This window comes from Massilia sp. HP4, from assembly GCF_005222695.1.
Lineage (GTDB): Bacteria > Pseudomonadota > Gammaproteobacteria > Burkholderiales > Burkholderiaceae_D > Telluria.
The window spans coordinates 57,672-173,014 of record NZ_STGG01000041.1 but is presented as its reverse complement, the minus strand read 5'-3'; the positions used below and the strand labels follow the sequence as shown (position 1 = coordinate 173,014).

The 115,343-nt window shown below is 67.0% G+C and carries 100 protein-coding genes and 3 pseudogenes (1 of these 103 only partly in view); 70 read left to right on the top strand and 33 right to left on the bottom strand.

The window, feature by feature from the left end:
• The first annotated feature begins 62 nt into the window (after nt 1-62).
• From E8M83_RS14760 to E8M83_RS14745, 4 genes are all read left to right on the top strand, one after another.
• Nucleotides 63-1,655 carry an NAD(P)/FAD-dependent oxidoreductase gene (locus tag E8M83_RS14760; RefSeq protein WP_137174101.1) on the top strand — a complete coding sequence of 531 codons (1,593 nt, stop codon included), beginning with the start codon at nt 63-65 and terminating at the stop codon, nt 1,653-1,655.
• A 14-nt stretch (nt 1,656-1,669) separates the two neighbouring features.
• Complete coding sequence (locus E8M83_RS14755) at nt 1,670-2,377, top strand: N-acetylmuramoyl-L-alanine amidase (protein WP_137174100.1); 708 nt, start codon at nt 1,670-1,672, stop codon at nt 2,375-2,377.
• 9 nt (nt 2,378-2,386) lie between these two features.
• Nucleotides 2,387-3,520, top strand: a complete 1,134-nt coding sequence (gene lldD, locus E8M83_RS14750) for an FMN-dependent L-lactate dehydrogenase LldD (RefSeq protein ID WP_137174099.1) — start codon at nt 2,387-2,389, stop codon at nt 3,518-3,520.
• Nucleotides 3,521-3,694: 174 nt separating this feature from the next.
• A complete protein-coding gene (locus E8M83_RS14745) occupies nt 3,695-4,393 on the top strand; it encodes a hypothetical protein (protein ID WP_137174098.1) in 699 nt (232 codons plus the stop codon).
• A gap of 41 nt (nt 4,394-4,434) precedes the next feature.
• Here the strand turns inward: E8M83_RS14745 and E8M83_RS14740 are convergent, their stop codons facing one another.
• The gene (locus tag E8M83_RS14740; protein ID WP_137174097.1) at nt 4,435-4,881 is read right to left on the bottom strand and encodes an FKBP-type peptidyl-prolyl cis-trans isomerase; all 447 of its coding nucleotides are present in this window, start codon (nt 4,879-4,881) and stop codon (nt 4,435-4,437) included.
• 82 nt (nt 4,882-4,963) lie between these two features.
• Nucleotides 4,964-5,851, bottom strand: coding sequence for a LysR family transcriptional regulator (locus E8M83_RS14735; protein WP_137174096.1), 888 nt, complete (start codon nt 5,849-5,851; stop codon nt 4,964-4,966).
• 107 nt (nt 5,852-5,958) lie between these two features.
• Between E8M83_RS14735 and E8M83_RS14730 the strand changes: the two genes are divergently transcribed.
• The 4 genes from E8M83_RS14730 (at nt 5,959) to E8M83_RS14715 (ending at nt 10,981) form a co-directional block, all read left to right on the top strand.
• Nucleotides 5,959-6,669 carry an SDR family NAD(P)-dependent oxidoreductase gene (locus E8M83_RS14730; RefSeq protein ID WP_137174095.1) on the top strand — a complete coding sequence of 237 codons (711 nt, stop codon included), beginning with the start codon at nt 5,959-5,961 and terminating at the stop codon, nt 6,667-6,669.
• 25 nt (nt 6,670-6,694) lie between these two features.
• Nucleotides 6,695-6,934 (top strand): 4-oxalocrotonate tautomerase family protein, encoded by a 240-nt coding sequence (locus tag E8M83_RS14725; RefSeq protein ID WP_137174094.1) that lies wholly within the window; start codon nt 6,695-6,697, stop codon nt 6,932-6,934.
• A gap of 159 nt (nt 6,935-7,093) precedes the next feature.
• A complete protein-coding gene (locus tag E8M83_RS14720; RefSeq protein ID WP_137174093.1) occupies nt 7,094-8,011 on the top strand; it encodes an MBL fold metallo-hydrolase in 918 nt (305 codons plus the stop codon).
• Nucleotides 8,012-8,203: 192 nt separating this feature from the next.
• Complete coding sequence (locus E8M83_RS14715) at nt 8,204-10,981, top strand: TonB-dependent receptor (RefSeq protein ID WP_137174092.1); 2,778 nt, start codon at nt 8,204-8,206, stop codon at nt 10,979-10,981.
• Here the strand turns inward: E8M83_RS14715 and E8M83_RS14710 are convergent.
• The 3 genes from E8M83_RS14710 to E8M83_RS14700 all read right to left on the bottom strand — a co-directional run bounded on the left by E8M83_RS14710 (nt 10,971) and on the right by E8M83_RS14700 (nt 13,167).
• Complete coding sequence (locus tag E8M83_RS14710; protein ID WP_137174091.1) at nt 10,971-12,110, bottom strand: hypothetical protein; 1,140 nt, start codon at nt 12,108-12,110, stop codon at nt 10,971-10,973. The genes E8M83_RS14715 and E8M83_RS14710 overlap by 11 nt on opposite strands.
• A gap of 59 nt (nt 12,111-12,169) precedes the next feature.
• Entirely contained in the window at nt 12,170-12,370 is a 201-nt protein-coding gene (locus tag E8M83_RS14705) for a hypothetical protein (protein WP_137174090.1), read from the bottom strand.
• 68 nt (nt 12,371-12,438) lie between these two features.
• On the bottom strand, nt 12,439-13,167 hold the full coding sequence (locus E8M83_RS14700; protein WP_137174089.1) for a GntR family transcriptional regulator: 729 nt from the start codon (nt 13,165-13,167) through the stop codon (nt 12,439-12,441).
• Nucleotides 13,168-13,759: 592 nt separating this feature from the next.
• Between E8M83_RS14700 and E8M83_RS14695 the strand changes: the two genes are divergently transcribed.
• The 3 genes from E8M83_RS14695 to E8M83_RS14685 are packed head-to-tail and all read left to right on the top strand — an operon-like array spanning nt 13,760 to nt 17,677.
• A complete protein-coding gene (locus E8M83_RS14695) occupies nt 13,760-14,488 on the top strand; it encodes a gluconate 2-dehydrogenase subunit 3 family protein (protein ID WP_137174088.1) in 729 nt (242 codons plus the stop codon).
• 6 nt (nt 14,489-14,494) lie between these two features.
• Nucleotides 14,495-16,270, top strand: a complete 1,776-nt coding sequence (locus E8M83_RS14690) for a GMC family oxidoreductase (RefSeq protein WP_137174087.1) — start codon at nt 14,495-14,497, stop codon at nt 16,268-16,270.
• A 12-nt stretch (nt 16,271-16,282) separates the two neighbouring features.
• On the top strand, nt 16,283-17,677 hold the full coding sequence (locus E8M83_RS14685; protein WP_137174086.1) for a cytochrome c: 1,395 nt from the start codon (nt 16,283-16,285) through the stop codon (nt 17,675-17,677).
• A gap of 66 nt (nt 17,678-17,743) precedes the next feature.
• Here the strand turns inward: E8M83_RS14685 and E8M83_RS14680 are convergent, their stop codons facing one another.
• Complete coding sequence (locus E8M83_RS14680) at nt 17,744-18,814, bottom strand: ABC transporter substrate-binding protein (protein WP_206077463.1); 1,071 nt, start codon at nt 18,812-18,814, stop codon at nt 17,744-17,746.
• A 223-nt stretch (nt 18,815-19,037) separates the two neighbouring features.
• Between E8M83_RS14680 and E8M83_RS14675 the strand changes: the two genes are divergently transcribed.
• Nucleotides 19,038-20,219, top strand: coding sequence for a sigma-54-dependent Fis family transcriptional regulator (locus E8M83_RS14675; RefSeq protein ID WP_137174085.1), 1,182 nt, complete (start codon nt 19,038-19,040; stop codon nt 20,217-20,219).
• Between the two features lie 15 nt (nt 20,220-20,234).
• Here the strand turns inward: E8M83_RS14675 and E8M83_RS14670 are convergent, their stop codons facing one another.
• Complete coding sequence (locus E8M83_RS14670) at nt 20,235-21,275, bottom strand: ABC transporter substrate-binding protein (RefSeq protein WP_137174084.1); 1,041 nt, start codon at nt 21,273-21,275, stop codon at nt 20,235-20,237.
• A 225-nt stretch (nt 21,276-21,500) separates the two neighbouring features.
• Here E8M83_RS14670 and E8M83_RS14665 point away from each other — a divergent pair, with 225 nt between their 5' ends.
• Nucleotides 21,501-22,568: an ABC transporter substrate-binding protein gene (locus E8M83_RS14665; RefSeq protein ID WP_137174083.1), complete on the top strand. Its 1,068-nt coding sequence runs from the start codon at nt 21,501-21,503 to the stop codon at nt 22,566-22,568.
• Here the strand turns inward: E8M83_RS14665 and E8M83_RS14660 are convergent.
• Complete coding sequence (locus E8M83_RS14660) at nt 22,565-23,155, bottom strand: malonic semialdehyde reductase (protein WP_137174361.1); 591 nt, start codon at nt 23,153-23,155, stop codon at nt 22,565-22,567. The two genes, E8M83_RS14665 and E8M83_RS14660, sit on opposite strands and share 4 nt — an antisense overlap.
• Nucleotides 23,156-23,384: 229 nt before the next feature.
• On the opposite strand from E8M83_RS14660, the gene E8M83_RS14655 reads away from it, so the two are divergent.
• The 19 genes and pseudogenes from E8M83_RS14655 (at nt 23,385) to E8M83_RS14575 (ending at nt 47,610) form a co-directional block, all read left to right on the top strand.
• Nucleotides 23,385-24,404, top strand: coding sequence for an LLM class flavin-dependent oxidoreductase (locus E8M83_RS14655; RefSeq protein ID WP_137174082.1), 1,020 nt, complete (start codon nt 23,385-23,387; stop codon nt 24,402-24,404).
• Nucleotides 24,405-24,430: 26 nt separating this feature from the next.
• On the top strand, nt 24,431-25,588 hold the full coding sequence (locus tag E8M83_RS14650) for an LLM class flavin-dependent oxidoreductase (RefSeq protein ID WP_137174081.1): 1,158 nt from the start codon (nt 24,431-24,433) through the stop codon (nt 25,586-25,588).
• A gap of 226 nt (nt 25,589-25,814) precedes the next feature.
• Nucleotides 25,815-28,214 carry a TonB-dependent receptor gene (locus tag E8M83_RS14645; protein WP_137174080.1) on the top strand — a complete coding sequence of 800 codons (2,400 nt, stop codon included), beginning with the start codon at nt 25,815-25,817 and terminating at the stop codon, nt 28,212-28,214.
• A 136-nt stretch (nt 28,215-28,350) separates the two neighbouring features.
• On the top strand, nt 28,351-29,100 hold the full coding sequence (locus tag E8M83_RS14640) for a class II aldolase/adducin family protein (protein WP_170976812.1): 750 nt from the start codon (nt 28,351-28,353) through the stop codon (nt 29,098-29,100).
• Nucleotides 29,101-29,110: 10 nt separating this feature from the next.
• Nucleotides 29,111-30,190, top strand: a complete 1,080-nt coding sequence (locus E8M83_RS14635; protein WP_229491536.1) for an ABC transporter substrate-binding protein — start codon at nt 29,111-29,113, stop codon at nt 30,188-30,190.
• Nucleotides 30,187-31,080: an ABC transporter permease gene (locus tag E8M83_RS14630; protein ID WP_137174079.1), complete on the top strand. Its 894-nt coding sequence runs from the start codon at nt 30,187-30,189 to the stop codon at nt 31,078-31,080. Before E8M83_RS14635 ends, E8M83_RS14630 begins: the two co-directional genes overlap by 4 nt.
• A 13-nt stretch (nt 31,081-31,093) precedes the next feature.
• Nucleotides 31,094-31,864 carry an ABC transporter permease gene (locus tag E8M83_RS14625; protein WP_137174078.1) on the top strand — a complete coding sequence of 257 codons (771 nt, stop codon included), beginning with the start codon at nt 31,094-31,096 and terminating at the stop codon, nt 31,862-31,864.
• Entirely contained in the window at nt 31,864-33,072 is a 1,209-nt protein-coding gene (locus E8M83_RS14620; RefSeq protein WP_137174077.1) for an MFS transporter, read from the top strand. The genes E8M83_RS14625 and E8M83_RS14620 overlap by 1 nt, the downstream gene beginning before the upstream one ends.
• Nucleotides 33,069-33,896 carry an ABC transporter ATP-binding protein gene (locus E8M83_RS14615; RefSeq protein WP_137174076.1) on the top strand — a complete coding sequence of 276 codons (828 nt, stop codon included), beginning with the start codon at nt 33,069-33,071 and terminating at the stop codon, nt 33,894-33,896. Before E8M83_RS14620 ends, E8M83_RS14615 begins: the two co-directional genes overlap by 4 nt.
• Before the next feature lie 174 nt (nt 33,897-34,070).
• Nucleotides 34,071-35,177 (top strand): acyltransferase family protein, encoded by a 1,107-nt coding sequence (locus E8M83_RS14610; protein WP_137174075.1) that lies wholly within the window; start codon nt 34,071-34,073, stop codon nt 35,175-35,177.
• A gap of 348 nt (nt 35,178-35,525) precedes the next feature.
• Complete coding sequence (locus tag E8M83_RS14605; RefSeq protein ID WP_137174074.1) at nt 35,526-38,192, top strand: TonB-dependent receptor; 2,667 nt, start codon at nt 35,526-35,528, stop codon at nt 38,190-38,192.
• Nucleotides 38,193-38,300: 108 nt separating this feature from the next.
• A complete protein-coding gene (locus E8M83_RS26285; RefSeq protein WP_137174073.1) occupies nt 38,301-40,217 on the top strand; it encodes an MFS transporter in 1,917 nt (638 codons plus the stop codon).
• Nucleotides 40,214-41,461 (top strand): ABC transporter substrate-binding protein, encoded by a 1,248-nt coding sequence (locus E8M83_RS14595; protein WP_137174072.1) that lies wholly within the window; start codon nt 40,214-40,216, stop codon nt 41,459-41,461. The genes E8M83_RS26285 and E8M83_RS14595 overlap by 4 nt, the downstream gene beginning before the upstream one ends.
• A gap of 116 nt (nt 41,462-41,577) precedes the next feature.
• Nucleotides 41,578-42,501 (top strand): annotated as a pseudogene (locus E8M83_RS26575) (glycoside hydrolase family 20 zincin-like fold domain-containing protein); the annotation flags it as partial.
• Nucleotides 42,487-43,728, top strand: a pseudogene (locus E8M83_RS26570) (family 20 glycosylhydrolase); the annotation flags it as partial. The pseudogenes E8M83_RS26575 and E8M83_RS26570, both read left to right, overlap by 15 nt.
• A complete protein-coding gene (locus tag E8M83_RS26565; protein ID WP_373995055.1) occupies nt 43,711-44,091 on the top strand; it encodes a chitobiase/beta-hexosaminidase C-terminal domain-containing protein in 381 nt (126 codons plus the stop codon). The pseudogene E8M83_RS26570 and the gene E8M83_RS26565, both read left to right, overlap by 18 nt.
• 70 nt (nt 44,092-44,161) lie before the next feature.
• The gene (locus E8M83_RS14585) at nt 44,162-45,469 is read left to right on the top strand and encodes an ABC transporter substrate-binding protein (protein ID WP_137174071.1); all 1,308 of its coding nucleotides are present in this window, start codon (nt 44,162-44,164) and stop codon (nt 45,467-45,469) included.
• Nucleotides 45,441-46,148, top strand: coding sequence for a response regulator (locus E8M83_RS14580; protein ID WP_137174070.1), 708 nt, complete (start codon nt 45,441-45,443; stop codon nt 46,146-46,148). The genes E8M83_RS14585 and E8M83_RS14580 overlap by 29 nt, the downstream gene beginning before the upstream one ends.
• Nucleotides 46,149-46,152: 4 nt before the next feature.
• Entirely contained in the window at nt 46,153-47,610 is a 1,458-nt protein-coding gene (locus tag E8M83_RS14575; RefSeq protein ID WP_137174069.1) for an ATP-binding protein, read from the top strand.
• Between the two features lie 27 nt (nt 47,611-47,637).
• Here E8M83_RS14575 and ppk2 read toward each other — a convergent pair whose 3' ends face one another.
• From ppk2 to E8M83_RS14550, 6 genes and pseudogenes are all read right to left on the bottom strand, one after another.
• Nucleotides 47,638-48,558, bottom strand: coding sequence for a polyphosphate kinase 2 (gene ppk2, locus E8M83_RS14570; RefSeq protein ID WP_137174068.1), 921 nt, complete (start codon nt 48,556-48,558; stop codon nt 47,638-47,640).
• 91 nt (nt 48,559-48,649) lie between these two features.
• Nucleotides 48,650-49,246, bottom strand: a complete 597-nt coding sequence (locus E8M83_RS26280) for an NAD-binding protein (RefSeq protein ID WP_229491559.1) — start codon at nt 49,244-49,246, stop codon at nt 48,650-48,652.
• Between the two features lie 33 nt (nt 49,247-49,279).
• A pseudogene (locus E8M83_RS26275) lies at nt 49,280-50,428 on the bottom strand (monovalent cation:proton antiporter-2 (CPA2) family protein); the annotation flags it as partial.
• Entirely contained in the window at nt 50,425-50,859 is a 435-nt protein-coding gene (locus tag E8M83_RS14560) for a nuclear transport factor 2 family protein (protein WP_206077461.1), read from the bottom strand. The gene E8M83_RS14560 and the pseudogene E8M83_RS26275, both read right to left, overlap by 4 nt.
• Before the next feature lie 99 nt (nt 50,860-50,958).
• Nucleotides 50,959-51,771 (bottom strand): SDR family oxidoreductase, encoded by an 813-nt coding sequence (locus E8M83_RS14555; RefSeq protein WP_137174066.1) that lies wholly within the window; start codon nt 51,769-51,771, stop codon nt 50,959-50,961.
• Between the two features lie 45 nt (nt 51,772-51,816).
• Complete coding sequence (locus tag E8M83_RS14550; protein ID WP_137174065.1) at nt 51,817-52,224, bottom strand: heme-binding protein; 408 nt, start codon at nt 52,222-52,224, stop codon at nt 51,817-51,819.
• 219 nt (nt 52,225-52,443) lie between these two features.
• Here E8M83_RS14550 and E8M83_RS14545 point away from each other — a divergent pair, with 219 nt between their 5' ends.
• From E8M83_RS14545 to E8M83_RS14510, 8 genes are all read left to right on the top strand, one after another.
• Nucleotides 52,444-53,346 carry a helix-turn-helix domain-containing protein gene (locus E8M83_RS14545; RefSeq protein WP_137174064.1) on the top strand — a complete coding sequence of 301 codons (903 nt, stop codon included), beginning with the start codon at nt 52,444-52,446 and terminating at the stop codon, nt 53,344-53,346.
• Between the two features lie 76 nt (nt 53,347-53,422).
• The gene (locus E8M83_RS14540) at nt 53,423-53,806 is read left to right on the top strand and encodes a hypothetical protein (RefSeq protein ID WP_137174063.1); all 384 of its coding nucleotides are present in this window, start codon (nt 53,423-53,425) and stop codon (nt 53,804-53,806) included.
• 135 nt (nt 53,807-53,941) lie between these two features.
• Complete coding sequence (locus E8M83_RS14535; protein WP_137174062.1) at nt 53,942-55,525, top strand: TerC family protein; 1,584 nt, start codon at nt 53,942-53,944, stop codon at nt 55,523-55,525.
• Between the two features lie 39 nt (nt 55,526-55,564).
• Entirely contained in the window at nt 55,565-56,440 is an 876-nt protein-coding gene (htpX, locus tag E8M83_RS14530; RefSeq protein ID WP_137174061.1) for a protease HtpX, read from the top strand.
• Nucleotides 56,441-56,589: 149 nt separating this feature from the next.
• The gene (locus E8M83_RS14525) at nt 56,590-57,699 is read left to right on the top strand and encodes a hypothetical protein (RefSeq protein WP_137174060.1); all 1,110 of its coding nucleotides are present in this window, start codon (nt 56,590-56,592) and stop codon (nt 57,697-57,699) included.
• On the top strand, nt 57,696-58,232 hold the full coding sequence (locus E8M83_RS14520; protein WP_137174059.1) for a hypothetical protein: 537 nt from the start codon (nt 57,696-57,698) through the stop codon (nt 58,230-58,232). Before E8M83_RS14525 ends, E8M83_RS14520 begins: the two co-directional genes overlap by 4 nt.
• Before the next feature lie 9 nt (nt 58,233-58,241).
• A complete protein-coding gene (locus E8M83_RS14515) occupies nt 58,242-58,679 on the top strand; it encodes a hypothetical protein (protein WP_137174058.1) in 438 nt (145 codons plus the stop codon).
• 6 nt (nt 58,680-58,685) lie between these two features.
• The gene (locus E8M83_RS14510) at nt 58,686-62,132 is read left to right on the top strand and encodes a DEAD/DEAH box helicase (RefSeq protein ID WP_137174057.1); all 3,447 of its coding nucleotides are present in this window, start codon (nt 58,686-58,688) and stop codon (nt 62,130-62,132) included.
• A 29-nt stretch (nt 62,133-62,161) separates the two neighbouring features.
• Here E8M83_RS14510 and E8M83_RS14505 read toward each other — a convergent pair whose 3' ends face one another.
• Together E8M83_RS14505 and E8M83_RS14500 are read right to left on the bottom strand one after the other, a co-directional pair.
• Nucleotides 62,162-63,166 carry a DUF4105 domain-containing protein gene (locus E8M83_RS14505; RefSeq protein WP_229491534.1) on the bottom strand — a complete coding sequence of 335 codons (1,005 nt, stop codon included), beginning with the start codon at nt 63,164-63,166 and terminating at the stop codon, nt 62,162-62,164.
• Nucleotides 63,163-64,560: a nucleobase:cation symporter-2 family protein gene (locus tag E8M83_RS14500; protein ID WP_137174055.1), complete on the bottom strand. Its 1,398-nt coding sequence runs from the start codon at nt 64,558-64,560 to the stop codon at nt 63,163-63,165. The genes E8M83_RS14505 and E8M83_RS14500 overlap by 4 nt, the downstream gene beginning before the upstream one ends.
• A gap of 104 nt (nt 64,561-64,664) precedes the next feature.
• On the opposite strand from E8M83_RS14500, the gene E8M83_RS14495 reads away from it, so the two are divergent.
• Nucleotides 64,665-66,008, top strand: coding sequence for an MBL fold metallo-hydrolase (locus E8M83_RS14495; RefSeq protein ID WP_137174054.1), 1,344 nt, complete (start codon nt 64,665-64,667; stop codon nt 66,006-66,008).
• Between the two features lie 7 nt (nt 66,009-66,015).
• On the opposite strand, the gene E8M83_RS14490 is transcribed toward E8M83_RS14495, so the two are convergent.
• Complete coding sequence (locus tag E8M83_RS14490; protein ID WP_137174053.1) at nt 66,016-66,738, bottom strand: hypothetical protein; 723 nt, start codon at nt 66,736-66,738, stop codon at nt 66,016-66,018.
• Between the two features lie 252 nt (nt 66,739-66,990).
• Between E8M83_RS14490 and E8M83_RS14485 the strand changes: the two genes are divergently transcribed.
• On the top strand, nt 66,991-67,896 hold the full coding sequence (locus E8M83_RS14485; RefSeq protein ID WP_229491533.1) for a PLP-dependent cysteine synthase family protein: 906 nt from the start codon (nt 66,991-66,993) through the stop codon (nt 67,894-67,896).
• A gap of 7 nt (nt 67,897-67,903) precedes the next feature.
• On the opposite strand, the gene E8M83_RS14480 is transcribed toward E8M83_RS14485, so the two are convergent.
• The 3 genes from E8M83_RS14480 to E8M83_RS14470 form a co-directional block, all read right to left on the bottom strand.
• The gene (locus E8M83_RS14480; RefSeq protein ID WP_137174052.1) at nt 67,904-68,593 is read right to left on the bottom strand and encodes a trimeric intracellular cation channel family protein; all 690 of its coding nucleotides are present in this window, start codon (nt 68,591-68,593) and stop codon (nt 67,904-67,906) included.
• A 118-nt stretch (nt 68,594-68,711) separates the two neighbouring features.
• Entirely contained in the window at nt 68,712-70,154 is a 1,443-nt protein-coding gene (locus E8M83_RS14475) for a catalase (protein ID WP_137174051.1), read from the bottom strand.
• 36 nt (nt 70,155-70,190) lie between these two features.
• A complete protein-coding gene (locus E8M83_RS14470; RefSeq protein WP_137174050.1) occupies nt 70,191-71,015 on the bottom strand; it encodes an alpha/beta fold hydrolase in 825 nt (274 codons plus the stop codon).
• A gap of 342 nt (nt 71,016-71,357) precedes the next feature.
• On the opposite strand from E8M83_RS14470, the gene E8M83_RS14465 reads away from it, so the two are divergent.
• From E8M83_RS14465 to E8M83_RS14455, 3 genes are all read left to right on the top strand, one after another.
• On the top strand, nt 71,358-72,758 hold the full coding sequence (locus E8M83_RS14465) for a winged helix-turn-helix domain-containing protein (RefSeq protein WP_137174049.1): 1,401 nt from the start codon (nt 71,358-71,360) through the stop codon (nt 72,756-72,758).
• A 70-nt stretch (nt 72,759-72,828) separates the two neighbouring features.
• On the top strand, nt 72,829-75,597 hold the full coding sequence (locus E8M83_RS26495; RefSeq protein WP_170976811.1) for a winged helix-turn-helix domain-containing protein: 2,769 nt from the start codon (nt 72,829-72,831) through the stop codon (nt 75,595-75,597).
• 84 nt (nt 75,598-75,681) lie between these two features.
• Nucleotides 75,682-77,085, top strand: a complete 1,404-nt coding sequence (locus E8M83_RS14455; protein WP_170976810.1) for a winged helix-turn-helix domain-containing protein — start codon at nt 75,682-75,684, stop codon at nt 77,083-77,085.
• On the opposite strand, the gene E8M83_RS14450 is transcribed toward E8M83_RS14455, so the two are convergent.
• Nucleotides 77,043-77,594 (bottom strand): cysteine hydrolase family protein, encoded by a 552-nt coding sequence (locus E8M83_RS14450; RefSeq protein ID WP_137174046.1) that lies wholly within the window; start codon nt 77,592-77,594, stop codon nt 77,043-77,045. The genes E8M83_RS14455 and E8M83_RS14450 overlap by 43 nt on opposite strands.
• 47 nt (nt 77,595-77,641) lie before the next feature.
• Nucleotides 77,642-78,391 carry a hypothetical protein gene (locus tag E8M83_RS14445; RefSeq protein ID WP_137174045.1) on the bottom strand — a complete coding sequence of 250 codons (750 nt, stop codon included), beginning with the start codon at nt 78,389-78,391 and terminating at the stop codon, nt 77,642-77,644.
• Between the two features lie 270 nt (nt 78,392-78,661).
• Between E8M83_RS14445 and E8M83_RS14440 the strand changes: the two genes are divergently transcribed.
• From E8M83_RS14440 to E8M83_RS14420, 5 genes are all read left to right on the top strand, one after another.
• Nucleotides 78,662-79,366, top strand: a complete 705-nt coding sequence (locus E8M83_RS14440) for an SDR family oxidoreductase (RefSeq protein WP_137174044.1) — start codon at nt 78,662-78,664, stop codon at nt 79,364-79,366.
• 106 nt (nt 79,367-79,472) lie between these two features.
• The gene (locus tag E8M83_RS14435; protein WP_137174043.1) at nt 79,473-79,691 is read left to right on the top strand and encodes a hypothetical protein; all 219 of its coding nucleotides are present in this window, start codon (nt 79,473-79,475) and stop codon (nt 79,689-79,691) included.
• Nucleotides 79,692-79,954: 263 nt separating this feature from the next.
• On the top strand, nt 79,955-80,494 hold the full coding sequence (locus E8M83_RS14430) for a 2Fe-2S iron-sulfur cluster-binding protein (RefSeq protein WP_229491532.1): 540 nt from the start codon (nt 79,955-79,957) through the stop codon (nt 80,492-80,494).
• Nucleotides 80,491-81,477 (top strand): xanthine dehydrogenase family protein subunit M, encoded by a 987-nt coding sequence (locus E8M83_RS14425; RefSeq protein WP_137174041.1) that lies wholly within the window; start codon nt 80,491-80,493, stop codon nt 81,475-81,477. Before E8M83_RS14430 ends, E8M83_RS14425 begins: the two co-directional genes overlap by 4 nt.
• A 10-nt stretch (nt 81,478-81,487) precedes the next feature.
• A complete protein-coding gene (locus tag E8M83_RS14420) occupies nt 81,488-83,809 on the top strand; it encodes a xanthine dehydrogenase family protein molybdopterin-binding subunit (protein WP_137174040.1) in 2,322 nt (773 codons plus the stop codon).
• 37 nt (nt 83,810-83,846) lie between these two features.
• On the opposite strand, the gene E8M83_RS14415 is transcribed toward E8M83_RS14420, so the two are convergent.
• The 3 genes from E8M83_RS14415 to E8M83_RS14405 are packed head-to-tail and all read right to left on the bottom strand — an operon-like array spanning nt 83,847 to nt 86,336.
• A complete protein-coding gene (locus E8M83_RS14415) occupies nt 83,847-85,235 on the bottom strand; it encodes a pilus assembly protein (RefSeq protein ID WP_137174039.1) in 1,389 nt (462 codons plus the stop codon).
• Between the two features lies 1 nt (nt 85,236).
• Nucleotides 85,237-85,875 carry a TadE/TadG family type IV pilus assembly protein gene (locus E8M83_RS14410; protein WP_137174038.1) on the bottom strand — a complete coding sequence of 213 codons (639 nt, stop codon included), beginning with the start codon at nt 85,873-85,875 and terminating at the stop codon, nt 85,237-85,239.
• Nucleotides 85,872-86,336, bottom strand: a complete 465-nt coding sequence (locus tag E8M83_RS14405; protein WP_137174037.1) for a TadE/TadG family type IV pilus assembly protein — start codon at nt 86,334-86,336, stop codon at nt 85,872-85,874. Before E8M83_RS14405 ends, E8M83_RS14410 begins: the two co-directional genes overlap by 4 nt.
• Nucleotides 86,337-86,465: 129 nt before the next feature.
• Between E8M83_RS14405 and E8M83_RS14400 the strand changes: the two genes are divergently transcribed.
• The 14 genes from E8M83_RS14400 to E8M83_RS14340 all read left to right on the top strand — a co-directional run bounded on the left by E8M83_RS14400 (nt 86,466) and on the right by E8M83_RS14340 (nt 98,867).
• Entirely contained in the window at nt 86,466-88,193 is a 1,728-nt protein-coding gene (locus E8M83_RS14400; protein WP_137174036.1) for a sensor histidine kinase, read from the top strand.
• Nucleotides 88,194-88,217: 24 nt separating this feature from the next.
• Nucleotides 88,218-88,871: a response regulator transcription factor gene (locus tag E8M83_RS14395; protein ID WP_137174035.1), complete on the top strand. Its 654-nt coding sequence runs from the start codon at nt 88,218-88,220 to the stop codon at nt 88,869-88,871.
• Between the two features lie 213 nt (nt 88,872-89,084).
• Nucleotides 89,085-89,219 (top strand): hypothetical protein, encoded by a 135-nt coding sequence (locus E8M83_RS26490; RefSeq protein WP_267874225.1) that lies wholly within the window; start codon nt 89,085-89,087, stop codon nt 89,217-89,219.
• Between the two features lie 35 nt (nt 89,220-89,254).
• The gene (locus tag E8M83_RS14390; protein ID WP_137174034.1) at nt 89,255-89,437 is read left to right on the top strand and encodes a Flp family type IVb pilin; all 183 of its coding nucleotides are present in this window, start codon (nt 89,255-89,257) and stop codon (nt 89,435-89,437) included.
• Nucleotides 89,438-89,517: 80 nt separating this feature from the next.
• Nucleotides 89,518-90,093: a prepilin peptidase gene (locus E8M83_RS14385; protein ID WP_137174033.1), complete on the top strand. Its 576-nt coding sequence runs from the start codon at nt 89,518-89,520 to the stop codon at nt 90,091-90,093.
• A gap of 8 nt (nt 90,094-90,101) precedes the next feature.
• Complete coding sequence (locus E8M83_RS14380; protein ID WP_137174032.1) at nt 90,102-91,457, top strand: ATP-binding protein; 1,356 nt, start codon at nt 90,102-90,104, stop codon at nt 91,455-91,457.
• On the top strand, nt 91,450-92,295 hold the full coding sequence (cpaB, locus tag E8M83_RS14375; RefSeq protein ID WP_137174031.1) for a Flp pilus assembly protein CpaB: 846 nt from the start codon (nt 91,450-91,452) through the stop codon (nt 92,293-92,295). Before E8M83_RS14380 ends, cpaB begins: the two co-directional genes overlap by 8 nt.
• Nucleotides 92,296-92,306: 11 nt before the next feature.
• Nucleotides 92,307-93,755, top strand: a complete 1,449-nt coding sequence (locus tag E8M83_RS14370; protein ID WP_137174030.1) for a type II and III secretion system protein family protein — start codon at nt 92,307-92,309, stop codon at nt 93,753-93,755.
• Nucleotides 93,756-93,757: 2 nt separating this feature from the next.
• Nucleotides 93,758-94,003, top strand: a complete 246-nt coding sequence (locus E8M83_RS14365) for a hypothetical protein (RefSeq protein ID WP_137174029.1) — start codon at nt 93,758-93,760, stop codon at nt 94,001-94,003.
• A 21-nt stretch (nt 94,004-94,024) separates the two neighbouring features.
• Nucleotides 94,025-95,203 carry an AAA family ATPase gene (locus tag E8M83_RS14360; protein WP_137174028.1) on the top strand — a complete coding sequence of 393 codons (1,179 nt, stop codon included), beginning with the start codon at nt 94,025-94,027 and terminating at the stop codon, nt 95,201-95,203.
• A 17-nt stretch (nt 95,204-95,220) separates the two neighbouring features.
• The gene (locus tag E8M83_RS14355) at nt 95,221-96,576 is read left to right on the top strand and encodes a CpaF family protein (RefSeq protein ID WP_373995051.1); all 1,356 of its coding nucleotides are present in this window, start codon (nt 95,221-95,223) and stop codon (nt 96,574-96,576) included.
• Nucleotides 96,577-96,584: 8 nt separating this feature from the next.
• Nucleotides 96,585-97,559, top strand: coding sequence for a type II secretion system F family protein (locus E8M83_RS14350; protein WP_137174027.1), 975 nt, complete (start codon nt 96,585-96,587; stop codon nt 97,557-97,559).
• 18 nt (nt 97,560-97,577) lie between these two features.
• Complete coding sequence (locus tag E8M83_RS14345; protein WP_137174026.1) at nt 97,578-98,507, top strand: type II secretion system F family protein; 930 nt, start codon at nt 97,578-97,580, stop codon at nt 98,505-98,507.
• A gap of 144 nt (nt 98,508-98,651) precedes the next feature.
• On the top strand, nt 98,652-98,867 hold the full coding sequence (locus E8M83_RS14340; protein ID WP_137174025.1) for a hypothetical protein: 216 nt from the start codon (nt 98,652-98,654) through the stop codon (nt 98,865-98,867).
• Nucleotides 98,868-98,950: 83 nt separating this feature from the next.
• Here E8M83_RS14340 and E8M83_RS14335 read toward each other — a convergent pair whose 3' ends face one another.
• Complete coding sequence (locus E8M83_RS14335) at nt 98,951-100,021, bottom strand: AI-2E family transporter (RefSeq protein WP_137174024.1); 1,071 nt, start codon at nt 100,019-100,021, stop codon at nt 98,951-98,953.
• A gap of 260 nt (nt 100,022-100,281) precedes the next feature.
• Between E8M83_RS14335 and E8M83_RS14330 the strand changes: the two genes are divergently transcribed.
• From E8M83_RS14330 to E8M83_RS14315, 4 genes are all read left to right on the top strand, one after another.
• The gene (locus tag E8M83_RS14330; protein WP_137174023.1) at nt 100,282-101,139 is read left to right on the top strand and encodes a hypothetical protein; all 858 of its coding nucleotides are present in this window, start codon (nt 100,282-100,284) and stop codon (nt 101,137-101,139) included.
• A gap of 93 nt (nt 101,140-101,232) precedes the next feature.
• On the top strand, nt 101,233-102,519 hold the full coding sequence (locus E8M83_RS14325; protein ID WP_137174022.1) for a paraquat-inducible protein A: 1,287 nt from the start codon (nt 101,233-101,235) through the stop codon (nt 102,517-102,519).
• Nucleotides 102,512-104,137 (top strand): intermembrane transport protein PqiB, encoded by a 1,626-nt coding sequence (locus tag E8M83_RS14320; RefSeq protein ID WP_137174021.1) that lies wholly within the window; start codon nt 102,512-102,514, stop codon nt 104,135-104,137. The genes E8M83_RS14325 and E8M83_RS14320 overlap by 8 nt, the downstream gene beginning before the upstream one ends.
• Nucleotides 104,137-104,757 carry a membrane integrity-associated transporter subunit PqiC gene (locus E8M83_RS14315; RefSeq protein WP_137174020.1) on the top strand — a complete coding sequence of 207 codons (621 nt, stop codon included), beginning with the start codon at nt 104,137-104,139 and terminating at the stop codon, nt 104,755-104,757. Before E8M83_RS14320 ends, E8M83_RS14315 begins: the two co-directional genes overlap by 1 nt.
• 4 nt (nt 104,758-104,761) lie before the next feature.
• Here E8M83_RS14315 and E8M83_RS14310 read toward each other — a convergent pair whose 3' ends face one another.
• Nucleotides 104,762-105,829: an SDR family oxidoreductase gene (locus E8M83_RS14310; protein WP_137174019.1), complete on the bottom strand. Its 1,068-nt coding sequence runs from the start codon at nt 105,827-105,829 to the stop codon at nt 104,762-104,764.
• Between the two features lie 123 nt (nt 105,830-105,952).
• A complete protein-coding gene (locus E8M83_RS14305; protein WP_137174018.1) occupies nt 105,953-108,175 on the bottom strand; it encodes a TonB-dependent siderophore receptor in 2,223 nt (740 codons plus the stop codon).
• A gap of 256 nt (nt 108,176-108,431) precedes the next feature.
• On the opposite strand from E8M83_RS14305, the gene E8M83_RS14300 reads away from it, so the two are divergent.
• On the top strand, nt 108,432-108,833 hold the full coding sequence (locus E8M83_RS14300; protein WP_137174017.1) for a RidA family protein: 402 nt from the start codon (nt 108,432-108,434) through the stop codon (nt 108,831-108,833).
• 15 nt (nt 108,834-108,848) lie between these two features.
• Here the strand turns inward: E8M83_RS14300 and E8M83_RS14295 are convergent, their stop codons facing one another.
• The 5 genes from E8M83_RS14295 to E8M83_RS14275 all read right to left on the bottom strand — a co-directional run bounded on the left by E8M83_RS14295 (nt 108,849) and on the right by E8M83_RS14275 (nt 114,592).
• Nucleotides 108,849-109,736 (bottom strand): LysR family transcriptional regulator, encoded by an 888-nt coding sequence (locus E8M83_RS14295; protein ID WP_137174016.1) that lies wholly within the window; start codon nt 109,734-109,736, stop codon nt 108,849-108,851.
• Between the two features lie 147 nt (nt 109,737-109,883).
• Nucleotides 109,884-110,474, bottom strand: coding sequence for a class I SAM-dependent methyltransferase (locus E8M83_RS14290; RefSeq protein WP_137174015.1), 591 nt, complete (start codon nt 110,472-110,474; stop codon nt 109,884-109,886).
• A gap of 53 nt (nt 110,475-110,527) precedes the next feature.
• Nucleotides 110,528-111,931 carry an APC family permease gene (locus tag E8M83_RS14285; protein WP_170976809.1) on the bottom strand — a complete coding sequence of 468 codons (1,404 nt, stop codon included), beginning with the start codon at nt 111,929-111,931 and terminating at the stop codon, nt 110,528-110,530.
• A 236-nt stretch (nt 111,932-112,167) separates the two neighbouring features.
• Complete coding sequence (locus tag E8M83_RS14280) at nt 112,168-113,289, bottom strand: alpha/beta fold hydrolase (RefSeq protein WP_137174013.1); 1,122 nt, start codon at nt 113,287-113,289, stop codon at nt 112,168-112,170.
• A 145-nt stretch (nt 113,290-113,434) separates the two neighbouring features.
• On the bottom strand, nt 113,435-114,592 hold the full coding sequence (locus E8M83_RS14275; RefSeq protein ID WP_170976808.1) for a DUF1624 domain-containing protein: 1,158 nt from the start codon (nt 114,590-114,592) through the stop codon (nt 113,435-113,437).
• A gap of 177 nt (nt 114,593-114,769) precedes the next feature.
• Between E8M83_RS14275 and E8M83_RS14270 the strand changes: the two genes are divergently transcribed.
• A protein-coding gene (locus E8M83_RS14270) for a 2-hydroxyacid dehydrogenase (RefSeq protein WP_137174012.1) crosses the window boundary here: on the top strand, nt 114,770-115,343 show its 5' portion. It continues 371 nt past the right edge of the window; 574 of the gene's 945 nt are visible here — the first part of the coding sequence; the start codon lies at nt 114,770-114,772; its stop codon lies beyond the right edge, outside the window.

Sequence of the window (115,343 nt, the reverse complement as noted above, 5' to 3'; positions counted from 1 at the left end):
CCATCGGTAGAATCGTCGTGTTCGCCCGCACATGATCACCGCAGTCTCCGAGGGGAAGCCCGATGCGCGACGCAATCATCATCGGCGCCGGCCACAATGGCCTGGTCTGCGCCTGGTACCTGGCCCGCGCCGGCCTGAAGGTCACGGTGCTCGAGCAGCGCGACGTCGTCGGCGGCGCCGCGGTCACCGAAGAATTCCACCCCGGCTTTCGCAACTCCGTGGCCGCCTACACGGTCTCGCTGCTCAACCCCAGGGTCATCCACGACATGGCGCTGGGCCGGCACGGCTTGCGCATCGTCGAACGTCCGCTTTCCAATTTTCTCCCGTTGGACGATGGCCGCTACCTGAAGATCGGCGCCGGCCAGACCGCCGCCGAGGTAGCCAAGTTCTCCCAGCGCGACGCCGATCGCCTCGACGACTACCAGCGCCACCTGGACATCGCCGCCGACCTGCTGCGCGAACTGGTGCTGCAGACGCCGCCCAATCGCACCGAGGGCGGCTGGCTGGCCGCGCTGCCCGAGCTGGCCAAGGCCGGCAGGCTGGGTAACCGCATGCGCAAGCTGCCGCTGGCGGCCCAGCGCGAACTGCTGGACCTGTTCACCAAGTCGGCTGGCGACTATCTGGACGGCTGGTTCGAGAGCGATCCGATCAAGGCCGTGTATGGCTTCGACAGCGTGGTGGGCAACTACGCCAGTCCCTACACGCCCGGATCGGCCTATGTGTTGCTGCACCACGTGTTCGGGGAGGTCAATGGCAGGAAGGGCGCCTGGGGCCATGCGATCGGCGGCATGGGCGCCATCACCCAGGCGATGGCGAAGGCGGCACAGGCGCGCGGCGTCGAGATCCGCACCGGGTGCGCGGTGGCCGAAGTGCTGCTGGAACAGGGTCGCGCGACCGGGGTGGTGACCGGCAAGGGCGAGCGGCTCGACGCCCGGGTGGTCGTCTCGAACCTGAACCCGCGCCTGCTGTATACGCGCCTGGTCGATCCGGCCACGCTGCCGGGCGACTTCTTGCGCCGCATGGAGGCCTGGCGCTGCGGTTCCGGCACCTTCCGCATGAACGTGGCGCTGTCCGAGCTGCCCGATTTTACCTGCCTGCCGGGCAGGGCGCCGGCGGCGCACCACGGCAGCGGCATCGTCATCGCCCCGAGCCTGGCGTATATGGAACGCGCCTACCACGACGCGCGTGCGCACGGCTGGGCGCGCGCGCCGATTGTCGAACTCCTGATCCCGTCCACGCTCGACCCGACGCTGGCGCCGGCCGGCCAGCATGTGGCGAGCCTGTTCTGCCAGCACGTGGCGCCGCAGCTGCCAGACGGATCGAGCTGGGATGCGCACCGCGAGCGCGTGGCCGACCTCATGATCGAGACCGTCGACCGCCATGCGCCGAACTTCAAACGCTCGGTGCTGGGACGCCAGATCATGAGCCCACTGGACCTGGAGCGCACCTTCGGCCTGGTCGGCGGCGATATCTTCCACGGCGCGCTGGGCCTGGACCAGCTGTTCTCGGCGCGTCCGATGCTGGGCCACGCCGACTACCGCGGCCCGGTGAAGGGGCTGTACACCTGCGGCTCGGGCAACCATCCGGGCGGCGGCGTCACCGGGGCGCCGGGCCATAACGCGGCGCGCGAGGTGCTGCGCGACGTCGCGCGCTAACGTGCGAGGCGCCGATGGCCCGCTGCCCGTTCGCCAGCCAGGTGCCGATCAGTGGCGGCGCCGGTCCCTACACGGGCGGGCCGTTCCGGATCGTCCACCACACCACCGAGGGCAGCACCGCGCGCAGCGCCTTCGAGACCTATCGGCAGGCGCGGGTCGATCCGCATTTCACGGTGGATCACGAAGGCATCTACCAGCACATCGATACCGCCGTCGCGGCGCGCACGCTGCGCAACAACCGTGGCGTGCCGCCCGAAACCAATCTGCTGTCGGCGATCCAGATCGAGGTGGTCGGCTTCGCCCACCTGCCCAAGCGTGCCGCCACCTTGGAAAACATCGCGCGGCTGTGCCGCTGGATCGAGGCGACCCATGCCGTCGCGCTGCACTGGCCGAACGGCTTGCCGAAGCCCGCGCGCGATGGCCGGGACCCCGGTGGGCACAGTCGCGACCCGCTTGTCTGGAGCGCCGAATCGGGCCATTACGGTCACTGTCATGTGCCCGAGAACATCCACTGGGACCCGGGGTACGCCGAGGACGAGGTGCATTTCATCATGAACGGCCCTGGCGGCGCCGCGCTGCAGGCGTTGCGTGCCCAGCGGCGCCGCGCATCGATCGCGGAGCCGACCCAGCGCCAGTTGCGCCGCGCGCGCAGCACGATGCCGGGCACTGAGAGGCGATTGTCCATTCGCCTGGCATGGACAGCCCGGCCCGGGCCGGCGTAGACTGCGACCATGATCATCTCGTCCGCCCTCGACTTTCGCGAAGCGGCACGCCGCCGGCTGCCGCCCTTCCTGTTCCATTATCTCGACGGCGGCGCCGGCGCCGAGCAGACCCTGCGCAGCAACGTCGACGACCTGCAGGCTGTCAAGCTGCGCCAGCGCGTGCTGCGCGGTTCCGAAGAGCTCGACCTGGGTGTGGACCTGTTCGGCGAACGCTACGCGCTGCCGATCGCGCTGGCCCCGGTGGGGCTGGCCGGCATGTATGCGCGGCGCGGCGAGGTTCAGGCGGTGCGCGCTGCCTGTCACCGGGATATCGCCTTCATCCAGTCGACGGTGTCGGTCTGCCCGCTGGCCGAGGTCGCGGCCAAGGCGTCGAAACCGATCTGGTTCCAGCTGTATGTGCTCAAGGACCGCGGCTTCATGCGCGACGTGATGCGCCGTGCATGGGAGCTGGGTTCGAGGACGCTGGTGTTCACGGTCGACATGCCGGTGCCGGGCGCGCGCTACCGCGATGCGCACAGCGGCATGAGCGGCGCGAACGGGCCGCTGCGGCGCGTGCTGCAATCGATGCTGCATCCGCGCTGGGCCTGGGACGTCGGCCTGCACGGCCGGCCCCACGACCTGGGCAACATCTCGGCCTACCGCGGCAGCGCCGCCGGCCTGGCCGACTACATCGGCTGGCTGGGCGCGAACTTCGATCCGGGCATCGCCTGGCAAGACCTGCAGTGGATCCGCGACGAGTGGCAGGGCAAGCTGGTCATCAAGGGCATCCTCGACCCGGACGACGCGCGCGACGCGGTGGCCTTTGGCGCCGACGGCATCGTGGTGTCGAACCACGGTGGGCGCCAGCTCGATGGTGCGCCATCGAGCGCCGAAGCGCTGCCCGCGATCGCGGCGGCGGTGAAGGACCGGTTGACGATCTTCGCCGACGGCGGCGTGCGCACCGGCACCGACGTGTTTCGCATGCTGGCGCTGGGCGCCGACAGCGTCCTGATTGGCCGCGCTTTCGTGTATGCGCTGGCGACCGACGGCCAGCGCGGTGTCGATCGGCTGCTGCAGATCATGGAGAAGGACTTGCGCACCACGATGGTCTTGACCGGGGTGCGCTCCGTGGGCGAGATCGGGCCGCATCTGCTGGCGCGTTGACCAAGCGCGCCCGGACTGGCTGGAATTGAGAGGCGGCAACTTTAATTGCCGTTGGGGTAGGCGACGCGGCTTGTCGCACCGCCGCGTTTCCTGGGAATGTTTTGTCGACGGGGCATACCAGGTTTCATCTCGGCGTTTCGCTCCAACAGTTCGCTCAATCTTACAAGGAAGACCATGCCAAGAAGACATGCCGGCCGCGCGATCATCGTGCTCGAATCGCCGTGGGAACTCGATAACGAAGACGCGAATCGAAGCAGCGTGCTGCCCTTCGTCGAGGGCGTGGCCAAGCTGGCGGGCGACATGGATGTGCTGCACGCGAATTACTATGACGAAGCGAGCAAGGAAATCGCGATGAAGTGCCTGGCGAAGTCTCCCTATCGCAACACGATCGTGTACATCGCCGCGCATGGCGATGGCGACCAAGCGGGGCACGTCGAGCTTCTGGATATTTTCGAGATCGTGGAGAAGTATGCGGAAACCTGCAACATTACTGGCGTACTGATTGGTTCGTGCTACGGCGCAAAGGATTTGCTCAACCTCGAGGTGGGCATCGAGGGAGGCGGGCTGCGCTGGAGCGCGGGATATGCATCCAGCGCATACTGGCTGCCTCGCACGCAGGTCGACTGCGCGATTCTGGCGCGGATGTCCGAGCTTCCCCCGGCCGCGTACCGCAGCGCCGACCGGATGATCAATGTGCTGGGTGACGCAATCAGCACGTTTTCGCCCCGGGGGCCGATAGGGAAGGACAGTGATGGCGACGAAGTGTCGCTCGCCGACTCCTTGCGGTTCATGGTCCAGCCCGAGGGCCAGGGCCACAAGGCGCGCGACGTCAGCGAGCCAGTGTTCGCGCGTCACGAGGACAATCAGGTCTGATGCCTCTCGTGGCGGGTCTCGGCGCCCGTCGGGACAAGCTCTTAGCGCACGTCGAGCAATTCGACGTCGAAGATCAGGCTCGCATTCGGTGGAATCGGACCTGCGCCGCCGGCGCCATAGCCCATCTCGGGCGGCAGGATCAGGGTGCGCTTGCCGCCGACCTTCATGCCTTGCACGCCTTCGTCCCAACCGCGGATGACCTGGCCGGCGCCGAGCTGGAAGCTGAACGGCGAGCGGCCGGCCGAGGAATCGAACTGGTTGCCGCGCAGCGATTCGGTGCCCGGCGCGTACAGCCAGCCGGTGTAGTTGACCACGGCGGTGGCGCCGGCCACGGCTTCCTTGCCGGCGCCGGGGACGGTGTCGATCTTCTGGAAGGCGACGGCCGGCGCTGCAGGCGTGGCCGCCGTGGGCGCCTTGGCGCGGTCGCAGCCGGCCAGGGCGAGCGTCAATCCAAGGCCGAAGACGCAGGAAGACAGCAGGTGTTTCATAGGGTTCTTTCTTGAAGGTTGGCGAAATGGAATCCCGGCAGCATACCCTGCGCCGCGCCAGAAGCCAACACCGCTTGCACGCTCACTCGTCGAACAGGGCCCGCTCGGCATCGAACGCCTCGACCAGGTAGTCGACGACGGTGCGGATCGGCAGGTCCTTGCGGTCCTGCCCGCGGGTCAGCAGCCAGATCTCGCGCGCTGGCGGCGCCGGCGCCAGCGCGCACTGGCGCAGCCCAGGTGCGCTGCGTCCGATGTAGTGGGGCAGCAGCGCGATCCCGACGCCGGCGCCGGCCGCCGTGGCCTGCGCCACCTGGTTGTTGGCCCGGAACGCGACCCGCGCGCGCGGGTGGTGGCGCGCCAGCCAGACCGCTTCGGGCAAGTAGGCATTGGCCTCGTCGAAGCCGATGAACACGGGTTGTTCGCCGTTCCCGATGCGTTCGCACAGGGCCGGCAGGCCATAGAAACCGAAACCCATGCGGCCCAGCGGCCTGGCGAGGACGTCGCCATCCTGCGGCCGTCCGAGCCGGATCGCGATATCGGTCACGTGGCGCTCCAGGCTCACCGCACGCAGGTCGGTGGCCAGGTCGATGTCGATGCCGGGATGCTGCAGCGGCAGCCGGGCCAGCCTGGCCACCAGGAAGCCCTGGGACAGGCCCGGCGGCGCATTCACCCGCACCAGGCCGCGCGGCGCGCCATCGCTGGGGCCGCGCCCGAGGGTGTGCACGGCCGACTCCATCGCATCGGCCGCAGCGAGCGCGTGCGTGCCCGCGGCAGTCAGCACGTATCCCTCGGGGCGCCGCTCCACCAGCTTTTCGCCAAGCGTCGCTTCGAGCGAATGCAGGCGGCGCGAAATCGTCGAGTGGTTCGTCGACAGCGCGCGGGCGGCCGCCGACAGGCTTCCATAGCGCGCCAGCGCCAGGAATACGCGGATGTCCTGCCAGTCGGGCTCTGTGCGTTTTTTCTCAGTCATTGATCAAGAATAGCGGATTTTCGAACAGGCGGCCGGGGGCTATCTTGGTCTTGCCGTCGCGGCCTTGCGTGCCCGGGGCACTTCATCCAGCCAAGAAAGGGAATACCATGAACCATCATCAGAAAGTCGCGATCGTCACCGGCGCCTCGCAGGGCCTGGGCGCCGGCATCGCCCGGGCCTTCCTGGAGCGCGGCTACCGCGTGGTCGGCACCTCGCGTTCCATCCAGCCGTCGAGCGACCCGAACTACCTGACGATCGCCGGCGACATCGGCGACCCGGCCACGGCCCGGAATGTGGTGGAGCAGGCGCTGGCCCGCTTCGGCCGGGTCGACACGCTGGTCAACAATGCCGGCATCTTCATCGCCAGCGAATTCACGGCGTACACGCAGCAGCAGTACGACGACATGCTGGCCACTAACCTGAACGGCTTCTTCCACACCACCCGGCACGCGCTGCGGGCGATGCTGGAGCAGGGCGGCGGCCATATCGTGCAGATCACCACCACCCTGGTCGACCACGCCAATTCGCAAGTGCCGTCGGTGCTGGCCTCGCTGACCAAGGGCGGCCTGGCCGCCGCCACGCGCAGCCTCGCGGTCGAATACGCCGCCCGCAATATCCGCGTCAATGCGGTCTCGCCGGGCATCATCAAGACGCCGATGCACGCGCCCGAAACCCACGCAGCGCTGGCCGCCTTCCATCCGGTGAAGCGCCTGGGCGAAGTGGCCGACGTGGCGCAGGCCGTGCTCTACCTCGAGGACGCGGGCTTCGTGACCGGCGAGATCCTGCACGTCGACGGCGGCCAGGTCGCGGGTTCCTGAACCGGTTCCACCGAAGGAGATAAGCATGCCCTACGTGAACATCAAGGTGACCCGCGAAGGCACGGCGCCCGGCGCCAGCGCCACCACGCCGGAACAGAAACGCGCGCTCATCAAGGGCGTCAGCGAGCTGCTGTACGAGGTGATGGGCAAGCCGCCCGCCACCACCTTCGTCGTGATCGACGAAGTCGAGCTGGACAACTGGGGCGTCGGGGGCGTGACCACGCCCGAATACCGCGCCAGGCTGGCCGGGGAGGGCGGCCGCTAGCCGCCGGCGGGGCCGACGCGTTGGTGCATTTCGGTCAACACCGTGAGCACGGCCGCGGGCCTACCGGACGGCCTTCGCGCTGACTACGATGACATCGCTGCCAGTCGCCCGACTGGCCTGGCCCGCGCAGGCGGGCCGTCCTATAAAGGAGATGTCATCATGAATGCACGAGACAATGCGATCCGGCCGGCCAGGCCGGATGCCGAAGAACTGGTCCCATCGCGCTACGCCCTGGCCATCGGCGAGATCGACGTGCTGGTGGTCAGCGACGGCGTGCTGCCGCTGCCGGCCGCCACCATGGCCACGAATGCCGAACCGGCCGACCTGGCGGTCTGGCTCGACCATATGTTCCTGCCGCCGGACGCCTTCGACTGGCCGCTGAACGTGCTGGTGGCCAGGAGCGGCGACCAGGTGGTGCTGGTCGATACCGGCCTGGGCTCGCAATTTCCCGGCTTCCCGCGCGCCGGCCAGACGCCGCACCGCCTGGAGGCCGCCGGCATCGACCTGTCTGCCGTGACCGATGTCGTGATCACCCATATGCATATGGACCACATCGGCGGCCTGCTGGTCGACGGCCTCAAGGAACGCCTGCGCCCCGACCTGCGCATCCACGTGGCCGCGTCCGAGGTGGCGTTCTGGGCCACTCCCGACTTCACCCAGACCGATATGCCGGAACCGGTGCCGGACGTGCTGCGCTCGACCGCCAAACAGTTCATGGACATGTATGGCGACCATCTGCACACCTTCGACGAGCAGTGCCAGGTCGCGCCGGGCGTGCTGGCGCGCCGCACCGGCGGCCATACGCCCGGCCACTGCGTGGTCGACGTCGAATCGAACGGCCAGCGCCTGACCTTCGCCGGCGACGCCATGTTCCCGGTCGGTTTCGACCATCCCGAATGGCATAACGGCTTCGAACACGATCTGGACGAATCGACGCGCGTGCGCCTCGCGCTGTTCCGCGAGCTGGCGGACAACGGCGGCCTGCTGGTCGCCACCCACCTGCCGTTCCCCTCCGTCGGCCGGGTGGCGGTCGAGGGCAACACCTTCCGATGGGTGCCGGTGTTCTGGGACCACTGAGGCTAATTGGAAAGACACACAGCAGTCGTCTTCTTCAACGAAAAAGCTCGCTTCGGCGAGCTTTTCTATTGTAAGTACGCGATCGTGAATTTTCTTACAAAAATATGGTTGAAATATTTTGTGTATTTATGTCAACGGAATGACATACGGCCGCGTTAATCATCGGGAAAATCATACGAAATTGGAGTGAGAATGACCCGATTGAAAGTCAAGCCGATCTGCGCTGCCATCATGCTGATGTCGGCTTATGCTGCACCAGTGCTGGCGCAAACCGCCACCGCGACCGAGACCGAGGTCGCCGGCGCGGAAACAGTACCGGCAGCACCGGCCGCCGCTCCCGCCACCGTGGTCCAGGTCACCGGCCTGCGCCAGAGCCTGCGCTCGGCCGAGGACATCAAGCGCGACGCCGCGCAGGTGGTCGACGCCATCAACGCCGACGATATCGGCAAGTTCCCCGACCGCCAGGCGGGCGATGCGCTCCAGCGCGTGGCCGGGGTCCAGGTCGGCCGCGACCGCGGCGAGACCAGCACCGTCATCATCCGCGGCCTGCCCGACGTCGCCACCACGCTCGACGGCAACGAAATCTTCACCGCCGCCGGCCGCCGCCTGTCCTACCAGGACTTGCCGGTCCAGTCGATAGCCGGCATGGAAGTGTATAAATCGGCCACCGCCAACCAGTTCGAGGGCGGCATCGCCGGCGCCGTCAACATCCGCCTGCGCGCGCCGTTCGACAACGAGGGCTTCGTCGCCACCGGCTACATCGAAGACCGCGTCAACCAGACGAGCGGCAGCAGCAACACCTCCGACAAGCACAGCCCGGGCGGCGGCTTCCTGGTCAGCAATCGCTGGAATACCGACTTCGGCGAGATGGGCGCCTTGTTCGACGTCGCCGTCAACCGCGACAACTGGGCCTTCCCGGTGCAATACGTCGACCGTCCCGACAATGTGTTCTCGGTGCGCCCCGACGGCACGGCGACCCGCCTGGGCAACACCGGGCCGTATGCGCCGGCCGCGCCGGGCGACACGCTCGGGCAGTTGCCTAATGTCGGCGGCATCTACAACACCGGCCAGCGCGAGCGCCAGAGCGTGCACGGCGCCTTCCAGTGGAAGGTCAACCCGCGCCTGACCGCCAGCGCCCAATACCTCGGCATGGGCTACCAGGGCCGCACCGGCGTCAATTACGTGATGAGCAACGCCACCTGGGCGCCGCGCCTGACCGATGTGGTGCTCGCGCCGCAAGGCAGCGCCTGCGCCACGCCGCAGGGCGCGATCTGCCCGATCCTGGCGGCGAGAGCGCCGGGCGCCCAGTTCGGCAACGCCTATGACTGGGATCCGTACACTGCGTCGAGCACCTGGGGACAGAACGAGCGCACCGCCACGCATTACCTGAACCTGGGCCTGAAGTACAACGATGGCCCCTTGAGCGTCGATTCGCAGTTCGGCTATACCCGCTCCAGGTTCGTCAACGACACCGTGATCGTCGACCAGCAGGTGCCCGGCGCGTCGGCCAGCCTGTATTCGTATGGCGCCGACGGCCATGGCGGTTTCAACGCCATCACCACGCCGGGCAGCGCCAACGCGCTGCAGGATCCGAATAACTTCGTGCTTCGCGGCCTGGTGCAGAACTGGAACGAGCAGGCCGGCAGCCAGCTGCAGTGGCGCACCGACGCCACCTATCGCCTGACCGGCGGCGGCTTCTTCAATGCCCTGACGGCCGGCGTGCGCCTGTCCTCGCGCAAGGCAAGCTACCATGGCGCCGAAGGCCATGCCGACTTCACGGGCGAGCGTCCGAGCCCGATCGGCGCCCTTGGCGCCTCGTTCCAGAGCCTGGTGCCGGGCCTGGACCGCCTGGGCGGCGCCTGGTACGGGCCGTCTTCCGACTTCCTGATCGACCATGCCGACGCCGTGCGCAACGCCTACGGCCAGGGCAGCGGCCGGGTGCCGAACGACCCGGGCCGCGCTTTCGACCAACGCGAGCGCAACGCGACCCTGTACCTGGGCACGCGCTGGGGCACCGACGTCGGTGGGGTCACCGTCGATGGCGAGATCGGCGTGCGCGTCATTCGCGTCAAGCGCGACCTGCGCGGCCAGGCCCGCATCGGCGACGCGGTGTCGGACATCGACCTGTCGACCTCCGAGACCAACTACCTGCCGAGCGCCTCGGCCGTGGTCGGCTGGACCGAAGACCTGCAGTCGCACCTCTCGGTCGGCAAGACCATCACGCGGCCCAACTTCGGCACCCTGAACCCGGCGCTGTCGCTGGTGCCGTCGACCGTCAACGTGCCGGGCAGCGGCGGCGCCGGCAATCCCTATCTGGAGCCGACCCGCTCGACCAATATCGACGCCACGCTCGAGTACTACTTCCAGAAGAACGGTTTCGCCCAGGTCGCGCTGTTCCACCGTGATATCGACGGCTACGAGCAAAGCTTCACCCAAGACGAAATCATCGATGGCCATGTCTACCGGGTGACCCGTCCGCAGAACTCGGGCAAGGGCCGCCTGCGCGGGGCCGAGTTCGGGGTCCAGAAGTTCTTCGATTTCCTGCCTGGCCCGTGGAGCAATTTCGGCGCCCAGGCCAACTACACCTGGATCGACGGCGAGAACCAGAGCCGCACCGCCTTCGACAGCGACACCTTCACCACCACGCCGCTGACCGGTGTGGCCAAGAAGAGCTACAACCTGGCGCTGCTGTACGAAGGCCGCGGCATCACCGGCCGCCTGGCCGCGACCCGCCGCGGCGACTACGTCGAGCAGATCGCCGAGGCGCCGTTCAACCAGGACCGCGTGGTCAAGGCAGCGACTTTCGTCGACCTCTCGATCGGCTACGAGATCAACGACAAGGTCTCGCTGCAGTTCGACGCGATCAATCTGACCAAGGCCAAGTTCGAGAGCAGCCTGGGCCCGTATATGCCGCGCGATATCCGCTACAACCCGACGACGTATGGCGTGAGCCTGCGCTTCAGGATGTAAGCGTAGCGGGCGCGGACAACGCGTCCATCAGCTTGCCGCGGCGCGCATTGCCATGTACGGCGGCGGCCAGTTCGGCGGCGTCGGGCCGCAGGCCGCGACGCTGCAGCAGCGCCAGGATGGCAAGCCGCATGTCGAAGAACTCGGCCTCGACCGAATACAGGTCCCGGGGCGAGCTGTCGAGCGCCGCGAGGAAGGCCGGCAGTGCGCTGCCGTCCACGCCTGCGCCCGCGTCCAGCGCCAGCTCGACCATCGTCTCGTCCAGGGACGATGCGGCCGCGGCGAGCAGCTCCGGATTGCACGTATCCGCGCCTTGCTCCAGCAGCCATTCGAAGGCTTCGATGGCGAGTTGACTGGCCGCCGCGGCCAGCGCCGCGCTGCCGGCGTGGTCGATGTCAACGCCCTGCGCCTTCAGCCAGGCGAGGGCGGCCACGTTGTTGGCGGCCGCCGCGGCGGGGAAGGCGATGTCCAGCAGGGCGTGCCGGGCGTCGGCATCGTGTTCCAGCAGGCTGGCCAGCACCTCCAGGTAGTCCTGTTGCGCCGCGTCGGCGTTGGCCGGCTCGTGCGCATCCGGTCCGGCCGCGGCGGCGGCGATGGCGGCGCTGCCGTCGGCATGCGGATCGGCGCCCTGGCCGAGCGCGTGGCGTACCGCCACCACGTCGCCGTGGCGGCAAGCCATCTCGAGGAAGCGGTTCCAGAATGCCGCCGTCCAGTGCCCGGGACGCACGCCATCGTGGACGAAGGTCTCGCGCAGCCCAGCCATGCGTCCGGCGACGAAGGCGGACAGCCATGGGTCGCTTGTCTCCAGCAGCAGCGCGCCGCCATTGTCGGAGACCGAGGCGGCGACCGCGTCCGGCCAGGCTTGCCCGACTTCGAGCACCGCCTCGTGCAGCGCGCCGAGCGCCAGCCGCAGGTCGGTGTCGAAGGCCGAACCCCAGGCCAGCAGGGCGCCCAGCCTGAGCCGCGGCGGCAGGCTGCTCATGCCGGCGAACAGCAGCACGGCGTCGGCATAGCGCGGCACCGGATAGGCAGGGGCGACCCGCCGCACTTCGAGCAAGTCGTGCCAGAGGGCGCCGATCTCGTCCAGCGTGGTACAGCCTTCAAGGGGGAGGTACCAGGGGCGATCAGGCATGGCTTGTAGGTGCGGATGATGGAGACTGGCCGGCACTATACTGCCTTTGGATGAGCCGGTCATCGTCCGGCGATCAGCGCCGCGACCAGGTTGCCGTAGCCTACGTTGCGCAGCCGATCGTCGCGGGTGATGTTCGAGCGCGGGTCGTAATGGGCGACGATGCGCAGGCGCTCGTCGCGGCCGGTCTGGCGACCGTCGGCCGCGGTGTCGATGTAGCCGATGATGCGGTGACGCGCATCCTTCAAGGTATGACGGGACATGGGTTTCTCCTGGGCTCGAAAACCCCCAGTGTCCACGCGGCTGCGACAGGCGGCGTCGCGCCGGCGCTTCAGGAGACGGCGCGCGCGCCGGTGGAATCGGCCAGTAATTCCATGACCGACTCGCGCTTGTCGAGCAGGTGCTTCGACAGGATCGCCGCCAGGCGCTTGCCGTCGCGGGCTTCGAGCGCTTCGAGCATCTGGCGGTGCTCTTCGATCGCCTGGTCCCATTTCTCGGGAACGATATTCGATTTCAGCCGCAAGGACTGGAGACGCCGGTTCATGCCCAGGTAAGTCTGGTGCAGGACGGAATTGCGGGCGGCCTCCGAAATCTTGTTATGGATCGCCTGGTTGCGGTTGTAGTAGCCGGGCAGGTCGCCCTGTTCGCGGCAGGCGAGCATCGCATCGTGCAGCGCGCGGATTTCGGCGACTTCCTCGGGCGTGATGCGCTCGCACGCATGTTCGCCCGCGAGGGCCTCGAGGCCGCTGACGAACTCGAAGGTTTCCCACACTTCCCGATGCGACATCTTGTAGACCGAGGCGCCGCGGTTCGGCGCGATCTCGATCAGGCCTTCCGCGGCCAGCGCCTTCAGGGCTTCGCGCAGGGGCGTGCGCGAGATGCCCATGGTTTCGCAAAGCTCGCGCTCATTGAGCTTCATCCCGGGCGGGAACACGGATTCCACGATCATCTGGCGCAGGTGCGAGACCACGGTCTCGTGCAGGTGCTGCCGCGCCAGTTTCGGAAGCGATGGCGCGGGCGCCCCAGGATCCGATACCGGTTCAACGTCCGAGTGCTGCATCAATGTCTCCAGTTTCATAGTTTTGGAGGAATTCTATCATTCGGTCGTATTTGCATTGCTGAAAGCAGGGTTAACTTGTCGTAAATATCGACCCAGGCTGCATACCCAGCCAAGAAAAATGTTTCAATCGTGCAACGGTTAATGTCCGGCTCAGAGGCGCATGTTTATTTGACCAACTCTCATGAGGTCATCGCACGGAGAGCCGCGATCATGCGTTTTTCCCATATCGCCATCTCGCAAGGCAGTCCGCCCATTGCCTAGCATGGTTCTTGTGCTGGCAGGAGCAGGGCGGTCCCATACGCCACGATCTCCAGTAAACATGGGACTTCAGGACGTAGGCCGATGACTGTCAAAAAATTCTAAAAATTCTGAATTTTCTGAAACGTGCATTCTAGCAGCAGTACCGTATTTCTGTTGTGTAACTGTTGGTTACCCTGATCGGCGCCATATGGGTCATCCATTGACCGTCATTCCCACATGGGAATACCAGCCTGGCAAACATTCGGACTGGCATACCACCGCGCTTATTGGTACTATGTATCTTGCATTTTGCATACAAAATACATTTTTTTCGAATTGAGAGAGAGACTATATGTCCGACGATCAGCAATCTTCATCGCGGCGGCGCCTCATCAAGAGCCTGGTGTTCGTGCCCATGGCCGCCGGCGGCGCAGCGGCCTTGCAGCAGGGCGTATCCAACGCCAATGCCGGCGCCAGCGCACCTGCCGAAGGCAAGCCGGATCCCTATACCCCCAAGTTCTTCAATGCGAAGGAATGGAAATTCGTGATCGCTGCGGTCGATCGCCTGATCCCGCATGACGAACATGGTCCGGGCGCGGTCGAACTGGGCGTGCCCGAGTTCCTCGATCGCCACATGCAGTCGCCGTATGCGGCCGGCAGCATCTGGTATATGCAGGGCCCGTTCCTGGAAGCGACCTCCGACTTCGGCTACCAGGGCAAGCTGGCGCTGAAGGACATCATCCGCGTCGGCATCGCCAACGTCGATGCCCACTGCACCAGGACCTATTCGGGCAAGGCTTTCGCCGACCTCGACCTGCGCATGCAGGAAGCGGTCCTCAAGGACCTCGAGGGCGGCAAGATCAAGCTGGCCGACATCTCGTCGAAGACCTTCTTCGCCGATTTCCTGGCCGAGACCCGTGCTGGCTACTTCTCCGATCCTAGCCATGGTGGCAACAAGAACATGGGCGCCTGGAAGATGATCGGCTACCCCGGCATGCGGGGCGACTACCTGGAGTGGGTGAAGATTCGCGACAAACCGTATCCGCTGGGACCGGTGGACCTGGCTGGACGGAGGGGATAAGAGAATATGGCAATCGTAAAAGATAAAAAAGACGTGGTCATCGTCGGCGCCGGCTGGGTCGGCGCCATCATGGCCAAGGAATTGACCGACGCCGGCCTGGAGGTGCTCATCCTCGAGCGCGGCCCTGACCGCGACACGCAGACCGACTTCGCCTATCCGCGCGTGATCGACGAACTCGAAGGTTCGGTGCACCGCAAATACCTGCAATCGCTGGCGCAAGAGACCGTGACGATCCGTCACAACCTGTCCACCGTGGCGGTGCCGAAGCGCCGCATGGGTTCGTTCAAGCCGGGCACCGGCGTGGGCGGCGCGGGTTCGCACTGGTCGGGCGTGCACTTCCGCGCACTGCCGGAAGACCTCAACCTGCGCACCACCATGGAGCAGCGCTACGGCAAGAAGATCATGCCGGCGGGGATGTCGATCCAGGACTTCCCGGTCACCTTCGAAGAGCTGGAACCGCATTTCGACCACTTCGAATACGTGTGCGGCACCTCGGGCAAGGCCGGCGTCATCAACGGCAAGGTCGTCGAAGGCGGCAACCCGTTCGAAGGTTCGCGCTCGCGCGAATACCCGCTGGGACCGAACCCCGACTACCTGGGCGGCGAGATGTTCTACAAGGCGGCGCGCGAGATGGGCTACCACCCGTTCCCGATCCCGGCTTCGAACACCTCGGCCAGCTATGTCAACCCTTACGGTTGCCAGATGGGCCCATGCAACTTCTGCGGCTTCTGCTCGGACTACGGCTGCCTGAACTACTCGAAGGCCAGCCCGAACATCAACATCTTCCCGGTCCTGCGCGGCCGCAAGAACTTCGAGATGCGCACGCTGGCCCAGGTGCTGAAGGTGAACCTGACGGCGGACGGCAAGATGGCCACCGGCGTGAACTACCTGGATGCGGGCGGCCAGGAATGCGAACAGCCGGCGGACATCGTCATCCTGGGCGCGTTCTCGCTGTATAACGTGCACCTGATGCTGGTGTCGAAGATCGGCCCGGCCTATGACCCGGTCACCAAGACCGGCACCGTCGGCAAGAACTACTCGTACCAGAACCTGAACCGCGTCTCGCTGTTCTTCGACAAGAATGTGCACGCCAACCAGTTCATGGGCATCGGCGGCGGCGGCACCACCTTCGACGACCTGAACGGCAACCGCAACGATCCGACCAAGTCGGGCTTCGTCGGCGGCGGCGTGATCTGGGCGCGCCAGCCGGGCGGCGGTCCGGTGCGCGGCATCGCGACCGCGCCGGGCGTGCCGAACTGGGGCAGCGACTGGAAGAAGGGCGCCAAGGATGCGATGCGCCACTCGTTCTACTACGAGGTGCAGGGTTCGTGCATGGCCTACGACGACGCCTACCTCGACCTGGACCCGAACTACAAGGATGCCTTCGGCCGTCCGCTCTTGCGCATGACCTTCGACTGGCACGACAACGAGATCGCGGCGTCGGCCTACCTGGTCGACAAGGCGCAGGAGATGTGCAAGGTCCTGAATCCGCTGGCGACCAAGGGCGATGCCAAGAAGCCTGGCACGCACTACAACATCAACCAGTACCAGAGCACGCACACGGTGGGCGGCGCGATCATGGGCGCCAATCCGAAGACCTCGGCCCTGAACAAGTACCTGCAGTCGTGGGACGTGCCGAACGTGTTCGCGCCGGGCGCCAACGCCTTCCCGCAGAACAACGGCTACAACCCGACCGGCATGGTCGGCGCGCTGGCCTACTGGTGCGCGAAAGCGATCCGGGAACAGTACATCAAGAACCCGGGCCCGCTGGTGCAGGCGTAATAGGACGAACACATGACCAAACAAACACCTGTCAAGAAAATCGTCCTCGGTCTCGCCATCGTTGGCGCGGTGGTCCTTGCCGGCGCCTATGGCTATGCCGTGGCGCCGACCGAGACCCGCAAGATCGAACCGGGCCCGCTCGCCGGCCTGGCCGCAGGCGCCAAGCCCGACGCCGGCTTGATCGAGAAGGGGCGTTACGTCGCCACCGCGTCCGACTGCATCGCCTGCCACACGGCGCCGGGCGGCAAGGAATTCGCCGGCGGCCGCGTGATCCAGTCGCCGATCGGGAATATGTACGCGACCAACGTCACGCCCGACCAGGACACCGGCATCGGCAAGTACTCGCTGGACGATTTCGATCGTGCGGTCCGCCACGGCATCGTGCCGGGCGGCGGTACCCTGTATCCGGCGATGCCGTTCCCGTCCTATGCCCGCATGAGCGACGACGATATGCGCGCCCTGTACGCCTACTTCATGCACGGCGTCGAGCCGGTGAAGCAGGCCAACCGCGACAACGAGATCAGCTGGCCGCTGTCGATGCGCTGGCCACTGGGCATCTGGCGCAAGACTTTCGTGCCGGTGCAGGGCCCGATGGACCTGTCGAAGTATTCCGACCAGCGCATCGGCCGCGGCGCCTACCTGGTGCAGAGCCTGGGCCACTGCGGCAGCTGCCATACCCCGCGTGCGGCCACGCTCAACGAGCTGGCGCTGGACGAATCCGGTCCGGAGTACCTGGCCGGCGGCCCGCTGATCGACGGTTGGCTGGCAGTGAACCTGCGCGGCGACAAGGTCGACGGCATGGGCAACTGGACCGCGCAAGACATCGTCGACACGCTCAAGACCGCCCGTAACAAGCACTCGGGCGTGCTGGGCGAGCCGATGCAGGACGTGGTCAAGCACAGCACGCAGAACATGACGGACGAGGACCTGATGGCGATGGCGCTCTACATCAAGAGCCTGCCGGAGACCGGTAACAAGAAGGCCAGCTTCGCGGCCAGCGATGCGACCGTCCAGAAGATCATGCAGGGCAATGACAGCGAACGCGGCGTCCAGCTCTACCTGGACAACTGCGCGGCCTGCCACCGTGTCGACGGCAAGGCGGCCGGCGATGTGTTCCCTGCGCTGCCGGGCAATCCGACCGTGCTGCAGGAAGATGCAACGTCCCTGATCCGCGTGATCCTGGCCGGCGCACGCCTGCCGTCGACGCATACCGCGCCGTCGGACCTGGGCATGCCGGGCTTTGCATGGCGCTTGTCGGATGAAGAAACGGCGCAGCTGGTCACGTTCGTGCGTAACAGCTGGGGCAACCAGGCTTCGCCAGTGGGTGCGGCAGAAGTAGCCAAGGTGCGCAAGCTGGTCAAGGAGCACGAGCTGCATACGGCGGACAAGGGCGATACCAGGCACTGATCCGGCATGTGACGGCGGCGCCGTCGGTACCCGTCAGCTCGACGGGCACCGGCGGCGCTTTTCTTTTTAGTGAACGTAGGCCGAGCCCAGGACCGGCGGATAGATGACCGCCGCCGGCGCCGCCTGCCCGGCAAACAGCTTCGCCTCGGCCAGCGGGGCCGGATCGATCCAGTCATCGATATTGAAGTCGCGCCGGATAAATCCCCAGTCGAGCAGGAATTCCTTCTGCGCCGCCAGGCCGGCCAGCCGGATTGGATCCAGTGCTGGCGTCAGGCTGCGGTGCAGGGAGGGCCCGAGCGCACCAGTGACATCCTGCGCCGTATAGCCGGGATTTTCGAGCGCAGCCAGTCGCCCCACTTCGTCGGGATGCCCGCGCGCCCAGGCGCCTGCGCGCAGCAGCACGCCCAGGTAGCGGCGCACGATGCCCGGATGGCGCGCCAAAAAATCGCGGTCGACCGTGATCGGCCGCGGCGTGCCGTTATTCACCCGCTGTAGCGGATCTTCCAGCAGGTTCAGGTCGGCAATCACGCGCAAGGACGGATCGCGCGCGGCCGCGTAGCCCTGGGCGCCGCGCAGGAAGACGGCATCCACGTAACCCGAGCGCAGCGCCTCGAGTTCGATGTCGCGCCCTGGATCGCGCTGCGGGAATTCGAAATCGGGCGACTCGATATGGGCCCAGCGCGCGCGGCGCGGGTCGAGTCCCGCGACGTTCAATGCGGTCGTAAAGCCGCGCTGGGCGCTGGCGCGGTGGATGTCGATCAGGGCGTGCCGCCGCAGCGGCAGCCCGAGGCGCTTCGTCTTCAGGTCGGCCAGCGCCTCGATGCCGCTGCCCTCCCGCACCAGGATGCCCTGGTACTCGTCGACCCAGGTGATGCCCACCACCACCGCCCCTTGCCCCTCGGAGCGCGCCCACAGCGCCGGTACGTTGCCGCCTTCGCGGAACAGGCCGGTCTGGCCGTGGTGGTAATAGGACAGGCGGATGTCGCGGCTGGCCGCGTCTTCCAGCGAGCGTAGCGACGTGGCGCCGGCATCGAACTCGGCGTGCAGCCAGCCCTTGCTCACGGCCAGGCCAGTGGCGGTGGCGCCGCCGCGGTGGCTGTACCAGAGCTGGATCGGCGCGTTCAGTGGTGATGTCATGTGTTGTTTTCCAGGTTGTCGTACCCCTAGTCATAGCAAGCGCCGGGCCAGCGCAAATCGCCTGTCGATTGCTGGTTTTTGCGCAGCCTGTGCTGGCTGCTGCGCAGTTTTCGGCCCCATGTGGTGGCACGGAACCTGCAGCCGGCGGGGATATGCGTAATCCGGATAAGCTTGCGTTGCACAATTCGTTCGCAGCGCACCAAGGCGGGACTATAGTCAGGGCATGAACCTGACCGCTCCCTACGTTCCCCCTGAATTCGCCCGCAACGCCCAGCTCGCGCGCGGCGGCCCGGACGCCGAGCCCCTGGTCGCCTTCACCGACGCGCCCAAGACCAGCCTGCTGGTGCGCGCCACCGCCTTCGTGTTCGCCGATCCGCGCTCGCGCGCGCTCCAGGAGATGATCGAGCGCGTGGCGCCCAGCGAGGCCACCATCCTCGTCACCGGCGAAACCGGCACCGGCAAGGAGCTGATCGCGCGCCATGTCCACGCCCTCAGCCGCCGCAGCAGCGCCAGATTCGTAGCGATCAACTGCGGCGCGTTTTCCGAGACGCTGATCGAGAGCGAGTTGTTTGGCTACGAAAAGGGCGCCTATACCGGGGCCATGCAGGGCAAGGCCGGCTGGTTCGAGACCGCCAACGGTGGCACCCTGTTCCTCGACGAGATCGGCGACCTGCCGCTGCCGATGCAGGTCAAGCTGCTGCGCGTGCTGCAGGAGCGCGAAGTGGTGCGCCTCGGTTCGCGCCAGGCGGTGCCGATCGACGTGCGCCTGATCGCCGCCACCAATGTCGACCTGGCCGAGGCGGTGCGGGCCGGTCGCTTCCGCGAAGACCTGTATTACCGCCTGCAGGTGATCGCACTGCCGCTGCTGCCGCTGCGCGACCGCCCGGGCGACGTGATGCCGCTCACGCGCCACTTTGTCCAGACCTATGCCGAACGCCTGCACCTGGGCGAGGTGAACCTGTCGCCAGAGGCCGAACTGGCCTTGCGCCAGTATCCATGGCCGGGCAATATCCGTGAGCTTGAAAACGTCGTCCATCGTGCCTTGCTGGTATGCCGCAACGGGCGGGTGACGCCTGCGGACCTGAGCCTGTCGCCGTTGATGCAGGCGCCTGCCCCTGCAGCGATGGTGGCGCCGGTCCCGCCGGCGTTCTACGCCGCGCCGGCGGTTCCTGCGCCCGAGCCCGAGCCGGCTGCCCCCGTGGCCTGCGAATCCGAGCGCTTCCAGGCCGCCTGGCAAGCCCTGCTCGATTCGGGCGAGCAGATCACCTTCGAGGCGCTGCAGCTGCAGCTGGTGGTCGCGGCCTGGGAGAGCAGCGACCGCAACCAGCTGCGCACGGCGCGCTACCTGAACATCAGCCGCAACGTGCTGCGCACCTATCTGAAAAAGGCCGGCGTCCTCGCCTGACGCCGGCCGCTCTTCTTACGCCGCCAGTTTTCCCCGGTTGTCGAGCAAGGCGCGCGCCGCCGCCAGCGGCCGGTCGTCGGCCCAGGCGCGTACATCGACGTCGCGGTCGAGGAAGCCGTGGGCCAGCTGGAAGTTCTTCTGCTGTTCGAACAGGGCCAGGCGCTCGGCGGACAAGTCGGGCGCGAGCGCGGCATGGAAGCCTTCGCGGTAGGCGACGGCCACCGCGTCGCCGCCGGCCTGGGTCTCTTGCTGCAGGATCGCCCGCACCTCGTCGCGATGCCCGGCCGCCCACTCGGCGGCGCGCAAGGTCTGCGCCAGGAAGCGGACCAGCAGGTCGAAGTGGTGCTCCAGGAAATCCCGGTGCACGGTGATCGGCCGCGGCGTGCCGTTATTGACCCGGAACCTGCGTTCGGGCAGCGCGTCGAGGTCGATGCCGACTTCGACGCCGGCGGCGCGCGCGGCCTCCACCGCCGCCGCGCCCTTGACATAGACTGCGTCGACGTCGCCGCGCACCAGGGCCGCGATGCCTTGCCACAGGCTGGCGCCGGGCGCCGTGCCGGGCGATGCAGGCTCGGGACTGCCCACTTCTTCCAGGATCACGTCGGCCAGGCCCAGGCCAACGCTGGCCAGCGCGCCGTGGTAGCCGGCCAGGCTCATGCCGCGCGCGATGCTGCGGCCGCGCCGGTTTTCCTCGATGTCGATGCGGCGAAATACCGGCAGCGCGAGGCGCTTGCCCCTTAAATCGCGCGGGCTGCGGATGCCGGAGCCGGGCCGCACCAGGATCGTTTGCCATTCGTCGATCCAGGTCAGACCGACCAGCCGCGTGTCGGCGCCTTGCGCCCGCGCGGGCAGGGCGAGCAGGTTGCCGCCCTCGCGGATCAGGCCAGATAGACCGTGGTCGTAGTGATGGCGCGCCAGCTTTCCTCCGGTTTCCTGCAGGGTCTTGAGGGCGATGCCGTCGGCGGCGAATTCTTGTTCCAGCCATCCCAGCTGGTAGGCCAGGCCGGCGGCGGTGGGGACCGGACATCGGGTAAACCAGATCGTGTCAATGCTCATGCGCGTCAGCTCCTTCGTTGGACAGGCCGGACAGCCCGGTGCCGGTTGGGGATGCAGGAAGCGTGCCGGAGCCCTGCCGGTGCCGGATTGCTGGTTTCGATGCAGCGCTGCTGTCGGCGCAGCACCGGCTGCTCGCTACACAGTAGTTTCACACCCCCGGGACGGTGGCACGTGTCTTGCGAACAGGAAGCCGACGCCGTTCCATTTCATCACCCAGGAGAGAATATGAGTACCCCATCCATCAAGCAGCTCGACACCCTCTGGTATACCCGCTGCCCGGTGCCGACCGCGCTCGGCATCGCCGTGCAGCAAGGCTGGCTCGAGGAAGCGCTGGCCGCCCGCGGCACTGCCGTCAAGTCGCTGCGCGAGTCCGAGCAGCAGGCCGTGCGCGAATCGCACTTCGACCACACCCTGCAGAACTCCGTGCGCCACGGCGGCAATATCCCGGCCTTGTGGGCGAGGGCGGCGGGCAGCGACACGCGGCTGGTCGGCCTGTCCTGGGCCGACGAGACCCAGCGCATCCTGACCCTGCCGACCAGTGGCATCCGCACCCCGCGCGACCTCAAGGGCCGCCGCTTCGGCCTGCCGAAATGGGTCAACGCCCAGATCGACTTCGCCCGCGCACAAGCCATCCGCGGCCTGGAAAACGCGCTGCGCCTGGACGGGCTCGAGGTCAGCGACGTGGAACTGGTCGACTTCACGATCGAGCAGGGCCAGAGCGATGCCCCGGCCGAGCGCGTGGCCGGCACCAATGTCTTCGGCGGTGGACGGCGCAGCGGCGGGCAGGCGGCCGAGCTGGTAGGGCTGCTGCGCGGCGAAGTCGATGCGATCTTCCTGAAGGGCGCCATCGCGGCCCAGCTGGCGCAGCTGTTCGGCCTGCACACGGTGATCGATACCGGTGTGCACCCCGAACCGCTGGTGCGCTCGAATAACGGCACGCCGCGCGCACTGACGGTCGACCGCCACCTGGTCGAGCAGCACTTCGACGTGGCAGTTGACATCGTCGACCAGGTGCTGCGGGCCCAGGACTGGGCGCGCGCCCATCCCGACGACACGCGCCGCTTCCTGGCGCGCGAATCGAATACCAGCGAATACTGGGTGACGGCGGCGTATGGGCAGGATGCGCACCAACGGCTCGACACCGAATTGTCCGATGCGAATATCGCCGGCCTGCAGGACTTTGCGGACTTCTTGCTGCGCTGGGAATTCCTGCCGGCGGCGGTGGACGTGCGCGGCTGGATCGATGCGCGGCCGTTCGATGCGGCGCTGGCGCGCCGCTTGCGGGCTGCTTAAAGAATGGTGACGGCCTGCGCGAACTCCAGGCGCGGGCCGCGCGGACGCAGCGACCCCGGGTCGCCATGACCCAGGTTGACCAGGAAGTTGGCGCGGTAGCGCCCGTCCGTGAAGAATTCGCGGTTGACGGCATCGGCATCGAAACCGGACATGGGACCGGTATCCAGGCCCAGGGCGCGCGCGGCAAGGATCAGGTAGGCGCCCTGCAGGGCCGCATTGCGCTGGGCGGTCGATTCGAGCAAGGCCGGATTGGCGTCGAACAGCGCCTTGGCGTCGTAGACCGGGAATTGCTCGGGCAAGTGCTCATGGAAGCGCGCATCCTGGGCCACGATGACGACCGCCGGCGCCGCCAGCGTCTTGTCGCGGTTGCCCGATGACAGGGCAGGGGCGAGGCGCGCCTTCGCTTCATCCGACTGCAGGATGACGTAGCGTGCCGGCTGCGCATTGAAGGCGGTAGGGCCCCATTTCAACAGCTCGTACAGCGCGGCGATGGTCTCGCGCTCGACCGCGCGCGGCAGGAAGCGCCCGTAGCTGCGGGCGCTGCGAAACAGCTGGTCGAGGGCGGTGTCGTTCAGTGGCGAAGGCAAGGTCGGTACTCCGGTCGGGATGATGGAACCCGCAAGCGCATGCAAGAAGCGCTCCAGGCGCAGCAGCGCCGCAGCGCCGCAGCGCCGCAGCGTTGCGCAGGATGCAGCAGGCTGTCGTTTTGCAGCCAGCAGGCCCGTAGCGCGGTGCTGCCTGCGCAGCAGTCGCATACCTGTGGTGTATGGCACGCATCCTGCTGGAGGGGAAAGCACCACTTCACGAGGATCCCGTATGACCACCGAATTCATCTGGCAGTTGCCGACCAGCGGGGACGGCCGCTACGCCAATGCGGAAAAGACCCGCCGCGGCGAGCGTCCCGCGCCGGGCCACATCCCGTTCACCGAGGGCGTGAGCGATCCGCGCGGCGACCGCTTCAACTATTTCGACTACCTGCACCAGGTGGCGCGCGCGGCCGACATCACCGGCTTCGACGGCGTGCTGGTGCCGCACGACCTGGACGGCGACGAATCCTGGATCGTGGCTGGCTACCTGGCGCGCGGCACGCGGCACGTGCGCCTGATCGCCGGCTTCGACGCGGCCTGGGGTTCTGCCGTCTACGCAGCCAAGAACGCTGTGAGCTTCCAGCGCGCCAGCAATGGGCGCTTTGCCTGGCAGATCGTCCAGGGCGTTGACGCCGCCACCCGCCGCCGCCATGCCGACAATGTGCCGGAACAGGACGTGCTGGCGCGGATCGACGAATTCATCACCGTCGCGCGCGGCGTGCAGACGAGCGCACCCTATGATTTCAAGGGCCGTTTCTTCGAGGTCCAGGGTGGTGGCTTCCGCGGTCCGCTGGGCGGCAATCCGCTGCCGCCGGTGTACCTCGATGGCGCCTCCGACGAGGCGTTCGCGCTGTCGGCGCGCCAGGCCGACGTGCACGTGCTCGATGCGGCGCCGCTGGAAGAACTGCGGCCGGCGATCGCGCGTTTGCAGGAACTGGCGGCCGCGCAAGGCCGGACCCTGGCGATCGGCCTGCGCATCGACGTGCTGGCGCGCGAGGATGGGCGAGAGGCCAGCCACGACGCCGAGCGTCACCTTGCGCAATCCGGCGCAGACCGCGCGGGCTTCGCGCGCCGCACCCTGGTCGGCAGCTACGCCGAGGTCGAAGAGCAACTGGCCGAGTATGCCGAAGCCGGGATCACGAGCTTCGTGCTGGGCGCCACACCGCATCTCGAAGAGGCCTGGCGCTTCGGCGAGCACGTCCTGCCGCGCCTGCGCGCCCGCCTTGCGCATCAACGCCAGGCCGCCTGACCGACCAATCATACGAGACCTTCACCATGACCATCGATATCTTCTGGCGCATCCCCACCCATGGCGAACCGAGTTCGCACCGCAGCCGCGCTCCGCATCGCGGCGACTGGTTCCCCGGTAACGACAATCTGCGCAATACCAGCGTGGCCGGCGGCAGCGGCGGCTTCAGCTACATCGACTACATCGCCGAAATTGCCCACGCGGCCGAGATCTCCGGCTTCCAGGGTGGCCTGATTCCGTCGTTCCCGATGACCGACGAGCCGTGGGTGATTTCGAGCCTGCTGGCGCGCGAAACCTCGACCTTCCGCTTCATGATCCCGTTCCAGCCGGGCTTCTTGAATCCGGTGGTCGCGGCGCGCATGACGGCCAGCCTGCAGCGCGCCACCGGCGGGCGGGCGCTGTACAACGTGATCACCGGCGGCGGCGGTCCGGCCCAGCTGTGGTGGGGCGATTCGGCCGGCCACGACGACCGCTATACCCGCACCACCGAATTCCTCGACATCGTGCGCGGCGTCTGGCGCGGCGGTTCGTTCTCGTACAACGGCAAGTTCTACCAGGTCGAGAACGCGGGACTGGCGCATCCGCTGTCCGAACAGGATTTCCCCGAGATTTACTTCTCCGGTTCGTCCGACGCGGCCCTGGCCTCGGCCTCGAGGCACGCCGACTTCTACCTGACCTGGCTCGAGCCGTTCGCGCAGCTGCGCGAGAAGTTCGCCAAGGTCAAGGAAAAGACCGACAAGCTGGGACGCAAGATCAAGTGCGCGGTGCGGGTCGACATCGTGGCGCGCGCCACCGAAGAGGAAGCCTGGGCCGAGGTGGCGAAGGGCTTTGCCAATACCGACAAGGCCACGCTCGACGGCTTCCTCGGCATCGACGGCAGCGACTCGGTGGGCGCGGCGCGCCAGCGCGGCAACCGCCCGACCACGGTCAACAGCTACAAGGACCTGATCGTCGAGCCGAATATCTGGTCGGGCTTCAACCTGCTGCGCGGCGGCCAGACCCAGGGCATCGTCGGCAGCTACGAACAGGTGGCCCAGCGCCTGGACGACCTGGTGCAACTGGGCGCCGACGCCTTCATCCTGGCCAGCACGCCGCACCTGGAAGAAGCGTATCGCGTGGGCGAGGAAGTGCTGCCGCTGGTGCGCGGGCGCGCCGGCCAGCAGTTGCTGCGCGCCGTAGGCTAGGCGCGGCAGGCGATGGGTGGACGCGAGCGGCCGGGGAGACCCGGTCGTTTTCTTTGGCGCTGCTCCATGCGCGCCAGCGTGCCCACGCTGCGCTGCACCAATTCCAACACTCGGCCGCGAACTGCTAGCTAATCAACATAGAGCTGCCGGAATCCGGCGATTTTGCGCAGGCACGGTGCTTGCGAATAGAACAGCGTCCAACGACTTTTTCTAATAAAGGATGCATATGCGCAGTTCGATTTCTCCTGCCGCCCCGGGGCACACCATCACTCTGAACCATACCCTGCTGGTATGCGCCATGCGCGCCGCTTTCGCCGTGACGCTCGGCGCCGGCGCCTTCTCCGGCGTCGCGCATGCCGCGCCGGAAGACAAGCCCGATGCCGGCGTTGCGGTCGACGCTGCAGTGGACGCTTCGCTCGAGCCGGCGCTGGCGCCGGTCACCTTGCAAACCGTCACCGTGACTGCGCAGAAGCGCGAGGGCCGTGCCCAGGACGTGCCGAGCGCGATCACGGTATTGGGCGGCAACGAGCTGCTGTCCGAAGGCGTCGGCCGCTCGGCCAGCGAGATCCTGAACTATGTGCCGAACGCCTCGGCCGGCACCCAGCAGCACAGCCGCCCGCGCTGGTGGATCCGCGGCGTCGGCGCCGGCCAGCAGCAGATCGATTTCCCGAACCCGGTGGGCTTCTACCGCGACGACGTCTATATCAGCAACTCGAGCGCGACCGGCTTCCCGCTGTTCGACCTCGAGCGGGTCGAGGTGCTGCGCGGCCCGCAAGGCACCTTGTGGGGCAAGAACACCACGGGCGGCGCCATCAATGTGGTGTCGCGCAAACCGAGCGCCCAGACCGACGGCTACTTCAAGGCCGACTACAGCAGCCATGACACGGTGCTGCTGCAGGGCGCGATCGGCGGCAGCATCAAGGACGACGTGCTGACCGGCCGCATCTCCTTCCACTCCGAAGAGCAGCACGAAGGCAACTTCAACAACGTCTTCAAGGGCAGCAAGGACGGAGAACTGAAGGACAATGCGCTGCGCGCCCAGCTGCGCGCGAAGATCAACCGCGATTTCACCGCCAACCTGTCGCTGCATTACCGCGACTACCAGGTCGACGGCGCGACCACCACGGTCGCCAGCTATGCGCCCAATGGCATCTACCGCAACGGCTATATCCCTTCGCGTGATCCCGAGGACGTCAGCAGCAATGCGCCGTCGGTGCAGAACATCGAGCAGCGCGGCCTGAACCTGACGCTCGAGCATGCGTTCGGCGACTATGCGCTGACCTCGATCACCGGCTTCGAGGACTTCGAATCCGACAGCGTTGGCGACAATGACAATTCTCCGCTCGAGATCAGCCGCGGCCGCACCGAAGCAAGGAGCCGCCAGTTCTCGCAAGAGCTGCGCCTGGCCTCGCCCAAGAGCGACCGCATCAACTGGGTCGGCGGCCTGCATTATTTCAAGGAGACGATCGATTCGGATTCCTCGGTGGCCCGCCTGCCGGAACCGATCGCGGGGGCTTTCTTGCCGAGCACCCAGCCGGTCGGCTACAACAACACCGTGTATGAGCACAAGACGCGCAGCTTCGCCGCCTTCGGCAGCGCCACGGTCGACTTCACCGACCGATTGCTGGCGACGGTCGGCCTGCGCTGGACCACCGAGACCAAGGACCTCGACCTGCGCCGCATCCAGGCCGCGTCGAACGCGGTCAATTTCGGCAGCGCCGACAACTGGTGGAACACGGTCATCGGCGGTAACTTCGGCGCCCCGGCCGTGGCCCGCAATAACTTTACGTCGAACCCTTCGACTACCTGGCGCGCCTGGACCTACGATTTCACGCCGCAGTACAAGATCGACGAGAACAAGCGCGTCTATTTCAAATACGCGCACGGCATCAAGTCTGGCGGCTACAACACCAGCGCCGCCGACGTGCGCGCACTGAACACGGTGGAGCCGGAAGAACTCGACTCCTACGAGGTCGGCCTCAAGTCCGAATGGCTGGGCCGGCGCCTGAACCTGAACGCCAACCTGTTCTACTACGACTACCAGAAGGTCCAGGTCAACATTACCGGCATCTACAACGGCGACCCGACCCAGACCGTGAACTACCTGCAGAACGTCGATCGCGCCCACGTCTACGGCGCCGAGTTCGAACTCGAGGCACGTCCGACCGAAGCGCTTCACCTGCAGGCCAGCGTCGGCCTGCTGCGTACCCAGTTCGACCGTTTCGACATCCAGAACGGCGGCGGCAGCCGCAATGGCAACGAGTTCGTGCGCTCGCCGCACGTGACGGCACTGCTGGCGGCCGATTACAAGATCCCGCTCGCCAACGGCGGCCGGGTCGTGCTCGGGGTTGATTCCCACTACACGGGCAAGCAGTTCTATTTCGTCGATCCGCAGCTCGATTCGCGCTACCTGCTGAACCAGAGCGGCTACACGCTGACCAATGCGCGCGCCATCTATACCGCGCCGGGCGGCCAGCATGAATGGCGCCTCTACGCCGACAACATCACCGACAAGGTCTACAAGAACCACTCGTTGACGGCGTTCGTGCCGGGTACCACCAACGGCGACGTCGTGTACTGGGCGCCGGGCCGCAGGGTTGGCGGATCCTACACCTACCACTTCTGACCGCGCGGCGATTGCTGGCGCAGAAGCAGTGCGGGCAGCCGCCACTGCTGCGCAGCCAACAGTTGTCGTCTCCCAGGGCTGGCATACGTCTTGCAACCTTTAACGATATCGAAGCAACCGACACCGGAGAACCACCATGAGCGATACCCTCGAAGCAGTCAAACCCGATACCGCCACCCGCCTGACCGAGAAGGTGCTGGCCTTCGTCGAACAAACCCGCAAGGATGCCCAATTGGCGTTCAGCGCCCTGCGCGAGACCGGCAGCCTGACCGCCTTCGGCACCGTGGGCTTTGTGGAGCGCGTGCCGGGCGAAGACCTGGTCGTGATCGTCAACGACCCGGGCCCGTTCCGCAAGGGCGAGCCGCTGGTGGCCACCGTCGCGGGGCTGGACGGCACGATCTACGCCGGCAACAACAATGGCGGCGGCGGGGCGGCGCGCTACCTGAAGCTGTTCAACACGCACCCCGACGTGACCACGATCTCGCACGTCCATTCGCCGGCGCTGGGCGCCTGGGCCCAGACCCACCGCACCCTGCCGATCCGCTACGTGCCGGTGCAGCGCTTCCAGCTGATCCGTGAAATCCCGATCTACATCGACCGCCGCCAGCCCGAAGTCGATTTCATTCTCGACGAGATCGCGAAGAACCCGCACGCGACGGCGATCCTGGAAGCCAACGGCGGCTCCACCGTGTGGGGCAAGCAGGGCCTGCTCAAGACGGCCGAATTCATCCTGCTGCTCGAAGAAGGGGCCAAGATCCAGATCGCGGCCGAGGCGGTGGGCGGTTCGCGCGACTTCGGCCCTGGCGTCCTGCTGCAGCAGTGGAAGATGAGCAAGCTGATCGACCAGGCCCGTTCGCTGTCGCTGCTGCCGGCGACCGACCTGTGATGAGGAAGCGATGATGCCTGTTTCGCCATTCTCCCGCCAGCGTCGCCTGGCCCTGTCGGCGGCGCTGCTGCCCATCCTCTCGACCAGCCTGCGCGCCGTGGCTGCCGACACCTTGCCGCCGGCGTTGAGGATCGCCGCCGTCTCGCGCACCGGCCCGTCGGGCAAGACCCAGTTCGCCGGCTCGTCCGCACTGGTGGCGGAGCAGGGTTGGCTGGCGGCCGAACTGGGCAAGCTCGGCGTCAAGCTCGAGTGGGTGCCGGTCACTACCAACTCGGTGGCGGTCCAGGTCAACGAAGCCTTCGCCAACAAGTCGATCGACTTCGCCCAGTACGGCGACCTGCCATCGATCATCGCCAATGCCTCGGGCCTGAGCACCCAGCTGGTAGTCCCGGGCGGCAGCATGAACAACACCTATCTGGTGGTGCCAGCCAATTCCAACGCGCGCTCGATCAAGGATTTGAAGGGCAAGAAGATCGCCCTGCACCGCGGCCGGCCGTGGGAATTCCCGTTCTCGCGGCTGCTGGCCGCCAACGGCATGACGCAAAAGGACGTGCGCATCCTGAACCTGAATCCGCAGGCCGGCGCTTCGGCGGTGGCCAGCGGCAGCGCCGATGCTTTCTTCACCTTGAGCGACGCCTTCCTGCTCGAGGATAAAAAAGTCGGCAAGATCATCTGGTCCAGCAAACAGGCACCGCAGAACTGGAAGATGCGCGCCGAGGTGTGGGGCGACAGCGCGTTCCTGAAGAAACATCCACAACTGGCGCAGCTGGTGGCGACCGCCTACGTCAAGGCGCACCAGAGCGCGATCGGCGACAACGGGCGCGAGAACTATCTTCGCCACGAGGTCGCGGCCGGCCAGTCGCGCAGCCTGGTCGAGCGCGAATGGGAAGGCGACAACACCAACTGGAACGCGCGCTGGGCGCCATTGTTCACGCCCGAGCTGCGTGCCCACTACGCTGCCGGCGCCGCCTACGCGCATCAGGCGCGCCTGATCGGCCGCCCGCTCGACACCAGCAAACTGTATGCCCCGCAGTTCGTGGAGCAGGCGCTGGCCCAGCTCAAGCTGCAGAACCTGTGGGCGAGCCGATGAATCCAGGCGTGTTGACGGCCGGAGCGCGCGGCCTGGGCCTGGCCGAGCATGCGCGCAAGGTGGCCCAGCCGGGCCATCCCGGGGCTCCCGTGCCTGCCCGGGCCACGCGGCCGCGCAAGCAGCGCGGCCTGGTCGAGCGCTGGCTGGACTGGCGCTTCTCGAGCTGGACCTCGCCGCTGCTGGTGCTGGCCTTTTGGGTCGCCGCCACCGAACTGGCGCTGGCGCCGGAACAGATCCTGGTGCCGCCCTGGCAGGTCGTCACAAGCGGCTGGGAACTGGTGCAGAGCGGTGAACTGGGCGAGCACCTGTCGATCAGCCTGGTCCGCCTGCTGTCGGGCTTCGGCTTCGGCAGCGTGCTCGGTGTCGCTTTCGGGCTTCTGGTGGGGCTGTCGCCGCGCCTGGACGCGTACTCGGCGCCGACCTTCCAGGTACTGCGCCAGATCCCTTCGGTGGCGCTGATCCCGCTGTTCATCCTGGTGTTCGGCATCGGCGAGACCTTCAAGGTCGTCATCGTCGCCAAGGCCAGCTTCTTCATCGTGGCGCTGGCGGTGCATGACGCAATCAAGAGCCTGCCCGTGCGCTATCTCGAGGTCGCGGCGATGCTGCGCTTCTCGCGGCTGCAGGTGGTCCGCAAGGTGGTGTTGCCGGCGATCGTGCCGGCCACGCTGACCGGGGTGCGGATCGCACTGGGCCGCTCGTGGATGGTGCTGGTCGGCGCCGAGCTGCTGGCGGCCGAGAACGGCCTGGGGCAGATGATGGAGATGGCGCGCCAGATGTTCCGGCTCGACGTGGTCATGGTAGGCGTGGTGCTCACCGGCCTGGTCGGCCTGGCGCTGGACCGCGGCTTTCGCCTGCTCGAGGCTTACCTGATGCGCTGGCAGCGCCGTTGATCCCGGAGTGACCATGAAAGCGATATGGAACGGTGTCGGCGCCGCCGCGCGCGGCCTGGTATTGCCGGCGCTCCTGCTGCTGGCCTGGCAGTGGGCGTCCGGCCGCGGCGCCAGTGCCGCCTATGTGTTCGTGCCGCTCGAAGAGCTGTGGACCGGCTTGCAGGAGCTGCTAAGCGACGGCACGCTGGCGCTGCACGTCGCCGCCAGCCTGGAACGCGCCCTGACGGGACTCGTGTGCGGGGCGCTGCTCGGCATCGCGACCGGCACCCTGATGGCGCAGTCGCGCGTGGCCGAGCGCCTGGTCGGGCCGCTGTATCACACGATCCGCCAGGTGCCGCTGCTGGGCCTCGTGCCGCTGATCGCCCTGTGGGCCGGCAGCGGTGAATTCGCCAAGCTCCTGATCATCGGGATAGCGGCCTTTTATCCGACGGTATTGAACACCTTCGAGGGCATGCGCCAGGTCGATGTGCGCTACCGCGAAGTGGGCGCCATGCTGACCTTCAGCCGTGGCCAGATGTTCCGCCGCGTGCTGCTGCCGGCCGCGCTGCCGGCGATCATCACCGGCGTCACCCATGCCCAGGTGTTCGCCTGGCTGGCCTGCCTCGGTGGCGAGCTGCTGTTCGCGGCGGCGCCGGGCATCGGTTCGCTGCTGCTGGTCAGCGAACAGACCGGGCGGATGGACGTGGTGCTGCTGTCGGTGCTGGTGATCGCCTTGCTGGCCCTGGTGCTGAACCTGCTGTTCACGCGCGCCGCACGGTTGCTGGTGCGTGGAAGGTCGGCCTGATGAGCGACCTGACGCGCGGCGCCGGCCCGGCCAGCGCGCCGCTGTTCGCGCCGCAGGAGCTACGGCGCTTCCTGGTCGGCTTCATCGGCCTGACCATGCTGTCGGGGATGACGATCGGAATGAACAAGGTGCTGGCCACGATGTTCGGCCTGCACCTGGGCGTGACCAACTTCCAGCTGGCCCTGATCAGCAGCGCCGAGACGGCCGCGATGGCGATCGGCACCCTGCCGGCCGGGCGCATCCTGGCGCGCGGCAATCCGAAATTCCTGTACGCGGCCATTAGCCTGACCTTGTCCGGCCTGTTCTGCATCCTGCCCTGGCTACCCGGCTGGCAGTGGGTGGCGGTGCTGATGTTCCTGGTTGGCCTATGCATCGCGCTGCGCATCGTGGCGATGAGCACCGTGTTCCTGGTGCGCCTGCCCGAGCTGGGGCAGGGCAAGGCCGGCTGGTACAAGGGCACGCTGATGCTCGGCATCCAGTTCGCCGGTCCGCTCACCGGCAATTACGTTATCGCCCACCTGGGGTTGACGGGTGGTTTTTATATCTCTGCAATGATGTTCGCCATCCTGGCGGTGCTGGGCTGGCAGGTGCTGCCGGATCATACCGGGCATCGCACGCAAGGCAGGGGGACCGACGCATCGGGCTGGCGCGAGCTGTTGCGCCTGCCCGTGGTGCGCACGACCTATCTGTTCGAGGTGCTGGCCAGCTTTACCGCATCGAGCGTGGGCGTGTTCTCGATCCTGCTCGCGATCCAGGTGCTGCACTGGCCGCAGGACCACGCGGTCTGGCTGATGGCGGTGCAGGGCATCAGTTTCGTGGCGGTGCTGCTCGGGCTGGGTGATGCGGTGCTGGGCAGCCGCCATCGAGATCGCATCTATGGCGCAGCCCACCTTGCCATCATGGGCGCCTTGCTGCTGCTCGGTCTTTATCCGACCACGGGCAGCTACCTGGGTGCGTCGGTGCTGCTCGGGCTGGGCCTGGGCGTGAATGCCCTGGTCAACACCAGCCGCATCGCGCACGCGCCGGTGGACAAGGCGCGCGTCTCGGCCCACTTGACCCTGTTCGGCATGGCGGCCGGCACGCTCGGCGCGCTGGCCGCCGGCCGGCTGGGCGACCTGGTCGGGCTGCGCAATGTGTTCCTGCTGTGGACCTTGCCGTGGCTGGCGGCCTGGCTGTTCTATCAATTCAAACAAGGAGAAAAAGCATGACGCTCGCCACACCCATCCCGTCGGCGGACCGGCAACAGCCCGCGACAACGCCCCGGCGCGGCGCCGGCCTGCGCATCGACCATGTCAGCAAATCGTTCCCCTTGAAAGGTGAATCGCTGCTGGTGCTGGACGATATCTCGCTGGCCGTCGAACCGGGCGAATTCGTCGCCATCGTCGGCGGTTCCGGCTGCGGCAAGTCGACCCTGCTGCGGCTGCTGGCCGGGCTCGATCCCGACTACCAGGGCACACTGCTGCACGACGGCGCGCCGATCGATGGCCCGACTCTTCAGCGTGGGTTGATCTTCCAGGATCACCGCCTGTTCCCGTGGCTCACGGTGGAACAGAATGTCGAAATGGCCTTCACCAATACCGATGTCCCGGCCGCCGAGCGCCGGCGCCGGGTGGCGGCCGAGATCGCGCGCGTCGGCCTGGACGGCTTTGCCGGCGCTTATCCGCACCAGCTCTCGGGCGGCATGTCGCAGCGCGCGGCGATCGCGCGCGCCCTGGTCGGGCGGCCCGACGTGCTGCTGCTCGACGAACCGCTCGGCGCGCTCGATGCGCTTACCCGCCTGCACATGCAGAAGGAGTTGCGGCGCCTGTGGCAGGAAGAGGGCATCACGATGCTGATGGTGACCCACGATATCGAGGAGGCAGTATACCTTGCCGACCGGGTGGTGGTGCTCGAGGCGCGTCCGGGCCGGGTGCGGCGCATCCAGGCGGTACCGCTACCGCATCCGCGCCAGCGCCGCGATGCGGCCTTCGTCGCGCTGCGCGACGGCTTGCTGGCCGATTTCGGCGAGCGCGGGGATGAGGCTGGCGACTGACGCCGCCCACCTCGGTCCTGTGTAAAGAAGTGTAAGCCGCATCAGCTGCGAAATGCAGCTGAATCCTTTTGAATCAATGGCTTGCGAAATCCACGGCAGGATCGCTCAGTTAATTGCCGCCCAGTGTTTCCGCGTGCTACGGTCGAAACCGTCACGTCAAACGGAAACCCTGAGATGCCCCCTTCGACCCCTTCCCGCAATCTTTCGATCGACGTCCTGCGCGGCCTGACCCTGGCCCTGATGATCGTCGTGAACACGCCCGGTAGCTGGGGCACGCAGTACGCGCCGCTGGTGCACGCCGCGTGGCACGGCTATTCGCTGACCGATCTCGTCTTCCCGTCGTTCCTGTTCGTGGTCGGTTGCGCGCTGCGCCTGAGCATGAAGAAGCTGGCGGCCATGGACAACCCGAGCTTCCTGCGCACGGTGTTCAAGCGCGGCATCCTGATCTTCCTGTGCGGCTTCTTCCTGTACTGGTTCCCGTTCTTCACGGCCGACGGCCAGTTCATCCCCTTCGATACGGTGCGCGTCATGGGCGTCCTGCAGCGCATCGGCCTGTGCTACCTGGTCGCGGCCCTGGTCGTGCGCTACGGCGGCGTGCGCGGCGCGCTCGCGACCAGCGCGGCGCTGCTGCTCGGCTACTGGTGGATCCTGTGGCAGTTCGGGGACTACACCCTGGCGGGCAACGCCGTGCGCACGCTCGACCTGGCCGTGCTGGGCGCCTCGCATATGTACACCGGCGACGGCATTCCTTTCGACCCGGAAGGCATCCTGAGCACCTTGCCGGCAGTCGTCAATGTGCTGGGCGGCTATCTCGCCGTCGCCTGGCTCGAACACAAGGGCCGCAGTGTGCGTACAGTGGCGGCGCTGTTCGTGGCCGGCGCTGCCTGCGTGCTGCTCGCCCATGGCTGGGATGGCGCCTTCCCGATCAACAAGAAGCTGTGGACCAGCGCCTATGTCGTGTGCAGCGTCGGCTGGAACCTGGCACTGCTGGCCGTGCTGGTGTGGGCGATCGATATGCGGGGGCTGCGCGCCGGGACGTATTTCTTCGACGTGTTCGGCAAGAACACCCTGTTCATCTACATGCTGTCGACGGTCGGCGTGGTGGCGCTGGTGCGCCTGCGGGTCGGCGGGATGTCGCTCTATCAATGGCTGTACGCGCGCGCCATCCTGCCGTGGACCGAGCCCTACCTGGCCTCGTTCCTGTTTGCGCTGGGCTATATGCTGGCCTGCTGGCTGGTCGCCTATGCGATGGATCGACGCGGCATCTACGTGAAGCTGTAACTACGGTTGGGCCCGGTTGTTGCAATCGCGGCACAACGCTCTGTAATGAATTGTAAGGTTTTGAATACTTGTCTCGCTTGAAACTCCATCAGTCCGGGATTTCTTGGCGAAAAATCCGATTCAACGTAAAGAAGTGTAAGCGTCGGATCCCGGGTCGATGTGAAAACCTATAAAAATCAGATGCTTATGATTTTTCCGAGCGCCCAGGCTCCCTCGTTTGGCCCGCCCAGGCAACGGTGCTACTGTCAAAACATGCAACGACGAAGGTGGAAACGACAGCAGCACACGCGCAGGTGGGATCAATCGAGATGACGGGATCGACCGTCACGCTACCAAAAGGAAATGAGCATGCTTGAATCGAACCGCAGGAAGACCTTGATCAGTTCAGCCGTCGCCGGCGCCCTGGCGCTGCTGGCCGCTCCCGCCCTGGCGCAGGAGACGGCAGCGGAGGCGACGCCGCCAGCCGCGGACAAGATCCAGGAAGTGATGGTGACCGCGACCCGCTACAGCACCTCGCTGCTGAAGACCCCGGTCGCGGTATCGGCCGTGACCCAGGAAGAACTGACCCGCAAGGGCGTGGTCAACATCAAGGCGCTGACGGGCGACATTCCCAACCTGCAGCTGGGTGGCGCGGTCGATGGCAGCTCGGGCGTGCAGATCGCCATCCGCGGCGTATCCAACTCCGATTTTACCGAGATCGGCAACCCGGCCGTCGGCCTGCACGTGGCCGGCATCTACTCGCCACGGCCGCAGGGCGCGCTGGCGCTGCTGTTCGACCTCGATCGCCTGGAAGTGCTGCGCGGTCCGCAGGGCACGCTGTTCGGCCGCAACTCGACCGGCGGCAGCATCAACATCATCCCGAACAAGCCCGTCATCGGCAGCTACGAAGGCAATGCGATGCTGGACGTCGGCAACTACAACCAGCGCCAGCTCTCGGTGGTGCAGAACCTGCCGGTCAACGACCGCTTCGCGCTGCGCCTGACCGCCAGCGGCGTCAAGCGCGATGGCTGGATCACCCAGACCCGCGACGACTACGACGTCAATATGCCGTCGAAGGGCTTCTACGCCGACGGCATCCCCGACACCGACCAGCGCCTGGCGCGCGACGTGGGCAAGGGCGACTACTACACCAACCGCGACCAGTGGGCGGCGCGCATCTCGGGCCTGTGGAAGGTGACCGACAAGCTGCAATGGCTGGTCGCATTCGAGAATTACCAGAACAACGACGCCGGCGACATCGCCATGAAGGACTGCGACCAGGCCGCCGGCACGCCGTATGCCTGCACCAAGGGCAAATACAATGTGGCGATCAACATCCCTGGCATCACCGATATGTCGATCCGCACCGCGCGCTCGAACCTGGTGTGGAACGTCAACGACCAGACCGACATCGAGTACAGCTACGCGCACGCGATCCAGCGCCGTTTCCAGCAGCAGGACAGCGACGGCGGCTACCACCCGATCGAGGCCGACGTGGACGCAACGTCCACCAGCATCGGCGACCGCTGGCCGGTGTACGACAACGGCACCTATACGCTGGGCTCGAAATTCGCCTCCGACGTGCACGAGCTGCAGCTGCGCCAGAACTTCGGCGGCCTGCGCTACGTGGCCGGCCTGTTCTACATGAAAGAGAAGAACAGCCTCGACTACGGCCAGGACTTCCGCGGCGGGGGCCCGAACGGCTATCCGACGGCGAACTTCTACCACCAGCCGCACCGCATCTCGGAATCGAAAGCCGCGTTTGCCCAGGCCGACTGGGAATTCATCCCCAAATGGACGCTGACCGCCGGCGTGCGCACCAGCCGCGACGAGCGCGAAGACGCCAACGGCCAATTCTGGGAAGCCTACGGCACCGATTACTTCAATGGCCTGTACACGCCCGGCGCGCCGGGCACGCCAGGCTGGCAGGGCATCGATTCGAGCATGCTGTTGCCGGGCATGGGCGCCTATTACGGCAGCGGCGCCTTCCCGGCCGCGGCCTCGATCAGCAACCACAAGGATGGCTGGCGCAAGACCACCGGGCGCCTGGGCCTGACCTGGCAGGTCGACGCGCGCAATATGTTCTATACCTCGCTGTCGACCGGCTACAAGGCGGGCGGCTTCAACGACCGCTTCAACCTGTGCGGCAATGCGCTCGACCCGAACGGCGTGCCCTACGACTGCGCCACCGGCCCGGCCGGCCCGCAGTACTCGTTCCTGCCATACAGCCCCGAGACCGTCACCAACCTCGAATTCGGCTACAAGGGCAAGATGCTCGACGACCGCCTGACCCTCTCGGCCACGCTGTTCTACAGCCGCTACAAGGACATGCAGATGACCGGCCAGCACACGGTCGGCCAGAACCAGCGGCCGTGCGCTGTCGACGACCCGGGCTGCAATGCGGTGATCAGCTGGTGGTCGACCCGCAATATCGGCCGCGCCAACATCAAGGGCCTCGAGCTCGAAGGCCAGTACCGCCCATGGCGCGACGCCCGCATCACCTACTCGGCCTCGCTGCTGTCGGCCAAGGTGGCCGAATACCATACCTTCAGCGACGACCTGGGGTGCGGTTCGCGCTTGAACCAGGGCGTCACGCCATGTCCGGATTACTACTCGGGCCCGGACACCTCGCTGGCCCAGCTGCGTCCGTATAACGTGGTCGGCAACCGCCTGCCGTATTCGCCGCCGCGCACCATGAACCTCTCCTTCTCGCAGGACTTCTACTTCAGCAACGGCTGGATGCTGACCCCGTGGATCCAGGCGCGCTGGCAGGACAAGATGTTCTTCAACCTGCGCAACCTCGATGAAGCCCACCTGTCGAGCGTGCAGGGCGCGTATGCCCAGGTCGACGGCTCGCTGCGCCTGAACGGACCGGACGGCGACCGCTATCCATGGTATGCCGAGCTGTATGTGCGCAATGCCTTCGACAAGCGCGCCAAGACCTGGGCCGGCATCGGCGGCCCGGACGAGCGCTTCACGGTGGCGTCGTACAACGATCCGCGCATGTTCGGCCTGCGGGTCGGCACCTCCTGGTAATTGGCGGTAGCAAGTAGAAGTGCAAGTATAGTAAGCAAGCAGCCGCGCGCAGGAGACCGCGCGGCTGCGGTCCCGCAACGAGAAGCATCGAACGAGGCGAATCCAGGAATGGCCATTGACAACAAACAACGCATGCACCTGTTCTTCCTGACGGCGATCTGCGGCCTTGGCGGGCTGCTGTACGGGATCGACATCGGGATCATCGACCCTGCCTTGCCCTATCTGCACCGGGCGACCAGCCTGACCGAGGGCCAGTTGTCGCTGGTGGTCGCCGCCGTGATGGCCGGCTCGATCCTCGGCTCGGTGGTGGCCGGCATGCTGGCCGACTGGCTCGGCCGCAAACCCATGCTGGTGGTGAGCGCGCTGCTGTTCGTCGGCAGCGTCACCGTCATCTACCTGTCGCAATCCTTCGTGCCGCTGCTGCTCGGGCGCCTGCTGCAGGGCCTCTCGGGTGGCGTGATCGCGGTGGTGGTGCCGCTGTACCTGGCCGAATGCCTGCCGGCCGACCGCCGCGGCCGGGGACTCGCACTATTCCAGTTTGCGCTCACGGCCGGCATCGTGCTGGCCGCCTTCATCGGCAACCACTACCTGGGCAATGCCGAGCTGGCGATCCAGGCCGCCGGCAGCGACCAGGTAGCGGCGACCGCGGCCGCGGACCACGCCTGGCGCAGCATGTTCATGGCGGTGGTGTATCCGGGCGTGCTGTTCCTGCTGGGCTGCCTGTTCGTGTCCGAATCGCCGCGCTGGCTGATGCGCCAGGGCCGCGCCGACCAGGCACGCGGTGTGCTGGGACGCCTGCGGCCGGCCAGCGCCTGCGCCGCCGAGGTGGACGAGATCGAGGCATCGCTGGCCGAAGAACGCGCGCGCCCCAAGCTGGCGCGCGGCGCGGCCCTGGCCGAGATGCTGACCGAGCGGCGCTATGTGCTGCCGTTCGTGCTGGCCTGCGTGATCCTCGGCTGCAACCAGGCGACCGGCATCAACTCGCTGCTGCAGTTCATGTCGACCATCCTGCAGCACGCCGGCCTCGATCCGGTGAGCGCGGCCAGCCATGGCACGGCGATCAAGATCCTGAACATGGTGATGACGGTCGGCGCCATCATGCTGGTCGAGCGCAAGGGGCGCGTGTTCCTGCTCAAGATCGGCACTGCCGGCATCATGGTGTCGTTGTGCCTGCTGGCGCTGCTGTTCCACCGTTTCGAATCGCAGCGGGTCGACGTGCGCACCGAGGTGGCGGCGCTGGTCAGCGGCAATACGATCGACCTCAACCTGGTCGACGCCAAACTGGGCGCCGGCGCGGGCCCGGTGCAGCTGACGATCCTGTACCAGTACGGCGACGCCCAGCAGGTGGCCGAAGCCTATACGCCGACCGCCGAAGCGCACGCCGTGCTGGCGCGCGAGGCGGCCCTGGCGGCCACCTTGCCGCCGGCCCAGGGTGCGCTGCTCGAGGGCGCCCGCGCCGCCTGGAGCGGGCGCGGCGATCCGGCGGCGCTGGACGCCGCCCAGCAGATGATCGCGGGTCTTGCGCCCGAGGCGCGCGCCACGGTCGATGCGGCGCGCCGCGTGTACATGGCCCAGCGGGTGTCCGTGCAGCCGCCGAAGGGTTCGCCGGATGGCGTGCCACTGCAGATCGTGCGCGCCACCGTGGGGCCGACGCCGGACGAACAGAGCGGCCTGCTGGCGGCCCTGTTCATCGCCTTCTTCATCGCCTCGTTCTCGATCGGCCCCGGCGTGTGCGTGTGGCTGGCCTTGTCCGAGCTGATGCCGACCCGGATCCGGTCGGTGGGCATGGGCGTGGCGCTGCTGATCAACCAGGGCACGGGCACCCTGATCGCCGGCGCCTTCCTGCCGATCGTCGGCAACTTCGGCTACCACATGATGTTCCTGTTCTGGGGCGCCTGCACCGCCGTGTACTTCATCACCGCCACCTTCTTCCTGCCCGAAACCAAGGGCAAGTCGCTGGAAGAGATCGAGCGGCTGTTCGCGGCGCCCAGGGCCAAGCGGGGAGCCAAGGAGCAGCACGGGTGAGGCGGCTCTCCAAGCGGCTGCTCGGCGCGGTGCTGGCGGGGGCCGCCTTGCCGGCCGGCGCCGGCGCCCTGGTGATCGAGAGCTGGCGCGCGGACGACAAGGCCTTGTGGGAAAACGTCTTGCTGCCGGCCTTCGCGCGCCACCATCCCGACGTCAAGGTGACGTTCGCGCCGACCGCGCCCACCGGCTACGACGCCGCCCTCGGCGAACGCCTGGCCAAGGGCACGGCGGGCGACCTGATCGCGTGCCGGCCGTTCGACCTGTCGCTGGCCCTGTACCAGGGCGGCCACCTCGACCGGCTGGACGGCAAGCCGGGGCTGCAGAACTTCGATGCCCCGAGCCTGGTGGCCTGGCAGACCGACGACGGCAAGGACACCTTCTGCATGCCGGTGGCGTCGGTCATCCACGGTTTCTTCTACAACAAGGACATCTTCCGGCGGCTCGACCTGCAACCGCCGCGCACGGCGGACGATTTCTTCCGCGTGCTCGATGTGCTCAAGAAGGCGGGCGTCACGCCGCTGGCGCTGGGCACGGCCGAGCAGTGGGAATCGAGCCAGATCGTCTACACGAATATCGGGCCCAACTTCTGGCGCGGCGAAGAGGGGCGCAAGGCCCTGATCGCCGGCCGCGCCAGGCTCACCGACCAGCCTTACGTCGATGCGCTCGCGTTTACCGCGCGCATGGGCCGCTACCTGCCATCGGGCGCCGCCAGGCAGACCTATGCCGCCAGCCAGGCCAGGTTCGCCTCCGGCGGGGCGGCGATCTATCCGGCCGGCTCGTGGGACATCGCGCATTTCAGCCGCACGCCGGGGCTGTCGCTGGGGGTGTTCCCGCCGCCGGTGCCGCGCGAAGGCGCGGCCTGCCATATCTCGGACCATATGGACCTGGGACTGGGCGTGAACCGCAATTCCAGGAACAAGGAAGACGCCTATAAATTCATGGCCTGGGTGGGCTCGCAGGAATTCGCCGACCTGTACACCAACCGGCTGACCGGCTTCTTCACCCTGTCGCACCACCTGATCGCGGTGCGCGACCCGGTGGCCAAGCAGATGGCCGAGTGGCGCAAGCGCTGCGCGTCGACCATCCGCGTCAATGCGCAGGTGCTCAATCGCGGCCAGCCGAGCATGGAAATCGAGTTGTGGAAGGTGACGTCGCAGGTATTGAATGGCAGCCTGGCGCCGAAGGAAGGCGCGGCCAGGCTGCAGGAAGGATTTGCCAAATGGTATACACCAAGGCAAAAATAACGCCGCACCGGTCGGTGCCTTCGCCGGTGTGATTGTGATGGGCAGCCTTGCTGCGCAAATGGGAGACACTCTTGGGTAAAACAAATAAATATGGCGGCGCGGTGGCGTCGACCTTGATGGCGGCGCTGGTCGCATTTGCCATGCCGGCGCAGGCGCTGGCGCAGGCAGCGCCCGCAGCCGCCACTGCCGTGGCCAATGGCGCCAAGCTGCACCTGGAATGGGAGCTGCAGCGCCCCGTGGCGAGCGCACAGCTGCCGAAGGGCAGTTCGCCGGCGCGCTTCACCCTGACCAACCGCGACGCCCAGGCCTTGCCGGCGCAGGGATGGTCGCTCTACTTCAATGCCATCGACCGCATGCCCAAGGGCGTGCAGTCGGGCGGCCTCCAGCTCGAACAGATCGCCGGCGGCCTGTTCCGCCTGTATCCGGGGCCAGGCTTCAAGGGACTCGCCCCGGGCCAGGCGATCGAGTTCAACTACCAGCATTCGGACTCGGTCTATACCTCGTCGAAAGCGCCGTCCGGCCCCTACCTGGTATATGACGCTGCGCCGGACACCGGCGTCGCGCTCGACTACCAGGTCGTGCCGCTGGCGCAGCCGCCCCAGGCCGGCGTCAAGGACAGCCCGCATTCGCTGGTTACCCCGCAAGACACTTACCAGCGCAATGCGCGCACCGAATTGCTGCCGGCCGCCGCGGTGCCGAAGGTCTTGCCGACGCCGCTGCGGCTCGATGCCGGCAAGGGCACGCTGGCGCTCAAGGGCTTGCCGAAGATCGACGCGCCGCCGACCCTGGCCAACGAAGCGGCGCTGGCGCGCTCGCTATTCCCATCCAGCCTGCCCGCCAGTGGCGGTCCGGCGCTGCGCCTCTCAATAGGCAACGTTCCCGGCCAAACCTCGCCCGAAGCCTACCGGCTGAGCATCGCCGCCAACGGCGGCATCGCCATCGTCGGCAATAGCGCGGCCGGCGTGGCCCATGGCCTGCAGTCGCTGCGCGACCTGATGCCGCTGCCCGGCGCCAAGTCGCCGGCGCTGCCCGAGCTGACCATCGTCGACGCCCCGCGCTTCGGCTACCGCGGCTTCATGCTCGACGTGTCGCGCAACTTCCACGGCAAGGAAACGGTGTTCAAATGGCTCGACCTGATGGCGCGCTTCAAGCTGAACAAGTTCCACTTCCACCTGACCGACGACGAAGGCTGGCGCCTCGAGATCGCCGGCCTGCCCGAGCTGACCGACATCGGCGCGGTGCGCGGCCACGCCGCGAAACCGGGCGTGCGCCTGCAGCCGGCCTACGGTTCGGGCCCCGACCCGAAGGATCCCAGCGGCAGCGGCTACTTTACCCGCGACGAGTACAAGGAAATCCTGCGCTACGCGCAGGCGCGCCATATCGAGGTCATCCCCGAGATCGAGATGCCGGGCCACGCGCGCGCCGCCGTCCAGGCGATGGAATCGCGCTACCACCGCCTGAAGGCGGCCGGCGACAAGGACTACTCGAAATACCTGCTCAACGACCTCGAGGACCGCTCGGTGTACAACTCGCCGCAGCTGTTCGGCGACAATGTGATCAACCCGGGCCATGAATCGAGCTACACCTTCATCGAGCACGTGGTGCGCGAAGTGGTGGCGCTGCACCGCGAGGCCGGCGTGCCGTTGTCGACCATCCACATGGGCGGCGACGAGCTGGCCCACGGCGCCTGGGAAAAGTCGCCCGTCAGCGCGGCGATGATGAAGAAGCATAATCTCGAGACCGTGGTCGACCTGTGGGATTATTTCTACGATCGCGTGGACAAGATCATGCGCCAGCACGGCCTGTTCATGTCGGGTTGGGAAGAGCTGGCCGCGCGCCAGACGATGCTCGATGGCCGCCCGAAGCTGATCCCCAATCCGCGCTTCCCGGAGCGCGGCTTCTCGGCCTATGTGTGGAACAACACGGTCGGCAACGAAGACCTGGCCTATCGCCTGGCCAACGCCGGCTACGACATCGTATTGACGCCGGTGACCCGCATGTACATGGACATGGCGCACAACGCCAATCCCGACGAGCATGGCGTGAACTGGGGCGCCTACGTCGAACTGGACACGGTGCACGACTTCATCCCGCTCGACATCAACAAGAACGCCCCGGAGGCATCGCGCATCGGCAAGGACCGCCTGACCGACTACGGCAAGCGCCGCGTGCGCGGCCTGCAGGCCAATCTGTTCGTCGAAACCGTGCGCGACCCGGCACGCATCGACTACCTGGTGATGCCGCGCCTGGTGGCGGTGGCCGAGCGCGGCTGGGCGCCGGATCCGGCCTGGGCGACGGAAAGTGACGCGGCCAGGGCCGCGCTGCTGCACCGCGGCGCCTGGACCGGTTTCGTCAATGCCCTCGGCCAGCGCGTGCTGCCGCGCCTCGACCTGGACGGCTCGAAGGTCGCCTACCGCATCGCGCCGCCCGGCATGATCGAAGAGGGCGGGCAGGTGAGGGTCAACCACGTGCTGCCCGGGATGACCCTGCGCTACACGGTCGACGGCAGCGTGCCGACCGCCGGCAGCCCGGTGGTGAACGGCCCGATCGCCGTGCGCGGCACGATCCGCGCCGCCGCCTTCGACCGCAATGGCAGGATGGGGCAGGTCGCGAGCATCGAACGGCGCTAGCGCCCTTGCCGAATTTGCCGACCGTGCTATATAGTCGGTGCTTTCAGCGGGACCGTTGGTGGATGCGTCGATGAAGAAGGTGATCTGGCTGGGTGTCATGATGGGGGCGTTGCTCCTGGCCGGCACCTGCGCCGCCACGCCGGCAGCCGACCGTCCTGGCCTGCAGGTGCTGCACTGGTGGACCTCGCCCAGCGAACGCAAGGCCGCCGACCTGCTGGCATCGACCCTGGCCGGCGAAGGCATTGCGTGGCAGGACGCCGCCATTCCCGGCGGCGCCGGGCTGGGCGCCGGCAAGGTCCTCAAGGGCAGGGTGCTGGCCGGCGACGCCCCTGAAGTGACCCAGCTGATCGGCCCTTCGATCGCCGAATGGGCCGACCTGGGCCTGCTGCTCGAACTCGATAACGTGGCCGATGACGGCGACTGGCGCGGTTTCCTGTTCCCGACCATCGGGCAACTCGTGGTACACCGGCGCCACGTGGTGGCGGCTCCCCTCGGTATTCATCGCGTCAATACGCTGTACTACAACCGCCCGCTGTTCGCCCGCCTGGGCTTGAAGCCGCCCGTGACCTGGCGCGACTTCGAGCACGTGGCGCGCCGCCTGCGCGCGGCCGGAGTGGCTCCGCTGGCCCAGAGCAGCGAGGCCTGGCAAGTGGCGGCGCTGTTCGAGAACCTGGTGCTGGCCGAAAGCGGCCCGGCCTTCTACCGCGAACTGTTCGTGCAGCGCAGCCCGGCAGCGGCCGCGGACCGGCGCACCCATGAGGCCTTGCAGCGCCTGCGCACCATCAAGGGCTGGCTGCGCGAAGAACTCGACGAGCGGCCCTGGCCCGAAGTCGTGCGGCGCTTTGCGCGCGGCCAGGCCGGCATGATGATCATGGGCGATTGGGCCAAGGCCGAGCTGGCCGAGTTCAAGGCCTTGCCCGACCGCGACTTCGGCTGCGCGGCGGCGCCCGGCACCGCCGACTACCACCTGTACAGCGTCGATACGCTGGCCATGTTCGCCGGCGACTACCGCCAGATGGCGGCCCAGGAAAAGATGGCGCGGCTGATGGTGACGCCAGGCGTGCAGGCCGGCTTCAATGCGCTCAAGGGCGGGGTGCCGGTGCGGCGCGACGCCGACCCAGGCGCGATGGACAGCTGCGCGCGCCAGTCGTGGACGGTGTTCGCCAGGGGCTCCGCGGTGCAGGCGCCCAGCCTGGTGCACCGCATGGCCCTGGACGAAGCCAGCCGCGACGCCATCATCGCCGAGGTGCACCGCTTCTTTTTGGACGACGCCGTTCCGCCGGCCCAGGCCCAGCGCCGTCTCGGCGCGCTGTTCAGGCTATTCAATCTCAAACCTCTTGGAGTGGCAGGTGCGCAAGATACTGATCGTGGACGATGACCAGAAGACCCGTGAACTGCTCAAGACCTACCTGGAGAAGAACCAGTACGAGGTGATCCTGTCGCACGACGGCGAGAGCTTCCTGGCTGCGCTGGCCGCCCAGGCCGACGCCCTGTCGCTGGTGATCCTGGACGTGATGCTGCCCGACACCGACGGCTTCATGCTGTGCCGCCAGGTGCGCCAGCGCTCGAATGTACCGATCATCATGCTGACCGCCAGCTCGGACGAGACCGACCGCATCGTCGGCCTCGAGCTGGGCGCCGACGACTATATCGCCAAGCCCTACAGCCCGCGCGAGCTGCTGGCCCGCATCAAGGCGATCCTGCGCCGCTCGGCGGTGGAGGCGCCGGCCGCGCGCTACTACCGCTTCGTCGGCTTTACCCTCGACCTCATGGAGCGCAAGGTGCTCGATCCCGAGGGCGAGCAGGTAGCGCTGACCGGGCTCGATTTCCAGCTGCTGAAGTATTTCGTCGAGCATCCCGGCATCATCCTCGACCGCAGCCTGTTGTGCGAGGAAACCCGCGGGCGCGACTCGGGACCGATGGACCGTTCGCTCGACGTCCAGATCAGCCGCCTGCGGCTGCGCCTGCACGACGACGGCAAGCAGCCGGCCCTGATCAAGACCGTGCGCGGGGCCGGCTACGTGTTCTCGGCCGACGTCAGCGTGTCGAGTGTCTAGCCACATGAAGCCCTGGCTGCGGCGCCTGGTGCCGGCCTCGCTGCTGGGCCGCCTGATGCTGGTGATGGCGGCGGGCCTGTTGGTGACGCAAGTGGCGGCCAGCACGATCTGGGCCAGCCAACTGCGCTACAAATCGCAGGTGGAGGCGCAGTCGTCGGCCAGGTATGTGGCGCACAGCGCGGCCGGCGCGATCCGCTTCTTTCGCAGCCTGCCGCCGGCCTACCGCGCCCTCATCATCCAGCAGCTGCGCGAGATGGGCGGCACGCGCTTCTTCGTCAACCTGAACCACGCCTATGTGCCGATCGAGCACATCGCCCCGCATCCGCTGGCCGACCAGGTGATCGGCACGGTGGCCGCCACGCTCAAGAGCGACTTGCCGAATTCGCCGGGCTTCCGGCTGGCCTTCGCCTGGCCCGACCGGCTGGTGGTGGCCGAGCACGACGTGCGCCTGGAAGACTTGCCGAACGCCTGGGTCCAGCACGTGCTGCTGCTGCAGCCCGACCCGGCGCCGATCCTGGTGATCCAGACCGAGATCGAACCGGGCAACTGGCTGTACATGGCGGCATTGATGCCCAACCCTTACTTCTTGAGCGGCAACGACCCGTTCAGCTGGGACCGATTGATGCCGCAGGCGCTGTCGCTGGCGGTGGTGCTGATCCTGTGCCTGCTGGTGGTGCGCTCGATCACGCGGCCCCTGGCCGCATTGTCCGATGCCGCTGCCGCCGTTGGCCAGGGCCATGACGACGCCAGTCCGCCGCTGCCCGAAACCGGCAGCCGCGAGTTCGTCAATACGGCGCGCGCCTTCGGCGCCATGCGCGAGCGCATCGGCCGGTATATCGAGGACCGCGAGCGCCTGTTCATCTCGATCTCGCACGACTTGCGTACCCCGATCACGCGCCTGAAACTGCGCGCCGAACTGCTGGACGACGAGGCGCTGCGCGGCGAATTCGAGGAAGACCTCGACGAACTGGACATGATGGTCAAGGGCGCGCTGCAGTGCGTGAAGGACAGCGATATCCACGAGAACCCGGCCGAGATCCGGCTCGACGCGCTGCTTGGCCGCATGGTCAAGAGCGCCCGGTTGGCCGGTCACGAGGTTGGCTATGAACCGTCCGGCATCGTGGTGCGCGGCAAGCCGTTGGCGCTCAAGCGCGCGCTCGGCAACCTGCTCGACAATGCGCTTTACTACGGCGCGAGGGCCGAGATCGCGGCGCGCGAAGAGCCGGGCAGCGTGCTGATCGCCGTGCGCGACCACGGTCCGGGCGTGCCCGAGGACGCGCTGGCCAGCCTGTTCGATCCCTATGTGCGCCTCGCCCATGGGCGCGACGCCAATGACGGCGGCATGGGCCTGGGCCTGGGTATTGCGCGCGGGATCGTCGAGGCGCATGGTGGGCGGCTGGAGTTGTCGAACCATCCGCAAGGTGGGCTGGTGGCGCAGGTTCGCTTGCCTGGTCGCGGCTGAGCTGTTGGCGCCAGTCTGCAGGAGGCGCTAGAATACCTCTGGCACGATGATCTCCGGCGGCACTGGCCTGCGTACATAATCGTCGTGATACTCTCGCTCCGGCAATTCGATCGTCGGCCGGTCGACCTCGACATACGGCATCTGCTGCAGCAGGTGATGGATGCAGTTGAGCCGCGCGCGCTTCTTGTCCACGCCTTGCACCACCCACCAGCGCGCCTCCGGGATATGGGTCCGCTCGAGCATGATTTCCTTGGCCCGGGTGTATTCTTCCCAGCGCCGGCGTGATTCGAGGTCCATCGGACTCAGCTTCCACTGCTTGAGCGGATCGTGGATGCGGCTTAGAAAGCGCGCATTCTGTTCTTCGTCCGAGATCGAGAACCAGTACTTGATCAGCTGGATGCCGGAGCGCACCAGCATGCGCTCGAATTCCGGCACGGTCTGGAAGAATTCATCGTACTGATCATCGGTGCAAAAGCCCATCACGCGCTCGACCCCGGCCCGGTTGTACCAGCTGCGGTCGAACAGCACGATTTCGCCCGCCGCCGGCAGGTGCGACACATAGCGCTGGAAGTACCACTGGGTGCGTTCGCGGTCGTTCGGCGCCGGCAGCGCGGCTACCCGGCAGACCCTGGGATTGAGACGCTGGGCGATGCGCTTGATCACGCCGCCCTTGCCGGCGGCGTCGCGGCCTTCGAACAGGATCACGACCTTGTGGCCGGTGTGCACGACCCAGTCCTGCAGCTTGACCAGCTCGGCCTGGAGGCGGAACAGCTCATGGAAATACTGGCGACGGGCTTCTTTCTCCTGCTCGCTGCGGGTGGGCGAGGGCAGCAGTGTTTCGGGATCGAGGTCGCGATCATCGAGCTCGAGTTCGAGTTCCTCGTCGTAGCTGTCGGTCAGGTCGCGCTGCACGCGCTGGGTGAGGTCGGTGGATTGGACGGCGGGCACGGCGGCCTCCTCAAGCAGAAGATGGATGGCGAAAAATCCATGCCAGTCTAGTGCCATTGCGTGTCACCGATATGACAGGCCGGTCGTGCGCTCAGTCGGGCCGTACCGGCGCGTTGTTCCTGACCAGTCCCGGCGCCGCATACAGCCCCTCGGTGACCTGGATCGCCAGCCGTTCGGCATCGCGCCGGCGCACGGTGTCCATGACCTGGGCGCGCACCAGGGCGTCCGGTTCGAGCAGTTCCAGCGCCTTGCTGGCCAGCGACAAGGCCGATTCCACCGTCTCGCGCACCTGCCAGTCGACGTCGGCGCGTATCAGCTCGATGGCATGCTCTCGGTCGAAGGCGCGCGCCAGCACCGGGATATGAGGAAACTCGGCCTTGGCGATCTCCACGATCGTGAGGCAGGCCTGGCGGTCGTCGATGGCCACCACGATCATGCGCGCCTCAGGCGCGCCGGCCGCATGCAGGATGTCGAGCCGGGCGCCGTCGCCATAATGCACCTTGAAGCCCAGCGGCTCGAGGTCGAAGATCGCCTGGGTGCTGGTCTCGATGATCGACAGCGAGTAGCCGTTCTCGAGCAGCGGCTGGCTGACGATCTGGCCGAAGCGCCCGAAGCCGATCAGGAGCACGTTGGCCCGCAGGTCGGCCGGCGCCGCCGTGCGACCGGGCGAGGGCGCCCATTTCGGCATGACAGCGTCGTACAGCATGATCAGGAACGGCGTCAGGATCATCGAGACGATGACGGCGGTGGTCAATATAGCGTTCGCGCGGGCGTCGAGGATGCCGGCCGCGGTGGCGGCCGCGTACAACACGAAGGCAAACTCGCCGCCCTGGGCCATCAGCACGGCGCGCCCGACCGCTTCGCGGTTGTCGAGGGCGAACATGCGGGCCACGCAGTAGATCACCGCCATCTTGAGCAGCATCTAGCCGGCGACGGCCAGCGCCACCTGCTGCCAGGCGCTGGCGATCACGCCCAGGTCTAGCGCCATGCCGACGCCCAGGAAGAACAGGCCGAGCAGGATGCCGCGAAACGGCTCGATGTCGGCCTCGAGCTGGTGCCGGAAGGTGGACTCTGACAGCAGCACCCCGGCCAGGAAGGCGCCCATCGCCATCGACAGGCCGCCCAGCTGCATGGCGTAGGCCGCGCCGAGCACCACCAGCAGCGCGGCGGCGGTCATGACTTCGCGCGCCCGCGCCTGGCCCAGCATCCTGAACAAGGGGTCGAGCAGGAAGCGTCCGGCCAGCACCAGCCCGGCGATGCTGGCGGCGCCGACGGCCAGGGCCTCGATCCTTTCGATGCCGGCGATGCGCTCCGTGCCTGGCGCCAGCAGGGCCACCACCGCCAGCAGCGGCACGATCGCCAGGTCTTCGAGCAGCAGGATGGCGATCGTGCGCCGGCCGCGCGGCAGGCCGCGCACCCGCCGCTCCTCGAGCATCTGCATCACGATCGCGGTCGAGGTCAGCACGAAACCGGTGCCGCCCACGAAGCTCTGGGCGAACGGGAAACCCAGCACCATCCCGAACACGGTGAGCACAGCGCTGGCGCCGGCCACCTGGGCGAAGCCGAGGCCGAAGATCTCGCCGCGCATGGTCCATAGGCGCGACGGCTGCATTTCGAGGCCAATCACGAACAGGAACATCACGACGCCCAGCTCGGCGATGTGCAGGATCGCCCCGGGATCGGCCACGACCTGCAGGCCGAACGGGCCCACGACCATGCCCGCCGCCAGATAGCCGGTCACCGACCCCAGCCCGAGACGCTTGAACAGGGGCACGGCCAGCACGGCGGCGCCGAGCAGCACCAGGATCGGCACCAGTTCGACGGCCGCCGCCGTGCTGGCCGCCCCGTGCGCCGGCGCCGCCGCGTTCATGGCGTTCCGCTGGCCGGCGCCGGCTTGACCCGGGTCCAGAGGTCGTTGAACTCGATGGCGTCGAAGAAGGCCCACACCCTGGTCGCCTGGTCACCTTGCATCTCCATGATCCAGGTGTAGGTATTGACATAGGGCTTGCCATCGACGGCGGTGCCCTGGGCGTCGAAGAATACGATCACCGTGTCGCCGTCGGCATGCAGCTGGCGGACGGTCGGGCGCAGCGGCTTTGCCATGCGCCTATTGAAGGGATGGATTACCTCGTTCATGAAGGCGGCCTTGTCCGGGTAGGCGCGCGAGGCCAGCGACCTGCCCACGATGGTCCACTGGGCGTCGTCGGCGAGCAGGGCGAACGGGCCGCCGGTGCCGTCGGACCAGGCCTGGAAGGCAGCCCGCACCCTGTCCTTGTTGCTCGATTCGGTCTGCGTAGTCATGGAGGCGCTCGCGTCGTTTGCCTGCAGGGGGAGGGAAGTGCCGGCGGCCAGCAACAGGGCCGCCAGGCACAGGGTTCGGGCAAGGGATGGCATGGCGTGCTAGATCGTGTTGTCCCAGGCGGCCAGCTGATGCTGCCTGAGCATGTCCTCGATCGCCTTCGGCATCACGTTGCGGAACTTGCCGCTGTCGGCCGGGACGATGTCGATCATCCGGTCGATCATCTCCTTCGGATCCATCTTGCCTTCGGGCGTGGCGAAGAAGTCGTCGAAGCCCTTGCGCAGCTGCGCGCGGCTGGTCAGGTGCTTGCCTTCGACCAGCCAGCGGAAGGGGTTGTCGGCCATGGTCTCGTTGTAGCCGGTGTAGTAGGCGCCCGGATTGATGGTCTGGATCCGGATGCCATAGGCCGCCAATTCCTGCTGCAGCGCTTCAGCGATCGCTTCCAGCGCATGCTTGGTCGAGACATAGGTGCCCCAGTTGGCCGGCGTGAACAGGCCGCCCATCGACGAGGTGAAGACCACCTTCCTGCCCTGCGGCTTGCCGCCGTCGATCCATTTGCGCACCACGCGCTGGGTGAGCGTGAGCGGCAGGAATACATTGACCTCGTAGTTCTTGCGCACCAGGTCGACCGGGATTTCCCACACTGGCCCCGCCTCGCCCATGCCGGCGTTGTTCCACAGGACGTCGACCTCCCAGCCCACCGCCTGGTCGATGTCGTATGGGTCGGTCAGGTCGAGCCTCTCCACGCGGATGCGGTCGGCCAGGCCCAGTTCCTGCACTTCTTCGCGCAGGGCCGTCACCTGGGACGAGACGTGCACGGTGGCGATGATCTTGTGGCCGTTGCGGGCCATGCCGATGGCGGCGCCACGGCCGAAGCCGACGGCGGCGCCAGTAATCAGGATCGTCTTGGACATGTCGGTGCTCCTTTATATGGTGGTGAAGTGAAGGGAAGGTGCGCTTCAGCGGGCGCTGAAGGCCGCGGCGCCGGCGCGGGCGATTTCCTGGTCCTGGGTCACGGCGCCGCCCGAGACGCCGATGGCGCCCTGCACCGCGCCATCGCCGGACTTGAGCGACATGCCGCCGGCGAAGGTCATGAGCCCACCGTTGCTGAGCTCGAGCCCGGGCGCCGGCGCGCCGGGCTTGCAGTACTCCCAGACGTCTTCGCTGTTGCAGGCGAACAGCGCCGCGGTCCTGGCCTTGCCCAGGGCGATATCGATCGATCCCAGCGGCGCCGCATCCATGCGCTGGAATGCCTTGAGGTGGCAGCCGCCGTCGATCACCGAGATGACGGCGGGGACGCCGAGGGCCGTGGCCCTGGCCTGCGCCGCCTCGATGACCGCCTGCGCCTGCGCGATGCTGATAGTCATATGGTTGCTCCTTCGTCGAACGAGGGTCATGGATCGGGCGAGGGCGGCTGCCACCATGGGCAGGTGGCGGGCTATGACCAAGGTCGGAGACTCGCCCCGGCCCGGGTGGTTCCGGTAGCAACCGCCAGCACCTGATACCGATTATCTTTAAAACATGGGCCGCAGCGTGGTAATTTATTGCTAACTTCTGGTACTTGCTTGCCGTGAGCTGGAGTCGCCATGTACCCTGCGCCCAACCCTGACAATCGCCTGCTGGCCGCGCCCGTCGCGAGCAGCCAGGACCGCCCATGGGGCGGCGTCGGCATCGATGTCTATGAGTGGAAAGCGGCCGGCCGGGTCGGTTCTGGTGTGCTCGAGCAGGACGTGATCGGGATGCGCATCTCTGGCACGGTGCGCCTGACCCAGGTGCGCGGCGGCCAGACCCATAGCGCGATGATCGGTCCCGGTAATATCGGCATCCATCCGCGGGGCATGCCGTCGGAGTGGGCCTGGGACGGTCCCGGCGCGATCATGCTGATGCGGGTGCCGCCGGCGCTGCTGCAGCAGGCGGCCGAGACGTCGCTGCGCGGCGCGCTGCCCACGACTGCGCTGGTCAACTGCTTCTCGGCCCGTGATCCCTTCGTGGAGCGGATCGTGGCGCTGTTCCTGGCCGAGATCGAGGGTCCGCCGCATCCGGCCCAGGCCTATGTCAGCCAGGCCCTGTCGAGCGCGCTGGCGTTGCACCTGGTGCACCGCTTCAACTGCCAGCTGGCCCCGCGCGAGCGCGCGCCGCGCGGCCTGAACCCGCGCAGCCTGCAGCGGGTGAAGGAGTTCATCGACGCCCACCTGCACGAGGAGATCGACCTGCAGATGCTGGCCGGCGTCGCCAACGTCAGCCGCTTCCATTTCGCGCGGCTGTTCCGGCACAGCACCGGCTGCAGCGCGATGGCCTACCTGGAACGGATGCGCATGGCGCGCGCGCAAGCGCTGATCCGGCACGGGCGGCTGCCGCTGTCGCAGGTGGCGGCGCTGGTGGGGTATGCCGACCAGAGCTACTTTACGCGGCGTTTCCGGCTGGCAGTGGGGGTGACGCCGGCCAGGTATGCGCGGCTGTGCGCCGCGCGTTCGGGAGAGTGGCGCTAGAGGCCGGCCCTCGAGCCGGACGGATGGTGTCCGGACGCCGTGCTATACTGGTGCCGTTCCGACTCTCGCCCCGTATATGAGACGATTCATCGTCATCTGCCTGACCCTGCTGCTCCCCCTGAACATGTTTGCCCTGGCCATGGCCGCATCCGCGATGCAGCCGGCCGCAGCGACGGAACACGTCACACCTTCCGAAGTCCTCATCCACACGGCCGATCTCGAGACGGATGCCGCCGTGCCCCTGTTCGCCGACGCCTACCTCGGCGGCGGCTACGATTGCCAGGCTGGTTGCGACATCGACCCTGATGAACCGCCGGCCGGCGCCGACGTCCACGATTCCGTCTACGAAGACCTCGGCCTGCGATTGTCCGGCAGGCCCGGAGGCGCGGTCGCGCCACGGGCGCCACCGCCTGCCATTCACGCCTCGTTCCCTCCGCTCAAGCCCCCGCGCAGGCCCTAGAGGCCTGCCTGCGCCGCATCCGCGGCGCCCCCTGGCCGATCACGATCTCCGCATCGCGGCGCATGTCACTCGACTGCGCCGCCATGACGGCGCTCGCGGCCGCGACAAACTTTTGCGAAATAACGAGGTAACACCATGGAATGGCTATTCGACCCGGCAATCTGGGCGGGTCTGCTCACACTCGTTGTCCTGGAAATCGTCCTGGGCATCGACAACCTGATTTTCATTGCGATCCTGGCCGACAAGCTGCCGCCGCACCAGCGCGACAAGGCGCGCCTGATCGGCCTGACCCTGGCCATGCTGATGCGCCTGGGCTTGCTGACCATCGTCTCCTGGCTGGTGACGCTCACCACGCCGCTGTTCGCGCTGGGGCCATGGTCGCCCTCCGGGCGCGACCTGATCCTGCTGCTGGGCGGCGTGTTCCTGCTGTTCAAGGCCACCGTCGAGCTGCATGAGCGCCTCGAAGGGATCACCCATGTGCAGACCCAGTCGAAGGTGTATGCCAGCTTCGGCGCCGTGATCGTGCAGATCGTGGTGCTCGACGCCGTGTTCTCGCTCGACGCCGTGATCACCGCGGTCGGCATGGTCGACCAGCTGGGCGTGATGATGGCGGCCGTGATCATTTCGATCGGCGTCATGATCGTGGCCTCCAAGCCGCTGACCCGCTTCGTCAATGCGCATCCGACCGTGGTCGTGCTGTGCCTGTCCTTCCTGCTGATGATCGGCCTGTCCCTGGTGGCCGAGGGCCTGGGCTTCCACATCCCGAAAGGCTATCTGTATGCGGCGATCGGTTTCTCGATCCTGATCGAGGCCCTGAACCAGTTCGCGCGCCGTAACTTCCTCAAGAACGAGGCGCGCATGCCGCTGCGCGACCGCACCGCCGACACCGTGCTGCGCCTGATGGGCGGCAAACGCCGTACCGACACCGAGGCCGACACCAGCGATGCGCAGGCAGGAGAGACGCAGGCCTTCGGCGTCGAGGAACGCAATATGGTCAGCGGCGTATTGACCCTGGCCGACCGCTCGATCCGCTCGATCATGACGCCGCGTTCGGAGATGTCGTGGGTGAACCTCGACGACAACAGCGACGACATCCTGCGCCAGCTGCAGGAGTCGCCGCACAGCCTGATGCCGGTCGGCCGTGGCCAGCTCGACAACCTGGTCGGCATCGCCCGCACCAAGGACCTGATCAGCCAACTGGTGCTGCAGGCGCGCATCGAGGATGCCGTCACCGATGGCAATGGCCCGATCCGCAAGCCGATCCTGCTGCCCGACACCGCCGGCGTGCTCAAGGCCATGGACACGCTCAAGCGCGCCCACGGCCAGCTGGTGCTGGTGACCGACGAATTCGGCATTGTCCAGGGCCTGCTGACCCCGGTCGACATCCTGGAGGCGATCGCCGGTGAATTCCCCGACGAGGACGAGCAACTGGCGATCCAGCCCAAGGGCCCGAACGAGTGGGAAGTCGATGGCGCAGCCGACCTGCACCTGTTGGAGCAGGTGCTGGACGCCGAAGGCCTGGTCAGCAGCGACGACGAATACACCTCGCTGGCCGGCTTCCTGCTGGCGCGCTTCGAGAGCCTGCCCGAGCCGGGCCAGGAAATCGAGATCGACGCTCTGCGCTACCGCATCCTGGCGGTCGAGGAACGCCGCATCGCCAAGGTGCTGGTTCAGCGCGTCGTGCCGGAAGCGCCGGACACGCCCGGGCAGGCGGCTTGAGCACCAATTTTTTACCGTAACCGTACCGAGAAGGACATCATGAAACGTACTCTCCTGTTTATCGCGACCAACCTGGGCATCATGCTGGTGCTGGGCATCACCGCCAGCCTGCTGGGCGTGAACCGCTTCCTGACTTCGAACGGCCTGGATCTCACCAGGCTGCTGATGTTCGCCGGCCTGATGGGCTTCGGCGGCGCCTTCATCTCGCTGCTGCTGTCCAAGCCGATCGCCAAATGGAGCACCAGGGCGCGCGTGATCGAGCAGCCATCGAACTCGACCGAGCAGTGGCTGCTGAACACGGTGGCGGGCCAGGCCCAGCGCGCCGGCATCGGCATGCCCGAGGTCGCGATCTATGAAGGCGAGCCGAATGCCTTCGCTACCGGCGCGACGAAAAACTCGTCGCTGGTCGCGGTGTCGACCGGCCTCTTGCAATCGATGACCGAGCAGGAAGTCGAGGCCGTGCTGGCCCACGAGGTGGCCCACATCGCCAACGGCGACATGGTGACCCTGACCCTGATCCAGGGCGTGGTCAATACCTTCGTGATCTTCCTGGCGCGCATCGTCGGTTATTTCGTGGACGGCATGCTGCGCAAGAACGACCAGGAGAACAGCGGCCCCGGCATCGGTTACATGGTCACCGTGATCGTGTGCGAGATCGTGTTCGGCCTCCTGGCCAGCATCATCGTGGCCTGGTTCTCGCGCCAGCGCGAGTTCCGCGCCGACCGGGGCGCCGCCAGCATCATGGGCCAGCCGCAGCCGATGATCGCCGCGCTGCGCCGCCTGGGCGGCATGGCCGAAGGCGAGCTGCCGAAGAATATGAGCGCCTTCGGCATCTCGGGCAAGGGCGGCGCGATGGCGCTGTTCTCGAGCCACCCGCCGATCGAAGAGCGGATCGCGGCCCTGCAGGGGCGCTGATAGCGACGGTGCCCATGGCACGCTGCGATGGGCACCATCGGGGATTAGACCGGATGTTGGATTTTCGAAATTGAATTGCGCGGTTGAAACATAATTGCTAGACTTTCACTCGGGCTTGCCCCAACCGAGCCGATTGTCGAAAGCTGCTGGTGATTCAATTAAACAGGCCAGTTATTTTACTGCTGCCATTTCATCGCTATACATTGCAAGTCTCGCATCGTCTGCTGGACGGCATGGGGGGCGTATCGATGTTCTTGCTGCGCGCGGTCGCCGACGGATTGGTGCTGCCCCAGCTGGCAAGCGTCACTGGCCTGTCGGTTGCCGCCCTGCGGCGGCAACTGGCCTTCCTCGAGCAGCATGGCTTCCTCACCATCGACGAGGCAACGCAGCCCGATCATGCGCCAGCCGTCGCACTGGCCGAGCGCGGCGCACGCATGGTCGAGGTGCAGCGCTTTCTCGCAGGGTTCGCGCCCAGTGTCTGGCTGGACGCCTTTACGCTCAAGCCACATGCTGTGCACGCCCTGGCCTTACGCGATAACGGGCAGCTGGTGCTGGCCGGCGAACATGCGCCTCTCAACGGCGCCTCCAATCCTGCCAGCAATCGCTTGGTGGTTCGTTTGCCTGAACGGACCTGGCAGTACAGGCCGTTCGAGCAGGCAAACCGCATGCGCTCTGTCTTGTCGGCAGACGCGTTGGCCGATCTGATTTCTTTTCTACACCCCGACGCCGCAGCGCTGGCTGGCGAGGAAGCGCCCCATTGGTATTGCACGCCTGGCCGCTCTGAGCGGGACCAGGCGCTTGAATTCCTTGCTGTCGAGTACGCAGCTGGCGAGTTTTCGCTTGACCACTCCCAACCGCAGGGTGGACGGGCGACCTTGCCGGCTGTGGGCTTGCCCGTACTAGCCGTGACACATCGCTTCAGCAAGTCGTCCAGCCTTCCCTGGCGTGTCGACGTGCCTGCGAGCCAGACTCACTATATCGAATTGGCAAGTATGGGACCGCTACCGGTTTTTGACGGCATGGCCATTGGTGATGCGCGCCAGGCCAAGGTGTCTATACCGCCAGCGTGCGACGCGACACAGCCATCCGGCTTGCCCGCGGCCGTCTTGCCGCCCGGCGTCGAAGCGCAGGTTGAGATCACGCACCTTGAGGCGGCATGCTCGCTCGATCACGATTTGTTGAGCCGCCGGATGCACGCGATCGACAGCGTCGTGCTTTTTTCGTTCAATCGCTCAGCTTCAACCGTGGAGGCAGCATGATTGCCGTTGATATTTTCGCAGACATGGTCGAGTGGGACGACGTTCAGCGCACGCGTGCGCACCGTGCCGCAGATCTCGGCAGCACGATCTACGCCGTGGCGCGAGGCAGCGCGGCTGCGCCGTTGATTTTCCTGGAAGCGGGACTGAACGTCATCGATGCCATCGACGCGTTCTGCCGCAATCGCCAGGCCAAGGAAGTCACGCGCCAGCTGGAAATCGAGGGCAATATGCTGCTCCGCCTATTGGCTGACCTCGATGAGCGACTGGACGTTGCCGCAAGGCAGGACGATTTGGCACTGGAGGCCAGGCTGGCTTTGCTGCGCCGTAGCCTGGAGCGGCAGGCATGCGACATCGCCATTGGCGAGAAGGCGTTCAGGGGCTTGTCGCAGCAGATCGGCGTTCTGGGCCAAGCTATTGCAGCGCTCCGCCTGCACGCCGCGCCAAGTTGTCGCTCCTTGCTGCAGTTGGAAAAAGTATTTTATGAACTGGTCGATGCGCAGCTACGCATTACTTTGAACTTTGTCGCAGAATAAGGATCGGACATGAAAAAACCAGGCTCTGGCAGGACTTCGGACCAGAAGGGCGGCAGTAAAATGACCCCGCAGGTGATCGGCAAAGCGCTGGATGTCGCCCATGGGCTGGTAGGCGTCGGCAACAGCCTTATTGGTCTGGCCAGCGAAAGGGAACGCACCCTGCAAGTGCAATGGAAGGCGGCGCAAGAAATCGAAACGTCCCGCCAGAAGACCGAGCAAGTTCAGATAGCGGCGCAGGTCGATATCGCAAGGCTCCTGTCCGACGACCGCGCGGATATTCGTGCGCATGAGCTGGCGATGACTGCGCTGCGCCTGGAAGAAAAAAAGCTCGATTCCGTCCTGCGCCAACAAGAGCAGGTACTGGAACGGATACTCGATAGCGCCGACTCGCAGGCGCAGTTGGTGGCCAGCTATAGTGCGCTGCTGAATGGCCCAGAGCGGTCTTGATATTCCATGGTACCCGCACTAGCCGTTGGCGCCGCGGTCGCGCTGGGTGCTGCGGCGCTCGCCTTTTTCCTCGATCGCGACACCGAGGAAGAGCGCGCCCTGCACGCCGAACTGCGCCGTCGCAACGCTGGCCTGCGCTCGCGCTACGACAGCAGGGCGGCGGAGCATGCGCGAGAACGCGCGGAACGGCGCCGGCGGGCGGCGCTCGAACGTGCCGACAATCTGCGCGAGTATTGCCTCCGTTATGAGCGGCGCCTCGACGAGCCGGCGCTTGAGTTCCGCAAGCTGGGCCAGAGCCTGAAGGCGGAACTGGCCGACAGGTCGATCAGCCCCTACCGTCGCAATGCACTGCGCGGCTTGCAGGCGCGGCTGGAGGCGACCGTCAACCGGCTCGATGCCTTCCTGGCGTATTGCCGCTGGTACCGTTCACAGCTCGACCACCTGCTTGCAAAGGAGCGACATGAGGCCTTGCTGGGCTTCGACGAGCCGTCCTCGCGCCTGCCCGAGGACTGGTACTACCATGGCAAGGTGGGTCTGGTCCCCATCGCCGAACTGGCCAATGTCCCGAACCGCTATTTCCAGCATCTCGCCTTGCGGACCGCTGCATCGGGTGCCGATTTCAATGACACGCGCCAGCGTGCGTTGGCGATGCAATATCCTGACCAGGACGCAGTCCCGGTTCAGCTGTTCAAGTCGAACAACCCACGCTACTTCAAGGCGTGCATCCTGCGCGGGGCAATGTATGTCGAACACGTCATCGAGAAGCTGCCTTGCCCGGCGATTGTGGTCGGGATGCGGTCGAACAAGGACCATGGTGACGTCTATGAGATTCGATGTTTCCCGGCGTTCTGCGAACCCGGACCGGGGCAGGAGATCGACAATGGCGTGCGCGCGTTCCTGCCGCGGTCCGAGACGGCCTTTCCGGGCAAGCGTTACCCCGCTGGCGAGCGCATCGAGGTGTTCCTGCATCAGTACGATCTCTGCATGAGCGGTTCGAGTGTGACGGTGACGCAGCATCGCGAGTCGCTCGCGGTCGCGGGCAGTGGCAGCGCCCCAGTCTTCGTGCACGCAGATCAAGGCGTCCTGGACCTGCACCCGTTGATCGCTGAGCTGGCCCGCGGGGCGGACTGGAAATTGCGCTCGACGACCGAGAGCCGCGCCGGCATCCAGGTCGACCTGCAGGTCGGCGAGTGGCAGGTTCTCGCCGAGGTCTGCCATGACGCCAGTCAGCTGCGCATCGATGCGCTGGCCCGGCAACCAATCGACAGCACCCAACTCGATCAGCTTCCCTTCGCCATGCGGCTGGTCGATGCGCGCTTTAAAAATAGCGTATTCTGCGACCGCCTGCGCTTTGACCAGTTCGTACAGTTCTGCCGCCAGCAGGCATTGTTTGGCCAAGATAGCGAAGCGCGCAGAAAGGCGGCCGGATTCTTCGACCGCTGGAGCGAGGTGATCGACTACCTGCTTGAGGAGGACGGCTACCAGACTTTCCCGCTGGAGTCGATAAGCGCGCCGGATAACAGGGAATGGGACTGCGCATGCGCCGGCGATCTCGCGTCTGCGGTTCGGCGCCACTTCGACAAGTCGGCCTACTCCGCGCCGATATTCATCGAAGAGCAGTACCGCGATCGCGCCGGCGAGCCGCGCTGGCTGCGTATCGGCGAGCTGACCGGCATTCCCGACAAAGTCGAGCCGAACACGTATCGCCTGCCACACAGGGGGATCGAGCGCGCCGCCGTAGCGCACGGGTATGAGACGGTGCCGGAAGCACCACTGCGCCTGCGACTGCCGAACGGCGGCGAGCTCGCCAACCTGACCCGGCAGAAGCGCACCTTGCAGACTTTCATGGGTGGACGTCTAGTCAACCGGGCTCTGCAGCAGATCCTTCTGATGCCGGAACGCTATACCCCGCAGCCCGATGCATTCTGGTCGGCGCGGGTCGCCAGCGGTCTGAACTGGAGCAACCCCGACTGGATCGCGCCAGGACAGGCGCAGATCGCGAAGCGCGTGATTGAAGAAGCGCTCGTCGAGTCGAATCTTTACTTGATCCAGGGACCGCCTGGCACCGGCAAGACGACCTGCATCGTCGAATTACTGCATCAGCTCTTCGATGCCGATCCTGAAATGCGGGTGCTGGTGGTGTCGCAACAGAATACCGCAGTGGATAATGCGCTCGACCGCTTCCTGCGGCATCATCCCGATAGGCGCGCCAACGTGCTTCGCATCGGGAACGACCCGTCCAAAGTGGAATCATCCCTGCAGCCGCATCTCACCGATGCGATCCTGACTGAATACCTGGGCGAACGCCAGCGCGAGTACAGCCTCGCAACTATCGAGAAATCCGGTCGAGCAGCGTGGCTCGCCGACTGGATGGAGAGCGTCCACCGCCAGGACGCTCGCGGACAGTCTCGCTTCGACGACGAGCTCGCCGAGTTGCTGGTGGGCGACTATGGCCTGGTCGGCGCGACCTGCGTAGGACTGGGTTCTCGCCGTTATGGCATGGACAGACTGGTATTCGATGTCTGCATCGTTGACGAAGGAGGACGCTCCACGGTGCCGGAACTGCTCATTCCACTGATGCGCAGCCGAAAGGCGATCCTCATCGGGGACCATCACCAATTGCCGCCTAGCGTGGCCAGCAGTTTGCGAGACGGTGATGTACGCGAAGTGTTGCCATTTCTGGAAGACACCTTTCTGAAAACGAGCTTCTTCGAGCAACTGTACGATAACCTTCCGACCGCTTGCCGCGGACGGCTCCAGGTGCAATACCGCATGGTGGAGCCCATCGGCGACTTGGTGGCCGATCTGTTCTACAGCCATGACGGCCAGCGCGGCCTGTCCAATGGGAAGGTCCATGACCGCAGTGGCTTCCTCGATCCGGAATATCCGCTGCGGTGGCACAATGTCGAAGGCCGGCAGGAAAAGGAGCGCGATGGCGGCACGAGTCTGTTGAACGTCGCCGAGGCGAAGTCGATCCTGCATTTCCTGAAAGTCGCGGCGCGCCGGCTGGCGATCATGCGCAGCCAGCCAGGCGCCAGCATCGGCAAGAAGACGGTTGCTGTCATTACGCCCTATGGAGCGCAAAAACGCTTGATCCTCGGCATGCTGGCGGCCGCGAGGGACGAAGGACTGGAAGACGTCATGTCGATCGAGGTCGACACGGTCGACAGCTTCCAGGGCAGCGAAGCCCATCTCGTGCTGTACTCGACCGTCCGCACGGCGGGAAGCATCAGCTTCCTGCTCGATCGACAGCGCCTTAACGTGGCTTGCTCGCGGGCTAGGGAGAACCTGGTCTTTTTTGGAGCGACCCGGTTCTTGCGCAAGTGCGAAGCCCGCCGCACCGAGCGCCTGTTCAGCACCATCATGGAGCGTAGCAAGTACGAACCAGGTAGCCAGGCCGATACGCGGCCGTCGCGCCAGGATCGCCAACGGAGCGTGGCGCGCGCCGCCTGATGCCTGGCGCCGCCGCCGGCATCGCCCTGCTACTCGATGCCCGGCATCCCCGCACGGATCGCGTGTGAATAGTCGTGCGCATCCAGGTCGGCCTTGCGGGCGCGGGCATTGATGTGGCCGCGCTCGCGCAGGACTGCATACGGCAGGCCAGGTGTCAGCGCTCCGTGGTCGTAGGCATATTCGGCGAAATGGCCGGACGCCAGCAGCCGGTAGTCGAGCGGCAGCGTCGGGTCGATGTGGCGCGCCAGCTCGAACAGGATCGTGGTGCAGTTGCTGGTCAGGGTGTTGTAGAACTCGGGCCGGTTGCGTAGCGCTTCGGCGCGCCCCAGGTAGTCGAGCAGCACCGAGCGCAGTTGCGCCGGCGTTGCGCGCAGCCGGTACAGGTAGACCTGCTCGCCGCGCGCATTGCTGCGGGTGCGGATCAGGTCGCGCTCGTCGGCTGCCACGATCACCTGCTCGAACTTGCGAAAGAATCCGCCGATCGCCGAGAATTGTTCGTTTTGCTCCTTGCGGATCTCGAGCGAGAACACCAGCCTTTGGCCATCGCTGAAGCCGAACGACACCAGCGTGTGGGCGATGTGCGGCCCCATCCAGTAGGACAGCACCAGGTCGGCCGATTCAAGTTTCGCCAGGTCATAGCGCCGCGTTTCCCAGCGCGGCGTGTAGACGGTCTCGGTGCGCCATTCGAAGGCGCGCACATTGCGCAATTCCAGGCGGTCGCCATCGACCGTCGATTCGAGCAGGCGCGCCACGTCGTCGGCCCACGGCCGCTCGTGCGACGGCGTGAGCGATTGCCACCATCCCAGCATCGACAGGCCGGCCAGGCCAGCGGCGAGGAGCAGTTTGCGCTCATGCCCTGTGCCCGGCGGGCGCGTCAGCGTCCACGCCGCGCCAAGGCCGGGCAGGCACCATGCCGCGCCGAGGAGCAGGGCAGGCGCGGGCGTCAGCTGGAACCACAGGGCGAGCGCGCCCCACGCCGTCGCCAGGACGACGGGAACCGCCAGCGCAATCCTGGCCAGCCTTCGCCAATTCACTGCGTTTGCTCCGGGACGGCTGGCTGCTCGGGCAGGAACCAGTTCAGGATCAGGGCGCATAGCCCGCCAGTGGCGACGCCCGATTCGAGCACATTGCGCACGGCGTGGGGCATGTGTGCCAGGAATTCCGGCACCTGCGACACGCCCAGGCCCAGCGCCAGCGACACCGCGATCACCAGCAGCGCGCGGCGGTCGAGCGTGACGCTGGCCAGGATATTGATGCCGGCCGCGGCCACCGCGCCGAACATGACCATCGCCGCGCCGCCCAGCACGGGTTCGGGCACTGCCTGGATCACGCCGGCCACCGCCGGGAACAGGCCGAGGATCACCAGGAACAGGGCGATCCACATGCCGACGTGGCGGCTGGCGATGCCGGTCAGCTGGATCACGCCGTTGTTCTGGGCGAAGATCGAGCTGGGGAAGGTATTGAAGATCCCGGCCAGCAGCGAGTTCGCGCCGTTGACCAGCACGCCGCCCTTGATGCGCTGCATCCACAGCGGGCCTTCGACCGGTTGGCGCGAGACCTTGCTGGTGGCGGTCACGTCGCCGATCGCCTCCAATGAGGTGACCAGGTAGATCACGATCATCGGGATGAACAGCGACCAGGAAAAGCCCAGGCCGAAGTGCAGCGGCGTGGGCACCTGGAACAGCGGCGCCTCGTGCATGCCGGTGAAGTCCAGGCGTCCCATCCATCCGGCCAGGGCATAGCCGACGGCGAGCGCGATCACGATCGCGGCGCTGCGCAGCCACACTACCGGCACCCGGTTCAGGATCACGATGATGGCCAGTACCACGCCCGACAGCAGCAGGTTCTCGCCGGTGGCGAAGCTGCCGTTGGCCATGGCGCTGTAGCCGCCGCCCATGCTGATCAGGCCGACCTTGATCAGGGTCAGGCCGATCATCAGCACCACGATGCCCGTGACCAGCGGCGTGATCAGGCGTTTCACGAAGGGCAGCACGCGCGACACGCCCATCTCGATGAAGGAACCGGCAACCACCACGCCGAAGATCGCCGCCATCACCGCCTCGACCGGCGTGCCCTGCTTGACCATCAGGGCGCCGCCTGCGATCAGCGGGCCGACGAAGTTGAAGCTGGTGCCCTGCACGATCAGGAGGCCCGCCCCGAATGGCCCGAAGCGGCGGCACTGGACATAGGTGGCGATGCCGGAGATGACCAGCGACATCGAGACGATCAGGTTCGTGTCGCGGCTGGAGACGCCCAGCGCCTGGCAGATCAGCAGGCCCGGGGTGACGATGGGGACGATGATGGCCAGCAGGTGCTGCAGGGCGGCCAGCATGCCGAGCAGCGGCGGGGGACGATCGTCGAGGCCGAGGATCAGTTCGGACCGGGGTTCCTGGACTTCCTGGTGTTGCGGGCTTGGGGGTGTCGACATGGGAAGCTGCTGGGCAAAGACGCGATTCTACAGGCAGACGCGCCGTCGGCGACGGCCGGCATGTAGAATGCCGCCTTTGATGGGGGCGAGGGCGGATCATGGACATGGCGGGACTGACGGTTTCTAGAATCCTGCATGCGGGGTATGTTTTCGAGTGCGAGGGCCGGCGCATCGCCTTCGACACCATCTTCGAGAACCCGTTCAGCCGCAACTGCCATGCTTTCCCGGACGTGCGTTTCGACGGCGAGGCGATTCGCCGGCAGCGCTTCGATGCCGTCTTCATCTCGCACTTCCACGACGACCACTGCTCGCTCGAGAGCCTGGACTTGCTGGACCGCGCCACGCCGCTCTACATCTATTGCCTGTTCGACGAGCTGTTCGACATGGTGCGCCATCTCGGTTTCACGCAGGTGCACAGCCTGGCGCTGAACCGGCCGGTCGAGATCGGGCCGTTCAGCGTCACGCCGCGCGAGGCGATGGATGCCGGGGTCGACTCGATGTTCCAGGTGCGCGCCGCCGGCATGAATGTGCTGAACGTGGTCGATTCCTGGATCGACGACGGCACGCTGGCGCAACTGGTCGCACAGGGGCCGTGGGATATGGTGTTGTGGCCGTTCCAGACCATGCGCGAACTCGAGGTGCTGGCGCCGACGCGTCATGCGGCAGCGCCGCCCGGCTTGCCGGAAGAATGGATCGCCCAGCTCAAGGCGCTGGCGCCGCGCATCGTGGTGCCGAGTTCCTGCCAGTTCCTGCAAGAGCCCTGGTCCTGGTATAACCGCGCCTTCTTCCCGATCTCGTACGCCCGCTTCGCGCAAGAGGTGGGGGCGGCGCTGCCGGACGTGCGGATCGTGCGGCTCGATCCGTCCGTGTCGGTACGGCTCGATGCCGGCGGCCTGCACGCTGCGCCGCCGCTGCCGTGGGTGATTCCCGTCGGCCCGCAGGATGTCGATTACGTCTATGAAGGCAATGCGGCGCCGCCGCCGACGGGCGAGATCGCCCGCCATTTCGCTCCCTTGGGCGAGCAGGAACAGGCACGCGTGACCGGCTACTGCCGCCATGGGCTGGTGGCGAAGTATGGCGATACCGAAGCCGGCTGCGACTATTTCGACCGGCCGCGCACCTGGCGCCTGTCGGTCTTCGACCACGACGGCCGGGCTTGCGATTACCACTACCGCCTCGACGGCGGGCGCGCCTCCCTGGTGGACGCCGGCGCCGCTCCGCTGGGCTGGACCACCGAGATCCCCGCCGCCAAGCTGTACGCGGCGCTCGAACTGGGCGAGTCGCTGACCTCGATGTATATGCGCATCAACGACGCGGTCTTCGACGCGGACACCGAACGTGAGCTGCTGGATGCCGAGATCGTCGACGACCCCTTGATCCGCTGCCTGTTCGGCGACACCTTCGGCGCCTACCAGGCGGCCCAGCTGCGCCGCCTGCTGGCGCGCTGATGTTCGTTTATTTGCCGAGCAGGTGAAGTGACTGTTCCCAATCGCCCCGCCATTCGCGCAGGAAGTCGTGGCTTGCAAAGGCGCGCCGCAAGGGACCAAGTGGCACGCGGTAGACGTCGTGCAATCCTAGCGCTAGTGTGACTGGATTCCACACGGCGTGGCGTTTCGACTTGCGGGCGCTGGCCTTGATGCGCGCGCCGTCGTCGCCGAAGATGCCGATCGCATCGTCGAGCGCCCTGTCCAGGTCCATTCTGGCGTGTGCGCCAAACGCTTCGATCAGCTGCGCCTTGCCGACGCCGTGGCGTGACGCTGGCGCCGGCCCTGGCCCGGCGCCAGCGCCCTCCTCAGGGGCCGCCTGGGCGCGTGCGAACTCCGTGGCCAGATGCTCCAGGTCCTTCTTCAGAAATCGCAATGCGTCCAGCGGTCGCGTAAAGCCCGGCGCCGGCAGCCTCGCAACGATCTGGTAGGCGTCCTTGGTGAGGGTTATCAGGACATCGTCGCTGCCGGCGGCGAGTCGAGCGACATCGTCGCGAAAGAAGATCGGCGCCGCATAGCCGCCGTTGGCCTCGCCGAACAGCTCGGGATGGGCTGGATCGAAATCGAGCCAGACATATGGCGTAAGCGCGTGCTCGAGCAGGCGCGCGAGTGTCCAGGCAGAGCCGGTGCGTTGGGTAAGCCAGGAGCAGGCCTCGGCGGTATTGGCCCGGAAAGGCAGGTCGGTCGTGTTCATTCGCAGGCCTGATGCATGGTCGGGCCGCCATTCTAGCCCATCGGGGCCGGTCTCCTGGGGTGAACGGACATCGTTTCAAAAATTAATGACAGCCACATAAATGAGCTACTACAATCGTCCCGCATCCCGTATCGGGATGCACCCGTCGGCGCCCGCCCTTGAGCGGGCGCTTGTTCGATATGCCTCGCATGCAGCCGGCATATCCGCGTGGACGGATATGGCATGTGCGGGCCTGGCTCGAAAGGAAGTGGCGTGCAATCCCCTATCAAGGCATCTGTGATGGAGGCCATCGGCAACACGCCGGTGGTCAGGCTCGGCCGGGTATTCGCGGCTGCGAACGTGGTGGCCAAGCTGGAATTCATGAATCCCGGCGGCAGCATCAAGGACCGCATGGTGAGGGCGATGCTGCGCAGCCTGCCGCCCGATACCGAGCGGGTGGTCGAGGCGTCGTCCGGCAATACCGGAGCGGCGCTGGCGATGGCAAGCGCCGTGCTGGGACTGGACTGCGAGGTCGCCGTCCCGGTCGCCACCAGCCGCGAGAAGATCCGGCGCATCGAGGCCTATGGCGCCACGGTGCGCGTGTGCGACGCCGAGCGCGGCCTCGACTACCAGGCGGCGGCCGAGGGCATCGCACGCCGGGGCGGCGCCTTCCACCTCGACCAGTACCGTTCGCGGCTCAACAGCCAGGCGCACTATGGCGATACCGCGCCCGAGTTGTGGTCGCAACTGGAAGGCCAGATCGATGTCTTCGTGTGCGGCGTCGGCTCGGGCGGGACCATCTCGGGCATCGGGCGCTACCTCAAGGAGCGCGACCCGGCGATCCGCGTGATCGGGGTCGAGCCCGTCGATTCCGCCTATCGCAAGCTGGTTACCGACGTCGCCGCGGGCGGCGAATTCGCAAGCAGCATCGAGGGCGTCGGCAAGGGTTGTCCGTCGCCGGCCTTCGATCCGGGCGTGGTCGACGACGTGGTCCAGGTGCCCGACGCGGAGGCGCTGGCGTGGATCCACCGCCTGGCGCGCGAGGAGGGCATCCTGGCCGGCGGCTCGAGCGGCTGCGTGGCGGCGGGAATTGCCCGGCTGCTGCCCCGACTGGGCGGCGCTCGCATCGTCACCATCTTCCCGGACTCGGGCGCCTTCTACTTGTCGAAGTATTTCTAGTGCGCCATCAGCGTCCGTCGCGCCCGGCGTCCTGTTCGCCCTCGGCCTGTTCCGGCGCGCGCGCCGTCGGCAAGTGCCAGCCAAATCGGATGGCCGCCAGGCGCAGGCCGAAGCACAGGGCCGCGCCGGCCAGGGCGGTCGGGGTGCTGGGCAGGCCCAGGGCGTCGCCGGCCACTACCACCGTGGCCCCGGCCAGCGCCGCGACGGCGTAGATATCCGAACGAAACACGGCCGGTACGTTCGACAGCAGCACGTCGCGCGCGACGCCGCCGCCGATGCCGGTCAACATGCCCAGCAGTGCCGCCATCACGGGTTCCAGGCCGAACACCAGCGCCTTCTGGGCACCGGCGACGCAGAACAGGGCCAGGCCCGCGCCGTCGAACACCAGCACCGGGTGGCGCAGGCGGGTGACGGCCGGCGACCAGAAGAAGATCGTCACGCCGGCCAGCAGCGACACGCCCAGGTAGCGCCAGTCGCTGAAGGCGGCCGGCGGCGTGGCGCCGATCAGGAGGTCGCGCACGATGCCGCCCGAGGTGGCGGCAACGAACGACAGCACCAGCACCCCGAACAGGTCGAGCTGGCGGCGGATGCCGGCGGTGGCGCCGCTCAGGGCGAACACGAAGGTGCCGACCAGGTCGAGCGTCAGCACCAGGGTCTTGATGGCGGTGCCCATGTCGAGGGCGGGAACGGGAAACACGGCTTACCTCTGGTAGAAGGGTGCGCAGCGCACCGCAGGTTGGAACAGCAGCGCATTCTATAGCACGGCGCCCGCCCGCGCCGCGCATGCCTTCGCTGCGGCTCCCGCCAGATCGCCGTCAGCGGGTTTCGCTGGCCTGCACGATCGCGCGCGCCACGCCATCGCCATAGGCCGGATCGCACAGCGTGCAGTTGGCGATATGGCGCGCCTTGACCTCGTTTGAGGCGCCGGCGATGGCGCGTGCCGTATTCTGGAACAGGACTTCGCGCTGGGCCGGCGACATCTTCTGGAACAGCAGCGCCGGCTGCGAGTAATAATCGGTGTCGACCCGGTGGTTCCAGTGGTCGGCCGCTCCTTCGAGCGACAGCGGCGGTTCCCTGAAGTCCGGCTGGTCCTGCCACTCGCCGTGGCGGTTCGGTTCATACGATGGCGTGCCGCCACGGTTGCCGTCGACCCGCATCGCCCCGTCGCGGTGGTAGCTGTGCACCGGGCAGCGCGGGGAATTGACCGGGATCTGGTGGTGGTTCACACCGAGCCGGTAGCGCAGCGCGTCGCCGTACGAGAACAGCCGGCCCTGCAGCATCTTGTCGGGCGAGAAACCGATGCCGGGCACGATATGGGCCGGGTTGAAGCCGGCCTGCTCGACCTCGGCGAAGTTGTTCTCGGGGTTGCGGTTCAGTTCCAGCACGCCGACCTCGGTCAAAGGATAGTCGGCATGCAGCCAGACCTTGGTCAGGTCGAACGGGTTATAGCGGTAGGTCGCGGCCTCTTTTTCGGGCATGATTTGCACGTACATGGTCCAGCGCGGAAAATCGCCAGCCTCGATGCTGTCGTACAGGTCGCGCAAGCTGCTTTCGCGGTCGCGCCCGATCACCGTGGCCGCCTCGGCGTCACTCAGGTTCTGGATCCCCTGCTGGGTCTTGAAGGTGAACTTGACCCAGAAGCGCTCGTTGGCGGCATTGATGAAGCTGAAGGTATGGCTGCCGAAGCCGTGCATGTGGCGAAAGCCTTTCGGGATGCCGCGCTCGCTCATGATGATCGTCACCTGGTGCAGCGCTTCGGGCAGGCTGGACCAGAAGTCCCAGTTGTTGTCGGCGCTGCGCAAGCCGGTGCGCGGATCGCGCTTGACCGCGTGATTCAGGTCCGGGAACTTGAGCGGGTCGCGCATGAAGAACACCGGCGTGTTGTTGCCGACCAGGTCCCAGTTGCCTTGCTCGGTATAGAACTTCATCGCGAAGCCGCGGATGTCGCGCTCGGCGTCGGCGGCGCCGCGCTCGCCCGCCACGGTCGAGAAGCGCATGAACAGCTCGGTCTTCTTGCCGATGTCGGAGAACAGGCGTGCCTTGGTATAGCGCGTGATGTCCTGGGTCACGGTGAAGGTGCCGTAGGCGCCGCCGCCCTTGGCATGCATGCGGCGCTCGGGGATCACTTCGCGGTCGAAGTGGGCCAGCTTTTCCAGGAACCACACGTCCTGCAGCAGGGCCGGGCCGCGCGGGCCCGCCGTCATGGTGTTCTGGTTGTCGACCACGGGGGCGCCCGCGGCGGTGGTCAGCTCTTTCATTGCATCGTCCTCTGGTTGGGAAAACTGCGGTTCGCCTCAAGCGCGCACGAAGGCCAGCAGGTCGGCATTGATCTGGTCCTTGTGGGTGTCGGTCAGGCCGTGTGGCGCGCCCGGATACACGACCAGCTGCGCATGCGGCACCAGGCGCTTCGAGGCGCGCCCGGCGGCGTCGATCGGCACGATCTGGTCGTCGTCGCCGTGGATGATCAGGGTCGGGATCGTGAATTTCTTCAGGTCCTCGGTAAAGTCGGTCTCCGAGAACGCCTTGATCGAGTCGTAGGTGTTCTTGTGGCCGCCCAGCATGCCCTGCATCCACCATGACTGGATCAGGCCCTGCGACACCTTGGCGCCCGGGCGGTTGAAGCCGTAGAACGGGCCGCCCGGGACGTCCAGGTAGAACTGGGAACGGTCGGCCAGCTGGCTGGCGCGCAAGCCGTCGAATACCGCGATCGGCAGGCCGCCGGGATTCGCCTCGGTCTTGACCATCAGCGGCGGCACCGCCGAGATCAGGCCGGCCTTGGCGATCCTTCCCGTGCCGTGGCGGCCGATATAGCGCGCCACTTCGCCGCCGCCGGTGGAAAAGCCGAACAGCACGGCATCCTTGACGTCCAGGTGGGCCAGCAGCTCGGCCAGGTCGTCGGCGTAGTGGTCCATGTCGTTGCCGTCCCAGGGCTGGCTGGAACGGCCGTGGCCGCGGCGGTCGTGGGCGATGCAGCGGTAGCCCTGGTCGGCGAAGAAGATCATCTGCGACTCCCAGCTGTCCGAACTCAGGGGCCAGCCGTGGCAGAACACGATGGGCTGGCCGCTGCCCCAGTCCTTGTAATAGAGTTCGACGCCTTCCCTGGTGGTGTAGATGGCCATGCGGTTTCTCCTCGATGCGAATGGTGGTGGACGGGATGCGAGCGGCGACCAGTGTAGGCAGCGCCGGGCGCGGGCCGGTAGTGAATGATCGTGAAAAGCGGTGCGCGAGGCGCGCCGCGCACCGCTTCACGCCATTTCACCCGCCGCGCCGTCAACCGTGAGTAGACTCGAATTCGCAACTTGGCAACACCTGACGGAAGGAAGAGCCGTGGGCCATACCCACCTTGTGTATTTACTTCTTGTCATCAGCCCGTCAAAGGCTTAATGTAGCGTGGTATTGACGGGCGATCCATTGACCGCGGCGGGCGGCGCCCGTCCCGCCCGCCGCGCGATACCAACCGTATGCATATCGACACCGTCAACGCGCAGTCGACCACCGTACATCCGCACCCCAGGGCGACGCCGGCCGGCGCCGACTATGCCTTCGGCGATTTCGCGCTGTACCCGGCGCGCAAGCTGCTGGTACGCGGCGAGACCCCGGTCGTGCTGGGCGGTCGCGCCTTCGACCTGCTGGTCGCGCTGGTCGCGCGCGCCGGCGAGGTGGTCGGTCATCACGAGCTGGTGGCCGCCGTGTGGCCGCATGCGGTGGTCGAGGAGAACGGCCTGCGGGTACATATGTCGGCGCTGCGCAAGGCGCTCGGCGAAGGCCCGGCCGACCAGTATGTGCTGACCGTGCCGGGGCGCGGCTACCGCTTCGTCAAGCCGGTCAGCGCCAGCCTGGCCGTCTCCAGGACCCAGGCCCAGGGGCCGCGCCTGGGACGCCTGATCGGTCGCGAAGCAGCGCTGGAATGGCTTGCCCGAGGCCTGGCGCAGGCCCGGATCGCGACCGTGACCGGCGCCGGGGGCGGCGGCAAGTCGGCGCTGGCGCTGGCCTATGCGGCCGGGCATGCGCGGCGCTATCCGGACGGCTGCCGCGTGGTCGACTTCTCCGCGGGACAGGGCCCGGCGCTCGCCGCCATCGATTCCTTGCGCGAGCGGCAGGCGCTGCTGGTGCTCGACAACTGCGAACAGGCCTTGCCGCTGGCAGCGGCCCTGGCCCAACGCGGCGCCGCCGCCAGCCGGCTCACGGTGCTGGCCACCAGCCGTGCGCCGCTGGGCCTCCATGGCGAATGGGAATACCGCCTGCCGCCGCTCGACCTGCCCGCTGCGGATGCCGCGCTCGATTGCCGGCAGGCGCTGGCGCTGTCCGCCATCGCACTATTCGTCGAGCGCGCCGAAGCCAATAGCAGCCGCTTCGCCCTAACGCCGTCCAGCCTGCCCAGCGTGGTCAAGCTGTGCCGCGCGCTGGACGGATTGCCGCTGGCGCTCGAGCTGGCCGCGGCCCGGGTCGAGGCGCTCGGCGTCGAGGGGCTGGCGGCGCGCCTGGACGATATCCTGCTCCTATTGACCCGCAGCCGGCGCCTGGCCGGCCCGCGCCACGCCTCGCTGGAAGCGATGCTCGACGCCGGCCACCGGCTGCTGGACGAGCCGGGCCGCACGCTGCTGCGCCGCCTGGCGCTGTTCGAGGGCACGTTCTCCAGGGCGGCGGCGGAGCGGGTATGCGCCTTCGGCACGCTGGGGCCGGCTGCCGTGGCCCCCGCGCTGGCGGGGCTGGCGTCGGCGTCGCTGTTGACGGCCGAGCGCGAACCAGGAACGACGCGCTACCGGCTCCTGCACACCACCCGGCGTTACGCGCGTGCGCGCCTGGCGGCCAGTGGCGAGGAGGCGCTGGTGGCGCGGCGCGTGGCGCAAGCCGATTACTGAAAACGATCGGCGCGCCGCCGTCCGCCGCGTGGGCGATCGGGGGGGCGGTGCGCAAGCTGGGGAGACCGATGTGGGGGCAAGGCAGGAACCGCAGGGCGAGCAGCCCATCTATGTCTTCGGCGCCTTTCGCCTGCTGCGCCAGTCGCGCCAGTTGTTCCTGGGAGCGGCGCCGGTGCGGCTGGGCGGGCGCGCGCTCGAGCTGCTGCTGGTGCTGGTCGAGCGTGCCGGCGAAGTGGTCAGCCGGGCCGAGCTCGAACGGACGATCTGGCCCGACAGCGTGGTCGAGGACAGCTGCCTGCGGGTGCATATCGGGGCGCTGCGCAAGGCGCTGGGCGACGGTCCCGGCGCCTCGCGCTACATCGCCAACATTCCCGGGCGCGGCTACAGCTTCGTGGCCCCGGTGGTCGCGCTCGGCCCTGCTTGCGTTACCGGGCCTGGCCCGGCGCCGGCCGCCGGCGCGCGTCCGCTGCCGCTGCGCATGACAAGCGTGCTCGGACGCGACGAGGTGCTGGACCAGCTGCGCGCGCTGCTGCCGCGCTGCCACCTGGTCACCATCGTCGGCCATGGCGGCATCGGCAAGACCACGCTGGCGCTGTGCCTGGCATCCGAGCTGCGCGGCGCGTATGCCGACGGCGCCTGCTTCGTCGACCTGGCGCTGCTCACGAGCGGGATCCAGGTGCCCGATGCGCTGGCCGCCTGCCTGGGCCTGGAACCAGGCGGAGAGGGCGTGCGGGCCCTGCTCGAGCGCTGGCTGGCGCCGCGCCGCATGCTGGTCGTGCTGGACAACTGCGAGCACCTGATCGACGCGGCCACCCACCTCGCCGAATGCCTGCTGCGGCTGGCGCCCGGGATCGACATCGTCGCCACCAGCCGCGAGCCGCTGGACGCCGACGGCGAATGGGTGCTGCGACTGGGTCCGCTCGCCTGTCCGCCCGACGATCCGGCGCTGTCGCTGGAGCAAGCCATGGCCTATCCGGCGCTGCAGCTGCTGGCCAGCCGGGCCCAGGCCAGCATGGATTCCTTCCGTCTGGGCAGGGCCGACCTGCCGGCCGCGATCAAGCTGTGCCGCCGGCTCGACGGGGTACCGCTGGCGATCGAGTTCGCCGCCGCCCAGGTCGCCCTGCTGGGTGTGCAGGGGGTGGTGGAGCAGTTGAACGACCGCCTGCGCCTGCTCGGCAGCGGCCGCCGCACCGTGCTGCCGCGCCACCGCACCCTGCGCGCGCTGCTCGACTGGAGCCATGACCTGCTGTCGCCCGACGAACGGCGGGTGCTGCGCTGCTGCGCCGTGTTTGTCGGCCCGTTCACGCTCGAGGCGGCGCTGGCGGTGGCGGGTCCCGGCGCCGCACGCTGCGTGGTCGCTTGCGTGCTGGGGCTGGTGTCCAAGTCGCTGCTCTGGGCCGATACCCAGGGGCCCGACGCCCGTTTCGTGCTGCTCGGGATCACCCGCGCCTATGCCATCGAGCGCCTGGCCGAGGATCCGGAGCGCCACGCGCTGGCGCGGCGCCATGCGCAGCACACGCTGGCCTTGCTCGAGGAGTGCGAGCAGGCCTGGAACATACTGGACCACGACGCCTGGCTGGCATCTTCCAGCCATGTGGTAGGCAATCTGCGCGCCGCCCTCGACTGGGCCTTCGGCCCCGGGGGCGAGCGCGCGCTGGGCGTGCGCCTGGTCGCCGCCCCGGCGGTGCTGGGCTCGACCCTGCTCGGCGAGCGCGAACTGGGCCGCCACGTGCGCATGGCGCTGGAGGCAATCGGCGCCGGGGCGGCGGCCGACCCGCTGCTCACTGCGCGCCTGCATGCCGCCATCGCCGGCGAGGTGGTCGACTGGGGGCCGTACGAACGCGCCGTGGCGCACGCCGAGGCCGGCGGGCGGGCGGAAGCGCTGGCCGAGGCCCTGTACGTGTTCGCGGCGCGCTGCCAGGCCGCCGGCCTGTATCGCAGCGCGCACGAACACGGGCTGCGCATGGCGCGGGTGGCGGCGCAGGCCGGCCTGGCGCGCGCGCTGGCCGTGGCGCGCCGCCTGCCGGCCGCCAGCCTGCACATGCTGGGCGAGCATGACGAGGCGCTGTGGCTGGCCGGGAAGGCGCCCGCCGTACGTCCGCCCCTGCGACTGGCGGCGACGGTGGCGGGCGAGGTGGAACATGCCATGCTGGTGGCGCGCACCCGCTGGCTGCAGGGAGAGGGCCGCGCCGCGGCCGCGCTCGCACGCAATGGCCTGATGCTGGCGGCCGCGGATGGGGCGCCGGCGAGCCTGGCCTGGGCGCTGGCGCTGGGCGCCTTGCCGGTGGCCTTGTGGCGCGGCGACGACAGCTGGGCGCACGAGCTGGCCGGACAGCTGGAAGACCTTGTCGAGCGCCATGCGCTGGCCTACTGGAACGAGTGGGCGCGGCTCTATCGCCAGGTGCTGGCGGCGCGCGCCGGGCGCGGCGATGCCCCGGGCAGCCCGGCGTGGCGCACGGACGCGGTCCAGGGCGACCACCTGGCGACCTTCCTGGGAGGCCTGGTGGTGGAGGCGGGCGGCCAGCGCTGCGCCCAGGGCCAGGTGGGCTGGTGCGCCGCCGAGGTGTGGCGCGCCAGCGGCGAGCGGCTGTTGCTGGGGCAGGGCGGCGAGGCCGCGGCCGAGGCGCTGTTCCTGCGCGCGCTCGCCGTGGCGCGCAGGCAGGGTGCGCTGGGCTGGGAATTGCGCTGTGCGACCAGCCTGGCCCGCCTGTGGCGCGAATGGGGCGATGGCAACGCCAGTCGGCGCGGAGTTGCGCTGCTGGAACCGCTGGTGCTGGCCCTTGGCGATGGCCACGACGGCGCCGACCGCCGCGCCGCCCTGCGCCTGCTGCAGGAATGATGGCGACAATTTCACACCTTTTTACATCGCTTTCTTGATCCAAGTCATATGATGGGGGTCATACTCTTGACAAGGAGATATCCCATGAACGCGGATGAAGGCGAACTCCTGTTCGGTCCCTTTACGCTGTCGCTGGCGCCGCGCGCTCTGCGCCTGGGCGCACGCCCGGTGGCGCTCGGCGTGCGGCCGCTCGGCTTGCTGGCGCTGCTCGCCGGGCGCGCCGGCGAGGTGGTCAGCAAGGAAGAGATCGCGACGCGGGTATGGGCGGGGGCAAGCATGGAAGCCAGCCGGCTGCGCGCCCACGTCGCCACCCTGCGTCGGGCGCTGGGGGACGGCGAGGACGGCAGCCGCTACATCGTCAATGTGCTGGGGCGCGGCTATGTGTTCGTAGCCCCGGTGCGGCGCATGGTGTCATGCGCTTTGCCTGCCGCGCCGGGCCTGCCCGCCGGCCCCGAACACCTGTTGGGCCGCGACGAAGCGCTGGCCTGCCTGGAGCGGCTGGTGCGCGAGCGGCGCCTGGTCTCGATCGTCGGCGCCGGCGGGCTTGGCAAGAGCGCGCTGGCGCTGGCCGTGGCAGGCCGCGCTGGCGCCCATTTTCCCGACGGCGTGGCCTACCTGGACCTGGCGCCGCTGTCCGATGGCGCGTCGCTGGCGGGCGCGCTGGCCGCCGCGGTCGGCCTCGCGGCGGGAACATCCTGGACGGCGCTGTGCGCGCGGATGTCGCGGCGGCGCCAACTGGTGGTGCTGGACAATTGCGGTCACCTGGCCGAAGCCGCGGCCCTGCTGGCCGAGGCCCTGCTCGACGCCGCGCCGCAACTGCACCTGCTGGCGACCAGCCGCGAGGCGCTGTGCCTGCGCGCCGAGTGGATACACCGGCTGGCGCCATTAGGGCTGCCGCGGCCGGCATTGGACCTGTTTGCCTTGCGCTACGGCGCAGCGGAAGCCGCGCGCCTCGACCCGGCCAGCCAGGCGCGCGCGGCGCAGCTGTGCCGCCAGCTGGACGGCAATCCCCTGCTGATCGGGCTGGCCGCTGTGCGCGCCAGGACGGTCGGCATCGCGGCGCTGGCCGATTGCGTCGACGCGCTGTTCGAGCTCGACGGCGGCGCGCCGGAGCTGGGGCGCCACCGCTCGCCCGATGCCTTGCTCGACTGGAGCTGCCGCCTGCTCGGCCCGAACGAGCGCACCGTGCTGGGCCGCCTGGCGGTATTCCGCCGGCCCTTCACCCTCGACCAGGCGGTCCAGGCCTGCGTCTGCCTGCGGCTCGACGCCGGCGCCGTGGTCGAAGGCATCCTGGCGCTCGGCGCACGCTCGCTGGTCGAGGTCGAACTCGAGGATGGCCCGGACGGCGTGCGCTACCGTCTGTCGAACGCGACCCGCCGCTATGCCGGGCGGCGGCTGGCGCCGGACGACGCCGCAGCGCCGGTCGGGGCCAGGTGCGGGGAGTCTCACGCCGTGGTGACCTCGTCGGTCGAGCGCATGCTGGCGTAGGCGAAGCCCAGGGCGGCCATGAAGGCGGCGTGGGCGTGCGCCGCCGGCACCGTGACCCCGCCGAACTCCAGGTCGCGCGAGGCGCAGGCATCGTGCACCACCGTGACCCTGAAACCGAAGTCGTTGGCGGCGCGGCTGCAGGCGTCGACGCACATATGGCTCATGGCGCCGCAGATGACGACTTCGTCGACGCCGTGGCCGCGCAGGATCTCGAGCAGGGCGGTATCGCGGAAGGAATTGATGTGGTGCTTGAGCAGCACCGGCTCGCCCTCGACCGGCGCCGCCGACGGGTGGATCGCGGCGCCGCTGGAGCCGGGCGCGAAGAAGGGCGCGCTGGCGGCGTCGGGGAACTCGTGGCGGATGTGGACGACCGGCGTGTCGCGGCTGCGATAGTGGCGCAGCAGGCGGCCGACGTTGGCGCTGGCGGCGTCCATGTTCGCCAGCTCCCAGCGGCCGTCGGGGAAATAATCGTTCTGGACGTCGATGACGATCAGTGCTTGCTTGCTCATGATGGTTCCTCGTGATTGTGATGGTGGAATGGCTTCGATGGCGCCTTCTACTGGTTGACCTTGCCCGGCAGCGTCAGTTTCCCGGACGCGACCTTGAACACGTCCGCCACGCACAGCAGCGGACTATGGACGCTGGCGTTGACCCGCAGCGCCGCCGTGACGCCGTCGAAGCTTGCCGCCTCGACCACGCCGATATCGTCGAACGGCACCTTGACCTCGAGCGATTCGGCCTTGAAGACCGGGCTCCAGCCGGGGCTGTCGAGCAGGATCGGAAACCCGGGCCAGGTCTTGGGCAGGCGCGGCTTGGCTCCCTTGGGGATGTCGACCACCTTCAGCGCATCCTTGCCGCAGGCGTCGTCCCTGGTCAGCACCACCCAGTGCGAGTGCCACAGGTTGCCGTCGTTACCCACGTCGCCGTCGCCGTTCTCGTCGTATGGCGGGGTATCGTCGAAGTCCGGATGCGAGGTGACGGCGAAGGCCAGGATGCCGGCCTTGTTCTCGAAGCCGACCACATAGGGATCGATGGTGGTCGGCCAGACATAGGAAAACACGGTGCTGCCGCCCAGCTTGCCGGTCTTGGTGGGGTAGGTCTTGCCGGCCTTGCCCGACACCGCCACGTGGAAGGTGGCGATATTGCCCTCGGTGGTGATCCTGGTGTGGATGATGTCGTAGTCGGCCTTCACGCCCTTGGCGGCGGCGCCCTGGATGCCGCCGGCATGGGGCTTGCCCTGGTGGGCCCCAGCGCTGCAGGCGGCGAGGGCAAGGGCGGTGGCGAGGATGGTGCGCAGTGCGGTCATGGAGGCTCCCAGTTGGAAAGTGTTGGCGATGATGTGCTGGAGGAACTGTCATCGAGCTTAGTCGCGCCGCGCCACGCCGGTTGTAAAGACGTGTGATGAGGTGTGCCGGCGCTGCGCCGCCACCACCAATAGGAGAGGCCGGATGCTTGCGCCAGGTCGAGCGGACGCGATTTCACAAGGATTTACTGGGGCGGCCAATGGTCTCACCTTTAGTATCGAACCGTCGTCCGGGGCGGCCATGCCCCGGCAAACCACTACGGGAGAAGCGCCATGAAGGTCAGGGATGCGGTCGTACTCGTCACGGGGGCCAATCGCGGCTTGGGCCGCGCCTGGGCCAGGCTGTTGCTCGAAGCCGGCGCACGCAAGGTCTATGCCGCCGCCCGCGATCCGCGCAGCATCGACCTGCCCGACGTGATCCCCCTCGAACTCGACATCACCCGGCCGGAGCAGGTGCGGCGTGCGGCGGCCGAATGCGGCGACCTCACGCTGCTGGTGAATAATGCCGGCATCGTGCGCGGCGGCCACCTGTTCGACGACGAGGCGTTCGAGCGTGCCCGGCAAGAACTCGACACCAACCTGTTCGGCACGCTGGCCATGTGCCGCGCCTTCGCCCCCATCCTCGGCGCCAATGGCGGCGGCGCGATCGTCAATGTCTTGTCGGTGCTGAGCTGGATTAGCATCCCGGGCGGCGCCACCTACAGCATGTCCAAGGCGGCCACCTGGTCGATGACCAATGGCGTGCGCATCGCCCTCAAGCCGCAGGGCACGCAGGTGGTCGGGGTGCACGTGGCCTTCATGGATACCGACATGACCGCCGGCGTCGATGCACCCAAGGCGTCGCCGCTCGACGTCGTGATCCAGACCGTTGCCGCCCTCGAGGCCGGGCAAGAAGAAGTGCTGGCCGATGGCCTTACGCGCGAGGTCAAGCGCGGGCTCTCGCTCGAGCGCGGCGTCTACCTCGATGCGGCGGGCTGAGGCCGCATGCGGTATGCAATCCGGGCTGGCGCCTGGGCGGCCCGTGAACTACAGTGAAACCAGGCGGCCGAATCCGTTGGCGGCCGTCTCGCATGGGAGAGCACAGATGAGTATTTCCTACCTGCGGGTGGCGCAGCCACGCCAGTTTCCGAGCGAAGGCCGGCGCGTACCCGAAGCAGCCTACCAGGACGCGCACAACGAAGAAGCGCTCGACGAAGCGCTGGCCGAATCCTTCCCGGCAAGCGATCCGATGGCGGTCGACATCAGCACCGCGGTGCCTGGCGCCGGGTTGCGCCATGCGCCGGCGCGCGACACGCCATCCTGACCGGCATGTCCTGACCGGCATGTCCTGACCGTCACGTCCTGACCGGCACGTCCTGACCGGCACGTCCTGACCGTCACGTCCTGACCGGCACGTCCTCACAGGCATTTCCTGACAGGCATGTCCTGACAGGCATGTCCTGGACCCAAGCGTGCGCCCCTCATCGGCGGCCGACTCTACACTTGGTTGCTCATCATCGGAAACCATGCGGTTGTCGCGCCGGCCCGTCGGCGGGCGATGGCCGCCACCCGCGAAGGAGTGTTGCCGTGTCGACGACCATCACCATCAATGGAAACGCGGTCCCGCTGCCAGGCGATCCGCGCGTGTCCCTGCTCGATTTCCTGCGCGAGCACTTGCACTTGTCCGGCACCAAGAAGGGCTGCGACCAGGGCGCCTGTGGCGCCTGCACCGTGCTGCTCGACGGCGAGCAGCACATCCTGTCCTGCCTGGCGCTGGCCGTGCAGTACGGGGGCCGCGCGATCACCTCGGTCGAGGGCCTGGCCCACGAAGGCGCCCTGCATCCCTTGCAGCAATCCTTTATCGAGCATGACGGCTTCCAGTGCGGCTATTGCACGCCGGGCCAGCTGTGCTCGGCCGTGGGCATGGAGGCCGAGCTGCGGCGCGGCGTGCCGAGCTATGTCACCGAAGACCTGGCCGCCGGCACCGTCGAGTTCAGCGAAGACGAGGTGCGCGAGCGCATGAGCGGCAACCTGTGCCGTTGCGGCGCCTACAACGGCATCGTGGCGGCGCTGACCGAACACCATGTGCAGCTGCATGCCGGCGCGCCGCTCAAGGAGACGCCATGAATCCCTTCACGTTCGCGCGCGCGCAAGATGCCGCCGATGCCGTGCGCCAGGGCGCCGTTGCCGGCAGCCGCTACCTGGGCGGCGGCACCAACCTGGTCGACCTGATGCGCGAGACGGTCGAGCGGCCAAGCCGGCTGGTCGACGTCAGCGGCTTGCCGCAGCAGATCGAAGAGCGTCCCGATGGCAGCCTGCTGGTCGGCGCCGCCGTTAAGAACACGGCCCTGGCCGAACACCTGGCCGTGCGCACCCGCTTTCCCATGCTGTCGCGCGCCATCGCGTCCGGCGCCTCGGGCCAGATCCGCAATATGGCGACCGTGGCCGGTAATATCCTGCAGCGCACCCGCTGCAGCTACTTCTACGACCACGAGGGCGCCCACTGCAACAAGCGCAATCCCGGCGAAGGCTGCGACGCCATCGAGGGCGTGCACCGCATGCATGCGGTGCTTGGCGCCTCGAGCGCCTGCATCGCCACCCATCCATCGGATATGTGCGTGGCGCTGGCCGCGCTGGATGCCGTGGTCCACCTGCAGGGAGCGGGCGGCGCGCGCCAGGTGGCGTTCACCGGCTTCCACCTGCTGCCGCAAGACCATCCCGAGCGCGAGACCGTCTTGCAGCCGGGCGAGCTGATTACCGCGATCGAAATCCCGCCGCTGGCCTTCGGCGCCAATTCCACCTACCGCAAGGTGCGTGACCGGGCCAGCTATGCCTTCGCGCTGGTGTCGGTGGCGGCCGCGCTCGAGGTCGAGGATGGCGTGGTCAAGGACGTGCGGCTGGCGCTGGGCGGCGTGGCCCACAAGCCATGGCGCGCCAGGACGCTGGAACAGATGCTGCGCGGCCAGCCGGCCAGCGCGAGCTACTTCGAGGCGGCGGCCAGGGCCGAGATGGCCGACGCCCGCCCCCTGCGCGACAACGCGTTCAAGATCCCGCTGGCGCAGCGCACGATGGTGGCCGTGCTCGACCGGCTGGCCACCGTGCATTCCTGAGGAGATGGCGATGAAGATCGTGCAGAACATCCAGAAGGCCGGCCAGGCGATCATGCAGAAGGCCATCGTGCATGCGCCCGACCGCTATGTCACGGGCGGCAAGCCCGACCCGCTGGCGTCCAGCGACGACGCGCTGATCGGCGCGCCCATCGCGCGCCTGGACGGTCCCGCGAAGGTCAGGGGCGAGGCCAGGTATGCGGCCGAATTCCCGCTGGACGGCATGGTGTACGCGGCGCTGGTATACAGCACCGTGGCCAGGGGCCGCATCGTCTCGATCGACAGTGAGGCGGCGCAGGCCGCGCCCGGCGTCGTGCTGGTGCTGAGCCACCAGAATGCGCCGAAGATGGCGCCGCCGCCGGTGCTGATGCGCGAGCCGCTGGGCGGCAGCGGCGATGCACTGCCCGTGTTCCAGGACGACCAGGTGCACTGGAACGGCCAGCCGGTGGCCTTGGTGCTGGCCGATACGCAAGAGCAGGCCGATTATGCGGCGGGCCTGGTACGCGTGCGCTACGAAGCCATCGATGCCGTGACGACCATGGAAGCGGCGCGCGCCGCAGGCATCGAAGTCGGTTCCTTCATGGGCCAACCGCTGCAGGACACCGTGGGCGACGCCGAAGCCGCATTGGCGGGGGCTGCGCACCGGGTCGATGCGGTGTATCGCACGCCGCGCCACAACCACAATGCGATCGAGCTGCACGCACTCACCGTCGCCTGGGCCGGCGACCTGCTGCGCATCCACGACGCCACCCAGGCGCTGGCCAACACCGCCTTCACGCTGGCCAAGGTGTTCGGCATCGACCAGGAGCAGGTGCACGTGACCTCGCCCTTTGTCGGCGGCGGCTTTGGCGGCAAGCTGGTGTGGCAGCACCACATCCTGGCCGCGGCTGCCGCCAGGGTGGCGGGGCGGCCGGTGCGCATGATGCTGTCGCGCGAGGGCGTCTACCGGGTCGCTGGCGGACGCGCGCCGACCGAGCAGCGGGTCGCCATCGGCGCCGACCGCGACGGCCGCTTCACCTCGCTCATCCACAGCGGGGTGACCGTCATGACGGCGCACAACGCCTTCCCCGAGCCCTTCATCCACAATGCGCAGGCCTCGTATGCGGCCGGCGCCATCAAGCTCGAAGTCCAGAAGGTGAACATGGACATGCTGGCCAATGTCGCCATGCGCGCCCCGGGCGAATCGGTGGGGTCGTTCGCGCTCGAAAGTGCGGTGGACGAACTGGCCGAGCAGTTGGGCATCGATCCCATCGTGCTGCGCCGGCGCAACGAGCCGGTGCAGGATCCGACCAAGGGCACGCCGTTCTCGTCGCGCCATTTGATCGAGGCCTATCGCGCCGGCGCCCAGGCCTTCGGCTGGCAGGATCGCCATGTGGCGCCGGGCAGGCGGCTGGAGGGCGAGTGGCTGGTCGGCCTGGGCTGCGCCAGCGCCGTGTTTCCCTACTACCGCATGGATGGCGGCGCGGCACGCATCGTCATGGGCCGCGACGGCCATATCGCGGTCACGGTCGCAGGCCATGAAATGGGCATGGGGACGGCGACCGCCCAGACCCAACTGTGCGCGGCGCGCTTCGGGTTGCCCCTCGAGAAGGTCAGCTTTGCGTATGGAGATTCAAAGATGCCGGGGATGGTGATGGCGGGCGGCTCGCAGCAGACGGCGGCGATCGCGGCCGCGGTCAAGGCGGCGCACGAGGCAATGTGCGCCGAGCTGCTCAAGCTGGCGGGGCGCGACTCCCCGCTGGCCGGCTTGCGGGCGGAGCAAGTAGGTTCGCGCGACGGCGGCCTGTACAAGCTCGAGGACTCCGGGCGCTGGGAAAGCTATGCCGCCATCCTGGCGCGCGCCGGACGCGACCATGTCGAGGTGACGGCCGAGGCGCCGGCCGCGCAGGAAAGCCTGCACTGGTCGATGCACTCGTACGGCGCCATCTTCTGCGAGGCACGCGTGAACGTGGTGACCGGCGAGCCGCGCGTGACGCGCCTGCTCGGCTCCTTCGATTGCGGCCGCATCCTCAATCCCAAGACCGCGGCCAGCCAGCTGCGTGGCGGGATGGTCATGGGCCTGGGGGCGGCGCTGATGGAAGAAACGCATTTCGACGGCCGCAATGGCCGCATCGCGAATCCCAGCCTGTCCGAGTACCACGTGCCGGCCCACCTCGACGTGCCGCAGATCGACGTGATGTGGCTCGATATTCCCGATCCGCATGCGCCAGCCGGCATGCGCGGCATCGGCGAGATTGGCATCACGGGCACGATGGCGGCGATCGCGAATGCGATCTATAACGCCTGCGGCAAGCGGGTGCGGGAGTTGCCGATCACGCTCGACAAGCTGATGTGACTGGGAGGATCCCCGGCCGCGGCCAGGGATCCATCACTTATTGCGAGATGCGCAGGATGGCCGAGGCCAGTCGCGAGAAACAGGGCGTCAGGTCGGCGTCGGTCGCGGCGTAGCAGTACATGCCGACCGGCTGGTTCGGCTTCTGGCAGCGCTTGGGGGCATCGACCGTATTCGCCATGCACTTGAGGATCATCTCGCCGGTGTCGGTGTCGTAATCGCCGCCCGCCTTCAGTTTCGCGCCCATGCCCAGCGTGAACACATAGATGTTCTGGTCGCGGGCACTGGAGGCGATCGCCTCGGCGAGGTTGCGCGAAGCATTCTCAACGTTGCGGCGGTACTGTGCGCTGCCGGAGCCGGCGCCGCTACTGATGTCGGCCGTAACTTCGCGCGGCCACTTGCCCACGATCGGGAACTCGCGCCTGGCGGGGTCGTTGGGGTTCTTCGGATCGTTATGGGCGTTGTACCAAGTCGGCAGGTTGCGCGCGGCATAGGCATTGTTGCGGTAGATCTTGCAGTTCTCCTTGATGAGCGTGAACTCGCTTTTGTCCATCTTGCCCAAGCCCCAGGTCGCCCCGGCCATATCCATCGTGCCCGCGATGTCTCGTCCCAGCGTGTCCTTGCAATCCGTGGCGCTATTGAAGGCCAGGTAGGAACCGAAGGCCGAAGGGGCGCCATCCGAGAAGAAGACGATCACGCGCATGCTGGAGCGGTTGGCAAGGGGCACAAGGCTCAGCTGCTCGCGCGCATTCCACATCCCTTCGACCGAAGCCGTTCCGTCTTCGAATGCAAGGGCATTGATCTTGCTCTCCATCGTGGTCCGGTCGAATCCGCGCGCCGTGATCCTGATCGGCACATCGGTCTCCGCGCCCGAAGCGAAGTGGACCAGGGCCACCCGGTCTTGCGTGACGTTGAACTTGCTCAGGAAGCTCCTGGCCGATGCGCGCACGGTCGATGCCGAGTCGCTCAGCGAACCGGAAGTGTCGATCACCAGCGCCATATCGAGGTCGTTGCGGATGGTCTGCGCCGCCGCGACCGGGCTCAGCGACTCGAAGCCCATGACTTGCATGACCGACACCGGCATCTTCGCATCGGCCAGCACATCGATGATCGCCTGGCCGCCCTTGAAGGTGACCGTGGTGCTGATGATTCTTGGCGCAGACAGCAGGTAGTTGTTGGGGATATTCGCCGTGAAGAAATCGGCAGCAGCGCCGACCGCGCTGGCGCGCTGCTCCATCTCGTTATTGCCGGTTGTCACGGCGCGAGCGCCGGCCAGCGCGGCCGAGTCGACTGCCGCATTCAGGCGGGCCTTGACCAGGTAGGCCAGGCCGGCGTCGATCGCCAGGCCGACCACGCCGAGCAGTACGAGCATGGAAATGGCCACCATGCTGGCGACAGCGCCGCGCTGCCGGTGAAGAATCGGACGCATATCAGAACACGCTCATCGAATACAGGTCGGGCCCGAAGGTGGGCAGGGCATCCTTGCGGAAGGTGAAGGCATTGACCAGCATGTCGAACTTGTAGAAGGTTTCGACGACGTAGACGATCTCGCCATTGTCGAGTTTGCCTGTGAGTACCGATACTGTCGGCCGCGAGCTGCTGCTGATGCCGGTACACTTGCCGGCGCTGTTCCACGAGCCGCAGGCATAGATGCGGCTGGCCGGCTGGTAGCTGCTCTTGCGGGCGCCGAGGTTGCGCGCGGCATCGTCCCAGCGGTACTGGTCCAGCACCACGCTGCGCGTCGTGCCCACGCCCATCACGCGCGTGATGTACATCATGCCCTGCTGGTTGACGTTCAGCGGCGGGGCGCTGGCCATGACGGCATAGATGATGTCCTGGCTGCCGTCCTCGAGGTCGGTCCCGCCGCGGGACGCCAGGTTGGCGCCCTCGCGCGCAACATTGGTCATGATGATGTTCGCCTGCAGCGCGCGGGCGCCGTCGATGGTGCACAGCGCGAGGATCACCAGCATCGGCAGCAGCAAGGCCAGCTCGACCGCAGCAATGCCGCGCTCGCGTTTGCGGGATTTCGGTACAGTCATGACGGCGCAGGAAGCGTCATATTGCGTCATGGGAAGATCTCGTTGCGCATGGTGGCTGCGACCGCGAACCGGTAGACGCCGTTGGTGAAAAAGCTCGACAGCAGGGGCGTGGTTACCGGCCAGCTGCAGTCGAGCTGGATCACCACGATGTCGCCGGGCGCCCCGAACATGCCGTTGTTGTAGGTGCTGGTCGAGTATTTGGTGCCATTGACCGAGATCTGGGGCGATGTGCGGTCGTACATGCCGAGCGAGTTGTCCTTGATCTTGGCAATGACGGTGGCGTAGCGTTGCTGGGTGCCGGTGGCCGATTCCGAACTGCGGCCGGTGATGGCGAAGCGAGCGCCCTCGCGCACGGCATACTGCATCGTCAGGCTGGCGAAGAACATCATGCTGAGTTCGATGATCGCGACCAGCACCAGTAGAAAGACCGGTGCAATGATCGCCATCTCGACGAATGTGGCGCCGGACTGACGGCGTGGGACGGAATACATCGTTATTCAGGCAATTTTACGGAAAGTGGCACATGGCATGCGGTAAGCTTCGGGGGATTCTACAGGGCAAAAATCATTTCCCGTGTCGCTTTTATCGATGATTTAACGCCTTTGTCGGCGCCGCACAACATGAATTGGTTAGCTAGCATCGTTCCATCTTCGTTTCGTTCATTCGCCCGCGCGCGCGCGGGCCAGCCAGCCACCGGGCAGCGTGCGGCCTCGGCCGATGCCGAGGTGTGGATGGTGTTCGGCATGCGCGTGCTGCTGGCGGTGTCGGCGCTGCTGACCCTGTACATCGGGGCCGGCGGCGTCACCCTGTCGCGCCACTGGACCTGGCTGATCTTCGCCGCCTATGTGCTGCACAGCCTGACCTTGCTGGTGATTGCCGGCTACCGCGCCGGCTTCTGGCATGGCCCGCGGGTGTACTGGATCGACATCGCCTGGTATGGCCTGGTCATCTGGGCCAGCGGCGGCACCGCCAGCCCCTTCTTCTCGTTCTTCTTCTTCGCCATCCTGGCCACCTCGTTCCGGCACGGCTTCGACGCCGGCGCCAAGCTCACGCTCGGATCGGTCGGCGTGGTGGCGGTCTCGGTGCTGGCGGCCCAGGGGCTGGCGACCCTGCAGATCCTGCTGCTGCGCGCCACCTTCGTGCTGGCGCTGGGCTATATGGTCGCGTTCTGGGGCGGGTTGGCTGTCGACCAGCGCCGGCGCCTGGCCTTGCTGCGCGACGTCAGCCGCCTGTCCAACCCGCGCTTCGGCGTGCAGCACACGCTCGATTCGCTGATGGACAAGATCCTGCGCTTCTATGGCGGCACGAGCTGCGTGCTGCTGATGCAGGACAGTCACGAGCGCTGGACCATGAGCACCGCCCACCACCCCAAAAGCGGCCGGGCGATCGGCCGCAGCCGGCCCGACGCGGACGACATCGCGCCGCTGCTGGCCCTGGAAGACGGCGCCATCCTGTACCTGGCGCCGGTGCGCCATTTCGGCCTGTTCAGCATCGGGCCCGCCACCGCCACCGCCTTGCGCCTGGGTAGTGGCGTGCGCGACTGGCACAAGACCGATACCGATGCCTGCGGCCACGTGGCCGACCTGCTCGACAGCGAGGGTTTCATCAGCGTGTCACTGCCGCTGCGCAAGGGCGCGGGCCGCATTTTTGTCACCGGCATGCGCTTCAAGCGCGGCGACGCCAGCTTCCTGAAACACATCGTGCAGCAGGCCTTCCCCGTCATCGAGACCATCGACCTGCTCGATCGCCTGGCTTCCGAGGCGGCCTTCCGCGAGCGCCAGACGATCGCCCGCGACCTGCACGACAGCACCATCCAGCCGTATATCGGGCTGCGCCATGCGGTGGCGGCGATCCGCAACCAGGCCGGCGACGACAGCCCGGTCGCGCCCGAGCTGGACCGCCTGGTGGACATGTGTTCGGGCGTGATCGGCGACATGCGTGACTTCGCCCAGCGCTTTCGCAGCGGGCGCCAGGAAGAGCCCGAGTTGCTGATCGCCCTGCGCCGCCAGCTGCGCCAGGTGGAGACCTTCTATGGCCTGGACGTAATGCTGGAAATGCATGCCGACAGCGCGATCAACGACCGCATGGCGGCCGAGGTGTTCCAGATCGTCACCGAGGGCATCAGCAATATCTGCAAGCATACCCGCGCCCGCACTGCCGGCGTGGTGGTGGAAGAGGAGGGCGGTATCCTCGCCATCGATATCTTCAACCCGGCGGCGGTGGCGGGACAAGCGCCCTTGCCCTTCGTGCCACGTTCGATCGCGGAGCGGGTCCAGGGGCTGGGCGGCAAGCTCGAAGTGGAGGCCGACGGCCGCCAGACGCTGTTGCGCATCCGCATTCCTGTTTGATCACGCGAACAACCAAGGAGAGACATGACCATACGTATCCTGCTGGTCGACGACCATAAGACGATGTTGTGGGGCCTCGAGCGGCTGATCCAGGCCGAAGGCGACGCCTTCCAGCTGGTCGGCAGCGCCAGCGACGGCATCGAGGCCAAGGCCTTGTGCGCCGAATTCCAGCCCGATATCGTGCTGCTCGACCTGGACCTGAAGGGCAGCAGCTCGATCGAGTTCCTGCCTGCGCTGGTCGAGAACGGCCGTACGAAGGTGGTCATCCTCAGTGCCAACCGCGACCAGGCGACCCTGGCGGCGGCCGTCAAGGCCGGCGCCCGCGGCGTGGTGAGCAAGGAAGCGCCGACCGACGACGTGCTGGCGGCCGTGCGCAAGGTGCACGGAGGAGAACTGTGGCTCGACCAGTCGCTGATGCAGGCCCTGCTTGGCCAACTGGTGGCGCCAGCCCCGAAGGCCGACCCGGAAGCCCAGCGCATCGCCTCGCTCACCGCGCGCGAGCGCGAAGTGATCGGCATGATCGTGCAGGGCAAGGGCGCGCTGAACAAGGACCTGGCCGAGCGCGCCTTCATCTCGGAACGCACCCTGCGCAACCACTTGACCACCATCTACCAGAAGCTCGAGGTCGCAAACCGCCTCGAGTTGTACGTCTACGCCACCAAGCACGGCCTGTCCTGACCGTGCCCCACGCCGGCGCCTTCCAGGGCGCCGCGCCCCTGACAGACCCTTCCTACACAGCGCCTAGGACATATGTCCTAGGCCGCCACGGCAACAAGTCCCCCGCAAAAAGGTAGTTTTGACGGATGGCAACGAATTCGCCGATCCGTAAGATTCAACTCATGCGCTGCGTATCGTTTCACACGGTACGGCGGCAAGAGGACAGGAGCGAACGTGTACGACAAGGAAGACAACCCGGAGCAGCAATACGAAAGAAGCGGCAGCCCGGCGATGTCGTACCTGGTCCTCGGCGTCCTGCTCGCAGTCGTCTGTTTCATCGCGGCCCTGGCCGTGTGGACGAGCGCATAAAGCCCAACCTATTGAAAACCCTGAAAGGAAATACCATGAACTTCATCGCTAACCTGATCAAAGAAGAAGACGGCGTCACCGCAATCGAGTATGCACTGATCGCCTCCCTGATCGCCGGCGTCATCATCGCAGCAGTCAGCCTGCTGGGCGGCAACATCAGCACCCTGTTCACCACCCTGGCAAACCGCATCTCGTCGAAGACGCCGACCAACACCTGATCCTGGTGTCGCGGCCGCCAGCGGCGGTCCCCATCCGGCACGGAGGTTTCGTGCCGGATTTTTTTTACCCGGAGCCCATCTTGACAAGCCTGCCACTCCTGCTGTTGTTCGCACTGCTCGGCGCCGCCGTCTGGCACGACGTGCGTGCGCGCCGCATCCCGAATGCCGTCGTGTTTCCCGGCATGCTGGCGGCGTTCGCACTGCACGTGCTGCTGCCGGCAGGCGATGGGCTGTTCGGCGGGCAGGTGGGCGGCCTGGGCCTGCTGCAGTCGCTGGGCGGCTGGGGCCTGGGCCTGGCGCTGCTGCTGCCGATGTATGCGCTGCGCCTGATGGGGGCGGGCGACGTCAAGCTGCTGGCGATGGTGGGTGCCTTTATCGGCGCCGGCCAGATCCTGACCGTCGGCCTGGTCACGCTGGTGGCCGGCGGCCTGCTGGCGCTGGCCTTCGCCGCCTGGCAGGGCAGCCTGCGGCGCCTGGTCGGCAACGCCTGGCACATGGCCATGCACAGTGCCTTTTCGGCGCTGGCCGGCAGCATCGCCGCGCCGGTGACGCCGCCCGAAGCGGCCAGCGGCCGCCTGCCGTATGCAGTGGCGATCGCGGTCGCCACCGCCGGTTGCGTGCTGTGGATCCGCGTGCACGGGGACTTGCCGCTGTGAGCCAAACCATGAGCGACGCGCTGCTGGCCCCGGCCAATGCCCGTGCCCCGCGCACGGTCGAAGACACCGGCCTGCCGTTCCTGTTCCTGGCCGAGCTGATCTTGAAAGTGCTGTACCAGCGCGGCCAGCTGCGCCTGGCGGAACTGGCAAGCCACCTGAAGCTGAACGTCAGCGTCATCGATCCGCTGGTCGCCTTCCTGCGCGCCGAGAAGCTGTGCGAGATCGCGCGCGTGGGCAGCAGCGGCACCGACGCCGACCTGTCCTACATCCTGACCGATGCCGGCCGCGCACGCGCCGCGAACGCCGTCGCCCGCAACGCCTACGCCGGCCCGGCGCCGGTGACCCTGGCAGCCTACACCGCCCAAGTCAAGGCGCAAAGCGTCGCCGCGATGCAGGTCACGCGCGGCGCGATGGCGGGGGCCTTCGACGGCATCGTGGTCAACCCGCTGGTGCTCGACCAGCTGGGCGCGGCGATGAACTCGGGCCGCGCGATCTTCTTGCACGGCCTGGCCGGGAGCGGCAAGACCTACCTGGCCGAGCGCCTGCGCGAGCTGCTGGTCGGCGCCATCTCGGTGCCGTATGCGCTGATGGTCGATGGCGAAGTGATTCCATTCTTCGACGCGGTGCAGCACGTGGTGGCGGGCGAGGGGGCAGTCCTGGGCAGCGGCCTGGATCGCGGCAGTGCGCCGGACGCACGCTGGGTGCGCGGCGTGCGCCGTCCGGCCGCGCTGGCCGGCGGCGAGCTCACCCTCGACATGCTGGACCTGCGCTTCGACCCGCATACCCGCCTGTACCAGGCGCCGCCGCACCTGAAATCGAACAACGGCATCTTCATCATCGACGACCTGGGCCGCCAGCGCTGCACCCCGGAAGCCCTGATGAACCGCTGGATCGTGCCGATGGACCGCGGCGTCGACTACCTGACGCTGCACACCGGCCACAGCTTCCAGATCCCGTTCGACGTGATCGTCGTGTTCTCGTCGAACTTCGTGCCGCAGCGGCTGTCGGACGGCGCTTTCCTGCGCCGCCTGGGCTACAAGATCGAAGTGCCGGCGGCGTCGCAGGACGAGTATGCGGCGCTGTTCCGCCAGGCCTGCGCGAAAGTCGGCGTCGAGTTCGACGCCGACGCCTTCGACTACCTGCTGGCGCGCCACGGCGAGCGTAAGGTGCCGCTGCTGGCCTGCTACCCGCGCGACCTGATGCGCCAGCTGCGCGACCTGGCGCGCTATGAAGAACAGGCCCCGGAGCTGTCGCGCCGCACCATCGACTGGGCCTGGGATAACTATTTTGCCGCCGGCGCCGCCGGCCGCCCCCTAGAGACTGAACGCCGCGAACGCGGCACCGTGGAGTACAACAATGCGTAACTCGAGAGCAATCCTGATCATCGGCGTGGCCCTGCTGCTGGCGCTGGGCGCCGTCGTGATGGCGGCCAAGTGGATGGGCGAACAAGGCCCGTCCGGCAGCCAGGTGGTGGTGGCGATGGCGAACATCAACCAGGGTTCGCGCCTGGCTCCCACCAGCCTGAAGCTGTCCGAATGGCCGGCCACCTCGGTGCCGCCGGGCGCGGTCACCGACATCAAGGCGCTCGAAGGCCGCATCGCGCGCGCCGAGATCCTGGTCGGCGAACCGATCGTCGAATCGAAGCTGGCTCCGAAGGGCACCCTGGGCGGCCTGTCGTCGGTGGTCACCGCCGGCAAGCGCGCCATGACCGTGCGCGTCAACGACGTGGTCGGAGTGGCCGGCTTCGCACTGCCGGGCAACTACGTCGACATCCTGGTCAACCTGCAGGCCACCGGCAGCGACCTGGCCGCTTCGCCGTCGATCTCGAAGATCGTGCTGGAGCGGATCCTGGTGCTGGCCGTGGCCCAGGAATCGACGGTCGACGACAGCAAGCCGCGCGTCGTGAACGCCGTGACGCTCGAACTGACGCCGGAACAGGTCGAAAAGCTCGACCTGGCGCGCTCGATCGGCGAACTGTCGCTGGTGCTGCGCAACCAGGTCGACCCGCAGCCGGCCGCCACCAGCGGCGCGACCCGCGAGTCGGTGCTCGGTCTGCCGGAACGCACTGCCGCCCAGCCGGTCGCCGAACCCGCCTCCGAGCCGGCCCCGCGCGCCGCCGCCCCGGTACGCCAGAGCGCCGCCCCACGTAACGACGGCGTGCTCGTGATCCGCGGCCTGGACGCCGCTTCGCAAAGTTTTTAACCGAGACCATCATGCACCGACAGTTCAATCAAACCCTGCTGGCTTCGAGCCTGACCCTGGCGCTGGCCGCCGGCCAGGCCGCCGCCAACGACTGCATCGACCTGCGCAGCGACAGCGCTCCGCGCCTGGAACTGGTGCGCGGCAAGTCGCTCATCAAGCGCTTCTGCACTCCGGCCAGCCAGGTCACCGTGGGCGACCCGAAAGTCGCGAACGTGGTGGTCCCGAATTCAGGCGAGGTCGTGATCGTGGCGCGCAGCGTCGGCACGACCAACCTGATCGTCTCCGGCCGCGACAAGAAGTCGACCGTGATCGACATCGCCGTCGGCGTCGATACCGCGGCGCTGCGCAGCCAGATCGACACGCTGTTCCCGCAAGAGAAGGGCATTCGCATCGGCAGCAGCGGCAATGCGCTGATCCTGTCGGGCATGGTGAGCGACGCCATCGTCGCCAGCCAGCTGGTGGAACTGGCCAGCGCCTTCCAGGCCGCCGCCGCGCCATCCGGTGCCGATGCGAGTGCGGGCGCCGGCAGCCCGTCGCCGGCCGGCGTCGGCGCACCCGCCGCCGCGGCTGGCGGCGCAGCGACCGAGTCGGCCGGCGCCAGGGTGCTGAACATGCTGACGATCGCCGCGCCGCAGCAGGTGATGCTCGAAGTGAAGATCGCCGAAGTGTCGAAATCGCTGGTCGACCAGCTTGGCGCCAAGGCCGGTTTCAGCAAGACCAACGGCAACTGGACCTATGGCATCGCCTCGGCCCTGCTGAGCGGCGGCGCCGGTACCATCGGCGGCGTCGGCACCGGCATCAAGGAACTCACGGTCGATGGCGAGAAGCGCGATGGCCTGGTCAAGATCCTGGCCGAGCCGAACGTGATGGCCATCAGCGGCCAGGAAGCCAGCTTCCTGGCCGGCGGCAAGATCTTCATCCCGGTCGCGCAGTCGGGCGCCGCCGGCGCCAACACCATCACGCTCGAAGAAAAGGAATACGGCGTGGCGGTCAAGTTCATGCCGACCGTGCTGGCCGGCGGACGCATCAACCTGCGCGTGGCGCCCGAAGTATCGGAACTGAACCGCGAAGGCATCGGCATCAGCGCCAGCGGCACGGGCAGCGGCGCCACCGCGATCCTGCCGTCGTTCACCACCCGCCGCGCCTCGACCACCGTGCAGCTGCTGGACGGCCAGAGCTTTGCCATCGGGGGCCTGATCCGCAATAACGTGACGAGTAATATCAAGCGCTTCCCCTTCCTGGGCGAAGTGCCGGTGCTGGGCACCCTGTTCCGGAGCAGCGACTTCCAGAACGACCGCACCGAGCTGGTGTTCATCGTGACGCCGCGCCTGGCCAAGCCGATGGAAGCCGTGCCGGCGCTGCCGACCGATAAATACGTGCAGCCGACCCGCGCCGAATTCCTGCTCGGCGGACAGCACGAAGGCAAGCCTGCCGCTGCCGCCACCGTTTCGAAGGAGTGACCGTGAAGACCATCCTGAACACCAGCCTGCTGGCTACCCTGGGCGTCCTGGCCGGCTGTGCCAGCGACGGCCCGGCCACCAACGGCGACAGCGTGCGCGCCATGCTGGCCAGCCAGACGATCCCGTCGCAGCCGCGCGTGGAGCGCGGCGCCGATGGACGCGCCGCGGTGGCGGGCTACGCCAACTACCAGCAATCGTACGTGACCCCTGCCGCGCAGAGCAACGCCAGCGCCTTCGGCGACAAATAAGAGACCAGCAAGAGAGCCACCATGAAGATCGCAGTCCTTTCGCGCGACGAGCGCCACCTGATCGAGCTGTCGCGCCAGTTGCGCGCCCGGCCCGGCAGCGACGAAGTCGACATGATCGCCGGCACCGCCGCGCGCCTGTCGACCATGGCCGACGAAGCCGTGCCCGACCTGCTGGTCGTCGACGCCCCGCGCGCCGACGAGGGTGAACTCGACCAGCTCGAGCGCCTGGGCCACCTGTTCCCGCGCATGGCCTTCATCGTGCTGTCCGAAGACCTGTCGCAGGATTTCCTGCTGCGCGCGATGCGCGCCGGCGTGCGCGAGGTACTGGCCGCGCGGCCCGCGCCCGCGGACCTGGTCGCGGCCGTCGACCACGTGGCCGAGAAACTGGGCAGCCAGGGCGCGGCCCAGGGCCGGGTGCTGGCCTTCATCTCGTGCAAGGGCGGCAGCGGCTCGACCTTCCTGGCCACCAACCTGGCCTATGCACTGAGCGCCGGCGGCGCCAAGCGCGTGGCCCTGATCGACATGAACCTGCAGTTCGGCGACGCCTCGCTGTTCGTCTCGGACAGCAAGCCGCTGGCAACGCTGTCGGACGTCGCCACGCAGATCCACCGCCTGGACCCGTCCTTCCTGTCCTCGAGCATGGTCAGCGTGACCCCGAACTTCAGCGTGCTGGCCGCGCCGTCGGATCCCGCCCACGCCAGCGACGTCAAGCCCGAGCACATCGACGCCATCATCAAGCTGGCGCGCCGCCAGTACGATTTCATCGTGCTCGACGTCGGCCGCAGCCTGGACCCGGTGAGCGTCCGCGCGCTCGACCATGCCGACACCATCTACCCGGTGCTGCAGACCACCTTGCCGTACATCCGCGACGGCAAGCGGCTGCTGGGCGTGTTCCGCAACCTGGAATACGGCAACGACAAGGTCGAGCTGATCGTCAACCGCCACGACAACAACAGCGATATCCGCCTCAAGGACCTGGAAGAAGCGTTCGACACCACCCAGCTGCGCACGATGCCGAACCACTACGACGCCGCCGCCAGGTCGGTCAACCAGGGCGTGCCGATCACGCGCCTGGCGCCGGACAGCCAGCTGAGCCATGCCCTGATGGCGATGGCGCGCGGCCTGACCGGCGAAGCCGCGCCGGTGCAGGGCGCGGGCCTGATGGCGCGCCTGTTCAAGCGCCGCAAGACCGACGTCTGAGACAAGGAGAGTCCACCATGAACATGCTTCCACCTTCTTCGCTGCGCGAGCGTCTCGCCAGCGGCAGCGCCGCACCGAAGCCGGTCGCCCAGCGCGGCGGTCCGATCGACAACCGGGCCTACCACCAGCTCAAGGCCCGCATCCACGAGGCGCTGCTCGACCGCGTCGACCTGGAAAGCATGCAGCGCCTGAACCAGGACCAGATCCGGCAAGAGCTGCGCCTGCTGGTCGAGCGCCTGCTCGAAGAAGAGATGGTCGTCATCAACGACGCCGAGCGCAAGACGCTGACCCGCGACATCCAGAACGAGATGCTGGGCTTCGGCCCGCTCGAGCCGCTGCTGGCCGATCCGAGCGTCTCGGACATCCTGGTCAACACCCACAAGCAGGTCTATGTCGAGCGGCGCGGCAAGCTGGAACTGACCGACGTGACCTTCACCGACGACGCCCACCTGATGAAGATCATCGACAAGATCGTCTCGCGCGTGGGCCGCCGCATCGACGAATCGAGCCCGATGGTCGACGCGCGCCTGCCGGACGGCTCGCGCGTGAACGCGATCATCCCGCCGCTGGCGATCGACGGCCCGGTGATGTCGATCCGGCGTTTTTCCGCCGACCCGCTGCGCCTGGCCGACCTGGTGTCGTATGGCAGCATGACGGCCGACATGGCCGAAGTGCTGCAGGGCCTGGGCAAGGCCAAGGTCAATATCCTGATCTCGGGCGGCACCGGCAGCGGCAAGACCACCATGCTCAACGTGATCTCGGGCTTCATCAGCCACTACGAGCGGGTGGTGACGGTCGAGGATGCGGCCGAGCTGCAACTGCAGCAGCCGCACGTGGTGCGCCTGGAAACCCGCCCCGCCAATATCGAGGGCAAGGGCGAGGTGAGCCAGCGCGCGCTGGTCAAGAACGCGCTGCGGATGCGCCCCGACCGCATCATCCTGGGCGAGGTGCGCGGCGAAGAAGCGATGGACATGCTGGGCGCCATGAATACCGGCCACGAAGGCTCGATGGCGACCATCCACGCGAATACCCCGCGCGACGCCCTGACGCGCCTGGAAAACATGATCAGCATGGCGGCGCCGAACCTGCCGCCGAAGGCCATGCGCCAGCAGATCGCGTCCGCGGTCGGGGTGGTGGTCCAGGTATCGCGCCTGACCGACGGCAAGCGCAAGGTGCTGTCGATCTCGGAAGTGACGGGCATGGAAGGGGAGGTGATCACGATGCAGGAGATCTTTACCTTCCGCCAGACCGGGGTGGCGGACGACGGCGCGGTGATCGGGCACGCCACCGCCACCGGTGTGCGGCCGCACTTCGCCGAGCGCCTGCGCACCTTCGGCGTGAACCTGGCGCCGCACATCTTCGAGCCGCGCTGAGCCACTATATGGATACCACCTTCATCCTGTTCATCCTGATGCTGTTCGCGGCGGTCATGCTGCTGGTCTGGGGCGTCTACACGGCCTGGCAGGCGAGCCGCGATCCCGAGACCGAACGCATCGCGCGCCGGCTGCGCAGCGTCATCAAGAGCGATACGCGCCAGGAAGACGTCACCATCACCAAGGACCGGCGCCTGTCCGACAACCCGGACCTCGAGCCGCTGCTGCGCCGCCTGCCGGGCGCGCGCCGCCTCGACCGCATGCTGCTGCAGGCCGGCAGCGCGCAACTGGTCGCCTCGCTGCTCGCCGTGTGCGCGGCCTGCCTGGGCGCCGGCCTGGTGGCCGCGCTGGCGTTGCGATTGTCGCTGGCCGCGGTGCTGGGCTGCGCGCTTGGCGCCGCCAGCCTGCCGCTGCTGCGCCTGGCGCGTGCGCGCGACGGCCGCATGGCGCGTTTCGAGCGCCAGCTGCCGGAGGCGCTGGACATGATGAGCCGGGCGATGCGCGCCGGCCACGCTTTCCCGACTGCGCTCAAGCTGGTGGCCGACGAAGTGGCGGCGCCGCTGGGCGAGGAATTCAAGACCGCGTTCGACGAAGTGAACTTCGGCGTGTCGATGGCCGATGCCCTGAACAACCTGGCGCAGCGGGTGCCGAGCATGGACTTGCAGTACTTCGTGGTGGCGGTGCTGATCCAGCGCGAGAGCGGCGGCAACCTGACCGAACTGTTGACCTCGATCTCGGGCATCATCCGCGACCGCCAGAAACTGGCCGGCCAGGTGCGCGTGCTGTCGGCCGAGGGCCGGATCTCGGCCTGGGTGCTGTGCCTGCTCCCGTTCGGCGCCGGCTTCATGATGTACGCCGTCAATCCGGAAACGATGGGCGTGCTGGTGAATGACCCGGTGGGCCGCCAGTTGACCGGCGCGGCGCTGGGCATGATGGCTTTCGGGGTGCTGGCGATCCGCAAGATCGTGCGCATCCGCATGTGATTTTCAGGATACAGACAAATGACGATGCCTCAAATCGTGATGCTGGCGGCGATGTTCGTGCTGGTGTTCGGCGTGGCCGTGGGCGCGATGCTGCTGCTCACGCGCGATCCCGTGAAAGCGCGCCTGGTGGCGCTCGATGAACGCGACACGCCGAGCGCCAGCCGCGCCGGCAACTGGCGCGAGCGCCTGGCGCGCCTGGCCGAACCGCTGGCAAGACTGTCGGTGCCGGCCGAGGGCTGGGAAACCTCGCCGGTGCGGCTTCGCTTCATCAATGCCGGCTGGCGCGCGCCGTCGGTGCCGGGCCTGTTCCACGCCGGCAAGACGGCGCTGACGATCGGCCTGCCGCTGATGGTGTATATCGCGCTGCCGCACCATAACGAGCGCCCGCTGGTGCTGACCTTCCTGTACCTGGTCGGCACCGCCGCGATCGGGTACTACGTGCCCGACATCGCCCTGCGGCGCCGCATCGCCAACCGCCAGCGCGAGATCTTCGAGAGCTTCCCGGATGCGCTGGACCTGATGACGGTGTGCGTGGAGGCGGGCCTGGCGATGGATGCGGCGCTGGCACGGGTGGGTAGCGAGATCGGCCTGAAAAGCCCGGTGCTGGCCGAGGAGCTGCAACTGGTGACGCTGGAACTGCGCGCCGGCAGCAGCAAGGACAAGGCGCTGCGCAACCTGGCCCTGCGCACCGGCGTCGAGGACGTCGATGCGCTGGCCAAGATGCTGATCCAGGCCGAGCGCTTCGGCACCAGCATCGGCACCGCGCTGCGAGTGCAATCCGAGCAACTGCGCACGCGCCGGCGCCAGCTGATCGAGGAGAAGGCGGCCAAGATCGCGACCAAGCTGTTGTTCCCCCTGATTTTTTGTATCTTTCCGGCGCTGCTGGTCGTGCTGCTGGGGCCAGCAGTGTTGCAAATCATGCGCTCGGTGATGACGGTGGCGACCTGATCGAATTGACATACACGGTGCGTATGACCCGCGTCCGATGAGATAGTTGAATTGTGAATGACGAACATCATGAATCACAATTTGATTTCTATCTTGGAGAGCCCATACTGGAGTCATACCAGAACCCACACGAAAGAGAACATCATGTCCACCCTGTCGCTTCGCCCAACCTTCGCAGCCCAACTGTCGGCCTTCGCTACCACGCTCGCGAACTTCGTGCGTGCGAAAGCGGCCGCTGGCGCGGTCGCACGCAGCGCCGACGCGGGTGACGTCTGGGCCCTGTACCGCATGACCCGCGGGGCCGATGCCGTCTCGCCGGCCGTCGCCCGCCGCCTGGAAGCGCACGCTCAGCAGAAGTAACCCGCGCCGGGTTTCAAAACAAAACGCCCTGCTTCGAGCAGGGCGTTTTGTTTATAGGGCATAGAACCTATCCCGGTAGGTTCTTATTCGACTTCGGGCGGCTCGTGGAATTCGTCGGCCCGCGAGAACAGGTCCCAGGCCGCGATGAACAAGGCCGCGATCACCGGTCCGATGACAAAGCCGTTCAGTCCGAACAAGGCCATCCCGCCCAGGGTCGACAGCAGGATCACATAATCCGGCAACTTGGTGTCCTTGCCGACCAGGATGGGGCGCAGGATATTGTCGACCAGGCCGATCACCAGTACGCCATACGCCGCCAGTACGATGCCTTGCCAGATATCGCCCGTGGCCAGGAAATAGATCGCCACGGGGCCCCAGACCAAGGCGGCGCCGACGGCAGGCAGCAGCGACAGGAAGGCCATCACCACGCCCCACAGCAGCGCGCCGCTGACGTCCAGCGCCCAGAAGATCAGGCCGCCCAGCGCACCCTGGGCCATCGCCACCAAGACATTGCCCTTGACGGTAGCGCGAATCACCGTCGTGAAGTTCTGGAACAGGCGGCCCTTGTATTCGACCGACAGCGGCACCGCGCGCTGGATGCGGGCGGCCAGGATGCGGCCGTCGCGCAGCAGAAAGAACAGCAGGTACAGCATGATGGTCATGCTGACCACGAAATCGAGCGTATTGCGGCCAATATTGAGGGCGTAGTGCGCGGTGGCCTGGCTGATCTGGGCCGCGCCTTCGGCGATCTTGTCCTGCAGCGAGGCCAGGTTGGTCAGCTCGAACCGCTCGAGCAGCGAGATCGCCCAATCCGGCAGGGCCCGGATCACGAGGTTGAAGTAGGAGGCGACGTTGACCTGGCCGGCGCTGACACGGGCGTAGATCGCGGTGACTTCATTGATCAGCGAGGAAGTGATCAGGGCCAGCGGAAACAGCACCATCAGGATGATCACCAGCAGCGACAACAGGGCGGCGACGGTGGGCTTGCCCTTGGTAGCGCGCAGCAGGCGCGACTGCAATGGCGCAAAGATGATGGCGAATACCACGCCCCAGAACACGGCGCCAGAATAGGGCAGCAGGATCCAGATGAAGGCGATGGTGACGATCGCCAGTAACAGGAGAAAGGAGTTCTGCGGCAGGGTGTATTGCTTCATCGGCGGGCGCGGAAAAGGTGGGCGAAAAATTAATGTTGCCTGATGATACGCGATGCCAGCGCGTATACGGCTGACCTTTTGCAGGGCGCGGTGCGCCAGCTAACACATGGTGTCGATTGTCGGTTGCTGTCGTTTGCTGACCACAAAGTCAGTTCAATCGTGCGCGTTGTTAATCTGGCATCTTGCGATAATAAATTGTTGCCGCGTCAAGACGAAGTCTGGCGGGCACTTAAACAACACTTTTTATCGGAGCCACCACCATGTCCCGTCCCGCACAACGCGCCGCCCTGTCCACCCTCAATACCACCATCGTCACCGCCCTGAAGGGCGCCATCCTGCTGGGCGCCACGACGGCCGGCATGGCCCAGGCGCAGCAGTCGCCCGCCCTCGACCGCATCAGCATCTCGGCCGGCGCCTTCCGCGCCGAACCGAAGATCCATATCGGTGGCGACACCAACTACGGCCGGGTCGACACGCCCGACGAAAAGATCGACGACGTCACCCTGCCGCGCGTGAAGGCCGAGGTCCTGATCGGCGACAGCCATGGCCTGTCGTTCGATTACTTCCGTTTCGACGAAGACTGGGCCGGCACCGCCAGCGGCGACACCGTCTACGAAGGCCGGCCGGTGGCGGGCACCATCAGCGCCGATGCCGACCTGCGCCTGGAAATGGCCCGCTTCTCGTACAAATGGTGGCTTGGCAAGGAGAAAAATGCCTTTGGCATCGGCCTGGGCGCCGCCTACCTGCGCGCCAAGATTTCCGGCTCGGCCGAAGCGAACCTCAGCGCCTCGAATCCGGTCGAGAACTATTCGTTCAGCGGCTCGGCCTCGGGCAGCGACAGCGTCTGGGCGCCGACCGTCGAGCTGGCATGGCGCCACTCGCTCAACGAACAATGGCGCGTGTACGCCGAAGGTTCCGGCATCAAGAAGAACGGCGGCACGGTCGAAGGCCACGTCTGGAACGGCTCGGTCGGCGTCGAATGGTTCCCGCACAAGAACGTCGGCCTGGTGGTGGACTACAACGTCCAGAAGATCGACCTGCACCGCAATGGCGACCGCACGGCCGACCTCGACCTGAAACTGAAGGGGCCATCGGCCTTCGTCAAGGTCCGCTTCTGAACCCGGGCCGCGCACGCGATGTCGATCTAGCTGCACGCTCAATTGCTTCCGGTCATAATACATAGTGCCAAAGCACTGTTGTAGGGAGAACGATTGAGCGCGGAGCATCTGATCGGCTGTCATGACTGCGGCTGCCTGTACCACAGGGAGCCGTTGAACTCGTGCGAGCGCGCGCGCTGCACGCGCTGCCGCCACGAGCTATACCGCTGGCATGCCGGTAGCCCGCTGCGCCGCGCCGACTCGCTGGTCGCGCTGACCCTGGGCGCGGTGCTGGTCTATCTGCTGGCCCAGAGCTTCCCGATTGTCACGCTGGAACTGGGCGGCATCGTCACCGGCGCAACCTTGCTGCAGGCGGTGGGCGTGTTGTGGAACGAGGGGATGCAGGTGGTCGCCGCGATGGTGCTGTTGTGCGCGGTCATCTTCCCCGGCCTGGAACTGGCTTCGCTGCTGTACGTCGCCATCGGCTTGCGCCGGGGCCGGCGGGTTCCCGGTTTCAACCTGCTGCTGCGCGTGGTGCAGGGCGCGCGCCATTGGGCGATGACCGAGGTGCTCATGATCGGCATCCTGATCACCGTCATCAAGATGACCAGCATGGCGCGGGTCGTGCCGCACCCCGGGTTGTTCGCCTTCGGCGTGCTGACCATCCTGTGCGCGCTTGTGATGCGCCATGAACCAAAGGCGCTGTGGGAGCTGGCCGACCGCCTGGCGCCGCGGCCGGTGGCCGAACCGACGCCACAGGCGGTGGCCCACGCGCCGGACACCTTGCTCGCTTGCGGCGCCTGTGGCCTGGTCAACGGCCATCCCTGGCACCGGGGGCGCGACGGCGCCGCCCATTGCCGCCGCTGCGGCGCCGCGCTGCACCGGCGGATCCCCAACAGCATCGGCTGGACCTGGGTGATGCTGGCCGCGGCCACGCTGCTCTATGTTCCGGCCAATATTCTGCCTGTGATGTATACCCGCATGATCGGCGGCGGCACCGAGGGCGACACCATCATGAGCGGCGTGCTGCTGTTCTGGAATACCGGCTCGCCGGGCCTGGCGATCATCATTTTCATCGCCAGCGTGGTGGTGCCGGTCTCGAAGCTGGTCGCGCTGGCCTGGCTCAACGCGACCGCCCAGCTGCGCTCGCGCACGGCGCCGCTGGCGCGCACCCGCGCCTACCGTGTCGTGGAATTCGTCGGCCGCTGGTCGATGCTCGACATCTTCGTGGTCGCGCTGACCGTGGCGCTGGTGCGCTTCGATGCGCTGGCGACGATTACCGCCGGTCCCGGCGCGATCGCCTTCGGCTGCGTGGTGATCGTGACCATGGTCGCCTCGCACCAGTTCGACCCGCGCCTGATCTGGGACCCTATCGAATCGAATGGAGAAAAACATGCCTGAACAAGACGGCGCAGGAACGCCGCAGCGACCGCCGGCCCTGGGGCCTTCCTCGCCCGACGTGGACCGCCCGAGCCGCTGGCTGCCGTCGCTGATCTGGCTGATCCCGCTGTTGGCGGCCATCATCGGCGCCTGGCAGGTGGTGCACTGGATGACCAACACGGGCCCGACGGTGTACGTCTATTTCGCCACCGGCGAAGGGCTGGAAGCCGGCACCACCCGGGTCAAGTACAAGGACGTCGACATCGGCCGCGTGGTATCGGTGACCCTGGCCGACGATGGCAACCGCGTCGTGGCCAAGATCGAGATGGCCAAGGAAGCCGGCCGCTTCACCGCCGACGATTCGCGGTTCTGGGTGGTGCGCCCGCAAATCGGCGCCAGCGGCGTGTCGGGACTGAACACCCTGCTGTCCGGTCCCTATATCGGCGCCGCGCCCGGCACGTCGGAAGAGACCAGCAATGCCTTCACCGGCCTGGAGACGGCGCCGGCGATCCCGATCGGCCTGAAGGGCCGCGAATACCTGCTGCACGCCGACACACTGGGCTCGGTGGCCCCCGGCTCGCCCGTGTATTTCCGGCGCGTGCGCGTGGGCCAGGTGGCCAAGGTCGAGCTGGACAAGGCCGGCCAGGGGATCGACATGTCGGTGTTCGTCGAGGAGCCGTACATCGGCTTCGTCGGCCTTGACACGCGCTGGTACCACGCCAGCGGCGTCGACCTGCGGCTGGACGCCAGTGGCCTGAAACTGAACACGCAATCGCTGGCCGCCCTGGCCACCGGCGGCATCGCCTTCGAGTCGACCGACGGCAAGAAACCCGCCGCACCGGCCCCGGCGGGCAGCCGTTACCGGCTGGCGGAAGACCGCGCCGCGGCCCTGCGTCCGCCGGACGGCCCGGCCACCACCGCCCTGGTGTACTTCGACCAGTCGCTGCGCGGCCTGGCGCCAGGCGCGCCGGTCGACTTTCGCGGCGTGGCGCTGGGCGAGGTGCGCAGCGTCGGCATCGAATGGGACCGCGAGCGGCGCCGCTTCAATATGCCGGTCGTGATCGATATGTACCCGGGCCGCCTGGGCCAGGACTTCATGAACGCCCTGAACCAGGGCCGCGACGGCGAGGAGATGATGGGCATGATGGTGGGCCGCGGCCTGCGCGCCCAGCTGCGCAACGGGAACATCCTCACCGGCCAGCTGTACGTCGCGCTCGACTTCTTCCCCAACGCGCGCAAGGCGACCTTGGGCAAGCAGGGCGAGCTGGCCGTGCTGCCGACCGTGCCGGGCCAGCTCGACGAGCTGCAAAGCCAGGTGGCGCGCATCGCCAATAAACTCGACAAGGTGCCGTTCGACGAGATCGGCGCCAACCTGAACCGCACGCTGGCGCAGGCGAATGCGACTCTTGCTCGCCTCGAGGGCCAGGTGCTGCCGGAGATGACCGCGACCCTGACCGCGGCGAAAGGCACCTTCGCGCGCGCCGAGAACCTGCTGGCGCAAGACTCGCCGCTGCAATCGGACCTGCGCCAGGCCTTGCAGGAAGTGTCGGACACCATGGCCAAGCTGAACGCGCTGGCCGACTACCTCGAACGCAATCCGCAGTCGATCATCCGCGGCAAACCCCAGGAGAAGAAGTGATGACGTCGTCCCCCATTTCGCGCCGCCTGGCCGTCGCCCTGCTTGGCGCCGTGCTTGCCGGCTGCGGCAGCACGCCAGTCGACCGCTTCTATACCTTGAGCGGCGGTCCGGCGACGGTCGTGCCGACCATCGCCGCCGCTGCGCCGCTGTACTTCGAGATGCGTCCGGTGACGCTGCCGGGCCAGTTGCGCAGACCGCAGATCGTGGTGAATGCAGCCGGCGGCCGGATCGACCTGGAAGAACACCACCGCTGGGCCGGACCGCTGGCCGAAGAAATCGGCAGCAGCCTGTCGCTGGGCATTGCGGCCCAGCTGGGCGCGGTGGACGTCTACCGCAGCGCGGCGCCGAAAGACAGCACGGTGTACCGGGTTGGCGCCGACGTCCAGCGCTTCGAGTCGCAGCCGGGCAGCTATGCGCTGATCGATGCCGTCTGGAGCGTGCGCCGGCTCGATGGCGGCGAGGTGCAGACTTGCCGCAGCGTGTTCCAGGAGCCGGTAGGAGGGGGCCACGACGCCCTGGTGGCGGGCCACCGGGCGGCGCTGGCCAAGTTGTCGGCCACGATCGCGCAGGCGGTGCGCGGCCAGGCCGACGGACGGGCGCCGGCCTGTCCGGCCGGCTGAGGCATCAAGGGATCAGGCGCTCGGCGCGCAGCCGCGCGAACAGGTCGAAGAACGACGCATCGGTGGCCTGGTAGGCGGTGAAGCCCAGACGGCGGCTGTTGGCCATGTCGGTCATCACCTCGAGCGGACGGCCGAGGTCGAGGTCGGTATGCCAGGCCGAGGCCAGCCGATCGAGGTCGGCTTCGACCAGGCCATGGCGCGCGGCGATCTCGCGCCATACGGCGTGGTCGTTCGCCATCGCCGCCTCGAGCGGCCGCACCGTGCCGTCGAAGCCGGCTGCCGGCACGCCGAAGAACCCGGCCAGTTTCGGCCACAGCCAGCTCCAGCGGAACACGTCGCCATTGACGATATTGAAGGCCTCGTTGCGTGCGGCGTCGGTGTCCGCCGCCCATACCAGCTGCCTGGCCAGCATGCGGGCATCGGTGACGTCCGACAGGCCGTTCCACTGCGCGCCCGATCCGGGGAACTGGAACGGGCGTCCCGTTTCCTTGCAGATGGTCGCGTAGACGGCCAGCGTGGTGCCCAGGTTCATGGCGTTGCCGACCGCCAGGCCGATCACCGTGTGCGGACGGTGGATGGTCCAGGTGAAGCGATCGCGCGCGGCGGCGGCATAGACTTCGTCTTCTTGCGCATAATAGAAGTTCTCGAGCGGCAGGCGCGGCTGGCTTTCGCGCAGCGGGGTGTCGGGCAGCGTGCCCGAGCTGGCGTAGGCTTCGAATGGGCCGAGATAGTGTTTGAGGCCGGTGACCAGCGCGACGTGGCGCAAGCTGTTCTTCGGCGCCAGCGCGTCGAGCAGGTTGCGCACCAGGGCGGCATTGACGCGGATGTTCTCGGCCTCGGTGTCCTGGCGCATCCAGGTGGTGATGAAGACGTGGGTCGGGTCGATGTCGGCCAGCGCGGCGTTCAATGCGGCGGGGTCGAGCAGGTCGGCGGCGACGTGGCGCACGGCGGGCAAGTCTTGCGGCGCGCGGCGCGACAGGCCGATGACGTCCCAGCCCTGGGCCAGCAGTTCGCGCGCGACGTGGTTGCCGCCGATGCCGGTGACGCCGACGACTAGTGCGGTTCGTTTCATGTTTTTTCTCCCGATGTGACAATTGACCCCCATTCTACCGGGAGGGCGAAATCGTCGTGCACGCCAACGCAAACGGGGCGCCGCATCGCTGCGGCGCCCCGTTCATGTCAGCGCTTCAGGACATCAGAAGCGGTAGCGCAAGGTCAGCGTGGTATTGCGCGGTGCGCCGTAGGTGATCTGGTTGAAGCCGGCGAACATCGCGAAATGGGTCCTGTCGGTCGCGTTGCTGACGTTTAGCTGGGCCGACAGCTGCTTGGTGAAGTCGTAGCGGGCCATCAGGTTGACCAGGGCGAACGAACCCTGCTCGATGCGGGGGTCGACGCCAGCGCCTACGGCGGTGTCTACCGTATACGAGCTGCCTTCCCAGTTGACGCCGCCGCCGACGGTCAGCTTGCTCCATGCGCCTGGCAGGCGATAGGTGGCGAAGGCGCGCAGCGTCTTGCGTGGATAGATCGAGTTGAAGTCGACGCCATTGGCTTCCTTGGCGCGGAAGATCGAGTAACCGATGCTGGCGTTCAGTCCCGACATGATTTCACCCGAGACGTCCAGCTCGATGCCCTTGCTGGTGGCGCCATCGGCTGGACGATAGTAGTCTTCAAGGCCCTGCGGGCCGCTGCCGTCGCGGTCAATCTGGCCGGCGACCTGGGCCAGGTTGTCCTGCTTGAGGTGGAACACCGCCAGCGAAGCGTTCACGCGGCGGTCGAAGAACTCGCCCTTGATACCGGCCTCGCTGGCCTTGCCTTCGATCGGGTCGAGGATGGTATTGGCCAGGCCGCGCCGGTTCTGCGGCTCGAAGATGCTGGTATGGCTGGCGTACAGCGAGTAGGTGTCGTTCAGGTCGAACACCAGGCCGGCGTACGGCGTGACCTCGCTGGAATGCTTGATCGCGTACGGGGCCTCCCACGCGCCGCCGCCATCCCTTTCATACTTGGTCACGCGCGCGCCGACGATCGCCTTGAGCTGGTCGGTGAGAGAGAAGCGCGCCATGCCGTACAGGCCCTGCTGGGTCGTTTCGCTGTCCTGGTAGCGAGCTTCCGCTCCCCACGTCGGGGTCGGGTAGCTGGCCGGGTTCCAGTTGTTGAAGTCGCCGATCGGCGGCGCGTCACCTGCGGGCAGGCCCGGGAACTGGACGGAACGGTTGTTCGCGTAGAAGTCGGTCTTGGCATGCAGGTAGCCGACCGCCGCCTGGTGTTCGCGGCCGAACGCGGTGAACGGGCCACTGGCGTGGATGCCGAAGTCCTTCTGCTTGGTCTGGATCACGTAGGAACCGGGGGACGGGGCGAGGCCCAGTCCAGTCACGCGGTCGGGCACCCCATACTGGTACAGCAGGCGCGAGTCGCCGTCGCGGGTGGCGTCGGTATAGGTGAAGCGCAGGTTCCAGCCGTTGGCGAAGCGGTGCTCGTAGTCGGCGAAGAAGTTGTCGTACTGGTTGTCGAAACCGGTCCATGGCGTGCCGGAGGTACGCGAACGGTCTTCCGGGATGACCGAGCCGTCGGTGTAGCGGTAGGGCAGGCCGCCCCACATCGGGCCGCGCGGGCTCATCTTCTGGCGGCTGAAGCCGGCGGAGAGGGTGCCGTCGCGGCCGATGTCGGCTTCGACCGTCGCGTAGAAGGTGCGGTCCTTGTTTTCGAGGTGCTGGACCCAGCTGTCGCCCTCGCCGTATTCGCCGACGAAGCGGCCGCGGATGCTGCCCGATTCATTCAGCGGGGTCGAGACGTCGGCCATGACGTGGCGCTTGTCCCAGCGGCCGACGGTGGCTTCGATGCGTCCGCCCAGTTTCTTGCTGAAGGCGCGCTTGCGCACCAGGTTCAGCGCGGCCGATGGGGTGCCGGCGCCGGTCATCAGGCCAGTCGCGCCGCGCACCACTTCGACGCGGTCGTACAGGGCCAGGCTGCCCAGCACTTCGCCGGCGCTCCAGGCTGCGTTCCAGGTGGTCGGGATATTGTCGATCTGCAGATTGGTGACTTCGAAGCCGCGCGCGGTGAAGGCGCCGCGGTGGGTTTCGTACTGGTTGACCGAGACGCCGGTGACGTTGTTGACGACATCGGTGATGGTCTGCAGGCCCTGGTCTTCGATGCGCTGCTGGGTGATCACCGAGACCGACTGCGGGGTGTCGCGCAGCGACATGTCGAGCGGGGTCGCGGTGCGGGTGCGGCCGATGGTGTACGAACCGACGTCGTCGGCCAGCTTCTGGGCCTGGACCTGCACCTGCGGCATCGCCGTGGTGCCGGCGGCGGTGTTGCTCTCGGTAGACTGCGCCTGGGCGGCGAACGGGAGCGCGAGGCTCACACAGACCGTCAGGGTCTTCAAGTTACGGCGTCCGTTGGCGCTGACCTGCTTTTCCATCTTTTTTCCTGTTTTTAACGATGAGTGGGCGGCGGACAGGTCCCGAAGAACGCGCGTCAGCCTATGACAGTTGAATAACAACTTGGAATGATAACTATTCTCATCTAATTATGTCAATGTGTGGTGATGATGATTCTGCCTTTTGCGGGGGATTGTGCAACAGGGTGGATAGTATTGGCAGCAAACCGGGCTGTTTCCGATGCGTCGACATCGCTAATCTGTCGTCTTCCCAACAAGGCATCCAGAAAGGACCGCAATGGACAAGGCAGAATTTTTCATCACCCCGGGTTATGGCGAGTTGCTCAACCAGCGGCTGGGCTATTCGCAGGCCGTCAAGGTCGGCAACCGCGTCGAGATCTCGGGCCAGGGCGGCTGGACCGATGATTTGCAGTTCCCCGACAAACTGGTGGACGAGATCGAACTGGCCTTCAAGAATGTGGAGCGGGTGCTGGCGGCAGCCGGCGCCACCTGGGAGCATGTGATCGAAGTGATGTCCTATCACGTCGGTGGTTTCCCACCCGAGACCAACGAGACCTTCGCCCGGCTGTTCCGGCAATACATGCCGAATCGCGGACCGATCTGGACCGAGGTTGGCGTGGCCGCGCTTGGCGATCCGCATATGCGGGTCGAGATTCGCGTGACCGCGATCATCGAGTAGGCGGCAGGGCCGCGCCTAATCGCGGAAGGTGTCGATCAGCCAGTCGACGAATACCGTCAAGCGTGCATTCTGATGGCGGTTCGGCGGATACAGGATGTGAAAGGGCATGAGTGGCCGGTTCCAGTCCTGGAGGATCGGCACCAGCTCGCCGGCGTCCACCGCGGGTTGCACCATCCTCCTGAAATGCTGGCCGATGCCCATTCCGGCGAGCATCAGCGCCAGCACCCCATTGCCGTCATTGGTCGACAGCGCGCCCGATTCGATTTCCAGGCGCTCGCCGGCGCGTTCGAAGACCAGGGGATTGGGCTTCGTGGTCGCGGCAAAGAAGTATCCCAGGCAGACGTGCCGATCGAGGTCGCCCGGAGCGAGCGGCGTCCCGGCGCGGGCCAGGTAGGCTGGCGAGGCGAAGGTGCCGTAGCACAGGTCGACCAGCTTGCGGCCAACCATCGACATGGCTTGCACTTCGCCGGCCCGGATCACGCAATCGACGCCTTCGCCGACGATGTCGGCCGGGCGGTCGCTGATGCCCAGCGCAAGCGTGATGTCGGGGTACTCCCGGTGGAAGGTGGGTAGCGCGGGAATCAGCAGCGTGGTCGCGAACGAGGCCGGGGCGTCGATCCGCAAATGACCGCGCGGCTTGCGCTTCTGGCCGCGCATGGCGTGGTCCATGGCGTCGAGCTCGGCCAGGATGCGGGTGGATTGCTGGTAGTACTCGACGCCTTCGGCCGTGGCGGAAATCGTGCGCGTGGTGCGATGCATCAGCTTGTTGCCAAGGTGGGCTTCCAGATCGCCGATCAGCTTGCTGACCGTGGAGCGGGGCAGGCCCAGCTGGTCGGATGCCCGGCTGAATGATCCGGTGTCGATCACGCGGACGAAGGCGCGCATGGCCAGGAGCTGGTTCATGCTTGGGCGATCGAGACGTGGACATTCATGGACCACTATTATCCACAAAACTGGATAATAGTGGCTATTTCCATCAAGCTAACGGCGGCGTGGACGGCTCGCCGTCCACGCGTTCAATCCTCAACCGCTTCGCCTGGCGAACGAGGATCAAGCCACTTCCTTCTTGTTCGCCTCGGTAATGGTCCAATAATAAATCGTACGGCCATCCACCTCGACCGTCTTCTCGGCCGGCCATTCCGAGCCCATGTCGAAGGCATGCGACACCACACGCGTGCCAACCTTCAACTGCTTCCACAATTGCGGACGCAGCTTGGCATTAATCGTCGGTAGCAGGTAGAGGGTCACGACGGTCGCGCTCGAGAAATCGGTCTTGAACAGGTCGCCGACGCGGAACTGGGCGCGGTCGGACACGCCGGCCTTCTTGGCGTTTTCCTTGGCTTCGGCGATGCGGGTCGGATCGATGTCGATGCCGGTGCCGCGCGCGCCGCGTTCCTTGGCGGCGGTGACGACGATGCGGCCGTCGCCGCAGCCCAGGTCGAACAGCGTGTCGTTCTTGCCGACCTTGGCCAGGTCGAGCATCTTGTCGACCACTTCCTGCGGGGTCGGAACGTAGGGCACGTCAAGGCGGGGCGTTTCCTTGGCGGCCTGGGCCAGTGCGCGGCCGAACGGGAACATCATCAGGCCGGTGGCAGCGGCGGTGGACAGCAGCAGGGTACGACGGCGAGGTTGCAGGTTCATCAGCACAGCTCCTTGATCAGGTAGGGACTTGGGGGTAAGAACTCTCATGGAAATTATTGATCGCTCTTCGAGCGCAGCAACAACAACAGCACGACGCCGATGGCCAGCACGCCGACGCCGATCCAGGCCGCGTTCAGGCCGCCGAGCTGCTGGCTGTACACGTACGACAGGCTGGACCACAGCATATAGGCGCAGCTGGCGCAGAACAGCAGCGGCAGCACGGGATACAGCGGCACCTTGAACGGCCGCGGCGCGTTGGGCTCGCGCCGGCGCAGCACGAACAGCGAGATGCCGGTGAGCAAGAAGAACAGCCAGAACACGGGCGCCGTGAACTCGACCATCGCCTTGAAGCCGCCGCCCAGCGCGGCGCCGGTCGCGACCAGGGCCAGGGCGGCCACGCATTGCACCGTCATGGCGACGGTCGGGGTGCCGCGTTCGCCGTCCCATGCGGCCAGGCGGTCGAGTTTCTTCCAGTCGAGACCCATGGCGTAGCTGGTGCGGGCGCCGACGATCATGGTGGCGTTGATCGAGGTGAGGGCGGAAATCGCCACCAGCACCGAGATGATCTTCTCGCCGGCCGGGCCGAAGGCGACTTTCATGACGTCGGCCGCCACGGCTTCGGAGGCGGACATGCCTTCCATGCCCAGCACTTTCCAGTAGGCCCAGGTCACCATCAGGTAGAGCACGGTGATGATGACGATGCCCATCGTGAGGGCCTTGACCATGTCGCGCGGCCCGCCGCGCATCTCGGCGCTGATGTAGGCGGCCTCGTTCCAGCCGCCATAGGTGAGCAGGACGAAGACCATCGCCATGCCGAGGGCGGCGGTGGCTGGGCCGCCGGCCGCCGTGGTGGTGGCCGCCGCGGCGGGCGCCGGCGCCGGATCGGTGAACAGCGCCGCGGCGCCGACGATCAGGAGCAGGCCGAGGATTTCGGCAACCGTCAGGAAGGTCTGGGTGCCGGTGCCGGTGCGGATGCCGCGCAGGTTGAGCGCGGACAGGCCGACGATCACCGCGACCGCGTACACCGTGCTGCCCCAGCCGGCCGGCAGCATGGTGAGCGGGATGGCCTGCTGCATGTAGTCGCCGAAGACGAAGCCGAGCAGCGCGATCGAGCCGGTGGTGATCACGGAGAAGCGCGCCCAGCCGAACAGGAAGGCGACCGAGCGGCCGAAGGCGCGGTGCAGGTAATGGTAGTCGCCGCCGGCATGGGGATACGAGGTGGTCAGCTCGGCATAGCACAGGGCGCCGATCAGCGAGATGAGGCCACCCATGGTCCACAGGGTGAACATGGCGGTGGCGTCGCCGCTCATGCTGGCCACGAGGGATGGGGCCTTGAAGATGCCGGCGCCGATGACGACGCCGACGATGACGGCGACGGCTTCGCGCAGGCCGATGGTCGGCCGGGGGCGGGTGTCGTGAGGCGCTGAGATGGTACGTTCCGCTTCTATTGCATCCATGTCGTGGTCAAGTAGGCACGAAGCCGGCCACCGGGAGCCGGTCATGCGTGGTTGCACATGGGGGAACGTATGAATACACTGTCGCTCACCCGCTTTTCGGAACTGGATGTTATCCAGACTGTAGAGCAGGCGGCGCGCGATTGAGGTGTCAGATTGATAAATACAGGCCGTTGCCCGTGCAGGCAGGCGAGCCGGGAACGGCGCGGCGCCGCGCTCCTGGACGGCGCCGGAAGGCGTCAATCCGCCACTGGCGCAAGCGCGGCTCCAGGCGCGGGTGCACCGAGCCACCCGAAGATGGCCGGCCAGATTGCCGCGTGGGCACTGCGGCCGACCAGCACGCCGACGTGCTGCAGGTTGACGCCGACGTCGCCGCGGTATTCGATCACCTGCTTGCGCTCGCTGCTGGTCGCGTCATGGAAGGGCAGTACCGCTTGCGGGGGAATCACCTTGCTGCGGAAATCGACTACGCTGATGAGCGGTGCGCGCAGGTCGCGCGGGCCGATCGTCCGCCCGCCGATGTCGAGCTTGCCCTGCATGAACTGGTCGTTGCGGTACAGCGATTCGACGATCTCGGTAAACAGCCGGCCGGGCAGCGGGAATTCGTCGTGGGTCCAGCGCTCGACCCGCATATGGGTCGCCAGCGCCATGGGGTCGAGCAGCGACAGCCAGCGGTCGGCGATCCGCTCCCATTGGAAGGCCTGCGGCTCGGCCATGGCGCTCATCATGTTGAGATACACGCCCGGCACGTGGCGGAATGCCTCGGCGATGCCGCGGGCGTGCGGGGTGGCGTTGACCAGCGGCGAGAAGCAACAGCTGGCCTGCTCGAAATGCAGCGGGGACTCGAGCAGGATGGTGGCCGTCACGCGCTCGGGATGCATGCAACTGTAGATCGCGGCCAGGATGCCGCCCAGCGAATGGCCGACGATCGTCAACCGGTCTTGCCCGCTGTCTTGCTCGATCGCGCGCTGGCAAGTGGACAGCAGGCGGTCGCCGTAGTCGTCGAGGCCGACGTCAGGGTCGCCGTCGGGCATCGGTAGCCATTCGGCCAGGTAGACCCGATAGCCGCGCTCGCTCCAGCGCTGCACCACACTGATGTCGGGCGCCAGGTCCCAGATGTAGGCGCGCTTGATCGGCGCCGGCACCAGCAGGACCGCCGGGCCGCCGCTGGGGGCGTCCTGATAGCGGCGCAGGCCCAGGCCGGGTTGTTCCAGGATTACCGTCGACGGTGTTTGTTGCGGCCCGTAGCCGGCCCGCTCGAGCAGTTTGCCGCGCGCCTGGCGGCTGCGGTCCATTTGCTTGAGGGCTTGCGTTGCGATGCCCCCGAAGGCCCCGAAGGTGTTCCAGTTGCTGGCGTACATGGATGGCGACCTCGTCGAATTGCGATCACGAGACTCTACGCCAACTGCCGCCAGGCGCCAACCGTGCACGATTCGATTCGCAAGCGCGTTTGCGTCAGCTTAAACCTAGCGCGATAAGAAATAGCGCGACAGAACTTATCCGTGCTTACAGGTATTTAACCCAGGCTTTGCCACTCTCGCGCTTGTAGCGCCCGAAGCGCTTCGTCGGCCAGTACAGCAGCACGGCCAGCACGACGGCGCCCAGCCATACCTGCCACACATGGTCGACGTCGGCGCGCGGCACGTCGAGCACTGCGGCCGCGATTCGCTGCGCGCCCAGCAGCAGGTACAGGTGCAGGATGTAGAAGAACATTGGCGCACCGCCGAACACCGCCGCCACCCGCATCCAGCCCGCATCGATCTTTTCGATCCCGGCCAGCACCAGGAGCCCGACGCCCAGGGTCAGCATCAGGAAGTCGAGCGATGGCGGGTACTTGGTAAAGTTCAGCCACGACATGGCACTGCGCAGCAATTGATCCTGCGGCGCCCAGGGCAGCGTTTCGCCATAGATATTCCAGGTGCGCAGCACCAGCAACAGGGCCAGGCTGGCGACGCCACCGATGACGAGCCAGCGCTGTCGCAACGATGGCGCTGTCGTGCGCGCATACAGCGGGCCGCAGGCATAGCCGAGCAGGATCACGCCGATCCAGGCCAGCAACGGATAGCTGATGCGGACCCGCACGGGATCTTCCAGCAGGTAGCCGCGTTGTTCGAGGACCGTCCATGCCGTCGCCGCCCAGGATCCCGGTTCGAAGTGGAGGCCCGACAGCGCATTATGTCCGCCGACGATCGCGACGCCGATCGCCGCCAGCAGCGGCAAGGGCAAGCGGTGCAGCAGGGCCAGCGCCAGCATCGACAGGCCGATGGCCCAGATCACCTGCAGGTACACGGTATGCGGCGTGAAGCTGCCGGTCCAGGCGAAGTTGATCACCACGATTTCGAGCAGGATCAGGAAGGCGCCGCGCTTGGCGAGAAAGCCGGTGGCGCTGCGCGGGCCGGTCGCCGGGTTGGCGTACAACCAGGCCGACAGACCGGTCAGGAACACGAACATCGGCGCGCAGAAATGGGCGGCCAGGCGCGAGAAGAAGAGGCCGGGGTCGGTGGTCGTCGCGTCCATCGGATCGCCGACCTGGTGCTGCAGGAAGAACGTCTCGCGGACGTGGTCCACGGTCATCAGGAGCATGACGATGCCGCGGGCCACGTCGATGGAGGCGATGCGCTTGCTCGCGCCTTGGGCTGGAATGGGTGCTGCGTTGTGCTTCATGTGTCTTGTTCGAGGTGCGGCGCGCAGGTGTACGCGGTCGTCGTCTTTGCATCGTGGTCAAGGCCGGGGATTGTACTGGATTCGGCGTGACATGGAACAGCCCGTGCCGGGCGAATGACCGGCGCCTCTGGCATACTCGACCCATGCATAACGACCGATAAGGCAGGGTATTTACCGATGAAACCAGATATTCTCGTGTTGGGCAGCATGTGGTCGCAAGAGATGCGAGACCAGTTGCGGCAATCCTTCGCGTGCCATTTTATGGATGCGATTCCCGGCGCTGGCGACGCTTCCCTGGAAACGATCGCCGGAGGCATCCGCGCCGTGCTGACGACGGGCATGATCGGTGTGACGCCCGAACTGGTAGCCAGCCTGCCGGCGCTCGAGATCGTGTCGGTCAACGGCGTCGGCGTCGATGCGGTGCCGCTGGCGCTGCTGGCCGATAAAGGCATCCATGTCACCAATACCCCCGACGTGCTCACCGACGACGTGGCCGATTTCGCCGTGACCCTGCTGCTGTCGACCGTGCGCCGCCTGCCGCTGCTGGACCGCTACGTACGCGACGGCAAATGGCCGGCCAGGGCGCCGCTGACCCATGCGCGCAGCCTGAAGGGCAAGGTGGCGGGCATCGTGGGCTTTGGCCGCATCGGGCAGGCGGTGGCGCAGCGCCTGCAGGGCTTCGGGATGGAGGTCCGCTATTTCCAGCGCAGCGCAGGCCCGGCGCCCGAACAGCGCAGCAGTTCGCTGCTGG

Coding starts and splice junctions, on each gene's coding strand:
- E8M83_RS14760 (WP_137174101.1), top strand. CDS start 63: ATGCGCGACGCAATCATCATCGGCGCCGGCCACAATGGCCTGGTCTGC.
- E8M83_RS14755 (WP_137174100.1), top strand. CDS start 1,670: ATGGCCCGCTGCCCGTTCGCCAGCCAGGTGCCGATCAGTGGCGGCGCC.
- lldD (WP_137174099.1), top strand. CDS start 2,387: ATGATCATCTCGTCCGCCCTCGACTTTCGCGAAGCGGCACGCCGCCGG.
- E8M83_RS14745 (WP_137174098.1), top strand. CDS start 3,695: ATGCCAAGAAGACATGCCGGCCGCGCGATCATCGTGCTCGAATCGCCG.
- E8M83_RS14740 (WP_137174097.1), bottom strand. CDS start 4,881: ATGAAACACCTGCTGTCTTCCTGCGTCTTCGGCCTTGGATTGACGCTC.
- E8M83_RS14735 (WP_137174096.1), bottom strand. CDS start 5,851: ATGACTGAGAAAAAACGCACAGAGCCCGACTGGCAGGACATCCGCGTA.
- E8M83_RS14730 (WP_137174095.1), top strand. CDS start 5,959: ATGAACCATCATCAGAAAGTCGCGATCGTCACCGGCGCCTCGCAGGGC.
- E8M83_RS14725 (WP_137174094.1), top strand. CDS start 6,695: ATGCCCTACGTGAACATCAAGGTGACCCGCGAAGGCACGGCGCCCGGC.
- E8M83_RS14720 (WP_137174093.1), top strand. CDS start 7,094: ATGAATGCACGAGACAATGCGATCCGGCCGGCCAGGCCGGATGCCGAA.
- E8M83_RS14715 (WP_137174092.1), top strand. CDS start 8,204: ATGACCCGATTGAAAGTCAAGCCGATCTGCGCTGCCATCATGCTGATG.
- E8M83_RS14710 (WP_137174091.1), bottom strand. CDS start 12,110: ATGCCTGATCGCCCCTGGTACCTCCCCCTTGAAGGCTGTACCACGCTG.
- E8M83_RS14705 (WP_137174090.1), bottom strand. CDS start 12,370: ATGTCCCGTCATACCTTGAAGGATGCGCGTCACCGCATCATCGGCTAC.
- E8M83_RS14700 (WP_137174089.1), bottom strand. CDS start 13,167: ATGCAGCACTCGGACGTTGAACCGGTATCGGATCCTGGGGCGCCCGCG.
- E8M83_RS14695 (WP_137174088.1), top strand. CDS start 13,760: ATGTCCGACGATCAGCAATCTTCATCGCGGCGGCGCCTCATCAAGAGC.
- E8M83_RS14690 (WP_137174087.1), top strand. CDS start 14,495: ATGGCAATCGTAAAAGATAAAAAAGACGTGGTCATCGTCGGCGCCGGC.
- E8M83_RS14685 (WP_137174086.1), top strand. CDS start 16,283: ATGACCAAACAAACACCTGTCAAGAAAATCGTCCTCGGTCTCGCCATC.
- E8M83_RS14680 (WP_206077463.1), bottom strand. CDS start 18,814: ATGACATCACCACTGAACGCGCCGATCCAGCTCTGGTACAGCCACCGC.
- E8M83_RS14675 (WP_137174085.1), top strand. CDS start 19,038: ATGAACCTGACCGCTCCCTACGTTCCCCCTGAATTCGCCCGCAACGCC.
- E8M83_RS14670 (WP_137174084.1), bottom strand. CDS start 21,275: ATGAGCATTGACACGATCTGGTTTACCCGATGTCCGGTCCCCACCGCC.
- E8M83_RS14665 (WP_137174083.1), top strand. CDS start 21,501: ATGAGTACCCCATCCATCAAGCAGCTCGACACCCTCTGGTATACCCGC.
- E8M83_RS14655 (WP_137174082.1), top strand. CDS start 23,385: ATGACCACCGAATTCATCTGGCAGTTGCCGACCAGCGGGGACGGCCGC.
- E8M83_RS14650 (WP_137174081.1), top strand. CDS start 24,431: ATGACCATCGATATCTTCTGGCGCATCCCCACCCATGGCGAACCGAGT.
- E8M83_RS14645 (WP_137174080.1), top strand. CDS start 25,815: ATGCGCAGTTCGATTTCTCCTGCCGCCCCGGGGCACACCATCACTCTG.
- E8M83_RS14640 (WP_170976812.1), top strand. CDS start 28,351: ATGAGCGATACCCTCGAAGCAGTCAAACCCGATACCGCCACCCGCCTG.
- E8M83_RS14635 (WP_229491536.1), top strand. CDS start 29,111: ATGATGCCTGTTTCGCCATTCTCCCGCCAGCGTCGCCTGGCCCTGTCG.
- E8M83_RS14630 (WP_137174079.1), top strand. CDS start 30,187: ATGAATCCAGGCGTGTTGACGGCCGGAGCGCGCGGCCTGGGCCTGGCC.
- E8M83_RS14625 (WP_137174078.1), top strand. CDS start 31,094: ATGAAAGCGATATGGAACGGTGTCGGCGCCGCCGCGCGCGGCCTGGTA.
- E8M83_RS14620 (WP_137174077.1), top strand. CDS start 31,864: ATGAGCGACCTGACGCGCGGCGCCGGCCCGGCCAGCGCGCCGCTGTTC.
- E8M83_RS14615 (WP_137174076.1), top strand. CDS start 33,069: ATGACGCTCGCCACACCCATCCCGTCGGCGGACCGGCAACAGCCCGCG.
- E8M83_RS14610 (WP_137174075.1), top strand. CDS start 34,071: ATGCCCCCTTCGACCCCTTCCCGCAATCTTTCGATCGACGTCCTGCGC.
- E8M83_RS14605 (WP_137174074.1), top strand. CDS start 35,526: ATGCTTGAATCGAACCGCAGGAAGACCTTGATCAGTTCAGCCGTCGCC.
- E8M83_RS26285 (WP_137174073.1), top strand. CDS start 38,301: ATGGCCATTGACAACAAACAACGCATGCACCTGTTCTTCCTGACGGCG.
- E8M83_RS14585 (WP_137174071.1), top strand. CDS start 44,162: ATGAAGAAGGTGATCTGGCTGGGTGTCATGATGGGGGCGTTGCTCCTG.
- E8M83_RS14575 (WP_137174069.1), top strand. CDS start 46,153: ATGAAGCCCTGGCTGCGGCGCCTGGTGCCGGCCTCGCTGCTGGGCCGC.
- E8M83_RS26280 (WP_229491559.1), bottom strand. CDS start 49,246: ATGCCGAAATGGGCGCCCTCGCCCGGTCGCACGGCGGCGCCGGCCGAC.
- E8M83_RS14560 (WP_206077461.1), bottom strand. CDS start 50,859: ATGACTACGCAGACCGAATCGAGCAACAAGGACAGGGTGCGGGCTGCC.
- E8M83_RS14555 (WP_137174066.1), bottom strand. CDS start 51,771: ATGTCCAAGACGATCCTGATTACTGGCGCCGCCGTCGGCTTCGGCCGT.
- E8M83_RS14550 (WP_137174065.1), bottom strand. CDS start 52,224: ATGACTATCAGCATCGCGCAGGCGCAGGCGGTCATCGAGGCGGCGCAG.
- E8M83_RS14545 (WP_137174064.1), top strand. CDS start 52,444: ATGTACCCTGCGCCCAACCCTGACAATCGCCTGCTGGCCGCGCCCGTC.
- E8M83_RS14540 (WP_137174063.1), top strand. CDS start 53,423: ATGAGACGATTCATCGTCATCTGCCTGACCCTGCTGCTCCCCCTGAAC.
- E8M83_RS14535 (WP_137174062.1), top strand. CDS start 53,942: ATGGAATGGCTATTCGACCCGGCAATCTGGGCGGGTCTGCTCACACTC.
- htpX (WP_137174061.1), top strand. CDS start 55,565: ATGAAACGTACTCTCCTGTTTATCGCGACCAACCTGGGCATCATGCTG.
- E8M83_RS14520 (WP_137174059.1), top strand. CDS start 57,696: ATGATTGCCGTTGATATTTTCGCAGACATGGTCGAGTGGGACGACGTT.
- E8M83_RS14515 (WP_137174058.1), top strand. CDS start 58,242: ATGAAAAAACCAGGCTCTGGCAGGACTTCGGACCAGAAGGGCGGCAGT.
- E8M83_RS14510 (WP_137174057.1), top strand. CDS start 58,686: ATGGTACCCGCACTAGCCGTTGGCGCCGCGGTCGCGCTGGGTGCTGCG.
- E8M83_RS14500 (WP_137174055.1), bottom strand. CDS start 64,560: ATGTCGACACCCCCAAGCCCGCAACACCAGGAAGTCCAGGAACCCCGG.
- E8M83_RS14495 (WP_137174054.1), top strand. CDS start 64,665: ATGGCGGGACTGACGGTTTCTAGAATCCTGCATGCGGGGTATGTTTTC.
- E8M83_RS14490 (WP_137174053.1), bottom strand. CDS start 66,738: ATGAACACGACCGACCTGCCTTTCCGGGCCAATACCGCCGAGGCCTGC.
- E8M83_RS14475 (WP_137174051.1), bottom strand. CDS start 70,154: ATGAAAGAGCTGACCACCGCCGCGGGCGCCCCCGTGGTCGACAACCAG.
- E8M83_RS14470 (WP_137174050.1), bottom strand. CDS start 71,015: ATGGCCATCTACACCACCAGGGAAGGCGTCGAACTCTATTACAAGGAC.
- E8M83_RS14465 (WP_137174049.1), top strand. CDS start 71,358: ATGCATATCGACACCGTCAACGCGCAGTCGACCACCGTACATCCGCAC.
- E8M83_RS14455 (WP_170976810.1), top strand. CDS start 75,682: ATGAACGCGGATGAAGGCGAACTCCTGTTCGGTCCCTTTACGCTGTCG.
- E8M83_RS14450 (WP_137174046.1), bottom strand. CDS start 77,594: ATGAGCAAGCAAGCACTGATCGTCATCGACGTCCAGAACGATTATTTC.
- E8M83_RS14445 (WP_137174045.1), bottom strand. CDS start 78,391: ATGACCGCACTGCGCACCATCCTCGCCACCGCCCTTGCCCTCGCCGCC.
- E8M83_RS14440 (WP_137174044.1), top strand. CDS start 78,662: ATGAAGGTCAGGGATGCGGTCGTACTCGTCACGGGGGCCAATCGCGGC.
- E8M83_RS14435 (WP_137174043.1), top strand. CDS start 79,473: ATGAGTATTTCCTACCTGCGGGTGGCGCAGCCACGCCAGTTTCCGAGC.
- E8M83_RS14425 (WP_137174041.1), top strand. CDS start 80,491: ATGAATCCCTTCACGTTCGCGCGCGCGCAAGATGCCGCCGATGCCGTG.
- E8M83_RS14420 (WP_137174040.1), top strand. CDS start 81,488: ATGAAGATCGTGCAGAACATCCAGAAGGCCGGCCAGGCGATCATGCAG.
- E8M83_RS14415 (WP_137174039.1), bottom strand. CDS start 85,235: ATGCGTCCGATTCTTCACCGGCAGCGCGGCGCTGTCGCCAGCATGGTG.
- E8M83_RS14410 (WP_137174038.1), bottom strand. CDS start 85,875: ATGACGCAATATGACGCTTCCTGCGCCGTCATGACTGTACCGAAATCC.
- E8M83_RS14405 (WP_137174037.1), bottom strand. CDS start 86,336: ATGTATTCCGTCCCACGCCGTCAGTCCGGCGCCACATTCGTCGAGATG.
- E8M83_RS14400 (WP_137174036.1), top strand. CDS start 86,466: ATGAATTGGTTAGCTAGCATCGTTCCATCTTCGTTTCGTTCATTCGCC.
- E8M83_RS14395 (WP_137174035.1), top strand. CDS start 88,218: ATGACCATACGTATCCTGCTGGTCGACGACCATAAGACGATGTTGTGG.
- E8M83_RS14390 (WP_137174034.1), top strand. CDS start 89,255: ATGAACTTCATCGCTAACCTGATCAAAGAAGAAGACGGCGTCACCGCA.
- E8M83_RS14380 (WP_137174032.1), top strand. CDS start 90,102: ATGAGCGACGCGCTGCTGGCCCCGGCCAATGCCCGTGCCCCGCGCACG.
- cpaB (WP_137174031.1), top strand. CDS start 91,450: ATGCGTAACTCGAGAGCAATCCTGATCATCGGCGTGGCCCTGCTGCTG.
- E8M83_RS14370 (WP_137174030.1), top strand. CDS start 92,307: ATGCACCGACAGTTCAATCAAACCCTGCTGGCTTCGAGCCTGACCCTG.
- E8M83_RS14360 (WP_137174028.1), top strand. CDS start 94,025: ATGAAGATCGCAGTCCTTTCGCGCGACGAGCGCCACCTGATCGAGCTG.
- E8M83_RS14355 (WP_373995051.1), top strand. CDS start 95,221: ATGAACATGCTTCCACCTTCTTCGCTGCGCGAGCGTCTCGCCAGCGGC.
- E8M83_RS14350 (WP_137174027.1), top strand. CDS start 96,585: ATGGATACCACCTTCATCCTGTTCATCCTGATGCTGTTCGCGGCGGTC.
- E8M83_RS14345 (WP_137174026.1), top strand. CDS start 97,578: ATGACGATGCCTCAAATCGTGATGCTGGCGGCGATGTTCGTGCTGGTG.
- E8M83_RS14340 (WP_137174025.1), top strand. CDS start 98,652: ATGTCCACCCTGTCGCTTCGCCCAACCTTCGCAGCCCAACTGTCGGCC.
- E8M83_RS14335 (WP_137174024.1), bottom strand. CDS start 100,021: ATGAAGCAATACACCCTGCCGCAGAACTCCTTTCTCCTGTTACTGGCG.
- E8M83_RS14330 (WP_137174023.1), top strand. CDS start 100,282: ATGTCCCGTCCCGCACAACGCGCCGCCCTGTCCACCCTCAATACCACC.
- E8M83_RS14320 (WP_137174021.1), top strand. CDS start 102,512: ATGCCTGAACAAGACGGCGCAGGAACGCCGCAGCGACCGCCGGCCCTG.
- E8M83_RS14315 (WP_137174020.1), top strand. CDS start 104,137: ATGACGTCGTCCCCCATTTCGCGCCGCCTGGCCGTCGCCCTGCTTGGC.
- E8M83_RS14310 (WP_137174019.1), bottom strand. CDS start 105,829: ATGAAACGAACCGCACTAGTCGTCGGCGTCACCGGCATCGGCGGCAAC.
- E8M83_RS14305 (WP_137174018.1), bottom strand. CDS start 108,175: ATGGAAAAGCAGGTCAGCGCCAACGGACGCCGTAACTTGAAGACCCTG.
- E8M83_RS14300 (WP_137174017.1), top strand. CDS start 108,432: ATGGACAAGGCAGAATTTTTCATCACCCCGGGTTATGGCGAGTTGCTC.
- E8M83_RS14295 (WP_137174016.1), bottom strand. CDS start 109,736: ATGAACCAGCTCCTGGCCATGCGCGCCTTCGTCCGCGTGATCGACACC.
- E8M83_RS14290 (WP_137174015.1), bottom strand. CDS start 110,474: ATGAACCTGCAACCTCGCCGTCGTACCCTGCTGCTGTCCACCGCCGCT.
- E8M83_RS14285 (WP_170976809.1), bottom strand. CDS start 111,931: ATGGATGCAATAGAAGCGGAACGTACCATCTCAGCGCCTCACGACACC.
- E8M83_RS14280 (WP_137174013.1), bottom strand. CDS start 113,289: ATGTACGCCAGCAACTGGAACACCTTCGGGGCCTTCGGGGGCATCGCA.
- E8M83_RS14275 (WP_170976808.1), bottom strand. CDS start 114,592: ATGAAGCACAACGCAGCACCCATTCCAGCCCAAGGCGCGAGCAAGCGC.